This window comes from Thauera sp. WH-1 (genome assembly GCF_047806685.1).
In the GTDB taxonomy this organism is placed as follows: domain Bacteria; phylum Pseudomonadota; class Gammaproteobacteria; order Burkholderiales; family Rhodocyclaceae; genus Thauera.
On the sequence record NZ_JBLQGP010000006.1, the window covers coordinates 1 to 112314 of the forward strand.

General features: G+C 68.6%; 97 protein-coding genes, 1 tRNA gene and 2 other RNA genes (1 of these 100 only partly in view). 34 read left to right on the forward strand and 66 right to left on the reverse strand.

Features of this window, described 5'->3' with window-relative positions:
- Positions 1-283: 283 nt before the first annotated feature.
- Positions 284-2707: a type I-F CRISPR-associated helicase Cas3f gene (cas3f, locus tag ACMV5O_RS07785; RefSeq protein ID WP_416162932.1), complete on the reverse strand. Its 2424-nt coding sequence runs from the start codon at positions 2705-2707 to the stop codon at positions 284-286.
- The gene (cas1f, locus tag ACMV5O_RS07790) at positions 2704-3681 is read right to left on the reverse strand and encodes a type I-F CRISPR-associated endonuclease Cas1f (protein WP_416162933.1); all 978 of its coding nucleotides are present in this window, start codon (positions 3679-3681) and stop codon (positions 2704-2706) included. The genes cas3f and cas1f overlap by 4 nt, the downstream gene beginning before the upstream one ends.
- 336 nt (positions 3682-4017) lie before the next feature.
- On the opposite strand from cas1f, the gene ACMV5O_RS07795 reads away from it, so the two are divergent.
- The 3 genes from ACMV5O_RS07795 to ACMV5O_RS07805 all read left to right on the forward strand — a co-directional run bounded on the left by ACMV5O_RS07795 (position 4018) and on the right by ACMV5O_RS07805 (position 9790).
- Positions 4018-5232 (forward strand): nitrate/nitrite transporter, encoded by a 1215-nt coding sequence (locus tag ACMV5O_RS07795; RefSeq protein ID WP_416162934.1) that lies wholly within the window; start codon positions 4018-4020, stop codon positions 5230-5232.
- Between the two features lie 72 nt (positions 5233-5304).
- Entirely contained in the window at positions 5305-7020 is a 1716-nt protein-coding gene (locus ACMV5O_RS07800; protein WP_416163095.1) for a protein kinase domain-containing protein, read from the forward strand.
- A gap of 16 nt (positions 7021-7036) precedes the next feature.
- Positions 7037-9790, forward strand: coding sequence for a molybdopterin-dependent oxidoreductase (locus ACMV5O_RS07805; RefSeq protein WP_416162935.1), 2754 nt, complete (start codon positions 7037-7039; stop codon positions 9788-9790).
- Here the strand turns inward: ACMV5O_RS07805 and cls are convergent.
- The 6 genes from cls to ACMV5O_RS07835 all read right to left on the reverse strand — a co-directional run bounded on the left by cls (position 9771) and on the right by ACMV5O_RS07835 (position 17241).
- Entirely contained in the window at positions 9771-11204 is a 1434-nt protein-coding gene (gene cls / locus ACMV5O_RS07810; RefSeq protein ID WP_416162936.1) for a cardiolipin synthase, read from the reverse strand. The two genes, ACMV5O_RS07805 and cls, sit on opposite strands and share 20 nt — an antisense overlap.
- Positions 11205-11231: 27 nt before the next feature.
- A complete protein-coding gene (locus ACMV5O_RS07815) occupies positions 11232-11894 on the reverse strand; it encodes a LutC/YkgG family protein (protein ID WP_416162937.1) in 663 nt (220 codons plus the stop codon).
- The gene (locus tag ACMV5O_RS07820; protein ID WP_416162938.1) at positions 11891-13300 is read right to left on the reverse strand and encodes a LutB/LldF family L-lactate oxidation iron-sulfur protein; all 1410 of its coding nucleotides are present in this window, start codon (positions 13298-13300) and stop codon (positions 11891-11893) included. Before ACMV5O_RS07820 ends, ACMV5O_RS07815 begins: the two co-directional genes overlap by 4 nt.
- A gap of 3 nt (positions 13301-13303) precedes the next feature.
- Entirely contained in the window at positions 13304-14089 is a 786-nt protein-coding gene (locus ACMV5O_RS07825) for a (Fe-S)-binding protein (RefSeq protein ID WP_416162939.1), read from the reverse strand.
- Between the two features lie 139 nt (positions 14090-14228).
- Positions 14229-15632 (reverse strand): Re/Si-specific NAD(P)(+) transhydrogenase subunit beta, encoded by a 1404-nt coding sequence (gene pntB, locus ACMV5O_RS07830; RefSeq protein WP_416162940.1) that lies wholly within the window; start codon positions 15630-15632, stop codon positions 14229-14231.
- A 22-nt stretch (positions 15633-15654) separates the two neighbouring features.
- On the reverse strand, positions 15655-17241 hold the full coding sequence (locus ACMV5O_RS07835) for a Re/Si-specific NAD(P)(+) transhydrogenase subunit alpha (RefSeq protein ID WP_416162941.1): 1587 nt from the start codon (positions 17239-17241) through the stop codon (positions 15655-15657).
- Positions 17242-17706: 465 nt separating this feature from the next.
- Here ACMV5O_RS07835 and ACMV5O_RS07840 point away from each other — a divergent pair, with 465 nt between their 5' ends.
- On the forward strand, positions 17707-18144 hold the full coding sequence (locus tag ACMV5O_RS07840) for a gamma-glutamylcyclotransferase family protein (protein ID WP_416162942.1): 438 nt from the start codon (positions 17707-17709) through the stop codon (positions 18142-18144).
- Positions 18145-18308: 164 nt separating this feature from the next.
- Here the strand turns inward: ACMV5O_RS07840 and ACMV5O_RS07845 are convergent, their stop codons facing one another.
- Positions 18309-18881, reverse strand: a complete 573-nt coding sequence (locus ACMV5O_RS07845; protein WP_416162943.1) for a phasin family protein — start codon at positions 18879-18881, stop codon at positions 18309-18311.
- A 312-nt stretch (positions 18882-19193) separates the two neighbouring features.
- On the opposite strand from ACMV5O_RS07845, the gene ACMV5O_RS07850 reads away from it, so the two are divergent.
- Entirely contained in the window at positions 19194-20195 is a 1002-nt protein-coding gene (locus tag ACMV5O_RS07850) for an amidoligase family protein (protein WP_416162944.1), read from the forward strand.
- Between the two features lie 40 nt (positions 20196-20235).
- Positions 20236-21576 carry a Na+/H+ antiporter family protein gene (locus tag ACMV5O_RS07855; protein ID WP_416162945.1) on the forward strand — a complete coding sequence of 447 codons (1341 nt, stop codon included), beginning with the start codon at positions 20236-20238 and terminating at the stop codon, positions 21574-21576.
- A gap of 52 nt (positions 21577-21628) precedes the next feature.
- Here the strand turns inward: ACMV5O_RS07855 and ACMV5O_RS07860 are convergent, their stop codons facing one another.
- From ACMV5O_RS07860 to ACMV5O_RS07870, 3 genes are all read right to left on the reverse strand, one after another.
- Positions 21629-22660: a threonine aldolase family protein gene (locus tag ACMV5O_RS07860; RefSeq protein ID WP_416162946.1), complete on the reverse strand. Its 1032-nt coding sequence runs from the start codon at positions 22658-22660 to the stop codon at positions 21629-21631.
- Positions 22661-22664: 4 nt separating this feature from the next.
- The gene (gene sstT / locus ACMV5O_RS07865) at positions 22665-23912 is read right to left on the reverse strand and encodes a serine/threonine transporter SstT (RefSeq protein WP_416162947.1); all 1248 of its coding nucleotides are present in this window, start codon (positions 23910-23912) and stop codon (positions 22665-22667) included.
- Between the two features lie 80 nt (positions 23913-23992).
- Positions 23993-25381: an L-serine ammonia-lyase gene (locus tag ACMV5O_RS07870; protein WP_416162948.1), complete on the reverse strand. Its 1389-nt coding sequence runs from the start codon at positions 25379-25381 to the stop codon at positions 23993-23995.
- Positions 25382-25523: 142 nt separating this feature from the next.
- On the opposite strand from ACMV5O_RS07870, the gene ACMV5O_RS07875 reads away from it, so the two are divergent.
- Positions 25524-26465, forward strand: coding sequence for a LysR substrate-binding domain-containing protein (locus ACMV5O_RS07875; RefSeq protein WP_416162949.1), 942 nt, complete (start codon positions 25524-25526; stop codon positions 26463-26465).
- On the opposite strand, the gene ACMV5O_RS07880 is transcribed toward ACMV5O_RS07875, so the two are convergent.
- The 3 genes from ACMV5O_RS07880 to ACMV5O_RS07890 are packed head-to-tail and all read right to left on the reverse strand — an operon-like array spanning position 26434 to position 29311.
- A complete protein-coding gene (locus ACMV5O_RS07880) occupies positions 26434-27732 on the reverse strand; it encodes a TRAP transporter large permease (protein ID WP_416162950.1) in 1299 nt (432 codons plus the stop codon). The two genes, ACMV5O_RS07875 and ACMV5O_RS07880, sit on opposite strands and share 32 nt — an antisense overlap.
- Positions 27733-27741: 9 nt before the next feature.
- Positions 27742-28263 (reverse strand): TRAP transporter small permease, encoded by a 522-nt coding sequence (locus ACMV5O_RS07885; protein ID WP_416162951.1) that lies wholly within the window; start codon positions 28261-28263, stop codon positions 27742-27744.
- A gap of 58 nt (positions 28264-28321) precedes the next feature.
- On the reverse strand, positions 28322-29311 hold the full coding sequence (locus ACMV5O_RS07890) for a TRAP transporter substrate-binding protein (protein ID WP_416162952.1): 990 nt from the start codon (positions 29309-29311) through the stop codon (positions 28322-28324).
- Between the two features lie 183 nt (positions 29312-29494).
- Between ACMV5O_RS07890 and ACMV5O_RS07895 the strand changes: the two genes are divergently transcribed.
- Genes ACMV5O_RS07895 through ACMV5O_RS07910 form a run of 4 tightly spaced genes read left to right on the forward strand, consistent with a single transcriptional unit; the run spans position 29495 to position 32656 of the window.
- Positions 29495-30004, forward strand: a complete 510-nt coding sequence (locus tag ACMV5O_RS07895) for a winged helix DNA-binding protein (RefSeq protein WP_416162953.1) — start codon at positions 29495-29497, stop codon at positions 30002-30004.
- 20 nt (positions 30005-30024) lie between these two features.
- Positions 30025-30795, forward strand: coding sequence for a 5-oxoprolinase subunit PxpB (gene pxpB, locus ACMV5O_RS07900; protein WP_416162954.1), 771 nt, complete (start codon positions 30025-30027; stop codon positions 30793-30795).
- The gene (locus ACMV5O_RS07905) at positions 30792-31841 is read left to right on the forward strand and encodes a biotin-dependent carboxyltransferase family protein (protein WP_416162955.1); all 1050 of its coding nucleotides are present in this window, start codon (positions 30792-30794) and stop codon (positions 31839-31841) included. Before pxpB ends, ACMV5O_RS07905 begins: the two co-directional genes overlap by 4 nt.
- 38 nt (positions 31842-31879) lie before the next feature.
- Complete coding sequence (locus ACMV5O_RS07910) at positions 31880-32656, forward strand: LamB/YcsF family protein (protein WP_416162956.1); 777 nt, start codon at positions 31880-31882, stop codon at positions 32654-32656.
- 98 nt (positions 32657-32754) lie between these two features.
- Here ACMV5O_RS07910 and ACMV5O_RS07915 read toward each other — a convergent pair whose 3' ends face one another.
- The 5 genes from ACMV5O_RS07915 to ACMV5O_RS07935 are packed head-to-tail and all read right to left on the reverse strand — an operon-like array spanning position 32755 to position 39381.
- Positions 32755-33645, reverse strand: coding sequence for an ADP-polyphosphate phosphotransferase (locus ACMV5O_RS07915; protein ID WP_416162957.1), 891 nt, complete (start codon positions 33643-33645; stop codon positions 32755-32757).
- A gap of 52 nt (positions 33646-33697) precedes the next feature.
- Entirely contained in the window at positions 33698-35365 is a 1668-nt protein-coding gene (gene mgtE, locus ACMV5O_RS07920; protein ID WP_416162958.1) for a magnesium transporter, read from the reverse strand.
- Positions 35362-36171 (reverse strand): mechanosensitive ion channel family protein, encoded by an 810-nt coding sequence (locus tag ACMV5O_RS07925; protein ID WP_416162959.1) that lies wholly within the window; start codon positions 36169-36171, stop codon positions 35362-35364. The genes mgtE and ACMV5O_RS07925 overlap by 4 nt, the downstream gene beginning before the upstream one ends.
- Positions 36172-36173: 2 nt before the next feature.
- The gene (locus tag ACMV5O_RS07930) at positions 36174-37427 is read right to left on the reverse strand and encodes a hypothetical protein (protein ID WP_416162960.1); all 1254 of its coding nucleotides are present in this window, start codon (positions 37425-37427) and stop codon (positions 36174-36176) included.
- A 16-nt stretch (positions 37428-37443) separates the two neighbouring features.
- The gene (locus ACMV5O_RS07935) at positions 37444-39381 is read right to left on the reverse strand and encodes an SLC13 family permease (protein WP_416162961.1); all 1938 of its coding nucleotides are present in this window, start codon (positions 39379-39381) and stop codon (positions 37444-37446) included.
- A 162-nt stretch (positions 39382-39543) separates the two neighbouring features.
- On the opposite strand from ACMV5O_RS07935, the gene ACMV5O_RS07940 reads away from it, so the two are divergent.
- Complete coding sequence (locus tag ACMV5O_RS07940; RefSeq protein ID WP_416162962.1) at positions 39544-40857, forward strand: hypothetical protein; 1314 nt, start codon at positions 39544-39546, stop codon at positions 40855-40857.
- A 27-nt stretch (positions 40858-40884) separates the two neighbouring features.
- Here ACMV5O_RS07940 and ACMV5O_RS07945 read toward each other — a convergent pair whose 3' ends face one another.
- The 5 genes from ACMV5O_RS07945 to ACMV5O_RS07965 form a co-directional block, all read right to left on the reverse strand.
- Positions 40885-43593, reverse strand: coding sequence for a cation-transporting P-type ATPase (locus ACMV5O_RS07945; protein ID WP_416162963.1), 2709 nt, complete (start codon positions 43591-43593; stop codon positions 40885-40887).
- Between the two features lie 76 nt (positions 43594-43669).
- Positions 43670-45130 (reverse strand): GntP family permease, encoded by a 1461-nt coding sequence (locus tag ACMV5O_RS07950; RefSeq protein ID WP_416162964.1) that lies wholly within the window; start codon positions 45128-45130, stop codon positions 43670-43672.
- Positions 45127-46212 (reverse strand): patatin-like phospholipase family protein, encoded by a 1086-nt coding sequence (locus tag ACMV5O_RS07955; RefSeq protein WP_416162965.1) that lies wholly within the window; start codon positions 46210-46212, stop codon positions 45127-45129. The genes ACMV5O_RS07950 and ACMV5O_RS07955 overlap by 4 nt, the downstream gene beginning before the upstream one ends.
- A 183-nt stretch (positions 46213-46395) precedes the next feature.
- Positions 46396-47811 (reverse strand): TonB-dependent receptor, encoded by a 1416-nt coding sequence (locus tag ACMV5O_RS07960; protein WP_416162966.1) that lies wholly within the window; start codon positions 47809-47811, stop codon positions 46396-46398.
- Between the two features lie 29 nt (positions 47812-47840).
- Positions 47841-48662 (reverse strand): nitroreductase family protein, encoded by an 822-nt coding sequence (locus ACMV5O_RS07965; protein WP_416162967.1) that lies wholly within the window; start codon positions 48660-48662, stop codon positions 47841-47843.
- A gap of 301 nt (positions 48663-48963) precedes the next feature.
- Between ACMV5O_RS07965 and ACMV5O_RS07970 the strand changes: the two genes are divergently transcribed.
- Positions 48964-50655 carry an AMP-binding protein gene (locus ACMV5O_RS07970; RefSeq protein WP_416162968.1) on the forward strand — a complete coding sequence of 564 codons (1692 nt, stop codon included), beginning with the start codon at positions 48964-48966 and terminating at the stop codon, positions 50653-50655.
- A 64-nt stretch (positions 50656-50719) separates the two neighbouring features.
- An RNA gene (gene ffs, locus ACMV5O_RS07975) (signal recognition particle sRNA small type) lies at positions 50720-50818 on the forward strand.
- 85 nt (positions 50819-50903) lie between these two features.
- Here the strand turns inward: ffs and ACMV5O_RS07980 are convergent.
- Complete coding sequence (locus tag ACMV5O_RS07980; protein WP_416162969.1) at positions 50904-51806, reverse strand: ZIP family metal transporter; 903 nt, start codon at positions 51804-51806, stop codon at positions 50904-50906.
- Positions 51807-52012: 206 nt separating this feature from the next.
- Between ACMV5O_RS07980 and argB the strand changes: the two genes are divergently transcribed.
- Complete coding sequence (gene argB, locus ACMV5O_RS07985) at positions 52013-52915, forward strand: acetylglutamate kinase (protein ID WP_324541901.1); 903 nt, start codon at positions 52013-52015, stop codon at positions 52913-52915.
- A 67-nt stretch (positions 52916-52982) separates the two neighbouring features.
- On the opposite strand, the gene ACMV5O_RS07990 is transcribed toward argB, so the two are convergent.
- Positions 52983-53420, reverse strand: coding sequence for an Hsp20/alpha crystallin family protein (locus ACMV5O_RS07990; RefSeq protein ID WP_416162970.1), 438 nt, complete (start codon positions 53418-53420; stop codon positions 52983-52985).
- Between the two features lie 101 nt (positions 53421-53521).
- Here ACMV5O_RS07990 and ACMV5O_RS07995 point away from each other — a divergent pair, with 101 nt between their 5' ends.
- Positions 53522-53773, forward strand: coding sequence for a cysteine-rich CWC family protein (locus tag ACMV5O_RS07995; RefSeq protein ID WP_416162971.1), 252 nt, complete (start codon positions 53522-53524; stop codon positions 53771-53773).
- On the opposite strand, the gene ACMV5O_RS08000 is transcribed toward ACMV5O_RS07995, so the two are convergent.
- From ACMV5O_RS08000 to ACMV5O_RS08050, 11 genes are all read right to left on the reverse strand, one after another.
- Complete coding sequence (locus ACMV5O_RS08000; protein WP_416162972.1) at positions 53727-54098, reverse strand: barstar family protein; 372 nt, start codon at positions 54096-54098, stop codon at positions 53727-53729. The genes ACMV5O_RS07995 and ACMV5O_RS08000 overlap by 47 nt on opposite strands.
- Before the next feature lie 7 nt (positions 54099-54105).
- A complete protein-coding gene (locus tag ACMV5O_RS08005) occupies positions 54106-54477 on the reverse strand; it encodes a ribonuclease domain-containing protein (RefSeq protein WP_416162973.1) in 372 nt (123 codons plus the stop codon).
- A gap of 8 nt (positions 54478-54485) precedes the next feature.
- Positions 54486-56132, reverse strand: coding sequence for a response regulator (locus ACMV5O_RS08010; protein ID WP_416162974.1), 1647 nt, complete (start codon positions 56130-56132; stop codon positions 54486-54488).
- A gap of 161 nt (positions 56133-56293) precedes the next feature.
- The gene (gene aspS, locus ACMV5O_RS08015; protein ID WP_416162975.1) at positions 56294-58093 is read right to left on the reverse strand and encodes an aspartate--tRNA ligase; all 1800 of its coding nucleotides are present in this window, start codon (positions 58091-58093) and stop codon (positions 56294-56296) included.
- 84 nt (positions 58094-58177) lie between these two features.
- Complete coding sequence (locus ACMV5O_RS08020; RefSeq protein WP_324541889.1) at positions 58178-58804, reverse strand: DUF502 domain-containing protein; 627 nt, start codon at positions 58802-58804, stop codon at positions 58178-58180.
- 40 nt (positions 58805-58844) lie between these two features.
- Positions 58845-59111 carry an FmdB family zinc ribbon protein gene (locus ACMV5O_RS08025; protein WP_416162976.1) on the reverse strand — a complete coding sequence of 89 codons (267 nt, stop codon included), beginning with the start codon at positions 59109-59111 and terminating at the stop codon, positions 58845-58847.
- Positions 59112-59254: 143 nt separating this feature from the next.
- Positions 59255-60106, reverse strand: coding sequence for a prepilin peptidase (locus ACMV5O_RS08030; protein ID WP_416162977.1), 852 nt, complete (start codon positions 60104-60106; stop codon positions 59255-59257).
- A gap of 3 nt (positions 60107-60109) precedes the next feature.
- Positions 60110-61339: a type II secretion system F family protein gene (locus ACMV5O_RS08035; RefSeq protein ID WP_416162978.1), complete on the reverse strand. Its 1230-nt coding sequence runs from the start codon at positions 61337-61339 to the stop codon at positions 60110-60112.
- Positions 61340-61359: 20 nt separating this feature from the next.
- The gene (gene pilB / locus ACMV5O_RS08040; protein WP_416162979.1) at positions 61360-63075 is read right to left on the reverse strand and encodes a type IV-A pilus assembly ATPase PilB; all 1716 of its coding nucleotides are present in this window, start codon (positions 63073-63075) and stop codon (positions 61360-61362) included.
- Between the two features lie 88 nt (positions 63076-63163).
- Complete coding sequence (locus tag ACMV5O_RS08045) at positions 63164-64444, reverse strand: HlyC/CorC family transporter (protein ID WP_416162980.1); 1281 nt, start codon at positions 64442-64444, stop codon at positions 63164-63166.
- Between the two features lie 73 nt (positions 64445-64517).
- Entirely contained in the window at positions 64518-65351 is an 834-nt protein-coding gene (locus ACMV5O_RS08050; protein WP_416162981.1) for a cytochrome C assembly family protein, read from the reverse strand.
- A gap of 48 nt (positions 65352-65399) precedes the next feature.
- On the opposite strand from ACMV5O_RS08050, the gene ffh reads away from it, so the two are divergent.
- From ffh to gloA, 5 genes are read left to right on the forward strand one after another with little or no spacing between them, the layout of a single operon-like run.
- The gene (gene ffh, locus ACMV5O_RS08055; protein WP_416162982.1) at positions 65400-66770 is read left to right on the forward strand and encodes a signal recognition particle protein; all 1371 of its coding nucleotides are present in this window, start codon (positions 65400-65402) and stop codon (positions 66768-66770) included.
- 17 nt (positions 66771-66787) lie between these two features.
- Complete coding sequence (locus ACMV5O_RS08060) at positions 66788-67564, forward strand: EI24 domain-containing protein (protein ID WP_416162983.1); 777 nt, start codon at positions 66788-66790, stop codon at positions 67562-67564.
- Positions 67561-68310, forward strand: coding sequence for a competence/damage-inducible protein A (locus ACMV5O_RS08065; protein ID WP_416162984.1), 750 nt, complete (start codon positions 67561-67563; stop codon positions 68308-68310). The genes ACMV5O_RS08060 and ACMV5O_RS08065 overlap by 4 nt, the downstream gene beginning before the upstream one ends.
- Positions 68310-69092, forward strand: coding sequence for a M48 family metallopeptidase (locus tag ACMV5O_RS08070; RefSeq protein WP_416162985.1), 783 nt, complete (start codon positions 68310-68312; stop codon positions 69090-69092). Before ACMV5O_RS08065 ends, ACMV5O_RS08070 begins: the two co-directional genes overlap by 1 nt.
- Positions 69093-69123: 31 nt before the next feature.
- A complete protein-coding gene (gene gloA / locus ACMV5O_RS08075; protein ID WP_416162986.1) occupies positions 69124-69510 on the forward strand; it encodes a lactoylglutathione lyase in 387 nt (128 codons plus the stop codon).
- A gap of 35 nt (positions 69511-69545) precedes the next feature.
- Here gloA and ACMV5O_RS08080 read toward each other — a convergent pair whose 3' ends face one another.
- Positions 69546-70625: an HD domain-containing phosphohydrolase gene (locus ACMV5O_RS08080; RefSeq protein WP_416162987.1), complete on the reverse strand. Its 1080-nt coding sequence runs from the start codon at positions 70623-70625 to the stop codon at positions 69546-69548.
- Positions 70626-70714: 89 nt separating this feature from the next.
- Positions 70715-71959, reverse strand: a complete 1245-nt coding sequence (locus ACMV5O_RS08085; protein ID WP_416162988.1) for a nitronate monooxygenase — start codon at positions 71957-71959, stop codon at positions 70715-70717.
- Positions 71960-72093: 134 nt separating this feature from the next.
- Here ACMV5O_RS08085 and ACMV5O_RS08090 point away from each other — a divergent pair, with 134 nt between their 5' ends.
- Positions 72094-72672: a peroxidase-related enzyme gene (locus tag ACMV5O_RS08090; protein ID WP_416162989.1), complete on the forward strand. Its 579-nt coding sequence runs from the start codon at positions 72094-72096 to the stop codon at positions 72670-72672.
- Between the two features lie 45 nt (positions 72673-72717).
- Positions 72718-73045, forward strand: a transfer-messenger RNA (tmRNA) gene (gene ssrA / locus ACMV5O_RS08095).
- A 168-nt stretch (positions 73046-73213) separates the two neighbouring features.
- Here the strand turns inward: ssrA and ACMV5O_RS08100 are convergent.
- The 4 genes from ACMV5O_RS08100 to rpsU all read right to left on the reverse strand — a co-directional run bounded on the left by ACMV5O_RS08100 (position 73214) and on the right by rpsU (position 77573).
- A tRNA-Ile gene (locus ACMV5O_RS08100) sits at positions 73214-73292 on the reverse strand.
- 17 nt (positions 73293-73309) lie between these two features.
- Positions 73310-75307, reverse strand: a complete 1998-nt coding sequence (rpoD, locus tag ACMV5O_RS08105; RefSeq protein WP_416162990.1) for an RNA polymerase sigma factor RpoD — start codon at positions 75305-75307, stop codon at positions 73310-73312.
- Between the two features lie 48 nt (positions 75308-75355).
- On the reverse strand, positions 75356-77224 hold the full coding sequence (gene dnaG / locus ACMV5O_RS08110; protein ID WP_416162991.1) for a DNA primase: 1869 nt from the start codon (positions 77222-77224) through the stop codon (positions 75356-75358).
- Between the two features lie 136 nt (positions 77225-77360).
- On the reverse strand, positions 77361-77573 hold the full coding sequence (gene rpsU / locus ACMV5O_RS08115) for a 30S ribosomal protein S21 (RefSeq protein WP_002924646.1): 213 nt from the start codon (positions 77571-77573) through the stop codon (positions 77361-77363).
- A 137-nt stretch (positions 77574-77710) separates the two neighbouring features.
- On the opposite strand from rpsU, the gene tsaD reads away from it, so the two are divergent.
- Positions 77711-78745 carry a tRNA (adenosine(37)-N6)-threonylcarbamoyltransferase complex transferase subunit TsaD gene (gene tsaD, locus ACMV5O_RS08120; RefSeq protein ID WP_416162992.1) on the forward strand — a complete coding sequence of 345 codons (1035 nt, stop codon included), beginning with the start codon at positions 77711-77713 and terminating at the stop codon, positions 78743-78745.
- Between the two features lie 31 nt (positions 78746-78776).
- Here tsaD and plsY read toward each other — a convergent pair whose 3' ends face one another.
- Entirely contained in the window at positions 78777-79385 is a 609-nt protein-coding gene (gene plsY, locus ACMV5O_RS08125; RefSeq protein WP_416162993.1) for a glycerol-3-phosphate 1-O-acyltransferase PlsY, read from the reverse strand.
- Between the two features lie 156 nt (positions 79386-79541).
- On the opposite strand from plsY, the gene ACMV5O_RS08130 reads away from it, so the two are divergent.
- Positions 79542-79916, forward strand: coding sequence for a dihydroneopterin aldolase (locus ACMV5O_RS08130; protein ID WP_416162994.1), 375 nt, complete (start codon positions 79542-79544; stop codon positions 79914-79916).
- Positions 79917-79989: 73 nt separating this feature from the next.
- On the opposite strand, the gene ACMV5O_RS08135 is transcribed toward ACMV5O_RS08130, so the two are convergent.
- From ACMV5O_RS08135 to ACMV5O_RS08180, 10 genes are all read right to left on the reverse strand, one after another.
- Positions 79990-80352, reverse strand: a complete 363-nt coding sequence (locus ACMV5O_RS08135; protein WP_416162995.1) for an H-NS family nucleoid-associated regulatory protein — start codon at positions 80350-80352, stop codon at positions 79990-79992.
- 200 nt (positions 80353-80552) lie between these two features.
- The gene (gene ybaK, locus ACMV5O_RS08140; RefSeq protein WP_416163096.1) at positions 80553-81041 is read right to left on the reverse strand and encodes a Cys-tRNA(Pro) deacylase; all 489 of its coding nucleotides are present in this window, start codon (positions 81039-81041) and stop codon (positions 80553-80555) included.
- A 70-nt stretch (positions 81042-81111) separates the two neighbouring features.
- Positions 81112-82041, reverse strand: a complete 930-nt coding sequence (xerD, locus tag ACMV5O_RS08145) for a site-specific tyrosine recombinase XerD (RefSeq protein ID WP_416162996.1) — start codon at positions 82039-82041, stop codon at positions 81112-81114.
- Entirely contained in the window at positions 82038-82562 is a 525-nt protein-coding gene (locus ACMV5O_RS08150; protein ID WP_416163097.1) for a methylated-DNA--[protein]-cysteine S-methyltransferase, read from the reverse strand. Before ACMV5O_RS08150 ends, xerD begins: the two co-directional genes overlap by 4 nt.
- 11 nt (positions 82563-82573) lie before the next feature.
- Entirely contained in the window at positions 82574-83851 is a 1278-nt protein-coding gene (locus ACMV5O_RS08155) for a glutamate-5-semialdehyde dehydrogenase (protein WP_416162997.1), read from the reverse strand.
- Between the two features lie 106 nt (positions 83852-83957).
- On the reverse strand, positions 83958-84968 hold the full coding sequence (gene holA / locus ACMV5O_RS08160; protein ID WP_416162998.1) for a DNA polymerase III subunit delta: 1011 nt from the start codon (positions 84966-84968) through the stop codon (positions 83958-83960).
- A 37-nt stretch (positions 84969-85005) separates the two neighbouring features.
- Positions 85006-85533, reverse strand: a complete 528-nt coding sequence (gene lptE / locus ACMV5O_RS08165) for an LPS assembly lipoprotein LptE (RefSeq protein ID WP_416163098.1) — start codon at positions 85531-85533, stop codon at positions 85006-85008.
- 53 nt (positions 85534-85586) lie between these two features.
- Positions 85587-88214 carry a leucine--tRNA ligase gene (gene leuS / locus ACMV5O_RS08170; RefSeq protein WP_416163099.1) on the reverse strand — a complete coding sequence of 876 codons (2628 nt, stop codon included), beginning with the start codon at positions 88212-88214 and terminating at the stop codon, positions 85587-85589.
- Positions 88215-88396: 182 nt separating this feature from the next.
- Positions 88397-88738, reverse strand: coding sequence for a hypothetical protein (locus ACMV5O_RS08175; RefSeq protein ID WP_324538782.1), 342 nt, complete (start codon positions 88736-88738; stop codon positions 88397-88399).
- A gap of 195 nt (positions 88739-88933) precedes the next feature.
- Positions 88934-89062, reverse strand: coding sequence for a hypothetical protein (locus ACMV5O_RS08180; protein ID WP_416162999.1), 129 nt, complete (start codon positions 89060-89062; stop codon positions 88934-88936).
- Between ACMV5O_RS08180 and ACMV5O_RS08185 the strand changes: the two genes are divergently transcribed.
- Positions 89055-91280 carry a UvrD-helicase domain-containing protein gene (locus ACMV5O_RS08185; protein WP_416163000.1) on the forward strand — a complete coding sequence of 742 codons (2226 nt, stop codon included), beginning with the start codon at positions 89055-89057 and terminating at the stop codon, positions 91278-91280. The genes ACMV5O_RS08180 and ACMV5O_RS08185 overlap by 8 nt on opposite strands.
- A 34-nt stretch (positions 91281-91314) precedes the next feature.
- Here ACMV5O_RS08185 and ACMV5O_RS08190 read toward each other — a convergent pair whose 3' ends face one another.
- Together ACMV5O_RS08190 and ACMV5O_RS08195 are read right to left on the reverse strand one after the other, a co-directional pair.
- Positions 91315-92184: an HDOD domain-containing protein gene (locus tag ACMV5O_RS08190; protein WP_416163001.1), complete on the reverse strand. Its 870-nt coding sequence runs from the start codon at positions 92182-92184 to the stop codon at positions 91315-91317.
- A 121-nt stretch (positions 92185-92305) separates the two neighbouring features.
- Complete coding sequence (locus tag ACMV5O_RS08195) at positions 92306-93703, reverse strand: phosphomannomutase/phosphoglucomutase (protein WP_416163002.1); 1398 nt, start codon at positions 93701-93703, stop codon at positions 92306-92308.
- 185 nt (positions 93704-93888) lie between these two features.
- On the opposite strand from ACMV5O_RS08195, the gene rfbA reads away from it, so the two are divergent.
- The gene (rfbA, locus tag ACMV5O_RS08200; RefSeq protein WP_416163003.1) at positions 93889-94788 is read left to right on the forward strand and encodes a glucose-1-phosphate thymidylyltransferase RfbA; all 900 of its coding nucleotides are present in this window, start codon (positions 93889-93891) and stop codon (positions 94786-94788) included.
- Entirely contained in the window at positions 94788-95351 is a 564-nt protein-coding gene (rfbC, locus tag ACMV5O_RS08205) for a dTDP-4-dehydrorhamnose 3,5-epimerase (protein ID WP_416163004.1), read from the forward strand. Before rfbA ends, rfbC begins: the two co-directional genes overlap by 1 nt.
- A 31-nt stretch (positions 95352-95382) precedes the next feature.
- On the opposite strand, the gene ACMV5O_RS08210 is transcribed toward rfbC, so the two are convergent.
- The 4 genes from ACMV5O_RS08210 to ACMV5O_RS08225 all read right to left on the reverse strand — a co-directional run bounded on the left by ACMV5O_RS08210 (position 95383) and on the right by ACMV5O_RS08225 (position 98057).
- Complete coding sequence (locus tag ACMV5O_RS08210; protein WP_416163005.1) at positions 95383-96381, reverse strand: hydrolase; 999 nt, start codon at positions 96379-96381, stop codon at positions 95383-95385.
- On the reverse strand, positions 96378-96806 hold the full coding sequence (locus ACMV5O_RS08215) for a YybH family protein (RefSeq protein WP_416163006.1): 429 nt from the start codon (positions 96804-96806) through the stop codon (positions 96378-96380). The genes ACMV5O_RS08210 and ACMV5O_RS08215 overlap by 4 nt, the downstream gene beginning before the upstream one ends.
- 105 nt (positions 96807-96911) lie before the next feature.
- Entirely contained in the window at positions 96912-97112 is a 201-nt protein-coding gene (locus ACMV5O_RS08220; RefSeq protein WP_002924602.1) for a zinc-finger domain-containing protein, read from the reverse strand.
- Positions 97113-97136: 24 nt separating this feature from the next.
- Positions 97137-98057, reverse strand: a complete 921-nt coding sequence (locus ACMV5O_RS08225; protein WP_416163007.1) for a branched-chain amino acid transaminase — start codon at positions 98055-98057, stop codon at positions 97137-97139.
- Between the two features lie 211 nt (positions 98058-98268).
- Between ACMV5O_RS08225 and ACMV5O_RS08230 the strand changes: the two genes are divergently transcribed.
- From ACMV5O_RS08230 to mnmA, 3 genes are read left to right on the forward strand one after another with little or no spacing between them, the layout of a single operon-like run.
- Positions 98269-98721 (forward strand): NUDIX hydrolase, encoded by a 453-nt coding sequence (locus ACMV5O_RS08230; protein WP_416163008.1) that lies wholly within the window; start codon positions 98269-98271, stop codon positions 98719-98721.
- An 8-nt stretch (positions 98722-98729) separates the two neighbouring features.
- Entirely contained in the window at positions 98730-99419 is a 690-nt protein-coding gene (locus ACMV5O_RS08235) for a hypothetical protein (protein ID WP_416163009.1), read from the forward strand.
- Positions 99420-99447: 28 nt separating this feature from the next.
- Positions 99448-100545, forward strand: a complete 1098-nt coding sequence (gene mnmA / locus ACMV5O_RS08240) for a tRNA 2-thiouridine(34) synthase MnmA (RefSeq protein ID WP_416163100.1) — start codon at positions 99448-99450, stop codon at positions 100543-100545.
- 4 nt (positions 100546-100549) lie between these two features.
- Here mnmA and ACMV5O_RS08245 read toward each other — a convergent pair whose 3' ends face one another.
- The 5 genes from ACMV5O_RS08245 to glnE all read right to left on the reverse strand — a co-directional run bounded on the left by ACMV5O_RS08245 (position 100550) and on the right by glnE (position 107218).
- Entirely contained in the window at positions 100550-101488 is a 939-nt protein-coding gene (locus ACMV5O_RS08245) for a hypothetical protein (RefSeq protein ID WP_416163010.1), read from the reverse strand.
- Positions 101489-101541: 53 nt separating this feature from the next.
- Complete coding sequence (locus ACMV5O_RS08250; protein WP_416163011.1) at positions 101542-102117, reverse strand: DUF2062 domain-containing protein; 576 nt, start codon at positions 102115-102117, stop codon at positions 101542-101544.
- A gap of 201 nt (positions 102118-102318) precedes the next feature.
- Complete coding sequence (sixA, locus tag ACMV5O_RS08255; protein ID WP_416163012.1) at positions 102319-102771, reverse strand: phosphohistidine phosphatase SixA; 453 nt, start codon at positions 102769-102771, stop codon at positions 102319-102321.
- Positions 102772-102854: 83 nt separating this feature from the next.
- Positions 102855-104384: a CHAD domain-containing protein gene (locus tag ACMV5O_RS08260; RefSeq protein ID WP_416163013.1), complete on the reverse strand. Its 1530-nt coding sequence runs from the start codon at positions 104382-104384 to the stop codon at positions 102855-102857.
- A 125-nt stretch (positions 104385-104509) separates the two neighbouring features.
- Positions 104510-107218, reverse strand: coding sequence for a bifunctional [glutamate--ammonia ligase]-adenylyl-L-tyrosine phosphorylase/[glutamate--ammonia-ligase] adenylyltransferase (glnE, locus tag ACMV5O_RS08265; protein WP_416163014.1), 2709 nt, complete (start codon positions 107216-107218; stop codon positions 104510-104512).
- Between the two features lie 131 nt (positions 107219-107349).
- Between glnE and ACMV5O_RS08270 the strand changes: the two genes are divergently transcribed.
- From ACMV5O_RS08270 to tldD, 3 genes are all read left to right on the forward strand, one after another.
- Positions 107350-111285 (forward strand): YhdP family protein, encoded by a 3936-nt coding sequence (locus tag ACMV5O_RS08270; RefSeq protein ID WP_416163015.1) that lies wholly within the window; start codon positions 107350-107352, stop codon positions 111283-111285.
- Between the two features lie 60 nt (positions 111286-111345).
- On the forward strand, positions 111346-112191 hold the full coding sequence (locus ACMV5O_RS08275; protein ID WP_416163016.1) for a carbon-nitrogen hydrolase family protein: 846 nt from the start codon (positions 111346-111348) through the stop codon (positions 112189-112191).
- 79 nt (positions 112192-112270) lie between these two features.
- Positions 112271-112314: the 5' end (the start) of a metalloprotease TldD gene (gene tldD / locus ACMV5O_RS08280; RefSeq protein WP_416163017.1), read on the forward strand. 1402 nt of this gene lie beyond the right edge of the window; the window shows 44 of its 1446 coding nt (coding positions 1-44); the start codon lies at positions 112271-112273; its stop codon lies off the right edge, out of view.

Consider the following 112314-nt stretch of genomic DNA (forward strand, 5'->3'; position numbering starts at 1 on the left):
CTTCAGGGCGTGCTCCACGACTTCGTCATGCTCTTCGAGTCCCACTACCTCGGCCAGATCGAGCGCTATTACCGGGAGCGATCGCGCGAGCACCTCGTCGAACCCGACTTCGCCCAGCCTGACCTGTTTCGCTCGGCCTGCCCGGACGATCCACCGTTCTGAACCGTCCTCAAGCACAAACGCCGCCCCCTCAGCATCACCGGGCGGCGTTTCCATTCGGCGGCGGGCCTCTGCAGGCCATCGCGCTACGTGATCATCGGAGCATCAAATCGGGTGACCACACTCAGTTGAGGGCGGCGTCCAGGCGGTGCTCGATGGCCGAGCGGATCAGCAACGGATATTGCGAGTGGTAGGTGCAGAGGTGTATCCGGGTGTCGTCCGGGGCGCCGAGGGCGTAGAGGGCCAGCGCGACATCGACCAGCGGGTCGATGTTGGCCATGCGGATCAGGCCGAAGCTGACGCGCTTGCCGGATTGGGGGTCGATGGCGTGGTGTACGGCGTGCAGGTTCAAGGCTGCTTCGCGCATGCTTGCGGCCATGGTGGGCCGCAACACCTCGTGCGCCTTGCCCGCGAGCGGCAGCGGCCGGAGTTCGGCACGTCGTCTTGCGGCCTCCTTGGCGAGGCGCGCATGGCGGCGCTGGGCGAACGCCAACTGTTGGGTGGCGAACGCGTCGCCTTCGTCACAGTCGCGCCGGGTCTGATCGAACTCATCCACCCACATGCAGCACACCTCTGGTGAGGCGCCAGGCCGTTCGCCGCGATTGCGCTGGAACCAGCGCCGCCCGTCGAGATAGGCCTCGAACAGCCCTTGCACCAGTGCCGGCGGCAGGGTGGCGGAGGACAGCAGCACGCGGCTGCCGAGCAGGCCGGCCCAATGCACCAGGCGGGCCAGGGCGGGCAGGTCGTCGATGTCGAAATCGTCGGGTTCGTCCAGCACCAGGTCGCCACTCATCAGGCGCAGCATCGGGGCAATCTGCCCGCCACCACGCTGGCTTTCGGTGGCCGGTGTGAGGTGGTCGATGGTGCACACGAGCAGCGGCGCGGCGATTAGCTTATGGATTCGGGGGTCGTGAGACAGGCGCTGCAGCAAGGGGTGGGCAGTGTTGCCCTCGAACACCACGCCCGCGTCCTCCGGCAGCAAGGCCTGGGTGGATGCCGATCCGCTCTGCTCGGCGAGTTGCTCGTAGTGCTCGAACAGTTCGCGGTTGGCGGCCCCTCCGACGCGGATCGCCAGCGCATCGTCGGACAGCTGGAGTTCGTCGCGGAAGGCGCGACCGGTCTGCAGCGTAAGAGTGCGCAGGCCGAGTGCGAAGGCACAGCGCAAGCCCCGGGACGGGTCGGCGAGCGCGTTCATGATGCGCGCATTGGCCAGCGTCTTGCCGCAGCCGGTGGAGGCCATGTTGACGATGAAGGCGCCATGGCGGGCGGCGGGTTCGCGGATTGCTTCGGCGAGATCGGCCGCGCGGTCCTGCCAGCGGAAGCGGGCGTCGGCGCTGCGTTTGCGCAGGCCCTTGTGGCGGACCAGCCGTGGCAGGTGATGCTCGAAGCCGGGCAGCGCATGGGAGACCATGCCGGCGTGCCGCGCGACGCCGAGCAGATGTTCGTCGAGCGTCTGATTGAACTTGCCGGTCTTGCGGTCGGTATTGGCGAACAGTGGATAGGCTGGGTTGAGGTCGCTGCGCGCGGCCGGATCGGTAAGGCTGGAGTAGTGGTGATCCGCCAGCATCAGACCCAGACGGCCGAGGTGCATCACGTAGGGATCGTGCAGCCAGTCGCGAGCATCCGCGCTTTGCACGATTGCCAGCAACCGGCGTGCCACGCGTGCGCTGCGCTTGCGCCAGGCGTCGGTTGTGATCGGAAGGCCGTGGGGGAACCGCCAGTAAGGCTCGATCGCGTCCTTGTTCGCTCCGTCAGAAAGCTCGTTCCAGTTCGCGTCCACCTTCTCCAGGAGGTTGTCCAATTGGGCCGCGCTCAGATCGGGTACACGTGCCCCCAGCCACTTCCATTGGCCATTGGCATGCTTCGTCGGCATGAGCGGCAAACGGTGATGGGTCAGCACCAGCCACGCGACCGTCCGCGCAAGCGGCGGTAGGACGGAGAACGGCTTGTTGTCGCGGGCCTTGGGGTCGTCTCCGTCACGCAACAGCCTCGCGGTCCAGCTCTCGTCATCTTCCGCAGACGGGGCGATGAGCCGCCCCAGCCATTCGGCGTCGGTGCTGTTGCCGACGAAGGCCTGAAACAGACGCAGCGATACCCACTCGTGGCGATACAGGTTGCGTGCTACTGGTCCCGTCACGGTGAGTCTTTGCTGAAAGGCGAGGCAGGCTTTGCCGAGGTCGTGCAGCAGCGCCGCGAGCGAGGCCAGCAAGTGGATGACGGTGAGGCTGTGCCAGTCGTTCTCCGATTCGGCACGCAACACGTTGCGCCGCGTCATGTTGGTCGGCGTCGCGCCCCGCTCATTGAATTGCCTAGCATCGCCAACGATCCACAGCAGCTCGCTGTGGTCCTTGCTCCGAATCCAGTGGCAGGCCACGGCGGTGTTCTTGCGCGCGGTCTTGCGCAGCAGGCGGTGGAGGGTTTCCAGTCCGCTCTGGGTGATGGGCGTCTGCCAGGTACGATCACCGCGGCGTTCCGCAAACTGGTCGAGGATCCGACGAGTCTCGGTGAGCGCGTTCTTGCTGCATTGGGAGATGAGCAGCACGTTCATCCGGCGTGCTTCCCGGTTTCGGTGGCGATGGCCTTCAGGGTATCGATCATGAAGTCCAGCGACTCGGTCTGGACTAGCGTCTCGATGCAGCTGTCGCGAAATTCCTGCTCGCTGTCGCCACGCATCGCCGACACGAAGGCCTGCGGCAGGATGACCGCGTCCTTGACCAGGTCTGCAACGTCGAACACCAACCCGCCACGCCGCGTCTTGCCGTGAAGCACGGCCAATCCGTGCGGCAGACCGAGCACCCAAGTGGCGGTGGCGCCCATCCCGTAGGCGAGGTAATTGCCGTGGTCGAGGAAGCGGTTCGCGGGATCGCCACCGCTGCCACCCTTGGCGCGGGTGAATTCGCCATAGTCGGTGGCGTCGCAGGCGAGCTTGAACAGCGTCTTGGTCAGGCGGGCCTCTTCGGTGAGCAGGGCGGTGTTGTCTGGTGCGGCGAGCATGACTCGCCGGGATGCATCGAGTGCCGCCGCCAGCCGCTCACGGGGTATGACGAATTCCGCTTCCGCGAGGGTTCGGTTGTTCGTCCAATGGGCGGCGATGCGTGTCAGCCGGGCCTGCTGGATGGTTTTGGCCGCTCGAAGACGCGAGGCGTCGTCGAACCAGAAACGGACCCACGACTGCAGGTATTCCGTGGGTCGGTATTCGCTTTGTGGCGAGAACCAGGCGACGTCGAAGTCCACCTCGTTGGCCGTGAAGAGTGGCGTGCCGCCGCCACCACAAAAGCCCACCAGCACGCCAGCCTTTGCAAGCTCGCGCATCGCTGCCTGGGTGATCGAGGTTCCCGTGCCGAGGAGGAGGGTCGTGGTGTTGGCGATCGGGATGTTCCAGTAGAGGGACCGACTGCCCTCGTCGGTGACGTACTCAACCCTGCCGCCGTTCACCAGGACACGACAGTGCTCCAGGTAGTAAAGGTTCGCGCGCTTCGAGTGCAGGATGGTCTTGAGGTCGGACGGCGAGAATGCATTCATGCTGGACTCTCCAGTCGGGTCACGCCATTTGAATACGCCCCCGAGTATAGGGTGACTTCACGCAAATTCCGGTTCGCCGCTGCCATGGGATCGCGCCATGCACTGCTTTTGTGCACTGCATCCTGATGAAAGGCACCAATATCGTGCGTGCGCGTTGCGGGTCGAATTCGCTAAGTTATTGAAGTATTGAAAATCCACCTCTGGCACGCGGCTTGCTGATCACTCACCAGCACAGCGCCAGGCCCGCCAAAGTTGGCGGGCCCATCGGGCAACGGAGTCTTGCGCTGAAGTTTCCTGCACCAAAGGTGCATACGACGCATGACTCTGGAGTTCGACATGGACAAGAAATCCTTCCTGCAGGCCGGCCATACGCCGACGCTGATCGCCGCCTTCCTGTATTTCGACCTTGCCTTCATGGTGTGGGTGTTGCTTGGGCCGCTGGCGGTGGGCATCTCGGCCGACCTCGGCCTGTCCCATTCCGAGAAGGGCCTGATGGTGGCGACGCCGGTGCTGGCCGGGGCGCTGCTGCGCATCGTCATGGGCGTGGCGGTCGATCGCCTGTCGCCGAAGAAGGCGGCGATCATCGGCCAGGTCATCGTGATCCTGGCGCTCGCCTATGCCTGGGTCGCCGGCGTGCATTCCTTCACCGAGGTGCTGGTGCTGGGCGTCTTCCTCGGCGTCGCCGGCGCATCGTTCGCGGCGGCGCTGCCGCTGGCTTCGCGCTGGTATCCGCCCGAGCACCAGGGCACGGCGATGGGCATCGCCGGGGCGGGCAACTCCGGCACCGCCTTTGCCGCGCTCTTTGCCCCCGGCCTGGCGATGGCCTTCGGCTGGCACAACGTCTTCGGCATCGCGCTGATTCCGCTGGTGATCGTGCTCGTCGCCTTCTGCTTCATGGCCAAGGACGCGCCGGACGCGCCGCCGCCCAAGACCTTCGCCGAGTACCTGAAGGTGCTCAAGGACAAGGACGCGTGGTGGTTCATGTTCTTCTACGCGGTCACCTTCGGCGGCTTCGTCGGCCTGGCGTCCTCGCTGGTGATCTACTTCAATACCCAGTACGGACTGGACCCGAAGATGGCGGGCTTCTTCACCGCCGGCTGCGTGTTCGCCGGCTCGCTGGTGCGCCCGATCGGCGGCAACGTGGCGGACCGCATCGGCGGCGTGAAGTCGCTCAGCGTGATGTATGTGTTCGCCGCGTTCTTCCTCGCCCTCGTCAGCATCGGCCTGCCCGAGGCGTGGATGGCGCTGGTGGTGTTCGTGGGCGCGATGCTCGCGCTGGGCATGGGTAACGGCGCGGTGTTCCAGCTCGTGCCGCAGCGCTTCCGGCGCGAGATCGGCGTCATGACCGGCCTGGTCGGCATGGCGGGCGGCGTCGGCGGCTTCTACCTGGCGTCCTCGCTCGGCTATTCGAAGCAGGTCACGGGCAGCTACCAGATCGGCTTCCTGGTGTTCGCCGCGCTCGCCGTGTTCGCGCTGATCGGCCTCACCGCGGTGAAGACGCGCTGGCGCACGACCTGGGGCGCGGCCCACCTGACCGCGGCGAAGATCTGACGCCGCCCCGCCAGTCAGCGCAGCAACGGAGGCATCGTGGGCACGATCATCGACTTTCCCGAGTCCGGCGCGGTGGCGAACGCCGTGCCGCGTCCGGCGCGGGGCGTGCCCGGCCTGCAGGTCAGCCTGGGCCATGCCAGTGCGCAGGGGCCGCGGCCGCGCAACGAGGACTTCGTCGGCGCCGCCACGCCCGAAGGCGAGGAGCTCGAGGCCAAGGGCATGCTGCTGGCGGTGGCCGACGGCGTGGGCGGCCATGCCCATGGGCGCGAGGCGGCCGAGCAGACGGTGCGCAGCCTGCTTGCCGACTACTACTCGACGCCGCAGACCTGGGGCGTCGACAAGTCGGTCGACACCGTGCTCGGCGCCGTCAATCGCTGGCTGCTCGGCCAGTCGGCGAAGGCGCGCGAGTATGCCGGCATGGCGACCACGCTGACCGCGGTGGTGCTGCGCGGCCGGCGCTACCACGTCGCCCATGTGGGCGATTCGCGCGCCTATCGCTGGCGGGCGGGCGAGCTGCTGCGCCTGACCGAGGACCACACCTGGGAACACCCCGAGTTCGACAACGTGCTGCGCCGCGCGATCGGGCTCGAGGCGCGCCTGCTGGTCGACCACGACGATGGCGAGCTGGCCGCCGGCGACCGCTTCGTGCTCGTCACCGATGGTGTGTGGACGACGCTCGGCGACGCCGGCATTGCCGCCGTGCTGCAGGCGCAGGCGGACGCCCAGCAGGCGGCCGATGCGCTTGCCCAGGGGGCGCTGCGGCGGGGGGCGACGGACAACGCCACCGCGCTGGTCGCCAATGTCGAGACCTTGCCGGCGGACAAGCTGCGCGACCGCCTCGCCGAAGGCCACCGCCTGCCGCTGCCGCCGCGCCTCAAGCCCGGGCAGACGATCGACGGCCTGCGGGTCGAGGAGGTGCTGCACGAATCGCGCGTCACCTTGCTCTACCGCGTCACCCGGCTCGCCGGGGGCGAGGCCCTGGTGCTGAAGACGCTGCGCCCGGAGGCCGATGATGACGAGGCGGTGAGCGCGCTGGTGCGCGAGGAGTGGCTGGCGCGCCGGGTGCCGGGCAAGGGCTTTCCGCGCGTGTGCGACCATCCGCGCGCGCACCTGTACTACCTGATGAGCTGGCACGAGGGCGAGACGCTGAAGGCGAGCCTCGCCCGCGGTCACCGCCATGAGGCGCACGAGCTGGTCGGCATCGGCCGCGCCTTGCTGCGTCGGGTGGCGGTGCTGCACCGGCTGGGCATCGTGCATCGCGACATCAAGCCCGACAACGTGCACATCGACCGCAGCGGGGAGCTGCGCCTGCTCGATCTCGGGGTGGCGGCCGCCGACGCCGAGGACCTGGCCGAGATCAACAACCCGGGCACGCCGTCCTACATGGCGCCCGAGCTGTTTGCCGGCGGCCAGGCCAACGAGTCGTCCGACCTCTACGCCTGCGGCGTCACGCTCTACGAACTGCTGACGCGCAAATACCCCTACGGCGAGATCGAGCCCTTCCAGCATCCACGCTTCGGCGCGCCGGTGCCGCCGACGCGCTACCGCCCCGACACCCCCGAGTGGCTCGAGAACGTGCTGCTCAAGGCTTGCGCGCGCGAGCCGCAGGATCGCTTCGAGACCGCCGAGGAGTTCCTGCTCGCGCTCGAGCGCGGCGCCAGCCGCCCGCTCGCCAGCCGCCGCCGCGTGCCCTTGCTCGAGCGCAATCCGCGCCTGGCGCTGAAGATCGTCGCCGCGCTGTCGCTCGCACTCAACCTCGTGCTGCTGTACCTGCTCAGCCGCCACTAGAACCAGAGGCCCCGTCATGATTTCCGATGTGCAACTGCAGCGCGCCTCCCCGTCGACGACGGAGACCCGATCAACCTGCCCCTATTGCGGCGTCGGCTGCGGCGTGCTGATCGAACACGATGGCGAACGCATCAGCGGCGTGCGCGGCGACCCCGCCCATCCGGCCAATTTCGGCCGCCTGTGCACCAAGGGCTCGACCCTGCACCTGAGCGCCCGGCCGCAGACGCGGCTGCTGCACCCCGAACTGCGCCGCACGCGTGGCGAGCCGCGCCAGCGCGTGGGCTGGGACGAGGCCATCGCCACCGCCGCCGGCCGCTTCGCCGAGGTCATCAATACCCATGGACCGGATGCGGTGGCCTTCTACATCTCCGGCCAGTTGCTGACCGAGGACTACTACGTCTTCAACAAGGCGATGAAGGGCCTGATCGGCAGCAACAACGTCGACACCAACTCGCGCCTGTGCATGTCGAGCGCGGTCGCCGCCTACAAGCAGACCCTGGGCGCGGATGCGCCGCCCTGTGCCTACGAGGACTTCGATCACGCCGATTGCATCCTGATCGCCGGCGCCAACCCGGCCTACGCCCATCCGGTCGCCTTCCGCCGCATCGAGGACGCGAGGAAGGCACGCCCGCACATGAAGCTGATCGTGGTCGATCCGCGCCGCACCGACACCGCCGCCAGTGCCGACCTGCACCTGGCCATCCTGCCCGGTACCGACATCTGGCTGTACAACGCGATGCTGCACGTGCTGCTGGACGAGGGCCTGGTCGATGCCGATTTCATCGCCGCCCACACCGAGGGCTTCGACGCCTTGCGCGAGCACGTGCGCGACATCACGCCGGCCGCGGCGGCCGAGGTCTGCGGCGTGCCCGCGGCCGACATCGTCACCGCTGCTCGCTGGTGGGGGCAGTCGGCGGCGGCGCTGTCGCTGTGGTGCCAGGGGCTCAACCAGTCCACCCATGGCACGCACAACGGCACGGCGCTGATCGCGCTGTCGCTCGCCACCGGCAAGATCGGCAAGCCCGGCTGCGGGCCGTTCTCGCTCACCGGCCAGCCCAACGCCATGGGCGGGCGCGAGGTGGGCGGGCTGGCCAACCTGCTGTCGGCCCACCGCGACCTGGCCAACCCGGCGCACCGCGAAGAGGTCGCCCGCTTGTGGGGGGTGGATAGCGTGCCCGCCACGCCGGGGCTGACCGCGGTCGAGCTGTTCCAGGCCGCGCGCGAGGGCCGCATCAAGGCGCTGTGGATCGCCTGCACCAATCCGGCGCAGTCGATGCCCGAGCTCGAGCTGGTGCGCGAGGCCTTGCAGTGCTGCGACTTCGTCGTGCTGCAGGAAGCGTTTCGCAGCACCGAGACGGCGCCCTTTGCCGACCTCATGCTGCCGGCGGCGACCTGGGGCGAAAAGGAGGGCACGGTGACCAATTCCGAGCGCCGCATCACCCACGTGCGCCGGGCCCTGCCGCCGCCCGCCGAGGCGCGGCCCGACTGGCGCATCGTGTGCGACTTCGCACGTGCGCTGGGGCCGCTGATCGGCAAGCCGCAGGCCGCGCGCATGTTCGCCTACGACGGGGTGGAGGCGATCTTCGCCGAGCATGTGGCGAGCACGGCCGGTCGCGACCTCGACATCACCGGGCTCGATTACGCCCTGCTCGACGCCGCCGGCCCGCAGCAGTGGCCGTTTCCGGCCGCGGCGCGCACGGCAGGGGCGGCGGGCCAGGCGCGCCTGTACGCCGACGGCTGCTTCCCCACCGCGAGCGGTCGCGCGCGCTTCGTGGTGCCGGTGCAGGCGGGCACGGCGGAGCAGGTCGATGAGCGCTATCCGCTGCATCTCACCACCGGCCGCCTGCGCGACCAGTGGCACGGCATGAGCCGCAGCGGCAAGGTGGCGCGCCTGTACAGCCATGTGGACGAGGCCCGCATCGAGCTCAACCCGGCCGACCTGCAGGCCCGCGGCCTGCGCAGCGGCGAGCTGCTGCGGGTGTCGAGCCGGCGCGGCAAGCTGGTGCTGCGCGCGTACGCCTCCGACGAGGTGCGCCGCGGCCAGGCTTTCGTGGCCATGCACTGGGGGCGCAACGTGCTCGACTCGGGCGGCATCAACCTGCTGGTCGGCGGCGAGTTCGACCCGTTCTCGAAGCAACCCGAGCTCAAGCACACCGCGATCGCCATCGAGCGCGCCGAACTGCCCTGGCAGATGCTGCTGATGCGCGTGGAGCGCGACGGATGCGCGGCCACCGAGCAGGCCGAGGCCCTGGTGCCGTGGCTGGAGCGTTTCGCCTACGCTTCGCTCGCGCTCGCCGGGCGCGACACCGCCGCGGTGGTGATGCGGGTGGCGCACGACCAGCCGATTCCGCCGGCCTGGCTGGCCGAGCTCGATGTCCTGCTCGGGCTCGATGACGATTGCGTGGTGAGCTACGAGGATCCGCGCCGCGGCATCAGCAAGCGCGCGCTGATCGAGGACGAGCGCCTGGTCGGCCTGCGCCTGGCCGGCGAGACCCTGGCCGGTGCATGGCTGCGCGAGCTGATGGTGGAGGCCCAGTCCACCGCCGCGCTGCGGCGCTGGTTGCTGGCGCCGCTGTCGGCGCCGCCCGCGGCGGCCGTGGGGCGGGGGCGCATCGTGTGCAACTGCCTGAACGTCTCCGAGAACGAGATCGTCGCCGCGATCGGCGCCGGCGCCGATTTCGATGCGCTGCAGGCGCAACTCGCCTGCGGCACGTCCTGTGGCTCCTGCGTGCCGGAGATCCGGCGCATGCTCACAGCACCGGTGCGGTGAGGTGGGCCGCGCGCGAGGCGGCGCGGAACCACCAGGGCTGTTCCAGCACCTCGGCCAGCGTCATCTCGCGCGAGCGCGCGAAGTCGGTCTCGAACATGGCGGCCATCTCGCGGCCAAAGTTCTCGTCCAGCACCCAGGCGGTGATCTCGAAGTTGAGGCGGAAGGAGCGGTTGTCGAGGTTGACCGTGCCCACCGCCGAGGCGCCGTCGTCGATCAGCATCGTTTTGCCGTGCAGGAAGCCGGCCTGGTAGCGGTGGATGCGCACGCCGGCCTCGAGCAGGGGGCCGACGAAGGCATAGGCGGCCAGCCAGGTCAGCAGGTTGTCGGGGCGCTCGGGAATCAGCACGCGCACGTCCACCCCGCGCAGCGCGGCGAGCTTGAGCGCGTTGAGCACCGACTCGTCGGGCACGAAGTAGGGGCTGGCGATCCAGGCGCGCTGGCGTGCCGCGGCCAGCGCATGCTGCACCATCAGGCTGGCGGTCTCGAAGCGGTCGGCGGGGCCGCTGGGCAGCATCAGGATCGGTACGCCGCGGTCGGCCGCGCTGGCGGGCTGCCAGTCGAAGTCGAGCACCTCGCCGCTTGCCCAGTGCCAGTCTTCGAGGAAGGACAGTTGCAGGCTGAACACCGCCGGCCCCGACAGCTTCATGTGGGTGTCGCGCCAGGGGCCGATGCGGCGGTCGCGGCCCAGGTACTCGTCGCCGACGTTGAAGCCGCCGACCCAGCCATGCTGGCCGTCGGCGACGATGATCTTGCGGTGGTTGCGGAAGTTGAGCTGGAAGCGGTTGCCCGAGCCCTGGGTGGAGTGGAAGGGGCGGACCTCGACCCCGGCGGCGCGCAGCTCGGCCAGGTAGCGGCGGGGCAGACGGTAGCTGCCGATCTCGTCGTACAGGAAGTGCACCTTGACGCCGCTGCGCGCCCTGGCCTCGAGGCGGCGCTTGAGTTCGCGACCGAGCGCGTCGTCGCGCACGATGTAGAACTGCACCAGCAGGTAGCGCTCGGCGGCGTCGATGCCGGCCAGCATGCTGTCGAAGGCAGCCTCGCCGTCGATCAGCAGTTCGGCCTGGTTGCCGCCCAGCAGCGGCAGCTTGGCCAGGCGCTCCAGCACCTGCAGCTCCTGTTGCCGCGCGGGCAGCGCGGTGGCGTAGTCGTCGACGTGCGACATCTTCTGCGCGAGATCGCGATAGAGCCGGCTGTCGTCCTCGCGGCGGCCGATCACGTAGCCGTTGAAGCGGTTGCGCCCGAACACCCAGTAGGCGGGCACGGCGGCGTAGGGGAAGGTGCTCAGGGACACGATCCAGGCGACGGCGCCGGGCGCAGTGCGGGTCGACATCAAGGCGTCGATCGAGGACAGGATGCCGAGCGTGTGGGCGATGAAGACGGCCGCGAATACGGCACGCCTGCGGGGGGTCGGCATGCGGGTGGCCTCTCGCTGTGCCGGCCTTCAGCCGCCGCCCGCGGCCTCGCCGACGATCACCACATGCAGGTAGCGCGGGCCGTGGGCGCCGAGCACCAGGCTGCCCTCGATGTCGGTGGTGCCGCTGGCGCCGGTGATGATGTTGACGTTGCGCGGCAGGCGCGCGCCGGCGATGGCCGCGGCGTAGTCGTCGAGGTAGGCGAGCACCTTGTCGGCGCGCACCATCACCAGGTGGTGCAGCGGCAGGAAGTTGGCCAGGATCGGCGTCTCGGCATCCGAGTGGAAGACCAGCGAGCCGGTCTCGGCGATGCCCCAGCGCGCGAAGCCCACCGCCAGGGTCTCGTCGGGCGCGACGCGGTCGTGGAGCTCGAAGCCCGACCAGTCGAGCGCCTGCAGCACGGCGGCCGGCTGCAGGGCGATCGCCGCGGGCAGGGCGCGCGCCTCGAGGTAGCGCGCCACCGCGGCCGGCAGCTCGGCTGGGTCGGCGATGCGCTCGGCAGTGGCGGCCACCTTGGGGGTGACCAGCCGCGCGATGAAGGCCTCCACCAGGTCGTCCGCAAGCAGGTTGGGGCGGATCGCGGGGAGCTCCGCGAGCAGGGCGTCGGCCTCGCGCCGCAGCGCCGCGGGGTCGGGCGTGCGCGGGCCGAGGGCGCCGCGCACGGCGTTGAGGATGGCTTCGCGCGCGCTCATCGTGCGTTCTCCTGATCCTTGAGCATTTCCATGAAGGTTCGCCTGGCCGGCGCCGGAAACTCGCGGTGCGCGGTCCACGCGCCCAGCCCCGGCAGGCCGCGCACCACGCCGCCGCGGCTGAAGAGCCGCATCATGCGCACCGCGATCGCCGTCCCCAGGCGGTAGAGCCGGGGGCGCGAGGCGACGAAGGTGTGGATGCCCAGGCCAAAACGGGCGGCGGCCGGCTCCAGCCCCTCGCGCCACGAGCGGTCGCGCCAGCCGCGCAGCAGGGTCGGCAGCGGGATCGCCACCGGGCACACCTCCTGGCACTTGCCGTTCATCGTGCACGCGTGCGGCAGGTCGCGGGACTTTTCCAGACCGTCGAACACCGGCGTCAGCACCGCGCCCATCGGCCCGGGATAGGTGCCGCCATAGACGTGGCCGCCGAGCTGGCGGAAGACGACGCAGTGGTTCATGCAGGCGCCGCAGCGGATGCAGCGCAGCATCTCCTGCATGCCCTCGCGCAGCATGCGCGTGCGGCCGTTGTCGACCAGCACGATGTGGAACTCTTCCGGGCCGTCGCGATCGCCGGCCTGCTTCGGCCCGCAGTGGAAGGTGGTGTACTGGGTGACGTCGGCGCCGGTGGCCGAGCGCACCAGCAGGCGCAGCATGGCGATCGCGTGGCCCATGCTGGGGACGAGCTTCTCGATGCCGGCGGTGACGATGTGCACCCGCGGCGGCGTGGTGGTGAGCTCGGCGTTGCCCTCGTTGGTCACCGTGCAGGTGGCGCCGGTGTCGGCGAGCAGGAAGTTGGCTCCCGAGATGGCGACGTCGGCCGACAGGAACTTGTCGCGCAGCTCGCGGCGGGCGCTGTCGACCATGGCCTCGATGGTCTCTTCCTGGTGCGGGGCGCGGTGCAGGCGCTTGAACATCTCCGACACCTGCTCGCGCGTGCGGTGCATCGACGGCCACACGATGTGCGAGGGGCGGTCGCCGCCCAGCTGCACGATGTGCTCGGCAAGGTCGGTCTCGACGCGCTCGATCCCGGCCTCGTCGAGCGCGTGGGGCAGGCCGATCTCCTCGCCCAACATCGACTTGACCCGGGTGACGCGCTTCGCGCCGGCTTCCTTGCACAGGCGCACGACGATCTGCGAGGCCTCGTCGGCGGTCGCCGCCCAGTACACCTTGGCGCCGGAGGCGATCGCGTTGCGCTCGAACTCCAGCAGGTAGTGGTCGAGGTTGGCGATGACGTGGTCCTTGATGCGCTTGCCGCGCTCGCGCGCCGCCTCGAACTGCGGGAACTGGCTAATCGCCACCGCGCGCTTGCGCTCGGCGGTGCCGGTGGTGCGGTCGATCGCGATCTTCAGCGTGGGGTTGGCCAGCGCACGTTCGGCGCGGGCCTTGAAGGACAGCGTGGCTTCTTCCATGGCTCAGTCCTCCTCGCCGATGGCCGGCCCGTCGCCCATGCCGGCGAGCACCTCGGCGGCGTGGAAGGCGCGCACGCTCGAGCCCTTGCGTCTGAGCTTGCCCGCCATGTTCATCAGGCAGCCGAGGTCGCCGCCGAGCAGCAGCTCGGCGCCGCTGCGCTCGATGGCCTCGGCCTTCTCGCCGACGATGGCGTTGGAGATCGCCGGATACTTGACGCAGAAGGTGCCGCCGAAGCCGCAGCACACGTCGTTGCCTTCGAGCGGTTTCAGCGTGAGCCCGGCGACCTGGCCGAGCAGGGCGCGCGGCTGGTCGTGCACGCCGAGCTCGCGCAGGCCCGAGCAACTGTCGTGGTAGGTGAAGCTGCGGTCGAGCTTCACGTCGGCCGGTGCGTAGCGCATCACGTCGACCAGGAAGCTCATCAGTTCGTGGGTCCGCTCGCCGAGCCGGCGTGCGCGCTCGGCCCAGGCCGGATCGTCGGCGAGGGCCTCGGCATAGTGCGCGCGCGTCATGCCGACGCAGGAGCCGGAAGGCGCGACCACGTAGTCGTAGCCCTCGAAGGTGTCGATGAAGTGACGCGCCAGCGTGGCCGCGTGCGCGGTGTCGCCACTGTTGAAGGCGGGCTGGCCGCAGCAGGTCTGCGCCTGCGGGACCTCGACCCGGCAGCCGGCGTCGCGCAGCAGCTTGAGTGCGGCAAAGCCGACACTGGGGCGCATCGCATCCACCAGACAGGTGACGAAGAGCGCGACGCGCGGCGCGGTCGGGCGTGATTCGCTGCGGGGTTCGAGCATGCGGTGAGCCTCCAGGTTGTCCGTACGACTGTCCGGCCAGGGGCGGCACGCAGATGCGCATAAAAATGCGGGCATGGCGGTTGTCGCCGCCATGCCCGCGCTACCCGAGGCGCGAGCCTCGGATATTACCCCTTCTAGCTCAGGCGCTCAGCGCACCGAGGACTTCATCGAGCATCTTGCGCGCGTCGCCGAACAGCATGCGGTTGTTGTCCTTGTAGAACAGCGGGTTGTCGACCCCGGCGTAGCCGGAGGCCATGCTGCGCTTCATGACGATGGAGGTGCGCGCCTTCCATACCTCGAGCACCGGCATGCCGGCGATCGGGCTGGCCGGATCCTCCTGCGCCGCCGGGTTCACGATGTCGTTGGCGCCGATCACGATCGCCACGTCGGTGTCCGGGAAGTCCTCGTTGATCTCGTCCATCTCGAGCACGATGTCGTAGGGCACCTTGGCCTCGGCCAGCAGCACGTTCATGTGGCCCGGCATGCGACCGGCCACCGGGTGGATGGCGAAGCGCACGTTGATGCCCTGGCCGCGCAGCACATTGACGATCTCGCACACCACGTGCTGGGCCTGCGCCACCGCCATGCCGTAGCCCGGCACGATCACGACGTTCTTGGCCTCGCGCAGCAGCTCGGCGGTATCCACCGCGCTGATCGGCGTGACCTCGCCGGCCGGTTCCGAGCCGTCGGCCGCCGCCGCGGGCGCGCCGCCGCCGGAGCCGAAGCCGCCGGCGATGACGCTGAGGAAGTTGCGGTTCATCGCCCGGCACATGATGTAGGACAGGATCGCACCCGACGAGCCGACCAGCGCGCCGACCACGATCAGCAGGTCGTTGCCGAGCATGAAGCCGGTGGCCGCCGCCGCCCAGCCGGAGTAGCTGTTGAGCATCGAGACCACCACCGGCATGTCGGCGCCGCCGATCGCCATCACCATGTGCACGCCGAAGGCCAGGGCGATCACGGTCATCACCAGCAGCAGCGTCACGCCGACGCTGGTCGAGTGCGTGTTCAGGAACCAGTTGCCGAGCAGGATCACCAGCACGAGGCCGAACAGGTTGAGGAAATGCCGCGCCGGCAGCAACAGCGGCTTGCCGCCGATCTTGCCGGAGAGCTTGCCGAAGGCGATCAGCGAGCCGGAGAAGGTGACCGCACCGATCAGGATGCCGATGTAGATCTCCACCTCGTGGATGGACTTCTCGGCGGCGGTGGGGAACACCAGGGAGGTGTCCACATAGCTCGCGAAGCCCACCAGGCAGGCGGCCAGGCCCACCAGGCTGTGCATCAGCGCGACGAGCTCGGGCATCTGCGTCATCTGCACCTTCTTGGCGGCGTAGAGGCCGACGGCGGCGCCGATGACGAGGGCGATGACGATCCACGGGATGCCGCCCAAGGACACCTGCGGGCCGAACACGGTGGCCAGCACCGCGATGCCCATGCCGACGATGCCGAACAGGTTGCCGCGACGAGCGGTCTCGGGGTGGGCGAGCCCGCCCAGGCTGAGGATGAAGAGGATGGTGGCGCCGATGTACGAGACAGTGGCCATGCTTGAGGTCATTGTCTTCTCCTTACTTGCGGAACATCGCGAGCATGCGACGGGTGACCGCGAAGCCGCCGAACATGTTGACGGCGGTGAGGGTGATGGCCACGAAGGCGAGGATGCCGATCAGGCCACCGGGACGGTCGGTGGCGCCTTCGGCCAGCGGCGGGGCGATCTGCACCAGGGCGCCGATGGCGATGATCGACGAGATGGCGTTGGTCACGCTCATCAGCGGCGTGTGCAGCGAGGGCGTGACGTTCCACACCACCATGTAGCCGACGAAGCAGGCCAGCACGAACACCGTGAAGTGGGTGAGGAAGCTGGCCGGGGCGTACAGGCCGACGAGCAGGAACAGCAGCGCGCCGACGCCGAACACGATGGCCAGCGACTTGACCGACATCGGTGCGCCGGCGCCGTGGCCGTGGCCCTTGGGCGCGGCGATCGGCGCGGCGGACGCCTTGGGCTTGGCCGCTGCGGGCAGCTTGGGCGGCGGTGCGGGCCAGGTGAGCTCGCCTGCCTTGATCACGGTGAGGCCGCGGATCGCGTCGTCGTCGAAGTTGACGACGATGTTGCCGTCCTTGGCCTTGCACAGTTCCTCGGCCAGGCGCAGCAGGTTGTTCGAGTACAGCGTGGACGACTGCTTGGCCAGGCGGCTGAGCAGGTCGGTGTAGCCGATGATGGTCACGCCGTGGCGCACCACCGCCTCGCCGGGCACGGTCAGTTCGCAGTTGCCGCCCTGCTCGGCCGCGAGGTCGACGATCACGCTGCCCGGCTTCATGCTCTGCACCATCTCGGCGGTGATCAGCTTGGGCGCGGGCTTGCCCGGGATCAGCGCGGTGGTGATGACGATGTCGGCATCCTTCGCCTCGCGCGCATACATGGCGCGCTGCGCGGCCTGGAAGCCCTCGCTCATGACCTTGGCGTAGCCGCCGCCGCCCGAGCCTTCTTCCTCGTAATCGACCTTGACGAACTCGCCACCGAGCGAGACCACCTGGTCGGCGACTTCGGCGCGGGTGTCGTTGGCGCGCACGACCGCACCCAGGTTGGCCGCGGTGCCGATCGCCGCGAGGCCGGCCACGCCGGCGCCGGCGATGAAGACCCTGGCCGGCGGCACCTTGCCCGCGGCGGTGATCTGGCCGTTGAAGAAGCGGCCGAAGGCGTTCGCCGCCTCGACCACCGCGCGATAGCCGCTGATGCCGGCCATGGATGACAGCGCGTCCATCTTCTGCGCGCGGCTCAGTTGCCGCGGCAGGCAGTCCATCGCCAGCACGGTGGCCTTGCGCGCCTGCAGGGCCGCCATCAGATCGGGGTTCTGCGCCGGCCAGACGAAGCCGATCAGCGTCGCACCCTCGCGCAGCAGCGCGACCTCTTCCAGCGCCGGCGGGCGCACCTTGAAGACGATGTCCGCGCGCCCCAGGAGCTCGGCTGCGCTGGGCAGGACCTCTGCGCCGGCAGCGCGGTAGTCCTCGTCCGAGAAGTTGGCCGCTGCGCCGGCGCCGCTTTCGACCGCGACGGCGAAACCCAGCTTGACCAGCTTGGTCACGACCTCGGGCACGGTCGCCACGCGCTTCTCGGCGGCGAAGCTTTCCTTCGGGACTCCGATCAGCAGACTCATGATCGCGACTCCTCGAGGGTTCCGGCCGAAAGGCGGGTGGACGTCGCACCGGCGGCGCGGGGGTGCAGGCCAGCGGCGGCTGTCCTCGGGTTTGGCGCGCTCCCGGGCTGGAGCGCGAGGCGGGGGCCACGAAGCGTGGTCCCGCGAGCCATGGTCATATGCATTGGGTTATCCATGTTGTTTTGTTGAGGGTGATGCCGGCGCACTTGCGCACTCCACAGCATGCGCGGGCCGCAGCTGAGGGCGAAGTTGGCGCCGGTGGCGAAGGCGGCTTCCGCTGACGTCCGTTCGAGCTTGAAACCGGTCGCTGGCTCAGGATCGCCTCGCCGCCCCAATGGGATCTGCCGAAGGATCCTGGTGTCAAGCATTTCGTTCGGGATCGCCGGCGCGCCGGCAGCGCAGGCCGCCGATCGGCCGCAGGGCAGCACAACCGGGGGAGCGAAGGTGGCAGCGGAATCATCGAACATGACGAAAGCAGTGTGGCGCTGGCGCCGCCTGGGCGGCGTGGCCGTCGCCATCGTGTTGCTGGCTGCGGGCGGCACCTGGCACCTGATGCTCAGCCCCTGGGGCTACGAGCCGCCTGCAGGCCTGGCGCCGATCGAGCAGGGCGTGCCGCATCGTGTGTTCGCCTTCGGTACCTTGCGCAATCCGCTGGTGCGCGGCCTGGTCATCGGCCGCCACGCACCCACCCAGGCGGCGGTGTTGCCAGGCCATGCCAAGGTCGGCCTGGACGTGAGGCCGCAGCCGGGCGCGCAGACCGCGGGCGAGGTCTTCGTGGTCGAGGCCGGGGAACTGCGCCGCCTCGACCGCTACGAACGCCTCGGGCTGCGCTACGAGCGCGTCGAGCTCGAGCTGGAGGACGGTGGCCCGGCCTGGGTCTACCGGCGGCTTGCGCGACCGTGACAGGGGCGCAATGCCTGGCCGGCCTCGAGGCGGAGGGGCGATCTGGCAGAGGAGCGGGGACACGAGTGGGCAGGCACACGAGAAGGCAAAAAAGCCGCCCGGTCTGACCTGGGCGGCATCGTCGCGAGCGCCGGCCGTGCAGGCCCGGCGCTGGCAGGGCGCGATCAGGCAGCCTTGGCGGCAGCCGTGGTCTTGGCCGAGGTGGCCTTCACGGCTTCGACGGTGGCTTCGGTCGCGGCGGCGACGTTGGCTTCGGCAACTTCGGCAACCTGCTTGGTGGCCTTGCTGACGCTGTCATAGACGTCGCTGGACAGGGCCATGGCCGACTTGATGGCGGCGAACACCGGCTCGGAGCCGGCCGGCGCGGTCTTGGCAGCGCGCTCCAGGGTGTCGGCGAAGGTCTTGTTGATCTCGGCGACCTGGGCTTCGAACAGCTTGGTGATCTCCTGCTGCGCTTCGCTGGTGATCTCCTGCACGCTGCGGCCGTAGGCGATGGCCTTGTCGAGCATCGGCTGGGCCAGCGAGGCCTGCAGCGCGATCAGCTCTTGCGGGTTCTTGGCCGACTGCAGGCTCTGGACGGCGGCCAGGCTGTCTTCCAGGGCGCTGCGGGCGGCGTTAACGTTGAGGGCGCTCAGGCGCTCGAACTGGGCGAAGGCCTTGTTGGTCAGCGTGGCGAAGGTCTCGATGCTGGCCTTGTGGGCGGTGGCGAAGTGCTCGCGGGTGGCAATGGCGCTCATGGTGGATTTCCTTGATTGGGTGGTTGAGGGTTAGGGGTGATCGAAGCTCAGGATAAGGCCGCTTGGTAAAAATGGTGCGGCGCAACATGGTTCCAAGTATAGGCCGCTTGTTGCCGCTGTCAAGGCCCGGAGGCTGGGATCGATATGGCCGAGGAATTTCTTGTGCGACGCAGTATATTTGAGCTTGCGCCTATTGCAGACGCATGACGGGACGCGCTTCGTTATGATCCCGAATCGGGCCGTGAGCGATGGTCGGACTTTGCAGGCAGCGGGCGTGGCCCGCCCCGGCCTGCAGCACTTGGGAGACGGTTGGTGCGCAATCCCGTGCGGGAACTGAAGCAGCCCCCGTGGCTGCACACGGCCGAAGGCGGCGTGCGCCGCGTCGGCGTCGAGCTCGAGATGAGCGGCTTGCGGCTCGACGAGCTGGCGGCCTGCGTGGCCGGCTTCCTGGGCCTTGCGGTGCATAGCCGGGGGCGCTACGAGCGGGTGCTCAAGGGCGACCCGGCGGGCGACTGGGTGGTGGAGCTCGATTTCGACCTGCTCAAGCGTCTCGGCCGCGAGGCGCGTGCGGCGGACTCGCTGGCGGGCGAGCTCGAGCGCTCGGCCGAGGAGGCGCTGGCCTGGGTGGCCGAAGCGGTGGTGCCGGTGGAGGTCATCAGCCCGCCGCTGGCGCTCGAACGCCTCGGCGAGGTCGAGGCGCTCGTCGCCCAGCTGCGCGCCGCGGGGGCGAAGGGCACCTCGGACAGCCTGATCAGTGCCTTCGGCATGCAGCTCAACCCCGAACTGCACGACACCGGCGCGCGCTCGATCACCGCCTGCCTGAAGGCCTTCCTGTGCCTGTACGACTGGCTGTTCGCGCGCGCCGACATCGACATCGCGCGCCGCGTCAGCCGCTATGTCGATCCTTTCCCGCTCGACTATGCGCGCAAGGTGATCGCGCCCGGCTACTGGCCCGCGCTCGGCACGCTGATCGACGACTACCTCGCCGACAATCCGACGCGCAACCGCGCGCTCGACCTGCTGCCGCTGTTCCTGTATCTGGATGAGGCGCGTGTGCGCGAGGTGGTGAGCGACCCGCTGGTCAAGCCCCGGCCCACCTTCCACTACCGCCTGCCCGACTGCGACATCCACAAGCCCGACTGGGGCCTGTACCTGGCCTGGAACGACTGGGTGGAGGTCGAGCGGCTGGCGGCGGACGAGGCCCGACTCAAGGGCTGCTGCGCGGCCTACCTCGAGCACCTGTCGCGCCCGCTCGACCGCCTGCTCGGCGACTGGGTCGCCGTGCTGGAGGCCGAGTGGCTTGGCGAGGCTTGAGCGGCGTGCCCGAGAACCTGAAGCCTAGGAGGAACAACACATGAACGCCGTGGTACTGGCGGTAGTCGTCATGGTCGCCCTGTCCATGATGCGGGTCTCGGTCGCCTTTGCGCTGGTGCTGGCGAGCGTGGTCGGCGGGCTCGCGGCCGGCATGCCGATGAACGCGATCGTGCAAGCCTTCAACGAGGGCCTCGGCGGCGGTGCGGGCGTGGCGCTCGCCTACGCGACGCTGGGCGCCTTTGCCGTCGCGCTGTCGCAGACCGGCATCGCGCAGCGCCTGTCGGCGCGGGTGGTCGAGCATGTCAACGCCAGCGGGCGCACGCAGCGCGAGATGGCGGTGGTGAAGTGGGGCCTGCTCGGCTGCCTGATGCTGGCCGGTTTCGCCGCCGAGACGGTGGTGCCGGTGCATATCGCCTTCATCCCTATCCTGGTGCCGCCGCTGCTGCACGTGATGAACCGCCTGCAGCTCGACCGCCGGCTCACCGCCTGCGTCATCACCTTCTCGATCACGATGATGTACATGGCGGTGCCGGTGGGCTTCGGCACGATCTTCCTCAACGACATCCTGATCGGCAACATCAACCAGGCTGGCGCTGCCGAGGGACTGGTGGTGAGCACCGCACAGGCGCCGCTGGCGATGCTGATCCCGGCGCTGGGCATGGTGGCCGGGGTGGCGATTGCGCTCTTCAGCTATCGCGGCAAGCGCCAGTACGCGGACCGCCCGGTCGCCGGCGAGCACCGCCTGGAAGCGGACACCCGCCTGACCCGCCGCCAGATCGCGCTGATCGTGGCCGCCCTGGTGTCGGCGCTGGCGGTGCAACTGTGGACCGGCTCGATGGTGTTCGGCGGCCTGGTGGGCTTCGGCTTTCTGTCGATGAGCGGCGTCATGCGCTGGCGCGATCAGGACGACGTGACCACCCAGGGCATGCGCCTGATGGCGCAGGTCGGCTTCATCATGATCGCCGCCGCCGGCTTCGCCGCGGTGATGAAGGCGAGCGGCGAGATCCCGGCGCTGGTCAGCGGCTCGGTCGAGCTGATCGGCGAGCGGCGCGGCGTCGCCGCCCTGGTGATGCTGCTGGTGGGCCTGTTCATCACGATGGGCATTGGCTCGTCCTTCTCGACGGTGCCGATCATCGCCTCGATCTACGTGCCGCTGGCGCTCGGCTTCGGCTTCTCGCCGCTGGCGGTGATCGCGCTGGTGGGCACGGCGGCGGCGCTCGGCGATGCGGGCTCGCCGGCCTCGGACTCGACGCTGGGGCCCACCGCCGGGCTCAACGCCGACGGCCAGCACGACCACATCTGGGACACGGTGGTGCCGACCTTCCTGCACTTCAACCTGCCGCTGATGGCCGCGGGCTGGATCGCGGCGATGATCCTGTAGCCCGGGGGGCAGGCGCCGGCCGGCGTTCGCCGCGCCGGCGCGCGGACCTGCCTCACGCCGCCGGAGCGAGTGCGCGCAGATCCGCCAGCAGCGCGTCGACGCTGGCGGGCAGGGTGTCCCAGCCGCACATGAAGCGCGCGCCGCCGGCGCCGATGAAGGTGTAGAAGCGCCAGCCGCGCTCGCGCAGGCCGGAAAGCACGAGCGGAGGCAGTTCGCAGAACACGCCGTTGGCCTCGACCGGGAACAGCAGCCTCGCCCCCGGCACCTGCTGCAGGCCGCTGGCCAGGCGCTGCGCCATCGCGTTGGCGTGGCGGGCGTGGCGCAGCCAGGCGTCGTTGTCGAGGATGCCGAGCCAGGGCGCGGACAGGAAGCGCATCTTCGAGGCCAGCTGACCGGCCTGCTTGCAGCGCCAGGCGAAGTCCTCGGACAGCTTGCGGTCGAAGAACACGACCGCCTCGCCGACCGGCAGGCCCATCTTGGTGCCGCCGAAGCACAACACGTCGACGCCGGCGCGCCAGGTGATGTCGGCCGGCGCCACGCCGAGCGAGGCCACGGCGTTGGCGAAGCGGGCGCCGTCCATGTGCACCCGCAGCCCATGCGCGCGCGCGCAGTCGGCGATCGCCGCGACCTCGTCGGGCCGATACACGGTGCCGACCTCGGTGCTCTGCGTCAGCGTCACCACGCGCGGCTTGGGGTAGTGGATGTCGCTGCGGCGGGCGATGACCTCGAGCACCGAGGCAGGCGTGAGCTTGCCGTGCTCGCCTTGCGCGGGCAGCAGCTTGGAGCCGTTGGAGAAGAACTCCGGCCCGCCGCATTCGTCGGTCTCGACGTGGGCCAGCTCGTGGCACACCACGCTGTGATAGCTCTGGCACAGCGCGGCGAGCGCGAGCGAGTTGGCGGCGGTGCCGTTGAAGACGAAGTAGACGTCGCAATCGGTGTCGAAGAGCTGGCGCAGGCGGTCGGAGACCTGGCGCGTCCAGTCGTCCTCGCCGTAGGCGGGGGCGTGGCCGGCGTTGGCCGCCGCGAAGGCCGCCATGGCCTCCGGGCAGATGCCGGCGTAGTTGTCGCTGGCGAAGTGCTGCATGGGATCAGGCGACGTCCTTCAGGTCCAGGTCCAGCGGCTCGCCGCTTTCGGCGGCACAGGCGGCGGCGGTGAAGATGACGTCGGTCGAGGAGTTGAGCGCGGTCTCGGCCGAATCCTGCACCACGCTGATGACGAAGCCGATCGCCACCACCTGCATCGCCACGTCGGCGTCGATGCCGAACAGCGCGGTCGCCATCGGGATCAGCAGCAGCGAGCCACCGGCCACGCCCGACACGCCGGCTGCAGCCAGGCCGGACACGATGCACAGCAGCAGCGCGGTGGCGAAGTCGACCGGGATGTTCAGGGTGTGGGCCGCGGCCAGCGTCATCACCGAGATCGTGATCGCCGCGCCGGCCATGTTGATGGTGGCGCCGAGCGGGATGGAGATCGAGTAGGTGTCCTCGTGCAGACCCATGCGACGGCACAGCTCGAGGTTGATCGGGATGTTGGCGGCCGAACTGCGGGTGAAGAAGGCGGTGACGGCGCTCTCGCGCAGGCAGGTGAGCACCAGCGGATAGGGGTTGCTGCGCAGCTTCCAGAACACGAACAGCGGATTGACCACCAGCGCAACGAACAGCATGCAGCCGACGATGATCAGCAACAGGCGGCCGTAGCCGAGCAGTGCGTCCAGGCCGGTCTCGCCCATGGTGGCGGCGACCAGGCCGAAGATGCCGAGCGGGGCGAAGCGGATCACCACATGCACGATCTTCGACACCGCGTCGGCCAGGTCATTGACCACCTTGCGCGTGCCCTCGCCGGCGTGGCGCAGCGCGATGCCCAGGCCGATCGCCCACGCCAGGATGCCGATGAAGTTGGCCTCCATCAGCGCGCGCACCGGGTTGGCGACCACGTTGAGCAGCAGGTTCTTGAGCACCACGAGGATGCCGCCCGGCGGGTTGCCGGCGACGGCCGGCGCGTCGAGCACCAGCGTGGTCGGGAAGGCAAAGCTGGCCAGCACCGCCACCAGCGCGGCGGCGAAGGTGCCGAGCAGGTAGAGGATCAGCACCGGCCGGATGTGGGTGGGCTGGCCCTGCTTGTGGTTGGCGATGGCCGCCGCCACCAGCACGAACACCAGGACAGGGGCGACCGCCTTCAGCGCGGCGATGAAGAGGTCGCCGAGCAGCGCGACCGACTTGGTGGCGCCGGGTGCGATGAGCGCCAGGGCGACGCCGAGGACCAGACCGATCGCGATCTGGGAGATGAGGCTCAGGCGCATCAGGCGCTGGAGAGCCGTGGGGGTTGCAGTGGTCATGAAGTGTCTCCTCGTGGGTAGGCTTTATGGCAGGTTGATTGCCCGGGTGGGGCGGCGGCTGCGCGCGTGGGGTGGGGCGTTCAGCACTCGGGGAAGCTGACGGCGAGACCGCCGCGGGAGGTTTCCTTGTACTTGTCGAGCATGTCGCGGCCGGTGTCGCGCATGGTGCGGATGACCTGGTCGAGCGAGATGGCGTGCGCGCCGTCGCCGCGCAGGGCGAGCTGGGCGGCGTTGATCGCCTTCACCGAGGCCATCGCGTTGCGCTCGATGCAGGGCACCTGGACCAGGCCGCCGACCGGGTCGCAGGTCAGGCCGAGGTTGTGCTCGAGGCCGATCTCGGCCGCGTTCTCGACCTGCTCGGGGCTGCCGCCGAGCACTTCGGCCAGGCCGGCCGCGGCCATCGCGCAGGCCGAGCCGACCTCGCCCTGGCAACCGACCTCGGCGCCGGAGATCGAGGCGTTCTTCTTGCACAGCACGCCGACCGCAGCGGCGGCGAGGAGGAAGTCCTCGACGTCGCCCGCGCTGGCACCGGGCATGAAGTTCATGAAGTAATGCAGCACCGCCGGAATGATCCCGGCCGCGCCGTTGGTCGGCGCGGTGACGACGCGCCCGCCGCCGGCGTTTTCCTCGTTGACCGCGAGCGCATACAGGTTGACCCAGTCGAGCGCGGCCATCGTGTCGCTGATCAGGTTGCGGCCGGCGGCGCGCTCGCTGAGCTTGCGGTGCAGGGCGGCGGCGCGGCGGCGCACATTGAGGCCACCGGGCAGCACGCCCTCCTGGGTGATGCCGCGCGCGACGCAGGCGCGCATCACCTCCCAGATGTGCTGCAGCGCGGCGCGGGTCTCGGCCTCGCTGCGCCAGGCCGATTCGTTGGCCAGCATCAGCTCGCTGATGCGCAGGCCGTGACGGCGGCACTGCTCGAGCAGTTCGGCGCCGGTGTCGAAGGGGTAGGGCAGCGCCACCTCGGCCTCGGCCGACTCCCCCGATTGCGCCTGCGCCTCGTCGACGACGAAGCCGCCGCCCACCGAGTAATAGGTGTTCTCGTACACCACGCCGCCATCGCCATCCGTGCCATGGGCCGTCAGGCGCATCGCGTTCGGGTGGTAGGGCAGGCTCACCGGCAGCAGGCGCATGTCGCGCGCCCAGTCGAAGGGGATCGTGTGCCCGCCCATGAGCGCGAGCTCGCCATCGAGCTTGACCAGATCGACCGCCTCGACGACGAAATCGGGGTCGACCTCGTCCGGGCGTGCGCCCATCAGGCCGGCCACCACCGCACGGTCGGTGCCGTGGCCGATGCCGGTCGCCGACAGTGAGCCGTAGAGCTTGACCTCGATGCGGCGCACGCGCTCGATGAGGCCCTGCTGCGCCAGCGCAGCGGCAAAGTCGTGCGCGGCACGCATCGGCCCGACGGTGTGCGAGCTGGACGGGCCGATACCGATCTTGAACAGGTCGAGGACGCTGATGGACATGGGGGAACTCCGGTCGAAAATGGGCCTTGCTTTAATTCCGCTAAGCATGAAAATGCTTATCGATGCATGAGTTGCATTGTCCTGCGGGACAAATCGGCCTTCAATCGATAGTTTTTCATCCTCGATTTAGCTTTTCTAAACCATGACCTCGATCGCACCCTCTCAGGTGCACACCCGGCTACGCGTCTTCCTCGCCGCCGCCCGCCACCTGTCCTTCACCCGCGCCGGTGAAGAACTGAACATCACCACCGGCGCGGTGAGCCAGCAGATCAAGCTGCTCGAGGACTGGCTGGGGCAGCGCCTGTTCCGCCGCCTGCCGCGCCGGCTGGAGCTCACCGACGCCGGCAATCGCCTGCTCGCCGCGGTCGATCCGGCCTATGCCGCGGTCGAACTCGCGATCGGCCGCCTGCGCGGCGGCGCGCTGAGCGGCGTGGTGCGGGTGCGTACCCTGCCGTCCTTTCTCGCCACCTGGCTGGTGCCGCGCCTGCCACGGCTGATGGCGCGCTTCCCGCAGATCGAGCTGCAGGTCGAGGCCGAAGACAGCACCTATTCGCTGCGCGACGGCGAGTTCGACCTCGCCATCGACCTCAACGATGGCACCTACCCCGGCTTCCAGAGCACGGTGCTGCTGGAAGAGGAGATCTTCCCGGTGTGCTCGCCGCGCCTGCTCGAGGGCCGGCCGGCGCTGGCGACACCCGACGACCTCATCCACTACCCGCTGCTGCACGACATGACCGCCTGGCGCGGCAGCCCGCCCTACGCCGAGTGGGAGCGCTACCTGAAGGCCATCGGCGCGCAACAGGTCAATGTGCGACGCGGCTACATGTTCAACCGCAACCACATCACCATGCAGTGCGCGATCGCCGGCATGGGGGTGGCGATCGCGCGCCGCACGCTGATCACCGACGAGCTCGACAGCCACCGCCTGGTGGCGCCCTTCGCGCACACGGTGGCCACCGGCAAGCGCTACTGCCTGGTGTACTCGGCCGGCGCGCTCGCCGACCCGCGGGTGGCGACGGTGCATGAGTGGATCGTGAGCGAGGCGCACGGCGTCAGCCGATCATGTGCCCCGGCAGCCACGTGACCAGCCCCGGGAACATGTAGAGCAGGATCAGCGCCAGCACCATCAGCAGGAAGTAGGGCAGCGCATATACCGCGATCGTGGTGATCTGCTTGCCCGACAAGGCCTGCAGCACGAACAGGTTGAAGCCCACCGGCGGCGTGATCTGCGCCATCTCCACGACCACGATGACGAAGATGCCGAACCACAGCGGATCGATGCCGGCGACCTGGATGGTCGGCAGCAGCACCGCCATCGTCAGCACGATGATCGAGATGCCGTCGAGGAAGCAGCCGAGCAGCACGAAGAAGATCGCGAGCGCGAACAGCAGCATGCCGGGCGTCAGGTTGAGCGTGCCGATCCATTCGGCGAGGTGGCGCGGCAGGCCGATGTAGCCCATCGCCAGGGTCAGGAAGGCCGAGCCCGCGAGGATCAGCGCGATCATGCAGTACAGCCGGGTGGCGCCCATCAGGCCGGCGACGAAGCTCTTGCGCGTCAGCGACTTCTGCGCCGCGGCGATGATCAGGCTGCCGATCACGCCGATCGCCGCGGCCTCGGTGGCGGTGGCGATGCCGGAGTAGATCGAGCCGAGCACGCCGGCGATCAGCAGCACCACCGGGATCAGGTTCTTGGACGCGGCAAGCTTCTGCATGAAGCTGCTCTTGAGGTCGGCGGGGGGAATCCTGTCGCGGTTCAGCAGCGACCAGATCACCACCCAGCCCATGAACAGCGATGCCAGCAGGATGCCCGGCAGCACGCCGCCGATGAAGAGCTTGGCGATCGACACATCGGCCGCCACGCCATACACGATCATGATGATCGAGGGCGGGATCAGCAGGCCGAGCGTGCCGGCGCCGGCCAGGGTGCCGAGCACCATGGACTCGGGGTAGCCGCGGCGACCGAGCTCGGGCATGGCGATCTTGCCGATGGTGGCGCAGGTCGCCGCCGACGAGCCCGACACCGCGGCGAACAGCGTGCAGCCGATCACGTTGGTGTGCAGCAGGCGGCCGGGCAGGCGTTCGAGCCAGGGCGACAAGCCCTTGAACATCTCCTGCGACAGCCGGGTGCGGAACAGGATCTCGCCCATCCACAGAAAGAGCGGCAGCGCGGTCAGGGTCCAGCTCGAGCCATGGCTCCAGATGGCCACGGCCATGCCGTCGCCGGGGGCGCGCGTGGTGAAGCCGAGCATGCCGAGCATGCCGATCGCCATCAGGGCGAGGCCGATCCATAGCCCGCCGGCGAGCAGCAGCACCATCAGGCCGACGAGAACGAGTGCAGCAGTGAGTTCCATGATGGCCCCTTATTCCATGTGCGCCATTTCTTCGGTACTGGCTTTGGCCAGGCGCAGTGGCTCGCGGCCGAGGCTGACCTGGACGAAGTCGTCGATGACGGCGATCAGCAGGATCACCGAGCCGATCGCCATCGACAGCTGCGGAATCCACAGCGGCGTGGCGTCGATGCCCTGCGAGATCTCCTCGAATTCATGCGACTGCCAGGCCAGACGCACTGCGTACCAGGCGAGCATGGCGGCCACCACCACGCCGGCGCCGTGCGCAAACCACTCCGCGATGCGGCGCAGGCGCGGCCCGAGGCGCTCGATGACGAGGCTGACGCGGATGTGCTCGCCATGCTTGAAGGTGTAGGCCAGCGCCAGGAAACCGCAGGCCGCCATCGCGTAGCCGGCGTAGTCGTCGGTGCCGGGCAGATAGATGTTGAACGGGCGTGTGAACACGCCGGCGGCGACCATGATCAGGGTCAGGACCATGCCCACGGCGGCAAGGGCGCCGGCCAGGCGGTAGAGGGAATCGAGAAGCGCTCTCATGGCGGTCTCCGAGAAGTGCCGGGGCCCGCGCGAACAGGCCCGGTGGTGCGACGAGGACTTACTTCAGCTTGCGGTAGGCGTCGAGGATGGCCTGGCCGTCGGCGCCGGCCTTGTCGGCCCACTCGGCGGTCATCCTCTCGCCGATCTTGAGCAACTCGGCCTGCAGTGCCTCGGGTGCCGGCTGCACGGTCATGCCGTTGGCCTTGAGCTGGTCGATGTACCAGGCGGTCTTCTCCGCGGAGATCTTCCAGCCACGCTCCTCGGCGGCGGCGGCGGCCTTCAGCAGGGCGTCGCGGCTGGCCTCGTCGAGCGCATCGAAGGCCTTCTGCGACACGAACACGATGTTCTTCGGCAGCCAGGCCTGGACGTCGTAGTAGTACTTCAACTGCTCCCAGCTCTTGGTGTCGTAGCCGGTGGCGGACGAGGTCAGGTTGGCCGACACGACGCCGGTCGACAGCGCCTGGGTGAGGTCGGCGGCCTGTACGGTCACCGGCTGGCCGCCCATCAGCTGGATCATGCGCGCCACGGTCGGGCTGTAGGAGCGGATCTTCATGCCCTTGAGATCGCCGAGGGTGTTGAGCTCGGTCTTGGAATACAGGCCCTGCGGCGGCCAGGCCACCGAGTAGAGGATCTTCAGGCCGTTCTTCGCCAGGCGTGCCTCGACGGCCTCCTTCGAGGCCTGCCACAGCTTCTTCGAATCAGCGTAGCCGGTGGCCAGGAAGGGCACGGTGTCGAGCGCGTAGAGCACGTCCTCGTTGGCCAGCCCGGAAATGATCAGCTCGCCGATCTGTGCCTGGCCGCCCTGCACCGCGCGCTTGATCTCGTTGGCCTTGTACAGCGAGCCGTTGGGATGCACGGTGATCTTGAGCTTGCCGGCGGTGGCCTCATCGACCTCCTTGGCGAACTGCTGGATGTTCTCGGTGTGGAAGTTGCTGGCGGGGTAGGGCGTGGGCATGTCCCAGGTGGTCTGGGCATGGGCGGCGGCAGCGATGCCGAAGCCGGCCAGGGTGCCGGCGATCGCCTTGAGGACGGGATGCGAGAAGGTCATGGCGTGTGCTCCTGAAGTAGGCGAGGGCAGCGCCCTCGAAGTGCTGGTTGCGGGCGGCGACCTGCACTTCATAAGTCACCGTTATTGCAAGATAGAGATTTTCTAGGTATCTTGTCAATAAAACGTAGACGTTTTTTCATCAAAACATCTTCAAAAAACTTGAAACAAGCCAAGGAGACCGTCGTGAGCGAAGTCAACCGCATCGTGTCCTCCCAGCATCTGGTGTCGCCCAAATCGCCGGAGCTGTCGGAGATGGAGTTCGGCCTGATCATCGCCTGGCACGCCTTCGCGCGCTGGATGATGCGCTGCATGACCGCCGCCGGCGTCAAGGACATGACGCCGATCGACGTGCTGGTGCTGCACCACGTTGCCCATCGGGACCTCGACAAGCGCCTGGCCGACATCTGCTTCGTGCTCAATGTGGAAGACACCCACGTCGTCTCCTACTCGCTGCGCAAGCTCGCCGGCCTCGGCCTGGTGCACAGCGCCAAGCGCGGCAAGGAGGCCTTCTTCTCGGTCACCGAACGGGGCCGCGAGGCCTGCATGGCCTACCGCGACGTGCGCGAGGCCTGCCTGATGCCCGGCTTCACCGGCAGTGCCGAGGACAACGCCCGCATCGGCGAGCTGGCCCAGCTGCTGCGCACGCTCTCGGGCCGTTACGACCAGGCCGCGCGCGCGGCCTCCACCTCGTAGTTTCATAAGGGAGCCCTTTCGTGAGCCATCGCATTCTCGACGCCGGCGACGCCGCGCTCACCATCGAGTTCGGCAGCGTCATCGACCCCGCCCTGCTGGCTGCGGTCAATGCGCTCGACGCCGCCATCGGGCGCCTGCAGCAGGCCGGCGCGCTGCCGGGCGTGATCGAAACCATGCCCACCTTCCGTTCGCTGACCGTGTTCTTCGACCCGCTCGCCACCGACCGCGACACGGTGCTCGCCGCGCTGCAGCCGCTGATCGCCAGCGCCGAGCACGGCAGCCCCGCCGACGGCCGCCACTGGCGCCTGCCGGTGTGCTACGAGGGCGAGGCCGCGCCCGACCTCGCCGAGGTGGCCGCCACGCTCGGCGTCGACACGGACGAGGTCGTCGCCCTGCACAGCGGCACCGAATACCTGGTCTACATGCTCGGCTTCCTGCCCGGCTTCCCCTTCATGGGCGACCTCCCCGAGCGCCTGCGCCTGCCCCGGCGCGCCCAGCCGCGCGTGCGCGTGCCCGCCGGCAGCGTGGCGATCGCCACCGGGCTGACTGCCATCTACCCGTGGGAGAGCCCGGGCGGCTGGCACCTGCTCGGGCGTTGCCCGGTGCCGCTGTTCGACGCCCGCCGTGCGTCGCCCTCGCTGCTCGCCGCCGGCGACCGCGTACGCTTCACCCCGGTGAGCGCTGAGGAATGCCGCGCGCTCGAGGCCGACCTCGCCAGCGGCGACATCGACCCGATGCAGTGGCTGGTCGCCGACGCCACCCACGCCGACGCCACGGAGGACGCAGCATGAGCACGCAGACCGAACTCGAGATCGTCTCGCCGGGCGCCTTCGCCTCGCTCCAGGACGCCGGCCGGCAGGGCTTTCGGCGCATCGGCGTGCCCTGGGCGGGCGTGCTCGACCGCCGCCTGATGCGCATCGCCAATGCGCTCGCCGACCGCGACGAGAACGCGCCGGTGATCGAATGCTTCGACGGCGGCCTGCACGTCGTGGCCCACGGCGGCGCGGTCAGGCTGGCGGTGGCCGGCGACGCGGTGGTGGAGGTCGATGGCCCCGACGGCCGCCGCCAGCTCGCGCCCTGGCGTTCGGTGACGATCGCCGACGGCGAAGCGCTGCGGGTGCGCAAGATGGGCAGCGGGCGCATCGCCATGGTCGCCATCGTCGGACTCGCGCTGCCGGCGGTGATGGGCAGCGCCTCGACCTACGTGCGCGCCGGTCTCGGCGGCGTCGATGGCCGCGCGCTCGGCGCCGGCACGCGCCTGGCGCTGAACGACGCCGACCCCTGGGGCAGCGACCGCGTGCTGACCCAGCCGCCCGCCGCCGACGCGCGCCCGATCCGCCTGGTGCCGGGCCCACAGGCCGACCACTTCAGCGCCGCGGCGCTCGACGCCCTGGTGAGCGCCGACTACCGCGTCACCGCCGAGGCCGACCGCATGGGCGTGCGCCTCGAGGGCGCGAAGCTCGAACACAGCGGCGCCGCCGACATCGTGTCCGACGCCACCGTGCCCGGCTCCATCCAGGTCCCCGGCGCCGGCCAGCCGATCGTGCTGCTGGCCGACGCCCAGACCGCCGGCGGCTATCCCAAGATCGCCACCGTGATCACCGCCGACCTCGGCCGCCTGGCCGCGCTGCGCCCCGGGCAGACGCTGCGCTTTGTCACCGTGACCGCCGCCGAGGGTGCACAGATCGCGCGTGCCGCCGAGGCCGAGACGCACGCGCTGATCGCCGCGATCCGTCCGCTGCCGGCCGACGGCGTCGACCTCGTCGCGCTGTACACCGGCAACCTGGTCGATGGCGTGGTGCATGCGCTCGGCGCCGAATACCGCCCGCTTCATTGAGATTCCACGCTACTCCTCGAGCCCCCGGAGACCCCCACATGAACAAGACCATCAACCTCAACGCCGACCTCGGCGAATCCTTCGGCGCCTGGAAGATGGGCGAGGACGAGGCCTTGCTGCAGGTGGTGCGCTCGGCCAACATCGCCTGCGGCTTCCATGCCGGCGACCCGCTGGTGATGCGCCACACGGTGCGCACCGCGCTCGCGGCCGGCGTCAGCCTGGGGGCGCATCCCGCCTACCCGGACCTGCAGGGCTTCGGCCGCCGCCCGATGAAGATGGCGCCGGCCGAGCTCGAGGCGGTCATCCTCTACCAGGTCGGCGCGCTGGCCGGCATGGCCGCGGCCGAAGGCGGCCGCGTCACCCACGTCAAACCGCATGGCGCGCTCAACAACCAGGCCTGCGAGGACGCCGCGCTCGCCGACGCGGTGGCGCGCGCGGTGAAGGCGATCGACGCCGGCCTGATCCTGCTGGCGCCGGTGCTGTCCGAGCTCTACAAGGCGGGCGAGCGCGCCGGGCTGAAGGTGGCCGGCGAGATCTTCGCCGACCGCGCCTACACCGACACAGGCACGCTGGTGCCGCGCGGCCAGCCCGGTGCGGTGATCCACGACCACGACGAACTGGTCACCCACGTGTTGCGCATGCTCGACGCCGGTGGTGTGGTCAGCCAGGGCGGCAAGTGCCTGCCGGCGGCGATGGACAGCATCTGCGTGCATGGCGACACGCTCGGCGCGGTCGACAGCGCGCGCCGCCTGCGCGCGGCGCTCGAGGCGCGCGGCTGGCGGGTGGTGGCGCTGCCGGAGATGGCCGGCGGCTGAAGGGGGCGGCGGCTGAAGGGGGCGGCGGCTGAAGGGGGCGGCGGCTGAGGGGGGGGCGGCGAGGCGCGAGCCGAAGGGGGCGACCCGCAGCGGCTTACTCAGACCTCGCCGGCTGCGAGCTGGCGACGGATCTCGAGCAGGTGTGCGCGCCGCGCCGCGCTGGTGGGCGGATAGCGCAGATCGAGCGCGGCCAGGGTGTCGACCAGGATCTGCGACACGATCAGGCGCGCGTTCTTCTTGTCGTCGGCCGGCACCACGTACCACGGGCAGTCGGCGGTGCTGGTGGTGGCGAGGCAGTCGGCATAGGCCGCCATGTACTTGTCCCAGTGCTGGCGCTGCTCGATGTCGCCCTCGTCGAACTTCCAGTTCTTGTCCTCTTCGTCGATGCGTGCGATCAGGCGGTCGCGCTGCTCGTCCTTCGACAGGTGCAGGAAGATCTTGACGATGCGGGTGCCGTTGCGATGCAGGTGGGCCTCGGCGTCGGCGATCGAGCGCAGGCGATCGCCCCAGAAGTCCTTGGCTGCCAGGGTCTCGTCGGGCAGCTTCTGGCTGCGCAGGATCTCGGGCAGCACGCGCACGATCAGCACCTCTTCGTAGTAGGAGCGGTTGAAGATGCCGATGCGGCCGCGCTCGGGCAGCGCCACATGGGTGCGCCACAGGAAGTCGTGGTCGAGCTCGGTCGCGCTCGGGTGCTTGAAGCTGAACACCTGGCAGCCCTGCGGATTGACCCCCGACATGACGTGGCGGATGGCGCCGTCCTTGCCCGCCGCGTCCATGGCCTGGAAGATCACCAGCAGCGAGTAGCGGTCGTGGGCGTAGAGCATCTCCTGCAGTTCGGACAGGCGTGCGGTGCCGGCATCCAGGCGCTCCTTGTAATCGCTCTTCGAGTCGTAGAGGGCGTCGACATTGGTCTGCCATTCGGCAAGGTCGATCTTCTTGCCGGCCTTGACGCGGAATTCGGCGATGTCGATCGGTTTGGGCTTGCTCATGGTGTACTCCGTCGGAAGGGTTCGGGGGAAGGCAGGGCGAGCGCGGCCGCCGCTAGAGCAGGAGCACGGTGGCCAGCCCGAGGAAGGCGAAGAAGCCGACCACGTCAGTGACGGTGGTCAGGATCACGCTGCCGGCAAGCGCCGGGTCGATGCCCATGCGCTCGAGGATGAGCGGGATGGCCAGCCCGGCGAGCGCCGCGCACAGCAGGTTGAGCAGGATGGCGGCGGCGATTACGCCGCCGATGCCCCAGTCGCCGAACCACACCACCGCAAGCGCTGCGACCACCACGGCCCATAACAGGCCATTGAGGATAGAGATGCCCACCTCACGGTTGAGCAGGATGCGCACGTTGCCCTTTTGCACCTGGCCGAGCGCGAGGCCGCGAATCACCAGCGTCAGCGTCTGGCTGCCGGCGATGCCGCCCATGCTGGCGACGATCGGCATCAGCACCGCCAGCGCGACCAGGCGCTCGAGCGTGCCCTGGAACTGGCCGATCACCCAGGCGGCGAGAAAGGCGGTGAGCAGGTTGATGCCCAGCCATACCGCGCGCCGGCGTGAGCTCACCAGCACCGGCGCGAACATGTCGGCCTCGTCGTCCAGGCCGGCCATCTGCATCACCGTGCGGTCGGAGTCCTCGCGGATCAGGTCGACCACGTCATCGACCGTGATGCGGCCGATCAGCCGGCCCGCGTCATCGATCACCGGCGCCGACATCAGGTCGAGGTCCTGGAACAGGCGTGCCACCTCGCGGCTGTCCGTGCTCACCGGGATGCCGGCGATGTCGGTGTGCATGAGCTCGGCGACCCGGGTGTCGAGACTGGCAGTCACCAGCGCGGACAGGCGCAGCGCGCCCTGGTAGTGGCCCTTGCGGTCGACCACCATCAGCATGTCGGTCTGGGGCGGCAGGGTCTCGAGCAGGCGCAGGTAGCGCAGCACGATGCCGGCCTTGACGTCGGCGCGCACCTCGATGGCGTCCGCGTTCATCAGGCCGCCGGCCGACTTCTCGGGGTAGGACAGCATCGACTCGAGCTGCTCGCGACGTGAGCCGGTGGTGGCGAGCACCAGGCGGCTGCCGAGCTCGGAGGGCAGTGTCTGGATGAGGTCGACGAGGTCGTCGAGTTCGAGATGGTGGACGGTGGCAAGCAGGTCGTCGAGGTCGAGCTCCTGCGCCAGCGCGGTGCTGATCTCGTCGTGCAGGAAGCTGAGCACGCGGCCGGCGCGCTCGGTCTCGACCATGCTCCAGGCCTGGCTGCGCTGGGCGGGCGGCAGGGCTTCCAGCAGGCCGGCGACCTTGGCCGGGTGCATGCGGTGCAGCAGCTTGCCGACGCGCTTGAGCTTGCCGGCTTCGAGCGCTTCCATCAGCGCTTGCAGCTCGCTGCGGGCATCGGTCGGGTCGGCTGTCGGGTGGCTGTCCGCGTCGGCGCCGATTGCATGCTCGGCGTCCTCGCGCGACTCGCGCATCAGGGTTGGGCGCAGCTCGGCGCTCAGGTGGCCGAGCACGCGCTGCTCGAGCGGGCCGCCGACCTGCTGCCACAACGCGAGGCGCTGCGCGGGCGACAGGCGCTCGAGCAGCGCGGCGATCTTGGCCGGATGCATGCGCTGCACGAGCTTGCGCACGCGCTTGTTGCGCCCTTCCGCGAGCGCCTTGACGATCTGTTCGCTGAGCGAGCGCGGACGGCTGTCCGTGCCCGCGTCGGGGCTTTTCGCGTCGTCGGTCATGTGCGCAAGGATACCTGTGGCAGCAGTGGCCGGGCGCCGATGCGCGAAAGCGCCTCGCGTCCGCGCACCGTGAGGTCGGAGACGAAACGGAACTGCTGGCGCGGATCGACCGGGTAGGCGCGAATCATGTACTTGGTGCCCCAGGTCTCCTCCTGGATGACGACCGTGACCGGGGCGTCGAAGTACAGGTAGGGGCTCGTCATCGCCACGTCCTCCAGCACGGCGCGCGCGCGGCGGGCGTCGTGCTCGGGGTGCACATGGAAGACCGCTGCGCATTGCAGTACCGGGCTGCCGTTGTTGGCGTTGCGCACCGCCGAGGACCACAGCTTGAGGTGGGGGACGGTGATAGTGTCGTCGTCGGCGGTGACCAGCGCCACGGTGCGCATGCCCACATGCACGACTTCGCCGTAGTGGCCGTCGAGCTCGATCCAGTCGCCGGGCCGGTAGGGCTGCTCGAAAGCCGACACCACGCCGGCGATCAGGCTGCTGACGTAGTCCTTGAGGGCGAAGCCGATCGCCAGGCCGGCGGCGCCGAGCAGCGCCACCATGTTCTGCATCGAGGGCTCGACGAGGATCGGCAGCATCAGCGCCAGGGCGACGCCGATCAGCAGCAGGCGCAGCAGCGGCACCGAGGCCAGCAGGTAGTGGCGCGGGCGGCCGTGCAGGCGGTTGGCGATCCAGGGCAGGGTGCGCTGCGCGATGCGGATGAGCGCGATGGTCGCGATGACGATCAGCGCGAGCTCGATGCCGTCGCCGCGATCGAGCTTGTTGAACAGGCGGGCAAGGTTGGGGCTGTCTTCGGGCATGGTCAGAAGCTGTCCGTGAGGTAGCTGCGGCTGCGCAGGAACTCGCGCACCGCGGGGTAGGCGAGCGGCGCTACCTGCCAGCGCGCGCCCGCGCGGCTCAGCAGTTCGAGCGCCTGCAGTCGCAACAGGTGCGAGTGCAGCCGCCCCGGCGGGATGGGCAGCAGCGCGCCGAGCACGTCGCCCTCCAGACCGCGGTGAAGCAGCAGGGCGTGGAGCAGGAAGGCCACGTCCTCGCCCGATTCGGCCGGCAGCGTGGGGGTCTCGATGCCGGGCGCGACCCAGACGACTTCGTCGGCGGCGGCGAGACGCTCGCCGTCCGCCCGCTGCGGCGTGTCGTGGCGGGCCTCGCCCGCTTGCGCCTGCTGCTCGCGCTCGGGCGCTGTACGCAGGCGCTGGCGCCAGTAGTGCCAGGCCAGGCCCGGGTTGCCGCGGCAGTGGGCGGCCAGCTGGCGCAGTTCCGGGCAGGCGGTTTCAGCGGCGTGACGGTCGTTGCCGTCGCTGCCGCCGGCGTCCTCGGGCATCAGGGGTTCGCCGCTGCGCGCGCTCAGGAAGCGGACGTGCCCGCGATCGGGGCGCATCAGATAGCGGGTGAGGGCGAGGCCGTCGAAGGCTTGCAGGGTCAGTGTGGCGGTGCCGGGCAAGGGCGAGATGCGCTCGATGAAGGCCAGCGCCCAGCTGTCGCAGCCGATCATCCCGGGGCCCAGGGTGCCCGACAGGGCGCGTGCCAGGAAGTCGCGCACGAGGTCGAGCCCGTTGGCGTGGCGCAGGAAGCAGCGCTCGAGTTCGGGCAGGACCCAGGGGCGGCCGTTGCCCGGCGCCAGATCGTCGAGCCAGCGCCGATCGGCGCCCAGGATCTGGTCGGTGTCGGGCGGCGCGAGCACGACGGCGCCGCGCGCATGCGCCCAGTGCGCCAGGATCGCGGGATGGTCGCAGTACGGCTGCCCGATGAAGAGGCGCACCGGGGCGTGCGCCTCCGCATCCAGCGATTCCTGCGCGCCGAGCGCGCGTGCCGCGGGCGCCCAGTCGATCGGGGGCGCGAGGTTGGCGAGGCGGACCTGTGGCAGCGCACGCAGATCCGCCTCGGCCTGCGCAGGGTCGGCGTCATCCGTGCCCAGCAGCAGACGCCCCAGCGAGCGCCAGCGCCGTTGCAGCGTGGCCGGTTGCGAATCGGCGGGGACTTCATAGTCCCGCGCCGCAACGATCTGCCAGAGGGGCGGCGGCGGGGGCGGGCTGTCGTGCGGGGTGGGCGTGTTCATGGCGAAGGGCTGTGGCTCAGAGCGGCCACACGAGGACGAGGAGCGGGATGGAGACCGCCACCACCAGCAGCTCGAGTGGCAGCCCGAGGCGCCAGTAGTCGCCGAAGCGAAAGCCGCCGGGGCCGAGGATGAGGGTGTTGTTCTGGTGGCCGATCGGGGTCAGGAAGGCGCATGAGGCGCCGATCGCGACCGCCATCAGGAAGGCGTCGGCATTGGCACCAAGCGCCGCCGCGGTGCCGATCGCGATCGGGCACATCACGGCGGCGGTGGCGGCGTTGTTCATCACGTCGGACAGGAACATGGTGACGATCAGCACCAGCGCAAGCGCGATGATCGCATCGCCGCGGGCTATGCCGTCGAGCAGGCCGCGCGCGATCAGGTCGGCGCCGCCGGTGGATTCCATCGCCCCCGCGACCGGAATCAGCGCCGCCAGCAGCACGATCACCGGCCAGTCGATGCTCTCGTACACCGCGCGCAGCGGCACGGTACGCAGCGCCATCGAGGCGAGCACGCCGAGCGCGAAGGAGATCGCCGCCGGCAGCAGGCCGAGCGCGGCACCGCCGACGGCGAAGGCCATGATCGCGCCGGCTGCCCAGGCCTTGCGCCGGTCTGGGATGCGCAGCTCGCGCTCGGCCAGCGGCACGCAGCCCGAGTCGGCTGCGAACTCGGCGAGCGCCTCGAGCGGCCCCTGCATCAGCAGCAGGTCGCCGGCCCGGATCTTCAGCGTTCTCAGGCGCGCCTTCGAGCGCGTGCCGTCGCGCGATACCGCAAGCAGGTTCAGGCCGTAGCGGGTGCGCAGCAGCAGGTCCTTGGCGGAGCGGCCGATCAGGCTGGCCTCGGGGCGCACGACCAGCTCCATCAGCCCGATCTCGTTGTCGGCGGACGTCCGGGCGGCATCCTCCTTGTCCGCCTCGCCGTCGTCGGTCGCGTCCTTCTTCATCTGCGACGTGTCCGCAGCGGGCCCCTGGTCCGCTGCCCTCGGGCCAGGGTTCCCTGTCGGCTTGTCGTTGCTGGCGGCCGTGTCCCCCTTGGGTTCTTCCTCGCTGGCCTGCTCCTCGCTCGACGAGCCCGCCTCCTCGAGCTTGAGGCCGAGCGTGGCGAGCACTTCGGGCAGGGCCTCGATATCGGCCTCGATGACCAGGATGTCGCCGGCCAGCACCTTGCGCCCCGATTGGGGTGCGCTCATGCGGACCTCGTTGCGCACCAGGCCGATGATCTGGGCGCCGGCCTCGTCGAGGCGGGTCTCGATCTCGCGCAGGTGCATGCCCGCCGCCTTGCTCTCGGCCGGGACACGCACCTCGGTCAGATAGGCGCCGGTCTCGAAGCCTTCGGTGCCCGCCTTCTCGCGCGCCGGCACCAGGCGCCAGCCGAGCACGGCGATGAACAGGGTGCCGACGACGGCGACGCTCAGGCCGACCGGCGTGAAGTCGAACATGGCAAAGCCGCCCGTACCCTGCTGGGCGCGAAAGCCCGACACGATCAGGTTGGGCGGGGTGCCGATCATCGTCGTCATGCCGCCGAGGATGGTGCCGAAGGCCAGCGGCATCAGCACCCGGCCCGGCGGCAGCTCGAGGCGCGAGGCCAGCTGCATCGCCACCGGCATCAAGAGCGCCATCGCGCCGACGTTGTTCATGAAGCCCGACAGCAGGGCGCCGAGGCCGACCAGCGCCGCCAGGCTGAGCGCGATGCCGGCCTTCGCCGGCAACAGCCGGGCCGCAAGGGCATCGACCGCGCCCGAGCTCTGCAGGCCGCGGCTGAGGACCAGCACGCAGGCCACGGTGACTACCGCCGGGTGGCCGAAGCCGGCAAAGGCCGCGGCTGGTTCCACCAGGCCGACCAGCACGCAGGCCAGCAGCGCGGCCGCGGCGACCATGTCATGGCGCCAGCGCCCCCACAGGAACAGACCGACGGTGGCGAGCAGGATGGTCAGGATCAGGATCTGGTCGTGGGTCATCGCGGCCTCGGCGGTGGCGCAGCGGACAGCCGTGGAGGGGGCCGACGAACGGCAGCGGCGGGTGGGCGAACCCCAGTTTATGCCGAATACGCCGTTCTGTAAGCTCGCGTCCTTGCACCTCGGATCGGCCGAAGCGCCCTACCGCCGCGATACGGAGAAGCCATGCCGCGCCACCCCGACTGGATGGAGAGCCTCTACGAGCGCCTCGCCGAGGACGACGAGGGCCGGGTGTGCAAGGCGATCAGCGAGGAAGCCTGCCGCGAGTCGCCGGGCAACTTTTTCCGCACCCTGCTCGCCAACACCCTGTCCAGCCTCGCCGACCGCATCGCCAGTGCCAAGACCACGCTGCCCTGGCTGCTGCTGCAGCTTGGCGCGCCGGCCTGGATGCTGAGCCTGCTGGTGCCGATCCGCGAGTCCGGCTCGATGCTGCCGCAGATGCTGATCGGCGCCGTGGTGCGGCGCCAGCCGGTGCGCAAATGGGTGTGGGTGTGGGGCGGCGTGCTGCAGGGCCTGTGCCTGCTGGGCATGGGCTGGGCCGCGCTGGCGCTCGAGGGCGCGGCCGCGGGCGGGGTCGTGGTCGGGCTGCTGGTGCTGTTCAGCCTGGCGCGTGGCGCCTGCTCGGTGGCCTACAAGGACGTGCAGGGCAAGACCATCCCGAAGACGCGGCGCGGCCGGCTGGCGGGCTGGATCAGCGCAATCGCCGGGCTGGCCGCGCTGGGCGTGGGCCTGGCCTTGGGGGCGAGCCGGGGCAACGAGTCGGTGGGCTTGTTCGCCGCCCTGCTGTGCGCGGGCGCGCTGCTGTGGTTCGCGGCCTCGTGGGCCTTCTCGCGCATCGTGGAAGAAGCGGGCGCGACCGCGGGCGGGGCCAATGGCGTGGTCGAGGCCTTCGCCCGCCTGGCCCTGCTGCGCGACGATCGCCCGTTCCGGACCTTCGTGATCGCGCGGGCGCTGGCGATGGGCTCGGGCCTGGCCGCGCCCTTCTACGTGGCGCTGGCGCGCGAGGAGCTGGGCGCCGCGTTCGCGCTGCTGGGCGTCTTCATCGCGGTCGAAGGCTTGGCCGGCCTGCTGAGCTCACCGATCTGGGGGCGCTGGGCCGATCGCTCCAGCCGCCAGGTGTTTGCCGTCGCCTGCGCGCTGGCGGGGGTGCTGTCGATCACGGTGGCGCTGTGGTCCTGGCTGCCGGTGCCGGCGGCAGCGGCGGCCTGGTTCTACCCGCTGGCCTTCTTCGGCCTCGGTGTCGCCCATGCCGGCGTGCGCCTGGGGCGCAAGACCTACCTGGTCGACATGGCCGCAGGCAACGCGCGCACCGACTACGTGGCCGTCAGCAACTCGGTGATCGGTGCGCTGTTGCTCGCATCCGGCCTGGTCGGCGCGCTGGCGGCGACGGTCTCGGTGCAGGCGACCGTGCTGCTGCTCGGCCTCGCCGGCCTCGCCGGCGCCTGGCTGAGCCTGCGCTGGAAGGCGGTGTCCGGCTGAGGGGTGGCGCGTGGCCGAAGTGGTGGCTCAGGCCCGGGCAGCGCGCCGCCGCCCCCAGGCTTTTTCGGCCTCGATCAGCAGGAACACCGCGACGCCAATGGCGAGCGGCACCAGCCAGTGGCGCAGCGCGAGCGGCGCGGTGCCGAACCAGGTGTTCATGAAGGGCAGATAGACGAAGCCCAGTTGCAGCACGACGAGCACGCCGACCGCGATCAGTGCGGCGCGGTTGGTGAACATCAGCTTCATGCGCAGGCTGGAGTCGATCAGGAAGCGGGCATTGAAGAGATAGAAGGCCTGCGCAATCACCAGGGTGTTGACCGCCATCGTGCGCGCCACGCCCAGCTCCATGTCGAGCGCCAGCTCGACCTCGAACATGGCGATGGTGGCGCCGCCGATCAGCACCGACACGGTTGCCACCCGCCACAGCATGGCGCGGCCCATGATCGGCGCGCCCGGCTTGCGCGGCGGGCGTTGCATGACGCCCGGCTCGGCCGGCTCGAAGGCCAGCGCCAGCGCCAGCGTGATCGCCACCACCATGTTCACCCACAGGATCTGCACCGGCGTCAGCGGCAGGGTGAGGCCGAACACCACCGCGGTGAGCATCACCAGGCCCTGCGCGCCGTTGGTGGGCAGGATGAAGAGGATGGCCTTCCTGAGGTTGTCGTAGATGGTGCGGCCTTCCTCGACCGCGCGCTCGATCGACGAGAAGTTGTCGTCGGCGAGCACGATCTCGGCCGCCTCCTTGGTCGCCTCGGTGCCCTTGATGCCCATTGCCACGCCGACGTCGGCGCGCTTGAGCGCGGGCGCGTCATTGACGCCGTCGCCGGTCATCGCCACCACCTCGCCGCGCGCCTGCAAGGCCTTGACCAGGCGCAGCTTATGTTCGGGGCTGGTGCGGGCGAAGATGTCGCAGTCGTGGGCAATCTGCTGCAGCTCGTCGTCGCTGGCGGCCTCGATCTCGGCGCCCGAGATCACCTTGAGCGTCCCTGTCGTGCCCAGGCCCATCTCGATGCCGATCGCGCGCGCCGTGCCGGCGTGGTCGCCGGTGATCATCTTCACCCGGATGCCGGCCTCGTGGCAGGACTTGATGGCGGCGATCGCCTCCGGCCGGGGCGGGTCGATGATGCCGATGAGGCCGAGGAAGACCATGTCCTCGTCGAGGTCCTCGAGCGCGAGCTCGCGCTTGCTGTCGGGGACGTCGCGCGCGGCCGCTGCCAGCACGCGCAGGCCCTCGGCGCTGAGGTCATCGATCTGTTCATCCCAGAAGGCGCGGTCGAGCGGCTCGAGCTCGCCGCTGGCGCCGAGCTCCTGCTGGCAGCGGTCGAGCAGGCGGTCGGGCGCGCCCTTGAGCAGGATGCGGCGAGTTCCGCCCGGCGCGGTGTTGAGCGTCGCCATGAACTTGTTGGCCGACTCGAAGGGGATGCTGGCGTGGCGCTCGTGGGCGTCGGCCTCGAAGCCGGCCTTGTGCGCGAGCGTGCGCAAGGCGCCCTCGGTGGGTTCGCCGGTGACCTTCCACTGGCCGTCTTCCTCGGCCACATGGGTGTCGTTGGCGACCGCCACCACCTCGATCACCGCGTGCAGGTGGCCGTGCTCGTGCAGGCTGGCGGTCCGGCCCTCGAGGGTGATTTCGCCCTCGGGGCGGTAGCCAGTGCCGCTGACGTCGAAGAAGCCGCCGCGGGTGACGACGTGGCGGGCGGTCATCTCGTTCCTGGTCAGGGTGCCGGTCTTGTCCGAGCAGATCACGGTGACCGAGCCCAGGGTCTCGACCGCGGTGAGCTTGCGCGTGATGGCGTTGCGCTGCGCCATGCGCTGCACGCCGAGCGCCAGCGTGATGGTGAGGATGGCGGGCAGGCCCTCGGGGATGGCGGCGACGGCAAAGCCGATCGCGGCGAGGAAGACCTCGCCGAGCGGGAAGTCGTGCAGGCTGACGCCGATCACCAGCATCAGCAGCGCCAGCGCGACGATGACCACCGACAGGATCTTGCTGAACTGCGCCATCTGCCGGGTGAGGGGGGTCTGCAGGGTCTGCACCTCGGCGATCATGCGGTTGATGCGGCCGAGCTCGGTGTGCGGGCCGGTGGCGGTGACCACGCCGATGCCGCGGCCGGCCGCGACCATGGTGCCCGAGTAGGCCATGCCGAAGCGGTCGCCGACACCCGCGTCGGCGGCGGCGGGCTCGGCGTTCTTGTCGGCCGGCACCGACTCGCCGGTCAGCGCCGATTCCTCGATGCGCAGGTTGGTGGTCTCGATCAGGCGCAGGTCGGCGGGCACGCGGTCGCCCGAGCGCAGGCGCACGATGTCGCCCGGCACCAGGCCGTCGGCCTCGACCTCGGACCACTGGCCGTCGCGCCGGGCGTGGGCGTGCACCGAGAGCATCTTGCGGATGCCTTCGAGCGCTTCCTCGGCCTTGCCTTCCTGGATGAAGCCGATGATGGCGTTGATGACGACCACGCCCAGGATGACGCCGGTGTCGATCCAGTGGCCGAGCAGCGCAGTGATGCCGGCGGCGGCGATCAGGATGTAGATCAGGATGTCGTGGAAGTGCTTGAAGAAGCGCTTCAGCAGGCCGTCCTTGGGCGGTTGCGGCAGGCGGTTGGGGCCGAGCTCGGCGAGACGGCGCTCGGCCTCGGCCGAGGACAGGCCGTCGCGCGCGGCGGACAGGCCTTCGAGGACCTCGTCGGCGGCGAGGGCATGGGGCTGCTCGATCTGCAGCGAGCCGGGTGGGGCGGATTTCATGAGCAGGCTCGAGGATTGTGTGACGCCCCGCACCGCGCCGCCTGGCGTGGCCGCCCTGCGGCGGCGCGGGGCTGAATCAGAAGGACCCGAAGACCGACCCCAGTATAACGAGCAGGGTGAGGGCGAGAATCGGGAACAGCACCGCGACCATCAAGATGTCCTTGTAGGCCTCGCGGTGGGTGAGGCCGCAGATGGCCAGCAGGGTCACCACCGCGCCGTTGTGCGGCAGACTGTCGAGGCCGCCGGTGGCGACCGTGGTGACGCGGTGCAGCAGCTCGGGCGCGATGCCGCTGGCCTGGGCGAGCACCAGGTAGTCCGCGCCCAGGGTCTGCAGCGCGATGCTCATGCCGCCCGAGGCCGAGCCGGTGACGCCGGCCAGCACGTTCACCGACAGCGCCAGCGACACCAGCGGGTTGCCGGCGCCGAGCTGGTCGACGAAGGCCTTGATCAGCTCGAAGGCGGGCAGCGCGGCGATGACGGCGCCGAAGCCGACCAGGCTGGCGGTGTTGAAGATCGGCAGCACCGAGGCGTTGGCGCCATCGTCCAGGCTGCGGCGCAGATTGGCCAGGCGCTGCCAGCACATCGCGACCAGCAGCAGGCAGGCCAGGGTGAGCGAGCCGATGATCGCCCAGATGCCGCGCACGGCGTCGATCGAGGTGGCGCCGTAGATCGCCTCGGCGAGGTAGGCGGTGTCGAGCGCCGGGATCAGCAGGCTGCTGAAGACGTAGTTGAGCACGATCACCAGCACCACCGGCGCGATTGCCACCGTGAAGGGCGGCAGCGCGCGCGCGGCTTGGTCGGGCGGGATCATCAGCACGTCGAAGCCCTCGCCGGCGCTGCGCTCGCGCTGGTCCTTGTCGAAACGGGCCGGCGGGCTGCCGGCGTCGTCATGCGGGCCATAGCCTTCGCCGGCGGCTGTCGCGCGCGCCGCCTGGCGCGCGAGCCACCACTGGCCGAGGCCGAACATCACCAGCGCGGCGATGACGCCCAGCACCGGGGCGGCGAAGGGCGTGGTGCCGAAGTAGGGCATCGGGATCGCGTTCTGGATCGCCGGGGTGCCGGGCAGCGCGGTCATGGTGAAGGTGAAGGCGCCGAGCGCGATCGTCGCCGGCAGCAGGCGCTTGGGGATGCCGGCCTGGCGGAACAGGGCGGCGCCGATCGGATACACCGCGAAGGCCACCACGAACAGGGACACGCCACCATAGGTGAGCACCGCGCAGGCCAGCACCACGGCGAGGATGGCGCGCTCGGCCCCGAGCCTTGCGACGATGCCCTGCGCGATCGCCTCGGCGGCGCCGCTGTCGTCCATCAGCTTGCCGAACAGCGCGCCGAGCAGGAAGAGCGGGAAGTACTGCACGATGAAGCTGCCGGCCGAGCTCATGAAGAGCTGGGTGTAGGTCGCCATCAGCGGCGTGCCGGCGGCAAACGCCGCCGCCAGCAGCGCCATTACCGGCCCGAGCAGCAGCACGCTGACGCCGCGCCAGGCGAGCCAGATCAGCAGGGCGAGGGCGAGGAGGACACCGAGCAGTCCAGTCATGCGCGCGCCCCCCCTGCGTCGTCCTCCTTGATCGTGCGGGCGGAGCGGATGCTGTCCTCGACCAGCCAGTCGAGATCGAAGCTGGAGCGCTCGCCCAGGTCGCCCCAGTGCTTGCGTAGCCAGCGCTCGGCGCGCTGGCGGCCGCGGTCGCGCAGGTGGCACAGGTAGGCCCACTCGGCGTTGAGCTTGCTCGAGGCCTTGAGCTCGAGCAGGTCCTCGTCGGCGTGGATGCGGTGCAGGCGCATGTCGCGGTAGCGCTCGTGCTCGAGGCCCTCGGCCTCGATCAGGTCGCGCAGCAGCATGATCGCGCGCAGCTCCTTGAGCAGGCTGGCGTTGAAGGTGATCTCGTTGAGGCGGTTGATGATGTCGCTGGCGCTGCGCGGCACCTCGGGGCGCTCGAAGGGGTTGATCTGCACCAGTACCAGATCGCGCGCGTCGCACTCGTCCACCAGCGGGAAGAGCGCCGGGTTGCCCATGAAGCCGCCGTCCCAGTAAGCCTCGCCGTCGATCTCGACGGCCTGGAACATGAAGGGCAGGGCGGCCGAGGCCATCACCGCATCGACGCTCAGCTCGGGCTGGCGGAAGACCTTGGGGCGGCCGCTGCGCACGTTGGTGGCGGTGACGAAGACCTTGATCGCGGTGCAACGATTGACGCGGTCGAAGTCCACGATCCGGGCGACCAGGTCGCGCAGCGGGTTGAGATTGAGCGGGTTCAGCTCGTAGGGCGAGAACACCCGGCTGAGATGGTCGAAGAAGCGGTAGCTGGGCGAGTGCTCCAGGCCCCAGTCGCCGTTCACGCGCGACCACAGGTCGCGCTGGATCGGGCTGCCGAGGGCGGCCTGGCTGACCGTCTTCCAGAAGCGCTCGAGTGCGGCGCGGGCGCCGTCGGGGCCGCCGGCTTCCAGGCCGTCGGCGAGCACGACCGCGTTCATCGCGCCGGCGCTGGTGCCGCTGACGCCCTCGATGTGCAGTTGCGGCTCCTCGAGCAGGCGCTCGAGCACGCCCCAGGTCAGCGCGCCATGGGCGCCGCCGCCCTGCAGCGCGAGCTCGATCGTCTTGCGGGTGGTGCTGTTGTTGGCCATGTGTTTATTCTCCCTGCGTATGCGTTGCGCCATTGTTGCGGTGCCGCAAGAGAGAGCCGGTCCAGGGAGCGAAGTTCCGCGCGCGGACTTCCCCGAAAGGCGAAGGGCCCCGTGTCGCGGGGCCCTTCCGGGGCGGAGGATGAGGCGCGGCGGGTCGCGCGGCGGCCTGTGCGGCGCGGCGGCCTACTCGGTGTCGAAGCCGAGCAGGCGGGCGTCGACGATGCGCTTGGCCACGCCCTCGGGCACGTCCGCCTCCCACTCGCCGCGACCGCGGCGCAGGCCGCCGAGCACCTCGGCGACGTCGATGTGCAGGTGGCTGTCGTCGTGCGGCTGCACCGCCACCAGCTTGTCGTTCTCCTTCAGGTAGGCGAGCAGGTGGCGCAGGTTGGCCGGCACCTGCACGTTGTCGAGCGTGACCGTGGCGGCGGCGTCGGTGCCGCGCGGGCGCGAGGGGTACACATAGACGTGGGTGTTGTCCGGAAAGAGCTTGCCGAAGGCTTCGAGGATGCCGCCCTCCAGGCCCTCGTAGTACTTCTCGTCGAACAGGAACTGGAAGTCGCGCACCGACAGCACGATGCCGATCGGCTTCTGCGTGTAGCGGCGCAGGTAGGCGCGCAGGCGGAAGAAGCGCACGTAGTCCGAGATCATCACCGTGTAGCCCTGCGAGGCGAGGAGGTCGATGCGGGCGAGGAAGTCGGCGCCGTCCACGTTGTCGCCGCTGATCAGCGAGTTCATCGTGATCTCGGCGAGCGACACGATCTCCTTCTCATCCACCGCGGTGAGCCGGTTGAACTGCTTGAGGCCGGCGGCCATCATGTCGACATTGACCAGGGTCACCGGCTTGAAGCTGCCGCGCATCACCATCACCGGCTTGCGGTAGAACAGCTCGCCCGGCACCACCACCTCGCCCTGCGGGTTGAACACCACCGCGCGGGTAAGCCAGCTGCGGATCAGGTGCAGGTTCATCAGCCGGTTCTCGACCTCCTCGAAGTAGGGGCCGGAGAAGTGGATCAGGTCGACCTCGATGCGCTCGGAACCGAGCCCGTCGGCCAGGCCCTCGACCACCCACTCGGGGTTCTGGTGGTGGAAGAAGGCGCCGTGGATGAGGTTGACGCCGAGGATGCCGAGCGCCTCGGACTGCAGCGCGTTGTCGTTGTCGAGCATGCGCACATGCATGATCACGTCGCTCGGCTCGGCGCCCGGGTGCAGCTGCAGGCGGATGCCGACCCAGCCGTGGCATTCGTTCTTCTGCTTGAAGCTGCGCGCGGTGACGGTGGCGGCATAGGCGAAGAAGGTGGTGTTCTTCGCCCGCAGGTGGGCCAGCCGCGCGACGACCTGGGTGAACTCCTTGTCGAGCATCTGCAGCAGGCGCGCGCGGCTGACGTAGCGGTCGACATGGCCGTAGATGTCGTCGCTGACCGCCATGTCGTAGGCCGACATGGTCTTGGCGATGGTGCCCGCGGCCGCGCCCACCTGGAAGAAGCGGCGCGCGACCTCCTGGCCGGCGCCGATCTCGACGATCGAGCCGTACTTGTACTTGTCGAGGTTGACGGCGAGGGCTTTCTGATCGGTGGTCAGCGTGGTATTGCGGGTGCGCATGAGGTTCTCCGGCGGATGCGGGCGGGGGATTACTTGAGCCTGAAGCCGAGCGTGTGCAGGGCCTCGGCCAGGCGGTCGCGACCGGACAGGCTCTCGGGACCGGCGATGCGCTTGGCCGAGTGCACCGCCCAGGTGCCGTGCACGTTCATCTTCTGTTCGTCGTAGAAGCGCGCCATCGCCTGGTTGTAGGCCTCGATGCCGGCGTCCTGCACGTTCTGGCGGTAGCGCTCATGGTGCAGCACCACGGACTGCGGCGGCCGCGGCTTGACCACCGCCGGCTTTGTCGGGTCGGGCGTGCCGACGCACATGCCGAACACCGCGAACACCTCGGGCGGCAGCGCGAGCAGGCGGGCGACGTCTTCGGGGCGGTTGCGCATGCCGCCGATATATACCGTGCCGAGGCCGAGCGATTCCGCCGCCGCAGCCGCATTCTGCGCGGCGAGTGCGGCGTCGATCACGGCGGTGAGGAACATTTCGGTGTAGTCGAGGCCCGCCGAGGGGCGCTCGAGCTGGCCGGCGACGCGGCGCAGGCGCGCGAGGTCGGCGAGCCAGACCAGTTGCAGCGGCGCCTCGCGCACATGGGCCTGGCCGCCTGCACATTCGGCCAGACGCGCGCGCGTGTCCGCATCGCGTACCGCGACCACGCTCCAGACATTGAGGTTGGACGAGCTCGCGGCCGACTGGGCGGCGGCGATGATGGCGACGAGCTGGGCCTCGCTGACGGGGTCGGGCAGATAGGCGCGAACCGAGCGATGGCTGAGCAGTTGTTCGATGAAGGGGTTGAGCGCGTCGGTGACCGGCAGGGCGGCGCTGCCATAGCGCGCCTGCAGGCCTTGCGGGGAATCGGACATGGAGGCTCCGGAGCTCTGGGGGACTGGCGGAGTATACCGACTGTCGCGCCGGCGCCGTGCGCTGTCGGGTCGCGGCGGGTACGCTGGCCGCGTCACCTTTGCCGCCGGATTTGATCTGGGTTCTTGTTTTACGTTAACGTCAACGTAAAATGTCGCCCCGGAAAGAGCTGCAGGCAGGTGACGGTCGATCGCGGAACCGCGCGCGGCCAAGGGGTCACAAACCCAAGCACCGAAACCCGGGGCGCACCCGCGCGACCCTACGAACAAGCGAATTTCAACAACGTCCTGGAGAGGAGAGCACATGAGCGCTGTTACCGAATTCTTGGCTGCACGCGACTTCCTGCTGCAGCATCGCAGCGACTACGCCACCGCCTACGCCGGCTTCCAGTGGCCCAAGCTCAAGGAGTTCAACTGGGCGCTGGACTACTTCGACACCCTGGCCCGCGGCAACGACAACCCGGCGCTGTGGATCATCGAGGAGGACGGTCGCGAGTCGAAGCTGAGCTTTGCCGAGATGTCGGCACGCTCGAACCGCGTCGCCAACTGGCTGCGCAAGCAGGGCGTCAAGCGCGGCGAGCGCATCCTGATCATGCTCGGCAACGAAGTGCCGCTGTGGGAGACCATGCTGGCCGCGATCAAGCTCGGCGCGGTGGTGATCCCGGCGACCACGCTGCTGACCCCCGACGACCTCGTCGACCGCGTCGAGCGCGGCCAGGTCAGGCACGTGGTGATCGGCAAGGCGCATACCGACAAGTTCGAGAACCTGCCCGGCAGCTTCGGTCGCATTGCGGTCGGCGGCGCGCCCGCCGGCTGGAAGGCCTTCGAGGAGGCCGCGGCCGAATCCGACGTGTTCACTCCGGACGGCGTCACCCGCGTCGACGATCCGTTGCTGCTGTACTTCACCTCGGGCACCACCTCCAAGCCCAAGCTGGTGCTGCACACCCACCAGTCTTACCCGGTCGGCCACCTGTCGACGATGTACTGGATCGGTCTCAAGCCCAACGACCGCCACATGAACATCTCCTCGCCGGGCTGGGCCAAGCACGCCTGGAGCTGCTTCTTCGCGCCCTGGAACGCGGGCGCCTGCGTGTTCCTGTACAACTACAACCGCTTCAATGCGGCGGCCCTGCTCGACGTCCTGGTGAAGTACGAGGTCACCACGATGTGCGCGCCCCCGACCGTGTGGCGCATGCTGATTCAACAGGATTTGGCGTCGGTCAAGACCAAGCTGCGCGAGCTGATCGGCGCGGGCGAGCCGCTCAACCCGGAAGTGATCGACCAGGTGAAGAAGGCCTGGGGCATCACCATCCGCGACGGCTTCGGCCAGACCGAGACCACCGCGCAGATCGGCAACACGCCCGACCAGCCGCTCAAGCCCGGCTCCATGGGGCGCCCGCTGCCCGGCTACCGGATTGCGCTGCTCGACGCCGACAGCAAGCCCTCGGTCGAGGGCGAGGTTTCGCTGGTGATGGGCGAGCATCGTCCGGTTGGCCTGATGGTCGGCTACGCCGGCGACGCGGCCAAGACCGCCGAAGTGATGCGTGACGGCCACTACCGCACCGGCGACGTCGCCAGCATCGACGAGGACGGCTACATCACCTACGTCGGTCGCGCCGACGACGTGTTCAAGGCCTCCGACTACCGCATCAGCCCCTTCGAGCTCGAGAGCGTGCTGATCGAGCACCCTGCCGTGGCCGAAGCCGCGGTGGTGCCGAGCCCAGACCCGGTGCGCCTGGCGGTGCCCAAGGCCTTCGTGATCCTGGTCGCCGGGCAGGAGCCGAGCAAGGAACTCGCCAAGGACATCTTCGCCTTCACCCGCGAACGCCTGGCACCGTACAAGCGCATCCGCCGCCTGTCCTTTGCCGATCTGCCCAAGACCATTTCGGGCAAGATCCGTCGCGTCGAGCTGCGCAAGGCCGAAGAGGCGCGTGGCGAGGCGACGCGCGGCGAGCTGGAGTTCTTCGAAGAGGACTTCCCCGAGCTCAAGGGCTGATCCGCCCGCGGCGCAGCAATCCGGCCGCCCCGCGCGGCCGGCATGCTGCTACAATGCCGGCCGTGGCGGGTCTCCCCGCATTGCAGCGCGGTGAACCTGGTCAGGGCCGGAAGGCAGCAGCCACAGCCGCTTCCTGCAAGTGCCGGGGGTCAGGCTCGCCACCCTGAATATCCAAAGCGAAGGGCGCCCCTGGTGGGCGCCCTTCGTATTTCCGCTTCAAGCGCGTGCGGGACTTGTTGCGGCGCGCCTCAGCCCAGCAGCGTGTCCATCATCATCATCAGCACGAAGCCCAGGATGAGCCCGCCGGTGGCCAGGGTTTCGTGGCCGCGGCGATGCGACTCGGGGATGATCTCGTGGCTGACCACGAACAGCATCGCCCCCGCCGCGCCCGCCAGGCCCCAGGGCAGGATCATCGCCGACACCGACACCATCATCGACCCGGCAATGGCGGCGATCGGCTCGATCAGGCCCGATATCGCGGCGACGCCGAAGGCCAGCCAGCGGCTGTAGCCGGCGCTGACCAGCGCGATGGCCACGATCAGGCCTTCCGGCACGTTCTGCAGCGAGATGCCGGCTGCGACCGCGTCGCCCGAGCCCGCGCCGCTGCCGTTGAGGCCGGCGGCGACGCCGATGGCGAGGCCTTCCGGGATGTTGTGCACCGCGATCGCGAACACGAACAGCCACACCGCGGCGCCGCTGCGCCGGCCCTCGGGGGCATGCGTGTGGGGCAGGGCACGGTCCATCGCCAGCAGGCCGCCGGCGCCCAGCAGCACGCCGAGCGCAACCAGCGTGGCCGCGCTGGCGTCCGAGCCGGACTGCAGTTGGGCCGCCTCGAACGCGGGCAGCAGCAGCGAGAACACGCTCGCGGCCAGCATCACGCCGGCGCCGAAGCCCAGCAGCATGCCCTGCACGTTGGCGCCGATGCGCCGCACCACCAGCAGCGGCGCCGCACCGAGCGCGGTGGCGGCGGCGGCCATTGCGCCGCCGGAGACGGCGCCCGACAGTGGCAAAGCGAAGCCGTCGATGCTGCGCATGAACTGGGCAAGGAGCAGGGCAAGGCCGGTGAGGGCGATGAGCCAGCCGCTGAGCGCACGCAGGGCGCCGGCCGGACTGGCGGGCTGAAAATGCAGGCGGGCAACTTTATCGACCATGGTCCGACTCCTCGCTGGGGCAGGCAGCGCGCCCCTTACAAGGCCAGTATGGTGTCGGGTCTCCAATAGCGCCAATTGAACGCCATGAAGAAGTGGATAGATAAAACGCATCCGTGCCCGGCGCTGAACGGGACAATTGCTGCACTGCGCTTTCGGTTCCCCCGGCAGGCCACTAGAATCCACCTGTTCGTTCAAGGAGCCTTTCGATGACCCCGTCCGCCACCCCGCAAGACGTCACCCCCGCCCGCAAGGCCGAGATCCTGGCCGAGGCGCTGCCCTACATCAAGCGCTTCTTCGACAAGACCATCGTCATCAAGTACGGCGGCAACGCGATGACCGACCCGCATCTGAAGGACTGCTTCGCGCGCGATGTGGTGCTGTTGAAGCTGGTGGGCCTGAACCCGGTGGTGGTGCACGGTGGCGGCCCGCAGATCGAGAACCTGCTCGCCCGCGTCGGCAAGAAGGGCGAGTTCATCCAGGGCATGCGCGTCACCGATGCCGAGACCATGGAAGTGGTGGAGATGGTGCTCGGCGGCCAGGTGAACAAGGAGATCGTCAACCTGATCAACAAGCACGGCGGCAAGGCGGTGGGCCTGACCGGCAAGGACGCCGGCTTCATCCGCGCCAAGAAGCTGCTGATGCAGAAGATGGATGCACCCGCGGGCGACCTGATCGACGTCGGTCAGGTGGGCGAGATCACCGGCATCGATCCGAGCCTGATTTCCTTCCTCGACCAGGGCGACTTCATTCCGGTGATCGCGCCGATCGGCGTGGGGGTCGAGGGTGAGACCTACAACATCAACGCCGACGTCGTCGCCGGCAAGCTGGCCGAGATCCTGAAGGCCGAGAAGCTGGTGCTGCTCACCAACACGCCTGGCGTGCTCGACAAGGCGGGCAATCTGCTCACCGGCCTGACGCCGCGCCAGATCGACGACCTGGTGGCCGACGGGACGCTGTCGGGCGGCATGTTGCCGAAGATCGGCTCGGCGCTGGATGCGGCGCGCAACGGCGTGAAGTCGGTGCACATCATCGACGGCCGCGTCGAACACTGCCTGCTGCTCGAGATCCTGACCGACCACGGCGTCGGCACGATGATCAAGAGCAAGTAAGCGGCGCACGGGTGCGAAAACGAAGAAGGCGGCATCGGCCGCCTTCTTCGTCCGATGGGGGTGAGGTTCAGTCGATGGTCAGGCGCTTGGCCTGGGCTTCGGCCTTCTTGGGCAGGCTCAGCTCGAGCACGCCCTCGTTGAACTTCGCCGAGGCCTTGGCCTCGTCGATTTCCTGGCCGAGCTGGAAGCTGCGCGACACCTTGCCGAAGTAGCGCTCGGTGCGCAGCACCTTCTCGCCTTCCTTGACTTCCTTCTCATGTTTGCGCTCGGCACTGATCGACACCACCGGGCCGTCGATGTGGACGTGGATGTCTTCCTTCTTCATTCCGGGCAGTTCGGCATGGACTTCATAACCGGCCGCATTCTCCTTGACGTCGACCCGCATCTGCGGCGCTTCGGCGCCGACGTTCGCGAGGCTGCTGCCGCCAAAATCCACCGGACGAACGAAGAAGCCGCGGAAGAAGTCTTCCAGCGGGTCGGCACGGCGGGTGAGGTTGTTGCTCATGGCGCGTCTCCTTTGCTCGAAAATTGCCGGCCTTGCCGGCCTCAACACGAATATAGGTGTGGGACGGTGCATTTCAAGCCCGATCATGGGCGTGCGGCGTCATGCCGAACGGAGACAAGACGATGGCCGAGAGCGCGATGACCGCCACCAACCGCTGCCCGCGCTGTGCCGCGGCCTTCACCTGCGGCATGCAGGCCGGCGAATCGGCATGCTGGTGCGCGGCCTTTCCGTCCGCTTTCGCCGTGCCCTCGGCGGGGGCGGTCGATCCCGCTGCGTCCTGCTACTGCCCGCGCTGCCTTGCCGAGCTCATCGAGCAGAAGCGGGCGCTGCGGGAGGCGGCAGCGTCTCGCTGAGCGCGAGATCGAAGCAGACGCCTTCGTCGGCCCAGAACTCGGCGGCCTCCTGCAGAATGTCGAGCGCGGTGGCGAGCGTTTCCGGGTCGGCGGCGCGCAAGTCCTGCGGCCGGGTCAGTGTGATGCGGTAGCGCTGCGCCGGGAGCCAGGAAAGGTCGGTCAGGCAGTCGGACAGCGCATCCCAGTTGTGACCGAACCAGGGCGGGAAGTGCAGCGCGCTGGCGAAGCGCTCGAGCAGGCCGGCCTTGTCGCTGCAGCCGCCGAGGTCGATGACCAGGTCGAGGACATCGCCTGCCGGCGAATCGGGTGTGGAGAGTGAGCTCATCAGCACCTCATGGCAGCGGTTCGATCTGGCGGAAGCTGCGGTAGTGGTCGGCGGTGTAGTAGAAGACCGCGGGCGGGTTGCCGCCGCTGACGATGCGTCGCGCGCCGCGATCGCGTGCACCGGGGGTGGGGACGGTGTATTCGCGGTAATAGCCGCGCGGCTTGAGGGGCAGCAGGCGCTCGCGGTTGTGGAAGGTGGTGCCGTCCTTGCGGTAGGGGAAGGGGCCGCCGCGCTGGATCAGGGCCAGGGTCTCGATCGCTTCGGGTGGCAGCCCGGCGTGCGAGGGCAGGCCTGCGTCCGAGCTGGCAGGGGTACAGCCGGCGACCAGCCCGAGCAGGGCAAGGACCAGTAGCAGGCGTGTGACAAGGGGGTGCAGCATGGTCGCGCTCATGCCGGGCGCGCCTTCTGCATGACGCGTTCGGGACGGATGCCGTAGCGCTTGATCAGTTCGTGCATGAATTCGGTGATGGCCGCCAGCCGCGGATTGGCCGGCGACAGGCGGTGGGCGCGCTGGATCAGGTCGCGCGCCTGGGCGGCGAGGGCGTCGTTCCAGCCGCGATGCTCGATGTGGCGCAGCAGGGCGAGCGCGGCGTTGAACAGCACGTGCGGATTGCCGGGCATCTTGCGCGCGGCGTTCATCATCTCGGCCACCGCGCCGTCGTAATCGCCGGCATGGGCCTTTTGCGCGCCGGTGGTGACGAGCGACTTCACCTCGGCCTGGACCTGGGCTTCGATCTCGCGCGACAGCTGGTCGAGTCCGCGCGCCTTGAGGGCGGCGCGGGTGGTCTCGAGCGTGCGGTCGTCGGCGGCCGTGCGCATGAGGTCGGCGAGCAGGGCGTTGCCCTGTTCGTCGAGGCGCTGGTCGAGGCAGGTCTTGATCAGGTCCTGGCGCAACCCGACCGACAAGGCACGGATGTGGCTGGGATTGCGCAAGGCGCCGAGGATGGCCTGGCGCGCGCCTGCCTGATCGTGCTGATGGGCCTGCAGCAGGGCGTTGCCGACGGCGGCGCAGATCTCGCCCTTGGGCTGCCGGCCCATGCTGCGCTCGAGATCGGCGAGCGTGCTGCGCGCGTCCTCGACCTTGTGCAGTGCGAGCTGGGCCTGCAACAGGCGGACGTGGTCCTCGGGGTCACGAAATTCGGAGTACTTGCCGCGCTGGACGACCTCGGCCAGATTGCGCTCGGCGGTCGCCGGGCTGCCGGTGGCGAGCGCAAGCGCCCCCAGGTGGCGCAGGCGGCGGATACGGTAGGGGGAGCGCTCGGTGGCCCGCTGCAGCGTGGCGCAGGCCTCTTCCGCGCGCCCGGTCTCCTCGCGCAGGCGCGCCAGCAGCTCGTAGGCCTCGATGAAGCGCTCGTGGCGCGCGACCAGTTCCTCGAGCTCGTGCTCGGCCTCGACGAAGGCCTTCTTCAGCATCAGCATGCGCGCCAGCCCGAGCGAGGCCCACGGAATGGGGCGCGAGGACAGGATGTCGCGGTAGAGCGCCTCCGCTTCGCCGACCTGACCGATGCTGGCGTGCAGTTCGGCCTGCAGTCGCATGAAGTCGATCAGGTAGAGCGGATGCTCGTCGCGCGCGTGGCGGCAATAGTCGATCGCGCCCACCGGGTCGCCGATCCGCATCAACTGCCAGGCGGGCAGGAAGGCGTCGCGCTTCTCGAAGGCACGCAGCAGGCGCACGCGCAGGGTTTCGGCGTTGAGCGGCTTGAGGATGTAGTCGTTGGGGGCGAGCTCGCAGGCGCTCGTCACGCGCTCGTAGTTGCGTTCGCCGGTGATCATGACGAACAAGGTGTCGAGCGGGATGATCTCGTGCTGGCGCAGGTCCTCGAGCAGGTGCTGGCCGTCCTGGCCGTCACCGAGGTTGTACTCGCACAGGATCAGGTCGAAGCGCTGCTCGCGCAGCCGGCGCATCGCCATCGTCGCCGACACCGCGAACTGCGGCGTATCCACACCGATCGACGCGAGCATGGTGCGCAACTGCGCGCGCATGGTCGCCTGGCTCTCGATGACGAGGACGTCGATGTCATGGGACAGCAGCATCGGGTGGGCAGCCGCAAGAAAGGGGGGAATGCCGGACAGGCCGCAAGGCCTGCAAGTGCTAGAAGATTACGGCAGGAGCCCGAAAGGCTGAAGCCCCCCGGGCGAAGAAATGCGGGATTTCTCCGCCCGGGGGGCTTCAGCAGGGCGGGGTTGCAGCGCGGTCAGCTGCGGCCGACCTCGACCTCGGTCTGCACCTTCTGGCGCAGGCGGATGTGCAGTTCGCGCAGTTGCTTGTCGTCGACCTCGCTCGGGGCGTCGGTCAGCAGGCACTGGGCGCGCTGCGTCTTGGGGAAGGCGATGACGTCGCGGATGGAGTCGGCGCCGGTCATCATGGTGACGATGCGGTCCAGACCGAAGGCCAGCCCGCCGTGCGGCGGGGCGCCATACTTGAGCGCGTCGAGCAGGAAGCCGAACTTGGCCTGCTGTTCCTCGGGGCCGATGTTGAGCGCCTCGAACACGCGTGCCTGAACGTCGGCGCGGTGGATACGGACCGAGCCGCCGCCGATCTCCCAGCCGTTCAACGCGAGGTCGTAGGCCTTGGCCAGGCACTCGCCCGGGTTGGACTCAAGCAGCTCGATGTGCTCGTCCTTGGGGCTGGTGAAGGGGTGGTGGCAGGCGGTCCAGCGCTTGTCGTCCTCGTCGTACTCGAACATCGGGAAGTCGACCACCCACAGCGGGCGCCAGGCCTCGCCCGTCACATAGCCCTTCTCGTGGCCGAGCTTGATGCGCAGTGCGCCCATGGCGTCGTTGACCACCTTGGTCTTGTCGGCACCGAAGAAGATCAGGTCGCCCGACTGCGCGCCGGTGCGCTCGAGGATGGTACGCAGCGCGGTCTCGTGCAGGTTCTTGACGATCGGCGACTGCAGGCCCTGCTCGTTGGGCTGGGTGACGTCATTGACCTTGATGTAGGCCAGGCCGCGGGCGCCGTAGATGCCGACGAACTTGGTGTATTCGTCGATCTCGCCGCGGGTCAGCGCGTTGCCGCCCGGTACGCGCATCGCGGCGACGCGGCCGCCCGAGGTGGCGGGGCCGCTGAAGACCTTGAAGGCGACGTCCTGCACCGCGTCGGTGACGTCGGTGAGTTCGAGCGTGACGCGCAGGTCGGGCTTGTCCGAGCCGTAGCGGCGCATCGCCTCGGCGTAGCTCATGCGCGGGAAGGGCGCGGGCAATTCGACGTCCATTGCCTCCTTGAACACGAAGCGGATCATCTCTTCGACCAGGCCGGTGATCTCGTGCTCGTTCATGAACGAGGTCTCCAGGTCGACCTGGGTGAATTCGGGCTGGCGGTCAGCGCGCAGGTCCTCGTCGCGGAAGCACTTGACGATCTGGTAGTAGCGGTCGTAGCCGGCCACCATCAGCAGCTGCTTGAAGAGCTGCGGCGACTGCGGCAGGGCGAAGAACTGGCCCGGGTGCACGCGCGAGGGCACCAGGTAGTCGCGCGCGCCTTCCGGCGTGCTCTTGGTCAGCATCGGCGTCTCGACGTCAATGAAGCCGGCGCCGTCGAGGAAGCGGCGGAAGGCCATCGTGGTCTTGTATCGCAGCATCAGATTCTTCTGCATCTGCGGGCGACGCAGGTCGATGACGCGGTTGGTCAGGCGCACCGTCTCGGACAGGTTCTCGTCGTCGAGCTGGAACGGCGGCGTGGCGGCGGCGTTGAGCACCTCGATGTCGTGGCACAGGATCTCGATCTCACCCGAGGTCAGGCTGGCGTTCTCGGTGCCGGCGGGGCGGCGGCGCACCTTGCCGCTCATCTTGAGCACGAACTCGCTGCGCACCGACTCGGCGGTCCTGAACATCTCGGCGCGGTCGGGGTCGCACACCACCTGCACCAGGCCCTCGCGGTCGCGCAGGTCGATGAAGATGACGCCGCCGTGGTCGCGGCGGCGGTGCACCCAGCCGCAGAGGGTGACGATCTGGTCGAGGTCGGCAGCGGTGACGTTGCCGCAGTAGTGAGTTCGCATGTGTGGATTCCGGCTGTTCGCGGGCGTCGTGCGTCCGCTTGATTCAGGATTGGGTCGTTGCGCTTGGTCTGGTCGCGGACGTCGTCATTCGTTGAGCAGGGCGGCCCGGCTCGGCGGCCTGCGCAGCGGGGGTGCGACGACCCCCATGGAGATGATGTACTTCAGGGCTTCATCCACGCTCATGTCGAGTTCGACCACGTCGGCGCGCGGCATCATCAGGAAGAAGCCCGAGGTCGGGTTGGGCGTGGTCGGCACATACACGCTGACGTAGTCGCCAGGCAGGTGGTTGGCGGCGTCGCCTCCCGGCTGGCCGGTGAGAAAGGCGATCGTCCACGAACCCTGACGCGGGTATTGCACCAGCAGCGCCTTGCGGAAGGCCTGTCCGCTGCTCGAGAACAGGGTGTCCGACACCTGCTTGACGCTGTAGTAGATCGACTTCACCACCGGGATGCGGGCGAGCAGGGCTTCCCACAGTTGCACGAGCTTCTGGCCGAGCACGTTGGCCGCCACCAGGCCGGTGAAGAACACGATCAGCAGGCTCGCGACGACGCCGACGCCAGGGATGTCGATGCCGATGTAATCGCGCGGCTGAAAGCCGTTGGGCAGCCACAGCAGGATCGCGTCGAGCGAGTTCACGATCCAGGCCAGCACCATGAAAGTGATGGCCAGCGGGATCCAGATCAGCAGCCCGGTGATGAAATATTTTTTCACGTGATGGTCTTGAGGATCCCGCCGCGTTCGAGCAGACGGCTCAGTGACAGGCGCAGCCGCCGCCGGCGCAGGCCGGCGCGGACGGTGTCGCGGTCGATGGCGAGGGCGCCGCGGTGCTGCTGCCGCCGCCCTTGAAGTCGGTTGCATACCAGCCGGACCCCTTGAGCTGGAAGCCGGCCGCGGACAGCAGCTTGGCGTAGCCGGTGCTGCCGCAGGAGGGGCAGCTGGAGAGCGGCTGGTCGCTCATCTTCTGCAGGTGTTCCTTCTGGAAACCACAGCTGGGACAACGGTATTCGTAAATGGGCATGGCACGCTCCCGAAAACAAGTGCGCAAGTCTAACGCAATGCAGCATAAGGAAAAAGCGCGCCCCGAAACATCGGGCGCGCCTGCGAAATGGGGGCGGATCGGCGTGGTTTCAAGCCTGCCTCGGGCAGGCCCGGGCGTCGGGCTCAGAGCAGGCCGAGGTAGTGCGTGGTGAGTGACTCGCCCCAGAACAGGGCAATGACGCCGGCGGCTGCCAGATAGGGGCCGAAGGGTATGGGCACGTTGCGGCCGTGGCGCGCGAAGACAATCAACGCGATCCCCGCCACGGCACCGACCAGCGAGGACAGCAGGATGGTCAGTGGCAGCACCTGCCAGCCCAGCCAGGCGCCGATGGCACCGAGCAGCTTGAAGTCGCCATAGCCCATGCCCTCCTTGCCGGTCGCCAGTTTGAACAGCCAGAACACCACCCACAGTGCCAGGTAGCCGGCCATCGCGCCGATCACGGCGCTCGGCAGCTCGGTGTAGGTGTCCCCCAGGTTGAGGGCCAGGCCGAGCCACAGCAGGGGCAGGGTGATGTCGTCGGGCAGTAGCTGGGTGTCGAGGTCGATGAAGGTGAGTGCCACCATGGCCCAGATGAAGAGCAACGCGCCCAGCGCAGCCAGACCGAAGCCGAAGTGCCAGGCGGCGTAGCCCGACAGCACGGCGGTGCAGGCCTCGACGATCGGATAGCGCTTGCTGATGCCGGCGCCGCAGTGGCGGCAGCGGCCACGCAACAACACGTAGCTCACCACCGGGATGTTCTCGAGCGCGCCGATCTGGTGGCCGCAATGCGGGCAGCGCGAACGCGGCGTGGCGAGATTGAAGCGCTCGCCGAGGGGCGCCTCCTCGCCGCGCAACTCGGCAGCCTGGGCGTGCCAGTCGCGCTCCATCATCCTGGGCAGGCGATGGATCACGACATTCAGGAAGCTGCCGACGAACAGGCCGAGCAGGGCAGCGAGCGCGGCGAAGACGAGCGGGTCCTGCAGCAGGTCCAGCATCGATCAGACAACCGAGCCGAGTTTGAAGATCGGCAGGTACATCGCCACCACCAGACCGCCGATGACGGTGCCGAGGAAGACCATGATCAGGGGCTCGAGCAGTTGCGACAGGCCGGCGACCGCATCGTCGACCTCCTGCTCGAAGAAGTCGGCGACCTTGCTCAGCATCGAGTCGAGCTGACCGGACTCTTCGCCGATCGACACCATCTGCACCACCATGGTGGGGAAGACGTCGGCGTTCTGCATCGCGACGGTGAGGCTGGTGCCGGTGCTGACCTCGCTCTGGATCTGCTGCGTGGCGACCAGGTAAACATGGTTGCCGGCGGCGCCGCCCACCGAGTCGAGCGCCTCGACCAGCGGCACGCCGGCGGCGAACATCGTCGACAGCGTACGCGTCCAGCGCGCCACCGTGGCCTTGCGGATGATGGGGCCGATCACCGGGAAGCGCAGGATGCCGCGGTCGAGCGCGATCTGCATCGCCGTCGAGCGCTTGTAGCTCCAGGCGATGGCGACGATGGCCGCGATCAGCGCGCCGAAGATGATGTACCAGTAGGCGACGAAGGCGTCGGAGATCGCGATCACGAGCAGGGTGGGCGCCGGCAGGTCGGCGCCGAAGCTGGCGAACACGCTCTTGAACTCGGGGATCACGAACAGCATCATCACCGAGATCACCAGGCCGGCGACCACCACGACGGCTGCCGGGTAGAACAGCGCCGACTTGATCTTGCTCTTGATGGCAAGGATCTTTTCCTTGTAGGTGGCGATGCGGTCGAGCAGGCTGTCCAGGATGCCCGCCTGCTCGCCGGCGGCGACCAGGTTGCAGAACAGCTTGTCGAAGTGCTGCGGATGCTTGCCGAAGGCATCGGACAGGTTCGAGCCGGTCTCGACGTCATTGCGGATGTCGTTGAGCAGGCGCGACAGCGCGGGATTGCCCGAGCCCTTGATGCCGATGTCGAAGGCCTGCAGCAGCGGTACGCCGGACTTCATCATGGTGGCGAGCTGGCGGGTGAACAGCGCGATGTCCTTGTCGCTGATGCGACCGCTGCGCGACATCTTCTGCTTCTTGATCTTGCTGACCTGGATGCCCTGGCGGCGCAGCATGGCCTGCACCATGGTGTCTCCGGTGGCGCGAATCTCGCCACGGATGACCTTGCCGGTCTTGTCCTTGCCTTCCCAGTTGTACAGGTCTTCCTTCGGGCCCGTGGCTCGCACCGCCCGGCTTGCTGTCGCCATGAGATCACACGTCCTATGTCTTATTCGTTGGTCGTCGCCAGCACTTCTTCGAGCGAGGTCACCCCCTGCTTGACCTTCAGCAGGCCGGACTTGCGCAGGTCGCTGACCCCTTCGCGCTCAGCCTGGGCGGCGATGTCCATCGAGTTGCCGCCCGTCATGATGATGTGGGCGATCTCCTCGCTGATCGGCATGACCTGATAGATGCCGACCCGACCCTTGTAGCCGCTGCCCTTGCACCGATCGCAACCGACCGGTCCCATCGGCTGCCAGCTTCCGTCCAGCTCGTCGGCGCTGAAACCGGCCTCGAGCAGCGCCTCGAGCGGGAGGTCGACAGGCCGTTTGCATGAGCATAACCGGCGCGCGAGACGCTGAGCCGTGATCAGGATCACCGACGATGCGATATTGAACGGCGCCACGCCCATATTCTTTAGCCGTTCGAGCGTGGTCGGCGCGTCGTTGGTGTGCAGGGTCGACATCACGAGGTGACCGGTCTGGGCCGCCTTGATCGAGATCTCGGCGGTCTCGAGGTCGCGGATCTCGCCCACCATGATGATGTCCGGATCCTGGCGCAGGAACGCGCGCAGCGCGGTGGAGAAGGTCAGGCCGGCCTTCTCGTTGACGTTGACCTGGTTGATGCCGGGCAGGTTGATCTCGGCCGGGTCCTCGGCGGTGGAGATGTTGACGCCGGGTTTGTTGAGCAGGTTGAGGCAGGTGTAGAGCGACACCGTCTTGCCCGAGCCGGTCGGTCCGGTGACCAGGATCATGCCGTAGGGGCGCTCGACCGCCTCGAGCAGGGCCTTCTTCTGCTCGGGCTCGTAGCCGAGCGCATCGACGCCGAGCATCGCCGAGCTCGGATCGAGGATGCGCATCACGATCTTCTCGCCGTGCAGCGTGGGCAGGGTGGACACGCGGAAGTCGATCGCCTTGTTCTTGGACAGCACGATCTTCATGCGGCCGTCCTGGGGGATGCGCTTTTCCGAGATGTCGAGGCGCGAGATGACCTTGATCCGTGCGGCGATCTTCTCCTTCAGCACCAGCGGCGGCTGGGCGATGTCGCGCAGCACACCGTCGGTGCGCACGCGGATGCGGTAGAACTTTTCGTAAGGTTCGAAATGCACATCCGAGGCGCCCTCGTTGATCGCATCGATGAGCACCTTCTGGATGAACTTGACGACCGGCGCGTCATCGACCTCGCTCGCCTCGTCCTCGTCGCGCTGCTGGGCAGGCACGTCCTGCTGCAGCATGTCCATGTCGAAGGCCTCGCCGGTGAGCTCCTTGAGGGTGTCGGCGGCCGACTCCGACAAGGCATCGACGGTGCGCTTGAGTTTGTCCGCCTCGACGATGACGAGGTCGAGCTGCATCCCGGTCTGGAATCGGATCTCGTCGAGGGCGCGAAGGTTCGATGGATCGGCGGTGGCGAGGGTGATGCGGTTCTGGCGCTTGGCCAGCGGCACGACCTGGTGCTTCTGCATCAGCTTGCGATCGACGGCCTCGCGGGCGAAGGTGTCGCGGTCGACGGCGGCGATGTCGAGCAGCGGGTAGCCGAAGGTCTCGGCGGCGAAGCGCGCCATTGCGGCGCAGCTCATTCGACCGCGGTTGGCGACCTCGAGCATGAAGGCATTCGTGCCCTCGCCGGCTTGGACAGAGCAGGCGAGGGCATCCGCTTCCTGCAGATGCCCATGCTGGATCAACGCCCTGGCAAAGCCGCTCAGGGCCGGTTTGGAGGTCGCCGCCATGCCTTGCTCGTATCCGGAGTGCGGCCGATGTTGCACGCCGCATCCGGCCTTGTAAAGGGTTGCAGGCGCGCGCGCGTGACGCTTTGCCTCATTGCCCGGCGCTGCGCGCGAGCGGGCGGAACAGACGTGCGGTGCGCACCATGCGGTCCTGGGTCTGCACGACTTCGATCGGCGTGTCGGCGATCTTCATCGATACCCCGGTCTCGGGGATGTCCTGCAGGTATTCGAGGATCAGGCCGTTGAGGGTCTTGGGGCCGTCGGTCGGCAGCGACAGGTCGAGTCTGCGGTTGAGCTCGCGCAGGTTGGCCGAACCGTCGACCAGCGCGCTGCCTTCCTCGCTCCAGTGCATGCGGTCGCCGGCGTCGGGGATGCTGGTGGTGAACTTGCCGATCAGCTCCTCGATGATGTCCTCGAGCGTGATCAGGCCCAGGATCTCGCCGTACTCGTCGACCACGAAGGCCAGGCGCTGCTGGTTCTCCTGGAAGAACTGGATCTGCGAATAGAGCGGGGTGTCCGCCGGCACGAAGTAGGGGCGCATGAGGAGGTCGCGGATGCGCTCCGCCGCAAACGGCTCGTCGAGGGTGTCGCCCAGCAGGCGGCGCTGGTGCAGCACGCCGATCACGTGCTCGCTGTCGCCGTCATAGACGGCGAGCCGGGTGTGGAAGCTGGTGGCAATCTGGCGCCGGATCTCGTGCTCCGGGTCGGACAGGTCGATCGCCTCGATTGCGCCGCGCGGGGTCATCACGTCTTCGACCGTGATGTTCTCGAGATCGAACAGGTTTACCAGAATGCTACGGTGCTTGTGCGGGATGTACTGCCCGGAGTCGATCACCATCGCCCGCAACTCCTCGACCGACAGCGCACCATTGTCATCGGCCTTGGGTTGCAGGCGCATCAGCCACAGCAGGCCGCGCGAGAACAGGTTGACGAACCAGACCGCGAAGTAGAACACCCGCAGCAGCCCTGCCAGCGGGTAGGCAAGGATCGGCGCCAGGCGGTCGGCATGCGCCGCGCCGATGACCTTCGGCGTGATCTCCGAGAACACCAGGATGGCAAAGGTGACAAGCAGGGTGGCCACACCGAGGGCCCAGCGCTCGTCCCCGAAAAGCTCCATGGTGATCACGCTGACCAGCGTCGCGGCAGCGGTGTTGACGAGGTTGTTGAAGAGCAGGATCACGCCCAGCAGGCGGTCTGTCCTCGCCAGCAAATCGAGCGCGAGCGTGGCACCCTTGTGCCCTTGGCTCGCGAGCGAGCGCAGCCGATAGCGGTTCGACGCCATCATCACCGTCTCGGACATCGAGAAGCCGCCCGAAAGCACGAGCAGCACGACGAGGGCGGCGACCTGGAGCGTCAGCGTGAGGTCCGACACGAGGGGGGCGGGAAGTCGAGGGCTTTTGAGTATTGGTGCCGGTCAGGATGCTGTCAACACGGCCGGGCCGTGCTCAGCCCGCGCGCTCGAGCACGATCTCGATCACGAAGCGGCTGCCCACGTAGGCCAGCATCAGGGCAATGAAGCCCGCCAGGGTCCAGCGCAGGGCAAGGCGGCCACGCCAGCCCCAGAGCCGGCGCCCGACCAGCAGGCCGCCGAACAGCAGCCACGAGATGAAGGCAAAGATCGTCTTGTGGTCGACCCGCAGCGCCTGGCCGAACAGGGTCTCGGAGAACAGCAGCCCGCTCGCCAGGGTGAGCGTGAGCAGCACGAAGGCGATGCTAATGAGGCGGAACAGCAGCGCCTCCATCGTCAGCAGCGGCGGCAGCCCGGACAGCAGGCGGCTGAAGCGCGCATTGTGCAACTGGCGGGCAGCCACGGCCATCAGCATGGCGTGCAGTGCCGCCAGCGTGAACAGACTGTAGGCCAGCATGGCGACCACGAAGTGGGCGCGGAAGGCCGGCGAGCCGGCATTGGCGAGCACGTGTTCGCCGGGGAAGACCAGCGGCACGAGGCTCGCGACGATGCCTGCCGGCATCACCACCGCATGGAGGCCGTCGAGCCGGGTGTAGAGCGTCTCGACCCAGTAGAAGCAGATCGCCAGCCACACCATCAAGGACAGCGCAACGCCGAAGCCGAAACGCATCTCGGTGCCCGGAAAGATCGCCACGTGGAGGGCAAGGCCGTGGGCCAGCAGCGCAATCAGCAAGGCCACGCGTTCGCGTGCCGTCATGCATTCGCGACGGGTTGCCAGCCCCGCATTGCCGCGCATGCAACTGCGCCAGAACAGCAGGCCGACCCCGGCATAGAGCGAGGCGGGAAACAGATGAAGTAGAATTGTGCGCATACGTAGCCGCAGTTTACTCCAAGTCACGCGCCCAAGGCCCTCGCGAACATGCTCGACAATCTGACCCAACGTCTTTCCAAAGTCGTCAAGACCCTTCGCGGTCAGGCGCGTCTGACGGACGAAAACATCCAGGAGGCGATGCGCGAGGTGCGCATGGCGCTGCTCGAGGCCGACGTCGCCCTGCCGGTGGTCAAGGACTTCGTTGCCCGCGTCAAGGAAAAGGCGGTCGGCCAGGAGGTCATCGGCTCGCTCACGCCAGGCCAGGCCCTGGTCGGTGTGGTGCACGACGAACTCAAGGCGCTGATGGGCGGCGCCCACGAGGGCCTGGACCTGTCCACCCAGCCGCCGGCGGTGGTGCTGATGGCCGGCCTGCAGGGCGCGGGCAAGACGACCACCACCGGCAAGCTCGCCAAGCTGTTGCACGAGCAGCAGAAGAAGAAGGTGCTGGTGGTGTCGGCCGACGTGTATCGCCCGGCGGCGATCGAGCAGTTGAAGACGGTGGCCGCGCAGGCCGGCGTCGGCTTCTTCCCCTCGTCGGCGGAGCAGAAGCCGGTCGCGATCGCGCTCGCTGCGCTCGACTACGCGCGCAAGCACCACATCGACGTGCTGCTGGTCGACACCGCCGGCCGTCTCGCGGTGGACGAGGCCATGATGGCCGAGATCAAGGAGCTGCACGCCGCGGTCAAGCCGATCGAGACCCTGTTCGTGGTCGATGCCATGCTGGGTCAGGACGCGGTCAATACCGCGCGCGCCTTCAACGAGGCGCTGCCGCTCACCGGCGTGGTGCTGACCAAGCTCGACGGCGATTCGCGCGGTGGTGCGGCGCTGTCGGTGCGTCATGTCACCGGCAAGCCGCTCAAGTTTGCCGGTATCGGCGAGAAGCTCTCCGGGCTCGAGCCCTTCCACCCCGACCGCATGGCCAGCCGCATCCTCGGCATGGGCGACATCCTTGGCCTGGTCGAGGAGGCGCGCCGCGGCGTGGACGAGGAAAAGGCCAAGGCCTTCGCGCAGAAGCTCAAGACCGGCAAGGGGTTCGATCTCAATGACTTCAAGGAGCAGATTGCCCAGATGCGCAAGATGGGCGGCCTGGCCTCGATGATGGACAAGCTGCCGGCCCAGTTCGCGCAGGCGGCCGGCAAGCTGCAGGGGGGCACCGAGGAAAAGGCGATCGGTCGTATCGAGGGCATCATCAACTCCATGACCCCGCTCGAGCGCGCCAGGCCCGAACTCCTCAAGGCCAGCCGCAAGCGCCGCATCGCGGCCGGGGCCGGGGTGACGGTGCAGGAGGTCAATCGTCTGCTCAACCAGTTCGAGCAGACGCAGAAGGTCATGAAGCAGTTCTCCAAGGGCGGCATGAGCAAGATGATGCGCGCGATGAAGGGCATGATGCCCGGTGGCCTGCCGGGCATGCCGCGCTGAGCCCGGGGAGGTCCGCCATGAAGGACATCCTCGTCGCCGTCGGGCGCGCCGGCCGCAGCCTGTTGCGCCGCGACATCTTCTGGCACCTGCTGTGGCCTGGCCTGGCGGCCATGGTGGTGTGGACCGTGATCGCGGTGATGGTGTGGACGCCGGTCACCGAGGGCTTGTTCGCCTGGGTCGCGGGCTGGTCTTTCGTCGGCACCTGGCTGTCGGCCTCCGAGGCGGCCGCGGCGGTGATGCTGGTGCTGATCAAGATCGCCGTCGCGCTGCTGGTGGTGCCGCTCATCTATGTCACGGCGGCGCTGCTGGTCGCGACCATTGCCCTGCCCTTGATGCTGGAGCGCATCGGCCGCACCGATTACGCCGACATCGAGCAGCGCCGCGGCGGCTCCAACGTGGGCAGCGCGTGGAACTCCATCGTCGCCGGCGGGCTCTTCGTGCTGGCGCTGCTGGTGTCGCTGCCGTTCTGGCTGATTCCGGGTGTGGGCCTGCTGGCTTCGGTGGTCCTCACCGGCTGGCTCAACCAGCGTGCCTTCGGCTATGACGCACTGATGCTGCACGCCGACCGCGACGAGCTGGCACGCCTGCGCAACGACTGGCGGCCACAGATGTTGCTGCTGGGCGGAGGCTGCTCGCTGCTCGCCTATGTGCCTTTCGTCAACCTGCTGGCGCCTGCCTTTGCCGGCCTCGCCTTCGTCCATTACATGCTCGAGACCCTGCGCCGGCACCGGCTGCAGCACGGCGTCACCGTGCTCGATGCCGACACCGCATTGTCCCCGCGGAGGCTTCCATGAACTTCGGTGCGCTCATCATCGGCGACGAGATCCTGTCGGGTCGTCGCAGCGACAAGCATCTGGCCAAGCTCATCGAGCTGCTTGGCGCGCGCGGACTCAAGCTGTCGTGGGCGCGCTACGTCGGTGACGATTTCCAGTGCCTCACCGACACCTTGCGCCAGACCTTCGCCACCGGCGACGTGGTGTTCTGCTTCGGTGGCATCGGCGCCACGCCGGACGATCGCACGCGCCAGGCCGCCGCCGCCGCGCTGGGCCTCGAGCTGGCCCTGCATCCGCAAGCCGAGGCCGAGATCCGCGCCCGCTTCGGCGCCGAGCTCACCCCCGAACGCCTGCAGATGGGGGTGTACCCGGTGGGCAGCGACATCGTGCCGAACAGCTTCAACCGCATCCCCGGCTTCTCGATCCGCCAGCACTACTTCACCCCCGGCTTTCCCATCATGGCCTGGCCGATGGTCGAATGGGTGCTCGATACCCACTTCGCCCATCTGCACCATGCCGAGGACTATGTGGAGCAGGCGGTCACCATCTGGGACGTCTATGAAGGGCAGCTCATCGCGCTGATGCGCCAGGTCACGGCCGAGTTCCCCGATACCACCTTGTTCAGCCTGCCGACGATCGCGAGCGAGGGCCAGCGCCGGTCGCTCGAGCTGGGCATGAAGGGCAGGGCCGCGCGTGTCACCGAGGCCATGGCCTGCATCAAGGCCGACCTCGCTGCGCGCGGGCTGGAGTGGGAAGACAAGGCCTGATGTCCCGCGTGCAGGCCTTGCGCGGCAAGGCGCAGGAGCTGGCCCACACCATCGTCATCGATGGCACGGCGGTCGAACTCGTGCTGCGGCGCTCGGCGCGGCGCTCGTTCGCGCTGCAGGTGGATCACCGCGGCGCGCGGGTGGCGGTGCCGCTGCGCACCCCGCTCGGCGAGGTCGAGCGCTTCGTGCACAGCCACGGTCGCTGGCTGCTCGATCGCCTGCAGGCACGCGCCGCGGCGCCCGCGGTGCCGGTGCTGAAGGTGGCGGAGGGGGCGACCGTGCCCTTGTTCGGCCAGCCGCTCACCCTGCGCCTGCGTCCCGGGCGCGGCACGCGCTGGCGCACAGGCGCCGACGGCGGCGAGGAACTCCAGTTGCCGACCGCCGTCGATCCGCTGCGCGCCCTGTCGCGCGCCTTGCAGGCACGGGCGCTGGCCTGGTTCCAGGGCCGGGTCGAGGAGTATTGCCATCGGCTCGGCCTCGAGCCGCCGCCGCTGCGCCTGTCGAGCGCACGCACGCGCTGGGGTAGTTGCAGCAGCCGATCGGGCATCCGCCTGCACTGGCGGCTGATTCACCTGCCGCCCGTGCTGATCGACTACGTGGTGGCGCACGAAGTGGCGCATCTGCTGGAAATGAACCACTCGCCGCGCTTCTGGGCAGTGGTGGAGCGCCTGTACCCGGACTGGCGTGCCGCACGCGGCGCGCTGCGCAAGGCGGCCGCGACCCTGCCCGTCATTGCGTCGGCGCCCTCGGCCGATAGCGGCCGCTTCGGCGCGGAAGACTGAACCACGCAACAATGTACGAGGACCCACACCCATGAGAATGCTTCACACCATGCTGCGCGTCGGCGATCTCGACCGCTCCCTGGCCTTTTACACCGAGGTGCTCGGCATGCGCCTGTTGCGCAAGCACGACTACCCTGACGGCAAGTTCACGCTCGCCTTCGTCGGCTATCAGGACGAGAGCGAGGGCGCAGTGCTCGAGCTCACCCACAACTGGGGGGTGGACAGCTATGAGCTGGGCACGGGCTACGGCCACATCGCGCTCGAGGTCGAGGATGCAGCGAAGGCCTGCGCGGACATCCGCGCGCGTGGCGGCAAGGTGGTGCGTGAAGCGGGGCCGATGAAGCACGGCAAGACCGTGATCGCCTTCATCGAAGACCCGGACGGCTACAAGGTCGAACTGATCGAACGCCGCAGCTGATACGGACGACAACGGCGAGGCTCTCCGCACGGGCCTCAGTCGCCGTGCAGCGTCTCGTAAGCGTCGCGAAAGCGCGTGCGCACGGCCAGCACCTCATCCCACGCCAGCAGGAAGGCGTCCACGCAGGCGGGGTCGAAGTGGCTGCCGCGGCCTTCTCGCAGCAGGGCGATGGCCCGTGCGAGCGGCCAGGCCGGCTTGTAGGGGCGCGCCGAGGTGAGGGCGTCGAAGACGTCGGCCACCGCCACGATCCGGCCCTCGATCGGAATGGCCTCGCCGGCCAGGCCATGCGGATAGCCGTTGCCGTCGAATTTCTCGTGGTGGGTGAGGGCGATCGTCGCTCCCAGGCGCAGGATGCTCGAGGACGAGTCCTTGAGGATGTCGTAGCCGATCTGTGGATGGCGCTTCATCACCTCGAACTCCTCCGTGCTCAGTCGGCCCGGCTTGAGCAGGATCGTGTCCGGGATGCCAAGCTTGCCCACATCGTGCATCGGCGCGGCCATCAGCAAGGCATCGGCGAGTTCCTCGTCGTGGCCAAGGCGGCGGGCGATCAATGCCGAGTAATGCGACATGCGCTGGATGTGGGCGCCGGTCTCCGGGTCGCGGAACTCGGCGGCACGTGACAGGCGGGTGATGGTCTCGCGCTCGCGATCGATGATCTCGGCGGTGGCCTTGCGCACCTCGACGGCGAGCGTCTCGGCGCGCTGCCGGGTCGCCAGGTGCGCCTCGCGCAGCTTGAGCATGTTGCGCACGCGGGACTCGAACTCGTGCGCATCGATCGGCTTGGTCAGAAAGTCGTTGGCGCCGCATTCGAGCGCCTCATAGCGCACGCTGCGCTCGTGACTGGCGGTCACCATCAGGATCGGCAGGTCGTCGCGGTGCCGGCTTGCACGCATTCGGCGGATGAATTCCAGCCCGTCCATCCCCGGCATCATGTAGTCGACGATGATGAGGTCGGGCTCGTGCTCGAGACACCATGCCAGCGCTTCGACCGGACGTTCGAAGCCTTGTGCGCGTGCCATCGGAAGGCGGTCGACGAGCTTGCCCATCAACACCAGGTTGAGGGGAGTGTCGTCGACGACGACCACGTTCATCGGCGAACAAGGGGGCCTTTGCATGGCGGAAGTATCGCCGCTCCCCAGCCGCAGGCTCAGGAATTAGTTGGCATGGCGAGGAAAACGGGCACGGCTCGCCGTGCTCCCGGATGTCATTCGGGCAGTGCCACCTGGTTGTCGGTACTGAACTGGTAGTCGCGGAAGACATGCTCGGCGCTGAGGATCCGGTAGTCGCCGTTTTCTTCGCGTAGCGAGGTGTCCTTCAGGCGGTAGGTGTAGTGGCCGCAGGTCCAGCAGTCGAAGTTGCGCATGTGGGTGCACAGGCAGGTCTTGTCGAACACCTTGACCTTCTTTGCATCCGGATGTGCCGCCACCTCGCGGTTATAGGCCTCGATGTACTGGCAGTTGCCGGTCGAGTCGAGCAGGTAGCCGTAGGCCTCGCAGTTCGGGCGGATGCCGCTGCCGATCGCCGGGCTGCTCTTGAGCATGCGCATCGGATAGCCGGTGGGCGAGATCTGGTTGACCTCGATCTCGTCTTCCTTGGCCTTGAAGTACTCCTGCTTGACCTCGTCGGGCAGGCCGCATTCCCTGGTCACGGTAAAGCGGGTGGCGACCTGCACCGCGCCCGCCCCGGCCTCCAGGAAGTTCACCGCGTCGGTGCCGGTGAAGATGCCGCCGGCAGGGATCAGCGGGATGTCGAGCTGCTGCTCGCGCATCCAGTCGCGGATCTCGGCGACGATGGTGGCGAGATCGTACTGCGCCCAGTCCATGCCGAAGCCGAGGTGGCCGCCGGCAAGCGGACCCTCGACCACGACGTAGTCGGGCATGCGGCCGGTGCGTGCGCTCTTCTTCAGGAAGAGCTGCAGCGCGCGCAGCGAGCTGACGATGATGCCGAGCTGGACGTCGCGAAAGCGCGGGTGGTCCTCGATCAGCGCGAACGAACCCAGATGCAGGCCGGCTGCCAGCGTGATGCCGTCGATGCCATGGTCCATCGCCGTCCGCAGCCGCACCCGAAGGGTGTCCTTCGGCGCGTTCATGGTCAGCTTCTCCATGCAGTTGATGAAGACCATGCCAGGACCGCGCTTGCGCTCCATCGTCCGGCCGACGTGGGTCGCGGTCGCCTCGGCAATCAGGCCGAGGTCGAACTGCACGACGGACTTGTCGGCATTGGCGACGTTGAACTTGTACTGCTGCAGCTTGTTCTTGACGTACTTGGTGTTGTAACGCCGGTCGGATACGGTCGGCAGCATCGCGTCCGAGATATGACCCACGCCGCCCAGGCGAGCCGCTTCGAGCGCAAGATCAGCGGTGGAGATATCCACGCCCATGCCGCCGACCATGATCGGTACCAGTTCATGAGAGCCCAGTCGCAGGCGAAAGTCATCTACGCGCTTCATCGAATCGTGTCCGTTTTTCGGAAGGCAGACATTATCGCTCGTCCGGGGCTTTCGGCCCAGTGCCGCATTCAATGGCTTCGCTGTCGGTTACCATCGGTTGCCTGAACAATAGCATTTGCGATGGAGACACCTGCATGACCGACAAGATCAGCCGCTTCCCTGTCCCCGAACTCGACGCCCTGCCCGAGGATGTGCGCGAGCGCATCCTCGCCGTGCAGGAGAAGGCGGGCTTCGTCCCCAACGTGTTCCTGATGCTGGCGCACCGCCCGGCCGAGTTCCGCGCCTTCTTCGATTACCACGACGCGCTGATGGAAAAGGACGTCGGCCTCAGCAAGGCCGAGCGCGAGATGATCGTCGTCGCCACGTCCGCCGCAGGCCAGTGCCTGTACTGCGTGATCGCGCATGGCGCGGTGCTGCGCATCAGGGCGAAGAACCCGCGCATCGCCGACCAGCTTGCCACCAACCATCGCAAGGCCGAGATCACCCCGCGCCAGCGCGCGATGCTGGATTTCGCGCTGAAGCTGTCGACCCGCGGCAGCGAGGTCGAGGATGCCGACATCGAGGCGCTGCGCGCCCATGGCTTCGATGATGAGGCGATCTGGGACATCGGTGCGATCGTGGGTTTCTTCGCGATGAGCAACCGGCTGGTGCATCTCGCCGGCACGCCGCCCAACGAACCCTTCTACTTGATGGGACGCGTGCCCAAGGGATGATGTGTCCCGAGCGGCGCATTTGCTTACAAAGCGGGGCCATGCGGCTGCCTCATAGGCATTGAATGCCTGAGCCGAGCTGCGTATCATCGCGGGCATGGTTGTAATCCCGGCAATCTGGAGGCGTTCTGGACAGGGGTTCGATTCCCCTCACCTCCACCCAAGGGCATTCGGGAGTGCGTTTGGGTGGGGGTGTACTGGTTTCGACAGGGCGGGCAAAGGTGAGCAGGCAACCCGAGAGGCGACGGACGTAATCCGCGCAAATCCATAAACGCCAACGATGAGCGTTTCGCACTGGCCGCTTAAGGCCTATGCCGAGGCTGCTTGAGCCTTGTTACCAAAGAAAAGCCGGTGGGGACTTCGGTCCCCATCGTCACGTCTACGGCGCGCCTTCGTGCGCTGGCTCGGGCCGACGTGTCGACGCCTTCGACGTGAGGGTCTGTCGTGTCGAAAAACCCCGGCACCATCCACACGTTCGCCCTGCCGGGCGCGCTGAAAGCAAAAACGCCAGCCCCTAAGGACTGGCGCAAGTGCTTGATGCGATTGGTGGGCCCCCTGGGAGTCGAACCCAGCACCAACGGATTATGAGTCCGCTGCTCTAACCAAGCATGAGCTAGAGGCCCGGTGTGCTACGGGGCCGTTACGCGTCGCTGTCGAGGAAGCTACGCAGCTTTTCCGAGCGGCTCGGGTGGCGCAGCTTGCGCAGGGCCTTGGCTTCGATCTGGCGGATGCGCTCGCGGGTGACGTCGAACTGCTTGCCGACCTCTTCCAGCGTGTGGTCGGTGTTCATCTCGATGCCGAAGCGCATGCGCAGCACCTTGGCTTCGCGCTGGGTCAGGGAGTCGAGCACCTCGCCGGTGGCGTCGCGCAGGCCGGAATACATCGCCGCCTCGGCCGGGGCCAGGGTGGCGGTGTCCTCGATGAAGTCGCCCAGATGGGAGTCGTCGTCGTCGCCGATCGGCGTCTCCATGGAGATCGGCTCCTTGGAGATCTTCATGATCTTGCGGATCTTCTCCTCGGGCATCTCCATCTTCTCGGCCAGCGTCGCGGGATCCGGCTCGGAACCGGTTTCCTGCAGGATCTGGCGGCTGATGCGATTCATCTTGTTGATCGTCTCGATCATGTGCACCGGGATGCGGATGGTGCGTGCCTGGTCGGCGATCGAGCGCGTGATGGCCTGGCGGATCCACCAGGTGGCATAGGTCGAGAATTTGTAGCCGCGGCGGTATTCGAACTTGTCGACCGCCTTCATCAGGCCGATATTGCCTTCCTGGATCAGGTCGAGGAACTGCAGGCCGCGGTTGGTGTACTTCTTGGCGATCGAGATCACCAGGCGCAGGTTGGCCTCGGTCATCTCGCGCTTGGCGCGGCGCATCTTGGCTTCGCCGGTGGACATCTGGCGGTTGATGTCCTTGAGTTCCTTGAGCGGAATGCCGATCCGGTCCTGCAGGTCGATGAGCTTCTGCTGCTCCTCGAGCACCGCGGGGTGGATCCGCATCAGGCCTTCGGCGGAGTTCTTGCCTGAGGCGATCTCGTCCTTGAGCCAGTCGAGGTTCACCTCCTGGCCGGGGAAGACCTTGATGAAGTGCTGGCGCGGCATGCCGGCGCGATCCACGCACAGCTGCAGGATCTGGCGCTCGTGGCTGCGCACCTGCTCGACCATGTGGCGCACCGAATCGCACAGCTTCTCGATGGCCTTGGCGGTAAAGCGGATGTTGAGCAACTCGTCCGAGATCTGCTGCTTGAGCGCGAGGTAGGCCTTGTCCTGCGAGTCCTTCTTGTCGAGCACGGACATCTTCTTCGCGTACAGCTCGCGGATGATCGCGAAGCGCGCGAGGGCGTCGTTCTTGAGCTGAAGCAGGGAGGCGGCGTTGGCACGCTCGGCGCTGTCGGCGTCGTCTTCCTCGTCGTCGGCCTCGTCGTCGGTACTGTCTTCGTCGTCGGTGGCGCTGGCAGCGCTGCTGTCGTCCTCGCTGTCTTCCTCGGCCGCTTCCTCGCTGCTCGCGTTGGGGTCGATGAGGCCGTCGATGAGTTCGTCGATCTTGGCCTCGTCCCTGGCGATGCGGTCGACGATCTCGAGCATCTCGGCGATGGTCGTCGGGCAGGCGGAGATCGCCTGCACCATGTGCTTGAGGCCGTCCTCGATGCGCTTGGCGATTTCGATCTCGCCCTCACGGGTGAGCAGCTCGACCGTGCCCATCTCGCGCATGTACATGCGCACCGGATCGGTGGTGCGACCAAATTCGGAGTCGACCGAGGACAGGGCCTGCTCGGCCTCCTCTTCGGCGACATCCTCGTCGACGTTGGTCGCGACGCTGTCGGACATCAGCAGGTCTTCGGCGGCCGGCGCCTCGTCATAGACCTGGATGCCCATGTTGTTGAAGGTGCCGATGATCCCTTCGATCTGTTCGGCATCGGCGACATCGTCGGGGAGGTGGTCGCTGATTTCGGCGTACGTGAGGTAGCCACGCTCCTTGCCGAGCGTGATCAGCGTCTTCAGCCGGGTGCGGCGCACCTCCGCGTCGAGCGGGGTGGCAGCGGGGCTTTCGACGACGGGGGATGCCTTGTCCTTCGCCTTGGAAGGGCGTCCCTTCGTGGGGGCGTCCTTGCGCGGATCCTTGGCTTTTTCGCGTGCCATAGCACTCCTCAGTTGAGGGTGTAAGAAAATGAGAAACCGGAAATTATACTATAAATCTGAGACTTTACCGCCACTTGCGAGGTTCCTCTTCTCGAGCAGGAGCTCGCTCAGGCGGTGTCTGTGGGCGCTGTCGAGCCCTTGCTCACGATCCCTTTGTAGCAGGGCGGCGATCTCATTGCTGACACTGTCGGCGTGGAGTTTGCGCAAGCTGTCGTCGAACAGGGTTTCGACCACCGCTTCGTCGAATTCGGCGTCGACGAGTTCCGCGGCGACCCGGGCCAGGGTCTCGCCGTGGGGCGTGTCGCGAAAGCGTTCGATGAGCGCGCCGAGTCCGCCAGCCGGGACGGGCTCGCCCAGGCTGAGCATGTCGATGATGGCGATCAGTGCCAGCCCTTCGGGGCTGTCGTCAGGAATCAGGCTGACCGGCAGGCGGGCGGCCCAGGTCGGGTGTTGCAGCACCAGGCGCAGCAGCGTGCCGGCGGTCGACGGCGGCTTGCGCCGGCCTTGCAGACGCGGCCGCTGCACGCTCGGGCGCACGGCGCGGCGCGCTCGTTCGGTGGCGGTGGGCGGGGGAGGTTCATGGCTCGCGCCGGTTGGCGCGGCCGCATCAGCCGCGCCGCGTCGGCGCGGCTGATGCGGCGCCAGCTGGGCAAGGGCCTGCTCGAGCTCGGCCTGGGTCAGGCCGCTCGCTTCCGCCACCGCCTTGATCACCTGCAGCCGCAGCAGCGGGGCGCCAATGCGGATGACGAGCGGGGCGGCCTCGTGCACGAAGGCGGCGCGGCCTTCGGCGCTGTCGAGGGGGTGGCGGTCGGCGAGTTCCTGGATCAGGAAGCGGGCCAGCGGGGTGGCGCTGCCGGCGGCCTTGCGGAAGGCGTCGGCGCCCTCGGCGCGAACGAAGGAATCGGGGTCGTGTTCGGCGGGCAGGAAGAGGAAGGCGAGGGTGGCGTCGTCGCGCAGCGATTCGAGGGCATTCTCGAGTGCGCGCCAGGCAGCGCGGCGGCCGGCGGCGTCGCCGTCGAAGCAGAACACGACGCGGTCGGACTGGCGCAACAGCGTGTGCACATGCTGCGGCGTGGTCGCGGTACCGAGGGTGGCGACGGCGTTCTCGATGCCGAACTGGGCCAGCGCCACCACGTCCATGTAACCCTCGACGACGACTGCGAAGCCGGCATCGCGGATCGCCTTCTGTGCCAGGAAGAGGCCGTAAAGTTCGCGCCCCTTCTCGAACAGCGGGGTCTCCGGTGAGTTCAGGTACTTGGGCTCGCCCTTGTCGAGCACGCGGCCGCCGAAGGCGATGATGCGGCCGCGGCGGTCGTGGATCGGGAAGATGATGCGGTTGCGGAAGCGGTCGTAGCGCCGCCCCTGATCGTTGTCGATGACGAGGCCGGCATTGGCGAGCGTCTTCACCTGGTAGTCGGGGAAGACCTTCTGCAGCGCCTGCCAGTCGTCGGGCGCATAGCCGAGGCCGAAGCGCGCGGCGACTTCGCCCGACAGGCCGCGGCGCTTGAGGTAGTCGATCGCCTGGCGGGCGGGCTTCAGCTGTTCGCGGTAGAAGCGCGCGGCAATCGCCATGGCCTCGTAAAGGCGCTCGCTGGCGTCGCCCTGCGTCGGACTGGCGCTGCGGCCGTCATCGGGCACCTGCAGCCCGGTCTGTGCGGCCAGCTCCTTGACCGCGTCGACAAAGCCGAGTCCGCTGTACTCCATCAGGAAGCCGATCGCGCTGCCGTGCACGCCGCAACCAAAGCAGTGATAGAACTGCTTGGACGGACTGACCGAGAACGAGGCGGACTTTTCGCCGTGGAAGGGGCAGCAGGCGAAGTAGTTCGCGCCGCTCTTCTTGAGCGGCAGGTAGCGTTCGATGACGTCGACGATGTCGACGCGTGAGAGCAGTTCCTGGACGAAGGACTGGGGGATCATCGAGCGCGCAGGCTTGGTCGCGTGCGCCGCCCGCGGGGGGCATGTGGTCGCACGCGAGAAAAAGCATCACGCCGGGCGAAGGTCGCGTGACCTCCGGCCGGCGTGCAAGCAACCCGCGGGGCGGGTGCGAGGAGAATCAGTACAGCTTCGGCGGCAGGGTCTGGCTGCGCAGGCGCTTGTGATTGCGCTTCACGGCGGCGGCCAGCTTGCGCTTGCGCTCGGCGGTGGGCTTCTCGTAGAACTCGCGCGAGCGCAGCTCGGTCAGCACACCGGTCTTCTCGATGGTGCGCTTGAAGCGGCGGATCGCAACCTCAAACGGCTCGTTTTCCTTGACGCGGATACCGGGCATTGCGGACTTCCTTGGGTGTCTGGTGGGCAGAAAGACGGCGAATATAACCGAGACCTCCGTTCAAGGCAAGGGGATCGATCCTCCCGCGTGCGCTGGCTGCGGTTAAAATGCGGATCCGAATCAAGCGGATGCACTTCATGAAAGTTCTCGGCATCGAAACCTCCTGCGACGAGACCGGCGTGGCGATCTACGACAGCCAGGATGGGCTGCTGGCCCATGGGCTGCATTCGCAGATCGACCTGCATGCGGCCTATGGCGGGGTGGTGCCCGAGCTGGCCTCGCGCGACCACATCCGTCGCCTGCCGCTGCTGATGAAGCAGACCGTGGCCGATGCCGGCGTGGCGCTGGCGGACATCGATGCCGTGGCCTACACCGCGGGTCCCGGCCTGGCCGGCGCGCTGCTGGTGGGCGCAAGCGTGGCCGAGTCCTTCGCCATGGCGCGCGGGATCCCGGCGCTGCCGGTCCATCACCTCGAGGGCCACCTGCTGTCGCCGCTTCTATCGGCCGATCCGCCCGCCTTCCCTTTCGTCGCCCTGCTGGTGTCGGGCGGCCATACCCAGCTCATGCGGGTGCGTGGGGTGGGCGACTACGCGCTGCTGGGCGAGTCGGTCGACGATGCGGCGGGAGAGGCCTTCGACAAGACCGCGAAGCTGCTCGGGCTGGGTTATCCGGGCGGGCCGCAACTGGCGAAGCTGGCCGAGCAGGGAGTGCCCGGGCGTTTTCGTCTGCCGCGGCCGATGTTGCACTCGGGCGATCTCGACTTCAGCTTCAGCGGCCTGAAGACGGCGGTGCTCAATGTCGTCTCGGCGTCGGACTGGGAGCCGCGGCGCATGGCCGATCTGGCGGCCGAGTTCCAGCAGGCCGTGGTCGAGGTGCTGTGTGCCAAGGCGCTCGCCGCACTGAAGAAGGTGGGGTTGAAAACCCTGGTCGTCGCTGGCGGGGTGGGCGCCAACCGCTGCCTGCGCGACACCCTGGATGCCGCGCTGGCCCAGCGCGGTGGCCGGGTGCACTACCCCGAGCCGGCGCTATGCACCGACAATGGCGCGATGATTGCCTTTGCCGGTGCGATGCGACTGGCTGCCGGCGAGCGGGGGCCGGACATCGTTGCCGTGAAGATTCGTCCGCGCTGGCCCTTGGTCGAGCTCAGGCCGCCGTGCCAGCCGGTGGACTGAGCGGCGGCGCAGGCAGGGCGCGGTCTCGCTGTCAGGCTCCGGGTCTGTCGGTCTTCTTGCCGCCGATCCGGCCCTCGGTGCCGGCGCGCAGGCGGGCGATATTGTCCTTGTGGCGCCAGATCAGCACCGCCGACATGATGGCCAGTGCGGCCACCGCCATCTGCGGGCCAAGGAACAGCAGGCCCGCCAGCGGGGCGGCGATGGCCGCTGACAGCGCGGCGGCCGAGGAGTAGCGGGTGGTGTAGGCGATCATGAGCCAGATCACTGCGCAAAAGATCGCGATCCGCCCGTCGACTCCCGCCAGCACGCCAAGGGCAGTGGCGACTCCCTTGCCGCCATTGAAGCGCAGGAAGATCGTGAACACATGGCCGAGAAAGGCGGCCAGGCCGGCCAGGGCGGCCTGGCCGGCATCGAAGCCAAGCTGTGTCGCAGCCCACACTGCGAGCCAGCCCTTCAGGCTGTCGCCGAGCAGGGTCAGCGCCGCAGCCGCCTTGTTGCCGCTGCGCAGCACGTTGGTTGCGCCCGGGTTGCCCGAGCCGTATTGGCGCGGGTCCTGCAGGCCGAACAGCTTGCTGCTGACGATGGCAAACGGGATCGAGCCGAGCAGATAGGCGGCAATGGTAAGCAGCAGGAACGACATCGGGACTCCTCGGCCCAGGTGGGGCGGGCCGGTCCGGGTTCAGCAGGTCAGGAGGGTGAGGATTCGCGCAGGTGCGACGGCGTGCTCGGGTCCAAGCTTTTCGCAATGCGTGCCGGGCACAAGTTAGAATTGCCGCGATTCTAAACGGGAAGCAGCATGGATTTCATCTTTATCGAGGAATTGCGCGTCAAGGCCTGGGTCGGCATTTACGATCGGGAGAAGACCGGGCCGCAAACCGTCGAGCTTAATCTGACCTTTGGTGTGCCCGACGCGGCAGCCGAGCATGACGACATTGCCGATACGATCGATTACGCTGAGGTCACGGCACGCATTCGTCGCGAGCTGGGGGAGCGCCATTTCAATCTGATCGAGAGTCTGGGCGAATTCGTCGTGAATATGTTGTTCGATGAATTCCGGGCGCCCTGGGTCAAGCTCAGGGTCGCCAAGATTGGCGTCATGAAGGACGTGCGACGCGTCGGTGTGCATATCCAGCGCAGTCGCGACGGTATTGTCGTGCCACCTTCGGCGTGAACACCTCCTGATCGGCCGCGCCCGGGCGAGGGGCGCGGCGACGAACAGTCGCTGTTTGGCAGACGGCCGATTGTCAGACGGCGAGCTCGTCGAGGGACTTGCCCTGCGCGATCCAGTCGAGCGCCCATTGTGGCTTGCGCCCACGCCCGCTCCAGCCCTGGTCGGGATTGGCCGGGTTGCGGTATTTGACGACACTGACCGGCTTCGCCTTCTTTGCGCCGGCGCGTGGGCCGCGCTTGGCGGCCGGCTTGGCTTCGGCTGCCGCTGCAGGAGGCGCCTCGAGCAGATCGCCCAGCGTCAGGCCCTCGTCGGCGGCCATCTTCTGCATGCGCTTGAGCAGCGTGCGCCGCGTGGTGTCGCTGCGACGGCGGATCTCGCTTTCGATCTTCGCTTGCAGTTTGCGCAGGTCGGGCAGGGTGTAGGAAGACAGGTCCATGAGTTCTCCGGGCGTGGTGGAAATCGGCAATCGCGTTGCCTTTACGTTGATCGCGTTCGATTCTGATTTGCGCGCAATTGTGCCACTTGTAAAAGCGGATGGAAATTGATTACGCAAAATAACCCGACAGCGCATGAATTGGGCTGTCGATTGGCGCCGCGTTCAATTGCCGCTGCCGCGCCGGATTCCAGCCCGAAGATTCAGTTGGCGACGTGAACGAGTTTGGGCTGCAGCAGGCGCAACAGGTCGTGCGAGTGGAGCCCGACCAGAAAACCCCGGCGCCCGCCGTTGATGTAGATCAGCGGCAGATCGAGAATGGTGCGTTCCATATACACCGGCATCTGCTTGCGCGTGCCGAAGGGCGAAGTGCCGCCGACGAGAAAGCCGGTGTGGCGATTGGCCGTTTCCGGCTTGCAGGTTTCGACGTGCTTGCAGGGGATCTCGCGCGCCAGCTCCTTGGTCGAGACCTTGCGATCGCCATGCATCAGCACGATCAGGGGCTGGGCATGCTCGTCCTCCATGACCAGGGTCTTGATCACGGCGTGTTCGCTGACATTGAGTTCTCGCGCCGACCCGGCGGTGCCGCCGTGCTCCTCGTATTCGTACAGATGCGTCGAAAAGGCAATTCCATGCTGGCGCAGGAAGCGGGTGGCCGGTGTTTCGGGGGCGCGGGTGTCTTGTTTGTTCATGATTGCGACCGGTTCGGCTGGATTGGGCGACGATCTGCCGCCGTGGATGCAATTGTATGCCGGCGCGCCATCAGGCGCGCGGATGATGTCTGGCATGCAATTGCTTGAGTCTCTCGCGTGCCACATGGGTATAAACCTGGGTCGTTGAAATATCGGCATGGCCGAGCAGCAATTGCACCACGCGCAGATCGGCGCCGTGATTGAGCAGGTGGGTGGCGAAGGCGTGGCGCAATGTATGGGGTGAAATGCGCTCGCGCGCGATGCCGGCATCCATTGCATGTTGTTTGACGATGCGCCAGAACATCTGCCGCGTCATGCCGGAGCCGAGTCGCGTGACGAAGACTTCGTCGCAGCGGCGGCCGGCGAGCAGGGCCGGTCGCCCTTCGGCCAGGTAGCGCATCAGCCAGTCGGCGGCGATCTCGCCGAGCGGCACCAGACGCTCCTTGCTGCCCTTGCCCATGACGCGCACCACGCCCTCGTTGAGGCCGAGCGCGAACACCTTCAGCCCCACCAGCTCCGACACGCGCAGCCCGGCCGCATACAGCACCTCGAGCATGCAGCGGTCGCGCAGGCCCTGGGGCGAGTCGACATCGGGGGCGGCGAGCAAGGCCTCGACCTGGGCTTCGCTGAGGGTCTTCGGGAAGCGCTCGGCCGCCATCGGCGAATCGAGCAGCAGCGTGGGGTCCTCGGCGATCTCGCGGTTGGCGAGCAGCATGCGGTAGTAACGCCGCCAGGTGGCCAGCAGGCGGCGCTGGCTGGCCGGCCTGGCGGTCCGGCTGAATTCGGCGAGATAGGCGGCCAGCTCGCCGGGGCTGGCGCCCGGCAGCGTCAGCGCGCGCTTCTCGAGCCAGGCGGCGAAGCGGGCGAGGTCGCTGCGGTAGCCCGCCAGTGTATTGGCCGCGAGGCCGTGCTCCAGCCACAGGGCGTCGGCAAAGCGGTCGAGCTCGCGGCGGTGGTGGTCCAGCAGGCCGGACTCCACCGCCGGTGGGCGAGCACTCACCGCGCCCCTTCGAAGGCCAGCAGCCAGCGCTTGACCTCGAGCAGCCAGCCATCGTGCGCATTGGCGAAGCCGCCCAGGCCGCCCGTGGCGGTGACGCGGTGGCAGGGCACGACGAGCGGGTAGGGGTTGGCGCCGCAGGCCTGGCCGACCGCCCGCGGCGCACTGCCGAGGCGTGCTGCGAGCTCGCCATAGGTGGCGGTGCGCCCACGCGGGATGGTCCGGATCGCCTCCCATACGCGGCGGCGGAAGGGCGTGCCGCAGGCGGCGAGCGGGATCGGGAAGGGTTCGTCGGGCGTGTCGATCCATGCTCGCAGCGCATGGGCGGCAGCGCCGGCGGTGGCATTGCGCGGATCGACGAGCGGCGTTCCCGGCGGCAGGAAGACGAGTTCGCGCAGCACGCCCTCGTCGGCGCGAATGCCGACGGGGCCGAAGGGCAGGGCGATGATGGCGTCGAAGCCCGCCGCGCAGGCCTTGCCGTCACTGGCGCGAGCGTGGGCGGCGGGGGGCAGGTCCCTGGCCATGGTCGGGTGGCTCAAGGGCGGACTTCGCCATTGCCGAACACGATCCACTTCTGGCTGGTCAGGCCTTCCAGTCCGACCGGGCCGCGGGCGTGGATCTTGTCGGTGGAGATGCCGATCTCCGCCCCCAGGCCGTATTCGAAGCCGTCGGCGAAGCGCGTCGACGCATTGACCATCACCGAGGACGAGTCCACCTCGCGCAGGAAGCGCATGGCGTGGCTGTAGTTCTCGGTGACGATCGCCTCGGTATGGCCGGAGCTGTAGGCGTTGATGTGGGCAATGGCGGCGTCGAGGCCGTCCACGATCTTCACCGCGATGATCGGGGCGAGGTATTCCTCGCGCCAGTCGGCTTCCGTCGCCGCGACGAGCCTGGCGCCGTCGATGCAGGCCTCGCGCAGCAGCGCCAGCGATTCGGCACAGCAGCGCATCTCCACGCCCTTGGCGGCGAGCATGCGGCCGATCTCGGGCAGGTAGATGTCGGCCACGTTGCGCGCCACCAGCAGCGACTCGGCCGTGTTGCAGGTGCCGTAGCGCTGGGTCTTGGCGTTCTCCACGATCGGCACCACCTTGGCGGGGTCGGCCTCGTCGTCGATATAGACGTGGCAGTTGCCGTCCAGATGCTTGATCACCGGCACGCGCGCGTCCTTAGAGATGCGCTCGATCAGGCCCTTGCCGCCGCGTGGCACGATCACGTCCACGAACTCGGGCATGCTGATCAGCGCGCCGACGGCTTCGCGGTCGGTGGTCTCGACCACCTGCACCGCATGCTCGGGCAGGCCAGCCTGGATGAGGCCGGCGCGCACGCAGGCGGCAATGGCGCGGTTGGCGTTGATCGCCTCCTTGCCACCGCGCAGGATGGCGGCGTTGCCCGACTTCAGGCACAGCGCGGCGGCGTCGGCGGTGACGTTGGGGCGCGCCTCGTAGATGATGCCGATGACGCCGAGCGGCACGCGCATCTTGCCGAGCTGGATGCCGGAGGGGCGGCGCTTGATGTCGCTCATCTCGCCGACCGGGTCGGGCAGTGCGGCGACCTGCTCGAGCCCCACGGCCATCGCCTCGACGCCCTTGTCGTTCAGGGTCAGGCGGTCGATCAGCGCCGGCTCGAGGCCGGCGGCACGGGCCTCGGCAAGATCCCTGGCGTTGGCGGCGAGCAGTTCGTCGCGGCGGGCGCGGATCTCGGCGGCCATCGCGCTCAGCGCAGCGTTCTTGACCGCGGTCGAGGCGGCGGCGAGCACGCGCGAGGCGGCGCGCGCCTGGCGACCGAGGGTCTGCATGTAGTCTTGAATGTCCATCTTCACGGAGTCCGGCTTGATTGTCGGCTTGAGTGCCTGTGTCTTGCAGCCCGCAATTAAAGCACCGATCGCCGCGCTCGTGGGCGGCGTCGCCGAAGTCAGGCGCTCAACGGCGCTGGGCCAGCCGCAGGCTCAGTTGCAGGAATTCGTCCCACACGTCGCCCGCGGCCAGGCCCTTGATGATGCGGTCGATGCGGGCGGCGTGCATCAAGGCGGCGCGCAGGCCGCCCTGGGTGAGGCGGGCGAGGGCGCGGCCGACGGCCTGCTGGCGGCGCGGATCGAAGATGCGCTCGGCCTTGAACAGGGCGGGCAGGGGCTGGCCGGCGTCGCGGCCGGCGCACAGCGTGGCGAGGCTGCGCGTCTCGTTGGCGAGCGCCCACAGCACCAGCGGCGGCGCCGCGCCTTCGCCCCTGAGGCCCTCGAGCAGGCGCGCGCAGCGCGCCGGGTCGCCCTCGACGACGGCCTGGCGCAGCTTGTCGATGTCGTAGCGGGCGACGTTGAGCACGGCGTCCTGCACCTGCTCGAGCGTCAGTGCGCCTTCGGGGTGGAGCAGGCCGAGCTTGAGGATCTCCTGGTGGGCGGCGAGCAGGTTGCCTTCGACGTGCTCGGCGACGAAGGCCAGGGCCTCGGCGCCGGCGGTCTGCCTCTGCGCGGCCAGGCGGCGGCCGATCCAGTCGGGCAGCCGCTCGCGTTCGGGCGCGTTGAGTTCGAGTGTGTTCGCCGCATCGCTGAGGGCCTTGAACCAGCCGGTCTTGCGCGTCTGCCAGTCGACTTCGGGCAAGGTGACCAGGGTCAGGGTCTGCGCTGGCAGGTTGGCGATGTAGCGCTGCAGCGCGTCGCCGCCGTCGCGGCCCGGCTTGCCGCCGGGGATGCGCAGGTCGATCAACTTGGCGCCGCCAAAGAGCGACAGGTTGCCGGCGGCCAGCGTCAGCGCGTCCCACTTGAAACCCTGGCCGACGACGAGCGTCTCGCGCTCCTCGTAGCCCTGGCGGCGGGCCGCGGCACGGATCGCGTCGGCCGCCTCGAGCACCAGCAAGGGCTCGTTGCCGTGCAGCAGCCACAAGGGGGCGAGCGGGCGCTCGAGTAGGGGGGCGAGCTGGTCGGGGCGGAGGTTCATGTGCACAAGAGCCTGCAGGCGGCGCTCGGCCAGGCCTTCAGTCGGCGCGGCTCACCACGGCGAGACGGCGCATGAGCTGCTGCACCAGGTCGGCCTGCATGTCGCGGTAGAGCAGGGCTTCTTCCTGCTCCTTGCCCAGGACTTGCGAGTCATCGAAGGTGTATTCCCTGCGTGCCGACAGGTTGGTCGGCGGCAGCAGGCTCCTGCCGTCCTTGTCGATCAACTGGAAGCGCAGGGTCTGCGTGAGCTGGTACTCGCGCACCTTGCCGGCGCCGGTCAGGCTGAGGATCTCGCGGCCGCGCGAGTTGGCAAGGATCTGCAGGCGGGCTTCGGCTGCGGCCGGGTCCTCGACCACGGTGGTCGTGCCGCTGGTGGCGATCTGTCGGCGCAGTTGGGCGCCCAGCTCGGTCTGTGCCGGGGTGTTGATGTGCACGGTGGCGAAATCGAGCGCCTGCGGGCCACGCAGGCGGAAGCCGCAGCCCGACAGCAGCAGCGCGCCCAGTCCGCCGCTGGCCAGCAGCAGGCGGCGGCGGGGCAGGCTCGGGCTGGGTGGCGTGCGGCGCATGCCGGCCTCGTCAGCGTGCTTGAAGGGGCGACGATCGGGCATGCGCGGCCTCCTCAGGCGACGATGTTGACCAGGCGGCCGGGCACGACGACGACCTTCTTCGCCGGCTTTCCTTCCATGAACTTGTGCGCCGCCTCCGAGGCCAGTGCCAGCGCTTCGATGTCGGCCTTGGCAGCGTCGGCAGCGACCTTGATGCTGCCACGCAGCTTGCCATTGACCTGCAGCACCAGCTCGATCTCATCCTGCTTCAGTGCGTCCGCGCTGACCTCCGGCCAGCTCGCGGCGAGGATGTCGGTGCCGAAGCCGCAGTCCCGCCACAGCGCATGGCAAATGTGCGGGGTGATCGGCGACAAGAGGCGCAGCAGGATGGACAGGCCTTCCTCGGCGACCTCGGCATGCGCGGCAGGCTCGGCCGGTGCGTGTTCCTTGTGCGCCTTCTCCAGCGCATTGAGGATCTTCATCGCCGCCGACACCACGGTGTTGAACTGGTGCTTGCCGAAATCGTAGCTCGCCTGCTTGAGATGGGTGTGGATCTCGCGCCGCACCTCGGCCGCCGCTGCGGGCAGCGCGTCGGCGGCGAGGCAACGCTCGGTGGGCAGCGCGGCGCGCGTCTCGCTGGCGAAGGCGTGGCCGTAGTTCCACACCCGGCGCAGGAAGCGCGAGGCGCCCTCGACGCCGGAGTCGGACCATTCGAGCTGCTGGTCGGGCGGGGCAGCGAAGATGATGAACAGGCGTGCGGTGTCGGCGCCGTACTGGTCCACCAGCGACTGCGGGTCGACGCCGTTGTTCTTCGACTTCGACATCTTCTCGGTGCCGCCGATGACCACCGGCAGGCCATCGGATTCCAGCTTGGCGGCGACGATGCGGCCGCGCTCGTCACGCTCGACCACCACGTCGGCCGGGTTGATCCACTGCTTCTTGCCACCGTCGAGCTCGCGGTAGTAGGTCTCGGCCACCACCATGCCCTGGGTGAGCAGGGCGCTGAAGGGCTCGGACACATTGACCAGGCCGCAATCGCGCATCGCGCGGGTGAAGAAGCGCGAATACAGCAGGTGCAGGATGGCGTGCTCGATGCCGCCAATGTACTGGTCGACCGGCGCCCAGTAGTTGACGCGCTCGTCCACCATCGCGGTCGTGCTGTCGGCGCAGGCGTAGCGCAGGAAGTACCAGGACGACTCGACGAAGGTGTCCATGGTGTCGGTTTCGCGCTTCGCCGGCTTGCCGCACTTCGGGCAGCTGCACTCGTAGAACGAAGCCATCTTGGCCAGCGGCGAGCCGCGGCCGGTGATCTCGACGTTCTCGGGCAGCACCACCGGCAGTTGCTCGTCCGGCACCGGCACGTCGCCGCAGTCGGCGCAGTGGATCATCGGGATCGGGCAGCCCCAGTAGCGCTGGCGCGAGATGCCCCAGTCGCGCAGTCGGTACTGCACGCGCTTGGCGCCCAGGCCCTTGGCGGCCAGATCGCCCGCGATCGCATCGACCGCGCCCTGGAAATCGAGGCCGTCGTACTTGCCGGAATTGACCAGGCGGCCGTAGTCGGAATAGGCGTCCAGCCAGGGCGCGACGGTGTCGGCGTAGGCCTCCGAGCCGACCACCATGCGGATCGGCAGCGCGTACTTGGTCGCGAAGGCGAAGTCGCGCTCGTCGTGCGCCGGCACCGCCATCACCGCGCCCTCGCCGTAGCCCATCAGCACGTAGTTGGCGACCCAGACCTCGAGCGCCTCGTCGCTGAGCGGATGGCGCACCTTGAGGCCGGTGGGCATGCCCTTCTTCTCCATCGTGGCGATGTCGGCCTCGGCGACGCCGCCGCGCTTGCATTCCTCGACGAACTCGGCGAGCGCCGGGTTGCTGGCGGCGGCCTGGGTGGCGAGCGGGTGCTCGGCGGCCACCGCGACGTAGGTCGCCCCCATCAGCGTGTCGGCGCGGGTGGTGAACACCTTCAGCATGCCCTCGTGGCCGATGCTGGAGACATCGAACGGGAAGCTGATCTCCACGCCTTCCGAGCGCCCGATCCAGTTCTTCTGCATCAGCTTGACCTGCTCGGGCCAGTTGGGCAGATCGTCGAGCGCCGACAGCAGCTCGTCGGCGTAGGTGGTGATCTTCATGTAGTACATGGGGATCTCGCGCTTCTCGACCAGCGCGCCCGAGCGCCAGCCGCGGCCGTCGATGACCTGCTCGTTGGCGAGCACGGTCTCGTCGACCGGGTCCCAGTTCACCGTGCCGAGGCGCTTGTAGATCAGGCCCTTCTCGAACAGGCGGGTGAACAGCCACTGCTCCCAGCGGTAGTACTCCGGGGTGCAGGTCGCGAGCTCGCGCGACCAGTCGATGGCGAAACCGAGGCGCTTGAGTTGCGCCTTCATGTAGTCGATGTTGGCGTAGGTCCACTTCGCCGGCGGCACGTTGTTCTGGATCGCGGCGTTCTCGGCCGGCATGCCGAAGGCGTCCCAGCCCATCGGCTGCAGCACGTTGTAGCCCTTCATGCGGTGGAAGCGCGCGAGCACGTCGCCGATGGTGTAGTTGCGCACGTGCCCCATGTGCAGCTTGCCCGAGGGGTAGGGGAACATCGACAGGCAGTAGTACTTGGGCTTGCTCGCGTCTTCCGTCACGCGGAAGGCGTCGGTGGAGTCCCAGTGCTGCTGGGCGGCCGTCTCGACGGCGGCGGGCTGGTATTTGTCCTGCATGAGCGTGCGTGCGGGCTTCATGGCGTTGAAAACACGCCAGTATACCTTGAAGCTCAAGCTGCGCGGTGGTCGCCGCTGCGCGGACGGCGGGCAAAAAGGTGGCACTCCGCGCCGGGCGGAGCGCCGGACTCCATTCAAGGAGGGAGGGAGACGGGAAAGCGGTGGGCGCGTTGCGCCGCGGCTCAGGCGGTCCTGCAGGCGGCCTTGTGGCTGCCCAGATGTTGCTGGCGCTGCCAGTTGGCACGGACGGCAACGATCATGTCCTCCATCGCCAGCAGCGGCAGGCGGAGCATGCGGTTCTGACTACGCACATAGGGCAGGAGCTGGGGAGCGCACAGGTTGCTGCGCTCCTTCTGAAGCAGGCGCTGGAAATGCTCCATGGCCGCGCCCCAGTACTCGGCGTTGCCGACCCAGCCGGTTTCGTCCGTGGCTTGGCGGACGGCCTTGCGCCACAGGGCTTCGGCGCGTTCGATCGAGATGCCTGCCTTGCGGGCATACCAGGGCAGCAGCTTGGGTGTCTTCATGATCTGTTCTCCTGTCGGGCCGAGTGGGCTCGAAAAATCGTGGTCCGTCTTCTGAACTCGCCACGCCCTACTTACGTTGTGGCGCAATGTACCGAGTGGACCTGTAGTTTTGCTTGATTCTGGGCAATTCAGAGCGGGTCGGGTGTGAGAAGTTCCACGCCCGTCGTCCGAAATGTTGCAATGCACAACTGCAATTTAGCCCATCTCTGCATTGACGCAAGCAGCCTGTTGCTGCAATGCAACAAGCTGTTCACCGTCGTGGCTGTCGGCGAAGGTCCGCGGCGTCGATACAATGCGCGCTCGAAAAGGAATCACGATGTCCACGCTGCTTGCCAATCTGAATGCCGAACAACTTCAGGCGGTCACCCTGCCGCCACAGCACGCACTGATCCTGGCCGGTGCCGGCTCGGGCAAGACCCGCGTGCTGACCACCCGCATCGCCTGGCTGATCCAGTCCGGCCAGGTCGACCCCGCAGGAATCCTGGCGGTTACATTTACCAACAAAGCGGCCAAGGAAATGCTCGCCCGCCTGTCGTCCATGCTGCCGGTGAGCACCCGCGGCATGTGGATCGGCACCTTCCACGGCCTTGCCAACCGCCTGCTGCGCGCCCATCACCGCGACGCCGGCCTGCCCCAGCTGTTCCAGATCCTCGATGCGGGCGACCAGCTCGCCGCGATCAAGCGCCTGCTGAAGACGCTCAATGTCGACGACGAGAAATTCCCGCCGCGCGAGCTGCAGCACTTCATCAACGGCCAGAAGGAAGCCGGCAACCGGCCGCATGCGGTCGAGGCCTGGGACGACTACACCCGGCTGCGCGTTCAGCTCTACCAGGAGTATGAGGCGCAGTGCCAGCGCGAGTCTGTTGTGGATTTTGCGGAGTTGCTGCTGCGCAGCTACGAGCTGCTCGAACGCAACGAGCCGCTGCGCCGCCACTACCAGCGCCGCTTCCGTCACATCCTGGTCGATGAGTTCCAGGACACCAACCGCCTGCAGTACCGCTGGCTCAAGCTCTTCGCCGACGAGGGCCGCGAGGGCGGCGCGGCGATGTTCTGCGTCGGCGACGACGACCAGAGCATCTACCGCTTCCGCGGCGCCGAGGTCGGCAACATGCGCGACTTCGAGCGCGAGTTCCGCGTGCACAACGTCATCCGCCTGGAGCAGAACTACCGCTCGCACAGCAACATCCTCGATGCGGCCAACGCCATCATCCGCCACAACGCCAACCGCCTGGGCAAGAACCTGTGGACCGACCAGGGCGCGGGCGAGCCGATCCGCGTGTTCGAGGCCTATTCGGACGGCGACGAGGCGCGCTGGATCGTCGACGAGATCCAGTCGCTGGTGCGCGACGGCGCGCTGAGGAGCGACATTGCACTGCTGTATCGCTCCAACGCGCAGTCGCGCGTGCTCGAGCACCAGTTGTTCTCGGCCGGCATTCCCTACCGCGTGTATGGCGGCCTGCGCTTCTTCGAGCGCCAGGAGATCAAACACGCGCTCGCCTACCTGCGCCTGATCGCCAATGCGGACGACGATACCTCGTTCGCGCGTGTGGTGAATTTTCCCACCCGCGGCATCGGCGCGCGCTCGCTCGAGGTGCTGACCGACGCCGCGCGCGTCTACAACACCAGCCTGTACGCGACGGTGCCGCACCTGACCGGCAAGCCGGGGACCGCGCTGGCGCAGTTCGTGCGCCTGGTCGAGGATCTGCGTCGCGATACCGCCAGCCTGCCGCTGCCCGAGTTGGTCGACCATGTGCTCGACCTCAGCGGCCTGCGCGCGCACTACAAGGCGGACAAGGAGGGGCGCGAGCGCCTCGAGAACCTGGATGAACTGATCAACGCGGCGGCCAACTTCCTCGCCGAGTCGCAGGCACAGTCGGGCGCGGGCGACGCGCTCGCCCAGCCGCATGCGCTGCTGGCCGATTTCCTCGCTCACGCTTCCCTGGAAGCCGGCGACCACCAGGCCGACCAGGGCGCGGACGCGGTGCAGCTGATGACGGTGCATTCGGCCAAGGGCCTGGAGTTCAACGTCGTCTTCCTGTCCGGGCTCGAGGAGGGCCTGTTCCCGCACGAGAACAGCATCCTCGAGACCGACGGCCTGGAGGAGGAGCGGCGGCTGATGTACGTGGCGGTGACCCGGGCGCGCGAGCGGCTCTACCTTTCCTTCGCGCAGAGCCGCATGCTGCACGGCCAGACGCGCTACAACCTGCGCTCGCGCTTCCTGGAGGAGATCCCGGCCGAGCTGACGAAATGGCTGACGCCGCCAAGCCCGCGGTCGGCCCCTGGCGGCGCGATGGCGGGCATGGGCGGCGGCTACTTTAAGCCCTCACCCGCGCCAGCCCAGGTGCAGCGGGCGGCGCGGCCGAGCTTCGCCACCCTGCCCAATGGCTTGCGCATCGGGCAGTCGGTGAGTCATGCGAAGTTCGGTCAGGGGGTGATCGTTGCCGCCGAGGGCAGCGGCAGCGATGCCAAGGTGCAGATCAACTTCGGCCCGGCCGGGGTGAAGTGGCTGCTGCTCGGGGTGGCCAAGATCGAGCCGGTGTAGCGGCGGCGGGGGCGGCCGATGCCGGCTGCAGCCCTCAGGCGACCTCCTCGCGAGTGTGGCAGTCGAAGGCGTAGACGAGGTCGTCGGCGATATCGTCCAGTTCGGTCGGCGAATAGCCCAGGAAGCGCGCAACCGGCTCGCGCCCCTTGTCCCATTCGGCGTCGCGCCGGGTGCGCAGGTGGGTGCCGGCGACATACTCGCCGACCACGTTGATGGCGATCAGCGCCTGCGCCTCCGTATCGAGTCCTGCGTCGCCATCCAGCACCGAGTAATCGTGATGGCACAGGATGCCCTGGCACACGGCCTCGGTCAGACCCCAGGAGCGCGCAAGGATGTAGCCGATGGTGGCGTGATTGGTGGCGAGCGCCTCGTCCTCGACCGCGGTGAACCAGCGCTCCGTCGTGCGGTTCGCAATCCCCAGGATCTGCTTGTAGCTGTCGAAGCGCTGCACCAGTAGCGGAATGCCGCAATCGTGGAACAGGCCGAAAGTGTAGGCGGTCTCGGGGCGGACGCAGCCGGTCTTGCGGGCGAGCAGGGCGCTGGCCGCCGCGGTGTAGCGCGAGTTGTCCCAGAAGCGCTCCAGCGAGGCGTTGCGGTCGGAGATCGCATTGCGCAGCGTGGCCTCCTGCACCAGGTTGGTGAGGGTGCCGAAGCCGAGCAAGCGGATCGCTTCGTCGACCGACGCGATCCGGCGGCTCACGCCGAAAAAGGGCGCGTTGGCCGACTTCACCACCACCGCCGCCAGTCCGACATCCTTGCCGATCAGCGCGGCGATGCGCTTGCCACTGACCTGGGGCTGGCGCAACTCGCCCATCAACTCGGCGAGCACATTCGGGCAGGACGGAATGTGGATGCCTTTCAGTGCCGCCTCGATATCGTCAGCTCGGCGTGCCGGGGTGCTCATTGAACCTATCTCCGATGCATCGTTTGCTGGCCGCCACGTTAACACGGGCGAGGCTGGCCGCGCGCGGGAATTGCGCGCGCGGCGTGCGGAATTCCCGCGCCGCGCGAGGGCTCGCCCGCGCTCAGAAGGGCAATGACAGGCCCGGCCAGACTCCATCGATCGCGCTCCTGAACGCGCCCTGGATGGCTGCGAGCGCGGCCTCGTCGTCGGCCTCGAAGCGCAGCACCACGACCGGCGTGGTGTTCGATGCACGGGCGAGGCCGAAACCCTGCGCGTATTCGACGCGCACGCCGTCGAGGGTGATGACCTCCTGCGCGCCGGGGAAGCAGGGCGTATCCGACAATGCAGCCTGCTGCAGGCGCCGCACCAGCTCGAAGGGCTCGCCTTCCTTCATCTTCAGGTTCAGCTCGGGCGTGCTGACGGCGTTGGGCAGGGCCTTCAGCGCAGCATTGGCGTCGGCGCGCGCGGACAGGATCTCGAGCAGGCGGGCGCCGGCATACAGGCCGTCGTCGAAGCCGAACCAGCGCTCCTTGAAGAACATGTGGCCGCTCATCTCACCGGCCAGCGGGGCTCCGGTCTCCTTGAGCTTGGCCTTCACCAGCGCGTGGCCGGTGTTCCACATCGTCGGCTTGCCGCCACGGGCGCGGATCCAGGGGCCGAGATTGCGGGTGCATTTGACGTCGTAGATGATCTCGCCACCCGGCACCCGGCTCAGCACGTCCTCGGCAAACAGCATCAGCTGGCGGTCGGGGAAGATGATCTCGCCGTCCTTGGTGACGACGCCGAGGCGGTCGCCGTCGCCGTCGAAGGCCAGCCCGAGTTCGGCGTCGGTCTCGCGCAGGACGCGGACCAGGTCCTGCAGGTTCTCGGGCTTGGAGGGGTCGGGGTGGTGGTTGGGGAAATTGCCGTCGACCTCGCAGAACAGCTCGATGACTTCGCAGCCCAGCCGCCGGAACAGTTCGGGCGCGATGCCACCGGCCACGCCGTTGCCGCAGTCGATGACAATCTTCATCGGCCGCGCCAGCCGGACGTCGCTCGCCACGCGCGCGATATAGGCGGCGCCGACGTCGGCGCTGCGCAGGCTGCCGGCGCCATGGGCGAGGTCGCTTTCGGCGATGCGCCGACGCAGGTTCTGGATCATGTCGCCATACAGCGTCTGCCCGCCGAGCACCATCTTGAGGCCGTTGTACTCGGGCGGGTTGTGGCTGCCGGTCACCGATACGCAGGAGTCGCAGCCGAGCTCGAAGGCGGCGAAGTAGCTCAGTGGCGTCGGTACGCAGCCGATGTCGATGACGTCGACGCCGGCGGCGCGGATGCCATCGGCCAGGGCCCCTGCCAGCGCCGGGCCGGACAGGCGACCGTCGCGACCGACCGCGATCGCCCGCTGGCCGCGCGCGACGGCTTCCGAGCCGAGGGCGTGTCCGATCGCCTGCACCGTGGCCGGCGTCAATACCGTGTCGATGATGCCGCGGATGTCGTAGGCCTTGAAGATCTCGGGGGCGGGCAGGGCGTGCGTCATGAGGGAGTCCGGAGCAGAGGGGCAGGAAAGACCGGCATTCTAGGCCCTCGTCCCGCATTTTGGGCCCGGCGTGCATGAGTTGGATGGGGCCGGCGCGCCGCGTTTCGGGGCAGACGCCCGGGCGGCGGCCGGCCTACAATGCGGCGCATCGCATCCACCCGCCATCACGAGGTCATCTTCCCGCCATGAGCGCACATCAGGGCAGCACACGCAAAGGCATCATTCTCGCCGGCGGTTCCGGCACCCGACTTCATCCGGCCACCCTCGCCGTGTCCAAGCAACTGCTTCCGGTCTATGACAAACCCATGGTTTATTACCCGCTCAGCACGCTGATGCTGGCCGGCATCCGCGACATCCTGCTGATCTCCACGCCGCAGGACACGCCGCGCTTCGAGCAGCTGCTCGGCGACGGCAGCCAGTGGGGTCTTCAGTTGCGCTACGCAGTGCAGGCGAGCCCGGACGGGCTGGCGCAGGCCTTCCTGATCGGCGAGGACTTTCTCGCCGGCGCGCCGTCGGCGCTGGTGCTGGGCGACAACCTGTTCTACGGCCACGACTTCGCCACCGAATTGCGCGTGGCCGCCAGGGCATCGGCGGGGGCGACGGTGTTCGCCTACCCGGTGCACGATCCCGAGCGCTACGGCGTGGTCGAGTTCGACGCCGCCGGGCGCGCGATCAGCCTGGAGGAAAAGCCGGCGCGGCCAAAAAGCCGCTACGCGGTGACCGGGTTGTACTTCTATGACGCGCGCGCGGTCGACATCGCGCGCGGACTCAAGCCGAGCGCGCGTGGCGAGCTCGAGATCACCGATCTCAACCGCGCCTATCTGGAATCGGGCGAGCTCGACGTCCAGGTGATGGGGCGGGGCCATGCCTGGCTCGATACCGGCACGCACGAGAGCCTGCTCGAGGCCGGCATGTTCATCCAGACCATCGAGAAGCGCCAGGGTCTGAAGATCGCCTGCCCGGAGGAGATCGCCTGGCGCGCCGGCTGGATCGACGACGCGCGCATGCGCGCGCTGGCCACGCCTCTGGCCAAGAGCGGCTACGGCCAGTACCTGCTGCGCCTGCTCGAGGAGAGGGTGTTCTGATGAAGGTGACGCCAACCGGGCTGCCCGAGGTGCTGCTGCTCGAACCGCGCGTGTTCGGCGACGCGCGCGGCTTCTTTCTCGAGAGCTACAACGCCCGCACGTTTCGCGAGCTGAGCGGGCTCGACGTCCAGTTCGTGCAGGATAATCACTCGCGTTCGGCGGGCGGTGTGCTGCGCGGCCTGCACTACCAGCTGCACCAGGCGCAGGGCAAGCTGGTGCGCGTGGTGCGCGGCTCCGTGTTCGACGTGGCGGTCGATCTGCGCCGCAGCTCGCCGCGCTTCGGCAAATGGGTGGGGGTGGAGCTGTCGGAGGACAACCACCGCCAGCTGTGGGTGCCGCCCGGCTTCGGTCATGGTTTCCTGGTGCTGAGCGAGACGGCGGACTTCCTCTACAAGACCACCGACTACTACGCCCCCGAGCATGAACGCTGCATCGCCTGGGACGACCCCGACATCGGCATCGACTGGCCGCTGCAGTCGCCGCCCGTGCTGTCGGCCAAGGATGCTCAGGGTGGCCGGCTGGCCGAGGCCGAGGTGTACGAGGACCCGAGCCCCTCGCGCTGAGCCTGGCAGGGCGCGAGTGTCCGTGGCGGTGTCAGCCGAGGCGGGCGTCGGGATGGGCAGCGAAATGGGCAGCGAAATGGGCGAGCACGTGCCTGCCCAGCCAGTCCTGCGTGCCTGGCCATGGGCCGCCCAGAAAGCCGACATGGCCGCCGCCGGCAGGGAGCTCGAAGCGCGTATGCGGAGACAAGTCGTGGCCGCGCGGCAAGGCCGCAGGCGGCACGAAGGGGTCGTTGGCGGCATTGAGCACCAGGGTCGGCGTGCGGATGCCGCCCAGCCAGGGCCGCGCCGAGGCGCGTCGCCAGTAGTCGTCAACGCCGGCAAAGCCATGCGCGGGGGCGGTATAGGCATCGTCGAAGGCGGCCAGCGAGGTCGCCTGCGCAATGCGCGCGGCGTCGAAGTGGCCGGGATGCGCGGCACACTTGGCCAGCGCCTTGCGCTTCAGGGTGGCGAGGAAGTGCCGGCTGTAGGCGCGGTTGAATCCCTGCCCCAGCGCCGTGCCCGAGATCGTCAGATCGAGCGGCGCACAGATCGCCGCGGCGGCGGCGAGCTCAAGGCTGCCGTGCTCCTGCTCGCCCAGCCACTTCAGCAGCGCATTGCCGCCGAGTGACACGCCCGCCGCGAACAGCGGCGCATCGCCGGCCCGCTGGCGCAGGCGGCGCAGGATCCAGTCGATCTCGGCGCTGTCGCCCGAGTGGTAAGCGCGTGGCAGGCGGTTCGGCTCACCGCTGCAGCCGCGAAACTGCGGCACCACGCCGCGCCAGCCAAGCGCGCGCACGGCGTGCATCAGCGTGCGTGCATAGTGCGAGCGGCTTGAGCCCTCCAGGCCGTGGAACAGCACCACGAGCGGGGCGGGGTGTGCTACGTCGCGCGCGCCGTCGACCCAGTCGAGGTCGATGAAGTCGCCGTCGGGCGTCTCCCAGCGCTCGCGGCGGTAGGCCGGCAGCGGGCCCATGCGCGCGAGCGGCCAGATCGTCTGCAGATGCCCGCCGGGCAACCACCACGGCGCGCGATAGGGGGGCGGGGCGCTCAATGCACGATGCGCGGCGACAGTTCGCCGAAGTCGGGCAGATCGGGTACGGGCGAGGCATGGTGCAGCACCATGTGCCAGCCGCTGGCGCCCCGCACGTAGACGTTGGTCACGGCGAGGAGCGCGCTGCGCTGCTCGCGGCTTTGCAGGCCGACCCGCTCGAACACGCAATGCATTGCCATCGCCGCGCTGGCGGTGATGACGGGCTGGCTGGTCTCGATCTGCAGGCGGTTGCCGCCGGACAGGATCTGGCGCCAGGTGTCGCGGATGGCGGCGAGGCCGACGATGCGCGGCCCCCCGGGGTGCACGCAGACCACGTCTTCCTCTTCCGACCAGACAGCCATCAGGGCTTCGATATCGCCCTCGGCCAGAGCCCGGTAGAAGGCGGCCTCGGCTTCGAGGGCGGTGGTGAATGTCGGTTTGCTCACGGCTAGCATCGAATGAGTTGGAGGGGGCCGTTCAGGGGGGGGCCTGAAAGGCGAAGGGGGCCGAAGCCCCCCGCCGAACTGAAGACTGCGCGCGGCAGCCAGGGTTCAGTGATGACCCTTGGGACGCTCGCCGGCGAACACGTAGTGCGCGCTGCAATACGGGCACACCGCCTCGCCCGTCTTCAGGATGTCCAGGAACACGCGCGGGTGACGCGCCCACAAGGGCGCGCCAGGCGGCGGGCAGTGCAGGGGCAGGTCCTTGGCGCTGATGGCGACGGCCTGGGTCTTGTCGGTGTTTTCAACCATGACGCGAATCCTCGGGAACGGAGATCAGACGTAGGCGAGCCACTGGTCGTACTCGGGCGCGCGGCCGTTGACGACGTCGAAGAAGCGCGCCTGGATCTTCTCGGTGAGCGGGCCACGCCGGCCTTCGCCGATCTTGCGGTCGTCGAGCTCGCGGATCGGCGTGACCTCGGCAGCGGTGCCGGTGAAGAAGGCTTCGTCGGCGAGGTAGATGTCGTCGCGGGTCAGCCGCTTGGTGGTGACATCGAGGCCGAACTCACGCGCGATGGTGTGGATCGAGTCGCGGGTGATGCCGGTCAGCGCCGAGGCGATCTCGGGTTCGTAGATGCGGCCATCCTTGACGATGAAGAGGTTCTCGCCCGCGCCCTCGGCGACGAAGCCCTGGTTGTCGAGCAGCAGCGCCTCGTCGTAGCCCATGCGGGTGACCTCGAGGTTGGCGAGGATCGAGTTCGGGTAGGTGGCGGACAGCTTGGCGCGCGGCATCGTCGAGTTGACGTGGTGGCGGGTGTAGGAAGAGGTCTTGACGCGGATGCCTTTCTGCAAGCCTTCTTCGCCCAGGTAGGCGCCCCAGGGCCAGGCGGCGATGGCGACGTGCACCGTGGCGCCGATGGTCGAGATGCCCATCTTCTCCGAGCCGTAGAAGGCGATCGGGCGCAGGTAGCAGGATTCGAGCTTGTTGGCGCGCACGACCTCCTTCTGTGCCTCCATGAGTTCATCCTTGGAGTAGGGGATGTCCATCATGTAGATCTTGGCGGAGTTGATCAGGCGCTGGGTGTGCTCGGCCAGACGGAAGATCGCGGTGCCCTTGACGGTGTTGTAGGCGCGCACGCCCTCGAAGACGGCCAGGCCATAGTGCAGCGAGTGTGTGAGCACGTGCGTGGTCGCCTCGCGCCACGGAACGAGCTTGCCGTCTTGCCAGATGAAACCGTCGCGGTCAGCCATGGACATGATGAAGATCTCCGCCTCTAAGAGTGTTCGAGAATAGTCGTGAAGCCCCGGCGTCGCAGGTTGCGGGGGCAAAGCCGGTGAATTCTAGCGCAAAGCCGGCAGCGGAACGCACTTCGCGCCGGCGGCGGCGCGGCGGGCAGCGGCCCGCGTGCGCTGGGAGCGCTGCCGAACGCGGGTTAGAATGCGGCGCTGCATGCGCCGGGAGCCGAAATTGAAGGATCGCATCTGGAAACCCAACGTCACCGTCGCCGCCGTGATCGAGCGCGAGGGCCGCTTCCTGCTGGTCGAGGAGGAGACGCCCGAGGGCCTTCGCTTCAACCAGCCGGCGGGTCATCTTGAGGAGGGCGAGTCCCTGCTCGAGGCGACCGTGCGCGAGGCGCTCGAGGAGACCGCCTGTCACTTCGTTCCCGAGTACCTGGTCGGCATCTACCAATGGACGCGGCCGCAGGGCGACATCACCTATTTGCGCTTTGCCTATGGCGGCCGCGTGGAGGGCGAGGACGCCGGGCGCCGGCTCGACGAAGGCATCGTGCGCGCGGTGTGGATGACGCTCGACGAAGTGCGCGCGAGCGCCGATCGCCATCGCAGCCCGCTCATCCTGCAGTGCGTCGAGGACTGGCTGGCGGGCGTGCGCTATCCGCTGTCGCTGGTGCGGCACGCCTGAGGACGGCGATGTTCGCGGCGCTGCTGCCGGTGCTGTTGCCGGCGTTGCTGTTCGTGCCCACGCTGGCGCAGGCAACGGCACGGCCGGCGCTGGAGGCGCCCGGCGGCGCTGAGGTGAGCATCTGCCACAACTACGGCTGCCGCGAGGAGGCGGTCGTGACCTATCACCGCGCCACCCTGGCCCGGCTCGAGCGGCGGCTGGTGCGGGCGCGCAGCGCGGCCGAGGAGCGGGCGCAACTCGCCGAGGTGATCGGCCGCCTGTACCGCGTCGCCGGCACGCAGACCGCGGTGGGGGCAGACCGGCGTGGCAACCTGCTCGACGAGGAGGCCGATGGGCGCATGGACTGCATCGACCACTCGACCTCGACCACGCGTCTGCTGGCGCTGATCGAGTCGCGCGGCGCGCTGCGCTTTCACCGGGTGGTGGAGCCGGCGCGGCGCACGCGTTTCATCATGCAGCACTTCAGTGCGGTGATCGAGGTGCTGTCGGCCGACGAGCGGCTCGCCCGCCTGCCGCCCGGTCAGGCCCTGGCGGGCTGCAATTGCACCGAGGACGGTGCGGTGTTCGAGGTGCCGGACGGCGACGAGCGTCCGGGCGAACGTTATGTGGTCGACAGCTGGTTCGTCGACAATGGCGAGCCGGCAGTGGTGCTGCCGCTCGCGGAGTGGCTCAATGGAGGTGGACCGAATGTCCAGTAGGCAGGATGGGAAGCAGGACGGCAATGGCATGAAGGTGGTGGTCGGCATGTCCGGCGGGGTCGATTCTTCGGTGACGGCGCTGCTGTTGAAGCAGCAGGGTTATGACGTGACCGGGCTGTTCATGAAGAACTGGGAGGACGACGACGATTCCGAGTACTGCTCGAGCCGGCAGGACCTGGTCGACGTCGCCTCGGTGTGCGACGTGATCGGCATCGAACTCGAGGTGGTCAATTTCAGCAAGGAATACAAGGACCGCGTGTTCGCCGACTTCCTGCGCGAATACGAGGCCGGCCGCACGCCCAATCCGGACGTGCTGTGCAACTCCGAGATCAAGTTCCGCTGCTTCCTCGACCACGCCATGCAGCTGGGTGCCGAGCGCATCGCCACCGGCCACTACGCCCAGGTGCGCGCATGGACCAACGACGGTCGCACCGAATACCAGCTGCTGAAGGCCGAGGACGGCACCAAGGATCAGAGCTACTTTCTGTACCGCCTCGACCAGGCGCAACTGGCGAAGACCCTGTTCCCCCTCGGCGCGATGTACAAGCGTGAGGTGCGCAGGATTGCCGAGCAGGCCGGCCTGCACGTGGCGACCAAGAAGGACTCGACCGGCATCTGCTTCATCGGCGAGCGCCCGTTCCGCGAGTTCCTGATGCGCTACCTGCCGACCCAGCCGGGCGAGATCCGCGCCCTCGACGACGAGCGCGTGCTGGGCGAGCATCAGGGCCTGATGTACCACACCATCGGCCAGCGCAAGGGCCTGCACATCGGCGGCATCAAGGGCAACCAGGACGAGGCGGGCGAGCATGAGGCCTGGTACGTGGCGAAGAAGGACGTGAAGGCCAACGTGCTCTACGTCGTGCAGGGCCATGCGCACCCGGCGCTGCTGCGCGATCGCCTGGTCGCCGCCGATCTCAACTGGATCGCCGGCCGCGACCCGCACACCAACTGGGTCTACACCGCCAAGCCCCGCTACCGAACGCCCGACCAGCCGTGCGAGATCGACCGCATTGCCGACGGACGGGCCGAGATCGCATTCGCCCAGCCGCAATGGGCGATCACCCCGGGCCAGAGCGTGGTGGTCTACGAATCCAGGGTGTGCCTGGGCGGCGGCATCATCGTCTGAGGCTTCAGCGCCCGCCGACCAGGGCCAGCGACGGACGCGCCGCGGCCTGGGCGAGCGTGGCGTAGGTGTTGCAGCGTTCGATGTATTCGCGCGCGCTCTTGGGCATGGTGACGCGGGCGCGCGTGATGTCGGTGACGAGGTTGCGCCCCTGCAGGATCAGCCGCAGGCCGTCCGAGGCGAGCTGGTGCTCGATCTGGGTCGAGCTCGCCGACAGCGAGGGGGTGAGGGCTCCCAGGTGTTCGGAGGCGACGACGAAGCTCGCCCACACGTCGAAGATGTCCGGGTCGGTGCGCAGCGTCTCGCACTTGATCTTGGCGATGCGGGCGAACTCGAATACCACCGGTTCCACGCCCTGGAACAGCGGCGACCCGGAAAAGGTCGCGGCCATCACCGCCGCCAGGCGGTCGATCTCGCGCAGTGCCTGGGCGATCTTGATGTAGCGGCTCTCGTAGAAGGCTTCGACCGGGATCGAGAAGGCGCGGAAGGGCTCGCCCCACAGTTCGTCGATGCCTTCGTCGCCGCTGCGATGCAGCACCAGGCGGCCGAGCTTGAGCGCTTCCTGCAGGCACAGGCCGCACTCGCGCATCAGCGCATTGTCGGTATCGATCTCGATGCCCAGTTCCTGCAGCTCCACCAGCTTGGTGAAGATGTCGGTGGCACGATTGAACATCGCGCCGGCGAACATCGCGCCCTTGACGCGCTTGCGCTCGAGATCCTGTTCGGCCTCGTAGGCGCGGCGCGCGTCCTCGAGCCGTTTGCCGGGGATGTTGATGCCGTGCTCGACATGATTGAACAGGCGACGGGTCAGCGCCTGGATGAGCTGCTTCTTGGCCTGCAGCGAATCCGCCGGCGGTTCGTAGGCCTTGAGCCAGTAGCCGTCGTAGTGGATGCGCCGGATGCCGTCGATGATGGCGACGGTGCCGTCGGGGATGGACTCGTCCATGGCCTTGGCTGCTCGTTGTGCGGGTGACCAGAGGCTGCAGAATACGCCTGCGCTCAGGTCGTTCCAAGAGGTCGTCGCGCCGCCGACGCTGCGCGCAGGCGGCGCTCGCGGTGCAGGCGGCGCCATTTGTTGACGACCTTGACGCGCCAGAACAGCTGGGCGCCCCAGTAGGCGATGATCGAGCCGGTCACCGCCATGATGATCATGCCCACCAGCAGCGGCTGGCCAATGCCCATCACCCAGTTCCAGGCCTGGGCGAGCGAGTCGATCATGCGGATCGGCGCCTCGACATCTTCTGGCGTGAGATCGGCCGGCGTGCGCGCGCCGATCACGCCGGCGCCGAGACGGTAGGCGAAGTAATAGAGCGGACCGTAGGTGAGGGGGTTGCTGACCAGCGTGGACACCGCGGCGATCCACAGGTTGCCGCGCAGCACGAGCGAGGCGATCGCCGCCGCGGGAATCTGCGCGATCGGAATCATCAGCCCGAAAAAAACGCCCATCGCCACTCCGCGCGACACCGCCCGGCGGTTGATGTGCCACAGCAGCGGGTCATGGATGCGCGGTCCGAGCCAGCGCAACAGACGGCTCTGCGTGATGGCGTCGCGAGAGGGCAGAAAGCGTTCGAACATGTTCCGTTCCGGGCCGAAGTCGGCATCTTACGCATTGCGCGGGAAAGCACAAGCAAGGCCCGGATGCTGCACTTCGCCCTGTCATGCCAGCGCAATGGCGCCGAGATCTTGCCTGCTTCTGACCCTCGCTGCCGTGAGGAATTCACTCCCCCGTCGCGATTCGCCCCGGCCCGCCGCGGCAGGCCTGCTGCGCGCCCGCTGTCAGGCGAAATCGCTCGGAATGACGGCTCTCAGCACGGTCTGGCTCTCGTCCTCGCGCACGCGGTTGGTGAACCACCACAGTGCGCCCTTCTTGATCGTCCAGTCGGCTTCGGCACCCGACAGCAGCAGGGCGGCCAGCCTGCCCAGCGCGGGCTGGTGGCCCACCACCAGGGCGGCGCCGCTGGCGTCCGGCCAGCCGGTGGCGGCGAGCAGTTCCGGCACGTTGCCCTCCGGCCCCAGGCTGGGGACGATCTGGAAGCTGTCGGTGAAGGCGGTCGCGGTCTGGCGGGTGCGCAAGGTCGGGCTGACGAGCACCCTGAGCTGCTTGGGCCGGTGCTCCTCGAGCCAGCGCGCCATGCGGCGGGCCTGCTTGAGCCCGCGCGGGGTGAGCTCCCGGGTGTGGTCGGGGCTGCCGTCGACCGCTTCGGCGTGGCGCCAGAGCAAGAGGTCCATGTCTTCGTTCCGGATTGAGGAGGCAGGCATCATGGTGGGCGCATGTTGCAGGGGCATGACGTGGGAGCCGAGGGCGCGCGGCCCTACCAGGGCTTCTTGCCCCACAGCAGGGGCTCGCAGTCGTGCAGCACGCGTCGGCGCAGCCGCGCGTAGCGCGACGCATGCCAGCCCAGCACGAAGGCCGCGGCGGGGGCGAGCGCGGGCTTGTCCTGTACCCACTGCGCGAGTCGCGCCTGCGCGGTGTCCACGTCCTGCAGGAAGCCGAGCAGGGTCTGCGCGCGCACCATGCCCTCGAGATAGCGGCCGACCGCCTTGGGCGGGAACAGCGGCGCGAAGAACTCAATGCCGTAACGCAGTTGCTTGAAGCCGATGCGCAGGGCGTGCAGGCGGGTGGGGACGAGGGTGGCGGCGGCTTCGAACTGGCGCCGGGCGCGCTTGCGCAGGCGATCGAGGCGCAGGCGGGCGAAGGTGCGCAGGTCGGCGGCTTCGGCCAGGCTGCCGGTCGGCAGTTGCAGCAGCGCGGCGGTGAAGCCGAGCAGCAGCCGGCCCTGGGTCGCCATGTCGAGATTGTGCGTGGCGTGGCTGCGGGCCGCATCGCGCATCGCGTGCGCGGTCTGCAGCAAGGCCTCGAAGGCCGCCGCATCGGCCAGGCCCTCGGGGGTGACCGCATCGAGCAGTTCGGTGCAGAACACGTCGAGGTCGCGCGCATCGCCGAAGCGGGCGGCGTTCTCGCGCAGGCGCACGTTCCACTCGCCGACGAAGTCGGCGGGCAGGGCGGGGGCGAAGAACTTGAGCAGGGCGCGCAGGCGGCGCTGCGACACGCGCAACTGGTGGATGAAGTCGGGATGGATGCTGTCCGGGTCGGCATGGGCGAGCGCGGCCGCGGCGTTGGCCTGCCACTGGCGCACGCAGGACAGGGCGAGCGTGCGGAAGGCGTCGACCACGTTCTGGCCGGGCGTGATCGCGGAGGCCTCGGCGCGCGTCGCGCTCAGCGGGGTGCCGAGAAAGAGGCGGTAACCACGCTCGGCCTTGGAGATGTCGGCCGGCATCAGCGGCAGGTCCTGCGCCAGCGTGTTCGCGAGTTCGACCAGGTCCTGCGGCCGCCCGGCCTCGAGTTCGAGTTCGAGCTCGCAGATCGGTGTCCGCCGCAACTCGCCCGCCGGCGTGGTGACGATCACCTCGCCGGTGTCGATCATGAGCAGGATGCTCAGTCCGGGCCTGGGCGCGTGGCGCCGCGTCTCGCGGCGAAAGCGCGTGGTGAAGACCGGCACCAGTGCATCACGGTGGCGGTTGAGCAGCTTCGCCACCTCGGCGGCGTCGATGGCCGAGAAGTCGAACTGCTCGGCGTAGGCCTGCTCCCATTCCGGCCGCTGCGACAGGCCGCCGCTCGACACGGCGGCGCACTTCACCGTCTGCAGCGACAGCCGCCCCTGGCGGCGGATGCGCAGCGCAACCTTGCGCGCCTTCAGCGCCAGATCGGGGGTGTCGTAGTAGGTGTTGTCGAGGGTGACCGCATTGCCCAGCTTGTGTGCCGCAGCCACCAAGGGGTGACGGCGTAGCGCCGGCAGCGCACGCTGCGGCAGCGCAAGCTTGAGTTCGATTTCGTGGCTCATTGGGGTCGCCCCACGCCGGGGCGCATGTTGAAGGCAAGCGCATTCTAGTCCCCCGGTTAGGGCGCGTCATGCACGCTTTCATGACATGAAATATTTCAGCCCGCCGATCTCCGCCACGTCCTCGCCTACTCGTCGAACACCCTCTGCCACAGGGCCTGGACCGGCCTGCGCGCGGCGTCGACTTCGGCCGGGTCGACGCGCGAGGGGCGGTCGTTGAGGCGCTGGCGGTGCTGCAGCCGGCGCAGTTCGCGGTAGCTGTCGGCACAGGCGGCGGCGAGTTCGGCGGGAATGAGGCCGAGTTCGCCGGCGATGCGCAGCAGGGCGATGTTGCCGAGGTTGCCGGTGAGTGCGATGTGGTCATGGCTGTGGCCGAGCACGAGGAACTGGATCAGGAACTCGACGTCGATCAGGCCGCCGCTGTCGTGCTTGAGGTCGAACAGCTCGGCGCTCTTGCTGGCGTGGGCGTCGCGCATCTTGCGCCGCATCGCCAGCACCTCGGCGCGCAGGCGCTCGAGCTCGCGCGGCAGACGCAGCACCTCGCAGCGGATGCGCTCGAAGGCCTCGCCCAAGGCGCGGTCGCCGGCCGAGCAGCGGGCGCGCGTGAGCGCCTGGTGTTCCCACACCCAGGCCGACTCGAGCTGATACTTGCGGAAGGCCTCCAGCGAGGTGACGATCAGGCCCGACTCCCCGTTGGGGCGCAGGCGCAGGTCGGTGTCGAAGAGCTGGCCGGCGGCGGTCTGGCTCGACAGCCAGGTGTTGGTGCGCTGCGCGAGCCGAGTGTAGACCTCGGCAGCCTCGGGCGCGTCGTCGTCGAACAGGAACACGATGTCCAGGTCCGAGGCGTAGCCGAGCTCCTTGCCGCCGAGCTTGCCGTAGCTGATGACGGCGAACTTCGGGTCCTCGCGATGGCGGATCTTGATCCGCCGCCAGCACAGCGGCAGGGTGAGGTCGAGCATGATGTCGGCGAGCTCGGACAGGTGGTCGGCGAGCTTCTCCACCGTCAGCAGGCCGGCGAGATCCTGCGTGAGCAGGCGGAACACCTGGGCATGGTGTTGTTCGCGCATGACGTCCATCTGGCGCTCCATGTCGGGCTCCAGGGCTTCGAGCTCGGCGCCCAGGCTGGCGCGGAAGGCCTTCCAGTCGGGCGTGGTGTCGAGATTGCGGGCGTCGAGCATCTCGTCGAGCAGGATCGGGTGGCGGGTCAGGAACTGCGCGCCCCAGCGCGATGCGCTCATCAGGTCGGCGACGCGGCGCAGGGCCTGGGGGTATTGCTGCAGCAGGGCGAGATAGGCGCCGCGGCCGCCGATCGCCTCCATCAGGTCGAGACAGCGCGCCAGCGTGTCGTCGGCGTCCGGCGTGGTCGCCGCTGCCTCGATGACGCGCGGGATCAGCGCGTCGAAGCGGCTCTTGATGTTGTTCGGCATCTGGCGATAGCGCGGGCTGGCGTGGATCGAGGCGAGACGCTCGGCTGCGCGCGCCGGGTGGCGGTAGCCGAGTTCGCCCAGCACCGGCACCACGCTGTCGACGTCCTTCGCGTTGGCCCAGGTCGTGTCCAGGCTGTGGTCCACTTCAGAGGGGTCGCCGAAGACGGTGTCGAAGTGGCGGCTGACGACCGCGCGGTGGGCGTCGAGCGCGGCGAACAGCGCCGCCGGGGCGTCGAAGCCCATGGCCTGGGCGATCAACCCCTGGTCAGCGGGGTTTGCCGGTAGGTCGTGCGTCTGGGCGTCGTCGAGATACTGCAGGCGATGTTCCAGCCGGCGCAGGAAGTCGTAGGCCGCGCTCAGCTCCTTCACGGCCGCGCCAGACAGGATGCCGCGCTCGGCCAGCTGTGCCAGCACCTTCAGCGTCGGCCGAACCTGCAGCGCGCCGTCGCGGCCGCCGCGGATGAGCTGGAACACCTGAGCGATGAATTCGATCTCGCGGATGCCGCCCGGGCCGAGCTTGACGTTGTTCGCGCGGTCGCGCCGCGCCACCTCGCGGCGAATCTGCGCATGCAGGTCGCGCATCGCGTTGATGGCGCCGAAGTCGAGGTACTTACGGAACACGAAGGGGCGGGCGATGTTCTCGAGCTCGGTCCAGCGTTCGCCCAGCATCACCCGGGCCTTGATCCAGGCGTAGCGCTCCCATTCGCGGCCCTGGGTCACGAAGTAGTTCTCGAGCATGTCGAAGGAACACACCAGCGGGCCGGAGTCGCCGTTGGGCCGCAGCCGCATGTCGACGCGGAACACCTGGCCGTGCTCGGTCACCTCGGCCAGCGCCTGGATGAGCTGCTTGCCGAGGCGCTCGAAGAACTCGAAGTTGCTGATCACCTTCTTGCCGCCGGTGTCGCCGTCCTCCGGATACACGAAGATGAGATCGATGTCGGACGACACGTTGAGCTCGCGACCGCCGAGCTTGCCCATGCCGATCACGATCAGCTCCTGTTCCCAGCCGGTGGGCGACAGCGGTTGTCCATAGCGCTCGACCAGCGCCGCGCGCAGCACGTCGTGCGCGTGGCGCACGCTCAGTTCGGCGAGCAAGGTCATGGTCTCGGTGACCTCGCCGAGCGGCGCGCCGAGCGCCAGGTCGCGCACGATCAGGTGGCACAGCACCCAGGTGCGCAACTGCCGCAAGGCCGGGCGCAAGGCCGCGTCGGCACTGCCGGACAGGGCCTCGCGGGCGGCGATGAAGGCCTGCATGTCGGCATCGGACAGCGGGCGCTCGATGCTCCCCGCAAGCGCGCTGGCGAGCCAGGGCTGGCTGTCGAGCATGCGTGCCAGGTAGCGCGAGTAGCGCCGCGCCTCGGCGATGGCTGGCGCAAGCCCGGGGGGGGCGGCATGAGGCAGGGAGGACATGGCGAGGCTCCGGTGCGAGCAGGGTGTTCGTTGGTAGAATGCAGGCCGACTCGGCCAGGTCATGGACGGCAGCGCCGTGCGGACATTCTAGCCATGCTGCCCTTCGGCCGGCGCGCCGCAACCCCTCCTTCATGAACGAACCGCTGACCCAAGCCGAGCCTGCCACGTCGCATCGCGATGCCGAGCCACCCCCACGCGAGGCGCGCGGGCGGCTCGCCACGGTCGGCGCGTGGGTGCTGCGCGGGCTGTTGCTGAGCTGGCTGCTGGTCGGTGCTGGCGTCCTCGTGCTGCGCTACCTGCTGATGCCGGCAGTGGGCGATTTTCGCGCCCAGATCGAGGCTGCGGCCAGCGCCAGCCTTGGCCTGCCGGTGTCGGTTGGCACGATCGAGGGAGCTTGGTCCGGCTGGCGCCCGCGCCTGTGGCTCACCGCCCTGCGCATCGCCGACGCCGAGGGGCGTCCGGCGCTCTTGCTGCCGCAGGTCGACGCCACCGTGGCGTGGTCCTCGCTGCTGAAGGGCGAGCCGCACTTTCACCGTCTCGAGATCAGCGCTGCCGAACTCGAGCTGCGCCGCGACCCCGGCGGCGCGCTGTTCGTCGCCGGTCTGCCGGTGGCGGCGGGCAGCGGAGAGCCGGGCGGTGGTCTCGCCTGGCTGCTTGCCCAGCGCCAGATCGTGATCCACGGTGCCCGCCTGCGCTGGACCGACGAGGCGCGTGGCGCGCCGGAGCTCGCCCTCGACGACGTGGCCTTCCGTCTCGATCAGCGTGCCACGCCCGCCCGCTTCGCGCTCCAGGCCCAGCCGCCGGCGGCGCTGGCGTCGGCACTGGTGCTGCGCGGCGAGCTGCAGCGCTTCGATGCCGAGCGGCCCGCCGCCTCGGTCGGTCGGCTCTACCTCGAACTCGAGCGTGCCGACCTTGGTGCGTGGCAGCCCTGGGTCGATTACGCGCTGCCGCTGAGTGGTCAGGGTGGGGTGCGCGCCTGGCTCGACAGCGAGGGCGACGCGCTCGCGCTCACCCTCGACGTGGCCCTCGACGGGGTGCGCACACGGCTCGCCGCCGATCTGCCCGAGCTTGCGGTGAGCCGCCTCGACGGTCGCCTGGTGCTCACCCGCGACCCGCGCCGCACGCGACTCGGCGCACGCCAGCTCGCACTGCACACCGATGCGGGGCTGCGTGTCGCCCCCACCGATGTCGAACTTGAGCTGCAGCATGCAGCCGATGGTGCGCTGGCCGGTGGCCGCCTGGCCGCCAGCCGGCTCGACTTCGCCGTGCTCGCCGCGCTCTCGGCACACCTTCCGATCGATGCGCTGGTGCGTGAGCGGCTGGCCGCGTTTGCGCCGCAGGGCAGCGTCGAGGCGCTGGCACTGAGCTGGGACGGCGATGTCGCCGCCCCGCGGGCGTGGACGCTGAGCGCGCGCTATGCGGATCTCGGCCTGCTTGCGCGCGAGGGGCTGCCCGGCCTGGGCGGCCTGTCAGGCACCATCGACGGCAACGAGCGCAGCGGACGCTTCCGCATTGACGGTCGCGGCGCGCATATCGACCTGCCCGCGGTGTTCGAGTCGGGGCGGCTCGATTTCGACCGGCTGCAGGCCGAGGGCGGCTGGCAGCGGCGCGACGGGCGGCTCGAGATCGCGCTCGATGCGGCCGAGTTCGACAATGTCGACGCGGCCGGCAACGCGTCCGGCCGCTACTGGCCGCAGGACGGCGAGATCGACCTGCAGGCCCGATTGAGCCGTGCCGAGGGGACGGCCGTGTGGCGTTACCTGCCGCGCACGGTGAACCAGAACACGCACGACTGGGTGCGGCGGGGCATTCGTGCCGCCGCAGTGCCCGATGCCCGCCTGCGCTTGCGCGGACGACTCGCGGATTTCCCGTACCGGGCGGGCGAGGGGCAGTTTCTGGTCACCGTGCGGGTTGCCGACGCCGTCGTCGATTATGCGCCCGACTGGCCGCCCATCGAGGGGCTGTTCGGCGAGCTGCGCTTCGAGGGGCCGGGCATGCGCATTAGCGCCGACCGGGCCCGCATCCTCGGCGTGGACCTGGCCGAGGTGGTGGCCGACGTGCCCGAGCTGGACCAGCGCCCGAGCGAGATCATGACCATCAGCGGGCGGGCGCTCGGGCCGACGGCCGAGTTCCTGCGCTTCGTGTCCGCCAGTCCGGTGTCGCGCCGGATCGGCGGCTTCACCGACACGATGCGCGCCGAGGGGCGGGGCGAGCTTGGGCTGAAGCTGGTGATGCCCTTGCGCAACGTGGTCGATACCACGGTGGAGGGCGAGTTTCGCTTTGCCGGCAATCGCCTCGAACTGGCAGAGGGGCTGCCCGCGCTCGAGCGTGCTGGCGGGCGGGTGCGCTTTACCGCCGACACGCTGACCATCCCCGAGGCGCGGGCGCAGCTCTTGGGCCATCCGCTGCGAGTGCTCGCGCGCAGCGGCAGCGATGGCGGCGTGCGCTTCGAGGCCAGCGGCAAGGCCGACATGACGGCGCTGCGTGCGTCCTATGGCACGCCCTTGCTCGACGGCCTGTCGGGGGCGACGGACTGGAGCGCCGCCGTGGTGGTGGGCAAGGCCGGCACCCGGGTGGAGCTGAACGCGGACCTGACGGGGGTCGCATCCAGCCTGCCCGCACCGCTGAACAAGCCGAGCGCCGAGAGCTGGCCGCTGCAGCTCGTCGTCGACCATCCGGCAGGGCAGCCGCGCAGCGCGATCACACTGCAGATAGCCCGCCTGGCGCGTGCCGAACTGACGCGCACCGGGGCCGACTGGCACCAGCTGAGCGGCGGCGTGGCGCTCGGGCGGGCGACCGCCGACGCGGTGCCGCGCGCCGAGCAGGGCGTGCGGGTGGCGGCGGTGCTCGACCGCCTCGATGTCGACGCCTGGCGGCGGGTGTTCGACAGCGAGGCCGGCGCCGAGCCTGTGGGCGAGGTGGCTGCCGCGGTGACCGACGGCGGGGTCGACCTGCCGCTTGCGGGTATCACGCTGGCCGCGGACGAACTGAACGCCTTCGGCCAGCGCCTGCGCGCGGTGGACCTTCGTGCCGAGCGCGACGCAGGTGGCTGGACGGCGCGGATCGACAGCGACCTCACCGCGGGCGATCTGGATTGGCGCAGCGCCGGAAGCGGCACCCTGGCGGCGCGTCTGCGCCACTTGCGCATTGTCGGAGACGGTGGCGAGGGCCAGGCGGCGGCTGAGGGAATGGGGGCCAGCGCGGAGGGGACCGATTCGCCGATCGAGGACACGCCGCCCCGGCAGCTGCCGGCGCTCGACGTGGTGGCCGAGCGGTTCGAGTTGCGCGGCCTCGACCTCGGCCGGCTCGAGGTGTTTGCGCGCAACCGCGGCGGCGTGTGGCAGCTCGAGCGTCTTGCCCTCGTCAATGCCGACGGCCGGCTCGCCGGCAGCGGCCAATGGCAGGCCGAGGGCCGCCAGCGTACGCGCATGGAGTTCAGCTTCGAGACGCCCGATGTCGGCCACTTCTCGCGCCGCGTCGGCTATCCCGACGTCGTGCGCGGCGGCCGCGCCAGCCTGAGCGGGGAGCTCGGCTGGCAGGGCGCGCCGACGCGCATCGACTACCGGACGCTGGCCGGCGCGCTGCGCCTGGACGCCGGCGCCGGCCAGTTCAACAAGCTCGAGCCCGGCGTCGGCCGCCTGCTCGGCATTCTCAGCCTGCAGGCGCTGCCGCGCCGCATCACGCTGGACTTCCGCGACGTGTTTTCCGAAGGATTCGCCTTCGATCGCATTTCCGGTAGCATCGAGCTCGCCGCCGGCGTGATGCGTACCGGCGACCTCGAGATCCGTGGCCCGGCGGCGCGGGTGACGATGAGCGGAACGGCGGACCTTGTCGGCGAAACCCAGGATCTGCGTGTCTTCGTGCAGCCGACGCTGTCCGAGTCGATTGCGATCGGGGCCGCCGCGGGCCTGCTCAACCCGGCAGTGGGCGTCGTGACCTATCTCGCCCAGAAGATGCTCAGCGACCCGATCGAGAAGCTCTTCGCCTTCGAGTACGCCATCACCGGCAGTTGGGCCGACCCCCAGGTCGCCAAGCTCGGCCGGGCTGAACTGGCGCCCGCCGACTGATCGGGCTCGGCACGATTCACCCCTATCTCGCCACAGACCCAGCTACCACACAGCGCACACATGACTACAGCATCCCATGCCGACCCTGCCCCGCCCGCTGCCGGCACCGTCCGCCTTGCCGCCATCCAGACCGTTTCGGGGCCCGGCGTCGACGCCAACCTCGCGGCGGTGGCGCCGCTGATCGCCGAGGCGGCTGCCGCGGGCGCACGCGTGGTGGCGCTGCCGGAGTACTTTCCGCTCATCAGCAGCGATGAGGGCGCCAAGGTGCGGATCCGCGAGTGCGAGGGTGCGGGGCCGCTGCAGGACTTTCTCGCCGAGACGGCCCGACGCCATGGCGTGTGGCTGGTGGGCGGCACCATCCCGTTGCGGGCCGAGGTCGCAGGCAAGGTGCGCAACAGCACGTTGGTGTTCGATGATGAGGGCCGTCGGGTGGCACGTTACGACAAGATCCACCTGTTCAGTTTCCAGCGCGGCGAGGAGCGCTACGACGAGGCGGCGACGATCGAGCCGGGCGAGACCGTGCGCTGCTTCGACTCGCCGGCCGGGCGCACCGGCCTGTCGGTGTGCTACGACCTGCGCTTTCCCGAACTGTTCAGGGCCATGGGCGAGGTCGAACTGATCATCCTCCCCGCCGCCTTCACCTACACCACCGGCCGCGCGCACTGGGAGACCCTGCTGCGCGCGCGGGCGATCGAGAACCAGTGCTACCTGATGGCGCCCGCCCAGGGTGGGCGCCATCCCAACGGGCGCGTGACCTGGGGCCACAGCATGATCATCGACCCCTGGGGCGAGGTGCTGGCGTGCCGTGACGAGGGTGAAGGCGTGGTCATTGCCGACCTCGACCCGGCGCGCATTGCCGCGGTGCGCGAGAGCCTGCCTGCGCTGCGCCACCGGTGCCTGGGCTGAAGCTGCGGCCCCGCCGCGCAACCGATGATCGTTTTGAAGTGAGGCCGGTCCAAGCCGGCATGGTCCCCGAGGATTTCCGATGAGCAAGAGCCAGAACCCCCTGAAGGTCGCCGATCGTTACCT

Excerpts from the sequence above, each read along its gene's own strand:
- ACMV5O_RS08250 (WP_416163011.1), bottom strand. The coding sequence starts at position 102,117 with ATGTTCGAACGCTTTCTGCCCTCTCGCGACGCCATCACGCAGAGCCGT.
- ACMV5O_RS07935 (WP_416162961.1), bottom strand. The coding sequence starts at position 39,381 with ATGACCCACGACCAGATCCTGATCCTGACCATCCTGCTCGCCACCGTC.
- glnE (WP_416163014.1), bottom strand. The coding sequence starts at position 107,218 with ATGTCCTCCCTGCCTCATGCCGCCCCCCCCGGGCTTGCGCCAGCCATC.
- ACMV5O_RS07950 (WP_416162964.1), bottom strand. The coding sequence starts at position 45,130 with ATGACTGGACTGCTCGGTGTCCTCCTCGCCCTCGCCCTGCTGATCTGG.
- lptE (WP_416163098.1), bottom strand. The coding sequence starts at position 85,533 with ATGCGCCGCACGCCACCCAGCCCGAGCCTGCCCCGCCGCCGCCTGCTG.
- ACMV5O_RS07885 (WP_416162951.1), bottom strand. The coding sequence starts at position 28,263 with ATGAGAGCGCTTCTCGATTCCCTCTACCGCCTGGCCGGCGCCCTTGCC.
- sixA (WP_416163012.1), bottom strand. The coding sequence starts at position 102,771 with ATGGACCTCTTGCTCTGGCGCCACGCCGAAGCGGTCGACGGCAGCCCC.
- plsY (WP_416162993.1), bottom strand. The coding sequence starts at position 79,385 with ATGTCGTTCCTGCTGCTTACCATTGCCGCCTATCTGCTCGGCTCGATC.
- ACMV5O_RS07995 (WP_416162971.1), top strand. The coding sequence starts at position 53,522 with ATGCCGAACGGAGACAAGACGATGGCCGAGAGCGCGATGACCGCCACC.
- cas3f (WP_416162932.1), bottom strand. The coding sequence starts at position 2,707 with ATGAACGTGCTGCTCATCTCCCAATGCAGCAAGAACGCGCTCACCGAG.
- leuS (WP_416163099.1), bottom strand. The coding sequence starts at position 88,214 with ATGCAGGACAAATACCAGCCCGCCGCCGTCGAGACGGCCGCCCAGCAG.
- ACMV5O_RS07840 (WP_416162942.1), top strand. The coding sequence starts at position 17,707 with ATGACGAAAGCAGTGTGGCGCTGGCGCCGCCTGGGCGGCGTGGCCGTC.
- ACMV5O_RS07860 (WP_416162946.1), bottom strand. The coding sequence starts at position 22,660 with ATGCAGCACTTCGCCAGCGACAACTACGCCGGCATCTGCCCGGAGGCC.
- rfbC (WP_416163004.1), top strand. The coding sequence starts at position 94,788 with ATGAAGGTGACGCCAACCGGGCTGCCCGAGGTGCTGCTGCTCGAACCG.
- ACMV5O_RS08190 (WP_416163001.1), bottom strand. The coding sequence starts at position 92,184 with ATGAGCACCCCGGCACGCCGAGCTGACGATATCGAGGCGGCACTGAAA.
- ACMV5O_RS07835 (WP_416162941.1), bottom strand. The coding sequence starts at position 17,241 with ATGAGTCTGCTGATCGGAGTCCCGAAGGAAAGCTTCGCCGCCGAGAAG.
- ACMV5O_RS08155 (WP_416162997.1), bottom strand. The coding sequence starts at position 83,851 with ATGGACATTCAAGACTACATGCAGACCCTCGGTCGCCAGGCGCGCGCC.
- ACMV5O_RS08225 (WP_416163007.1), bottom strand. The coding sequence starts at position 98,057 with ATGTCCATGGCTGACCGCGACGGTTTCATCTGGCAAGACGGCAAGCTC.
- ACMV5O_RS07910 (WP_416162956.1), top strand. The coding sequence starts at position 31,880 with ATGAACAAGACCATCAACCTCAACGCCGACCTCGGCGAATCCTTCGGC.
- ACMV5O_RS08245 (WP_416163010.1), bottom strand. The coding sequence starts at position 101,488 with ATGGACGAGTCCATCCCCGACGGCACCGTCGCCATCATCGACGGCATC.
- tsaD (WP_416162992.1), top strand. The coding sequence starts at position 77,711 with ATGAAAGTTCTCGGCATCGAAACCTCCTGCGACGAGACCGGCGTGGCG.
- ACMV5O_RS07875 (WP_416162949.1), top strand. The coding sequence starts at position 25,524 with ATGACCTCGATCGCACCCTCTCAGGTGCACACCCGGCTACGCGTCTTC.
- ACMV5O_RS07845 (WP_416162943.1), bottom strand. The coding sequence starts at position 18,881 with ATGAGCGCCATTGCCACCCGCGAGCACTTCGCCACCGCCCACAAGGCC.
- ACMV5O_RS08035 (WP_416162978.1), bottom strand. The coding sequence starts at position 61,339 with ATGGCGACAGCAAGCCGGGCGGTGCGAGCCACGGGCCCGAAGGAAGAC.
- ACMV5O_RS08185 (WP_416163000.1), top strand. The coding sequence starts at position 89,055 with ATGTCCACGCTGCTTGCCAATCTGAATGCCGAACAACTTCAGGCGGTC.
- ACMV5O_RS08195 (WP_416163002.1), bottom strand. The coding sequence starts at position 93,703 with ATGACGCACGCCCTGCCCGCCCCCGAGATCTTCAAGGCCTACGACATC.
- ACMV5O_RS08085 (WP_416162988.1), bottom strand. The coding sequence starts at position 71,959 with ATGAAGCGCGTAGATGACTTTCGCCTGCGACTGGGCTCTCATGAACTG.
- dnaG (WP_416162991.1), bottom strand. The coding sequence starts at position 77,224 with ATGATCCCCCAGTCCTTCGTCCAGGAACTGCTCTCACGCGTCGACATC.
- ACMV5O_RS08050 (WP_416162981.1), bottom strand. The coding sequence starts at position 65,351 with ATGCGCACAATTCTACTTCATCTGTTTCCCGCCTCGCTCTATGCCGGG.
- ACMV5O_RS07825 (WP_416162939.1), bottom strand. The coding sequence starts at position 14,089 with ATGCTCGAACCCCGCAGCGAATCACGCCCGACCGCGCCGCGCGTCGCG.
- rpoD (WP_416162990.1), bottom strand. The coding sequence starts at position 75,307 with ATGGCACGCGAAAAAGCCAAGGATCCGCGCAAGGACGCCCCCACGAAG.
- ACMV5O_RS07965 (WP_416162967.1), bottom strand. The coding sequence starts at position 48,662 with ATGTCCGATTCCCCGCAAGGCCTGCAGGCGCGCTATGGCAGCGCCGCC.
- mnmA (WP_416163100.1), top strand. The coding sequence starts at position 99,448 with ATGAAGGTGGTGGTCGGCATGTCCGGCGGGGTCGATTCTTCGGTGACG.
- ACMV5O_RS08175 (WP_324538782.1), bottom strand. The coding sequence starts at position 88,738 with ATGAAGACACCCAAGCTGCTGCCCTGGTATGCCCGCAAGGCAGGCATC.
- rpsU (WP_002924646.1), bottom strand. The coding sequence starts at position 77,573 with ATGCCCGGTATCCGCGTCAAGGAAAACGAGCCGTTTGAGGTTGCGATC.
- ACMV5O_RS08090 (WP_416162989.1), top strand. The coding sequence starts at position 72,094 with ATGACCGACAAGATCAGCCGCTTCCCTGTCCCCGAACTCGACGCCCTG.
- ACMV5O_RS07870 (WP_416162948.1), bottom strand. The coding sequence starts at position 25,381 with ATGTCCATCAGCGTCCTCGACCTGTTCAAGATCGGTATCGGCCCGTCC.
- ACMV5O_RS08000 (WP_416162972.1), bottom strand. The coding sequence starts at position 54,098 with ATGAGCTCACTCTCCACACCCGATTCGCCGGCAGGCGATGTCCTCGAC.
- ACMV5O_RS07805 (WP_416162935.1), top strand. The coding sequence starts at position 7,037 with ATGATTTCCGATGTGCAACTGCAGCGCGCCTCCCCGTCGACGACGGAG.
- ACMV5O_RS08135 (WP_416162995.1), bottom strand. The coding sequence starts at position 80,352 with ATGGACCTGTCTTCCTACACCCTGCCCGACCTGCGCAAACTGCAAGCG.
- holA (WP_416162998.1), bottom strand. The coding sequence starts at position 84,968 with ATGAACCTCCGCCCCGACCAGCTCGCCCCCCTACTCGAGCGCCCGCTC.
- ybaK (WP_416163096.1), bottom strand. The coding sequence starts at position 81,041 with ATGAACAAACAAGACACCCGCGCCCCCGAAACACCGGCCACCCGCTTC.
- ACMV5O_RS08235 (WP_416163009.1), top strand. The coding sequence starts at position 98,730 with ATGTTCGCGGCGCTGCTGCCGGTGCTGTTGCCGGCGTTGCTGTTCGTG.
- ACMV5O_RS07970 (WP_416162968.1), top strand. The coding sequence starts at position 48,964 with ATGAGCGCTGTTACCGAATTCTTGGCTGCACGCGACTTCCTGCTGCAG.
- ACMV5O_RS08060 (WP_416162983.1), top strand. The coding sequence starts at position 66,788 with ATGAAGGACATCCTCGTCGCCGTCGGGCGCGCCGGCCGCAGCCTGTTG.
- ACMV5O_RS07880 (WP_416162950.1), bottom strand. The coding sequence starts at position 27,732 with ATGGAACTCACTGCTGCACTCGTTCTCGTCGGCCTGATGGTGCTGCTG.
- pntB (WP_416162940.1), bottom strand. The coding sequence starts at position 15,632 with ATGGCCACTGTCTCGTACATCGGCGCCACCATCCTCTTCATCCTCAGC.
- ACMV5O_RS07890 (WP_416162952.1), bottom strand. The coding sequence starts at position 29,311 with ATGACCTTCTCGCATCCCGTCCTCAAGGCGATCGCCGGCACCCTGGCC.
- gloA (WP_416162986.1), top strand. The coding sequence starts at position 69,124 with ATGAGAATGCTTCACACCATGCTGCGCGTCGGCGATCTCGACCGCTCC.
- ACMV5O_RS08080 (WP_416162987.1), bottom strand. The coding sequence starts at position 70,625 with ATGCAAAGGCCCCCTTGTTCGCCGATGAACGTGGTCGTCGTCGACGAC.
- ACMV5O_RS07820 (WP_416162938.1), bottom strand. The coding sequence starts at position 13,300 with ATGGAAGAAGCCACGCTGTCCTTCAAGGCCCGCGCCGAACGTGCGCTG.
- ACMV5O_RS08010 (WP_416162974.1), bottom strand. The coding sequence starts at position 56,132 with ATGCTGCTGTCCCATGACATCGACGTCCTCGTCATCGAGAGCCAGGCG.
- ACMV5O_RS07795 (WP_416162934.1), top strand. The coding sequence starts at position 4,018 with ATGGACAAGAAATCCTTCCTGCAGGCCGGCCATACGCCGACGCTGATC.
- ACMV5O_RS07855 (WP_416162945.1), top strand. The coding sequence starts at position 20,236 with ATGAACGCCGTGGTACTGGCGGTAGTCGTCATGGTCGCCCTGTCCATG.
- ACMV5O_RS08130 (WP_416162994.1), top strand. The coding sequence starts at position 79,542 with ATGGATTTCATCTTTATCGAGGAATTGCGCGTCAAGGCCTGGGTCGGC.
- ACMV5O_RS07905 (WP_416162955.1), top strand. The coding sequence starts at position 30,792 with ATGAGCACGCAGACCGAACTCGAGATCGTCTCGCCGGGCGCCTTCGCC.
- ACMV5O_RS08150 (WP_416163097.1), bottom strand. The coding sequence starts at position 82,562 with ATGGCCAGGGACCTGCCCCCCGCCGCCCACGCTCGCGCCAGTGACGGC.
- ACMV5O_RS08275 (WP_416163016.1), top strand. The coding sequence starts at position 111,346 with ATGACTACAGCATCCCATGCCGACCCTGCCCCGCCCGCTGCCGGCACC.
- ACMV5O_RS08270 (WP_416163015.1), top strand. The coding sequence starts at position 107,350 with ATGAACGAACCGCTGACCCAAGCCGAGCCTGCCACGTCGCATCGCGAT.
- ACMV5O_RS08220 (WP_002924602.1), bottom strand. The coding sequence starts at position 97,112 with ATGGTTGAAAACACCGACAAGACCCAGGCCGTCGCCATCAGCGCCAAG.
- ACMV5O_RS07925 (WP_416162959.1), bottom strand. The coding sequence starts at position 36,171 with ATGCCCGAAGACAGCCCCAACCTTGCCCGCCTGTTCAACAAGCTCGAT.
- ACMV5O_RS08030 (WP_416162977.1), bottom strand. The coding sequence starts at position 60,106 with ATGCTGGACCTGCTGCAGGACCCGCTCGTCTTCGCCGCGCTCGCTGCC.
- aspS (WP_416162975.1), bottom strand. The coding sequence starts at position 58,093 with ATGCGAACTCACTACTGCGGCAACGTCACCGCTGCCGACCTCGACCAG.
- ACMV5O_RS08070 (WP_416162985.1), top strand. The coding sequence starts at position 68,310 with ATGTCCCGCGTGCAGGCCTTGCGCGGCAAGGCGCAGGAGCTGGCCCAC.
- ACMV5O_RS08025 (WP_416162976.1), bottom strand. The coding sequence starts at position 59,111 with ATGCCCATTTACGAATACCGTTGTCCCAGCTGTGGTTTCCAGAAGGAA.
- sstT (WP_416162947.1), bottom strand. The coding sequence starts at position 23,912 with ATGACCACTGCAACCCCCACGGCTCTCCAGCGCCTGATGCGCCTGAGC.
- ACMV5O_RS07960 (WP_416162966.1), bottom strand. The coding sequence starts at position 47,811 with ATGCGCACCCGCAATACCACGCTGACCACCGATCAGAAAGCCCTCGCC.
- ACMV5O_RS07930 (WP_416162960.1), bottom strand. The coding sequence starts at position 37,427 with ATGAACACGCCCACCCCGCACGACAGCCCGCCCCCGCCGCCGCCCCTC.
- cas1f (WP_416162933.1), bottom strand. The coding sequence starts at position 3,681 with ATGAATGCATTCTCGCCGTCCGACCTCAAGACCATCCTGCACTCGAAG.
- ACMV5O_RS07940 (WP_416162962.1), top strand. The coding sequence starts at position 39,544 with ATGCCGCGCCACCCCGACTGGATGGAGAGCCTCTACGAGCGCCTCGCC.
- ACMV5O_RS07915 (WP_416162957.1), bottom strand. The coding sequence starts at position 33,645 with ATGAGCAAGCCCAAACCGATCGACATCGCCGAATTCCGCGTCAAGGCC.
- cls (WP_416162936.1), bottom strand. The coding sequence starts at position 11,204 with ATGCCGACCCCCCGCAGGCGTGCCGTATTCGCGGCCGTCTTCATCGCC.
- ACMV5O_RS07990 (WP_416162970.1), bottom strand. The coding sequence starts at position 53,420 with ATGAGCAACAACCTCACCCGCCGTGCCGACCCGCTGGAAGACTTCTTC.
- ACMV5O_RS08065 (WP_416162984.1), top strand. The coding sequence starts at position 67,561 with ATGAACTTCGGTGCGCTCATCATCGGCGACGAGATCCTGTCGGGTCGT.
- argB (WP_324541901.1), top strand. The coding sequence starts at position 52,013 with ATGACCCCGTCCGCCACCCCGCAAGACGTCACCCCCGCCCGCAAGGCC.
- ACMV5O_RS07955 (WP_416162965.1), bottom strand. The coding sequence starts at position 46,212 with ATGGCCAACAACAGCACCACCCGCAAGACGATCGAGCTCGCGCTGCAG.
- pilB (WP_416162979.1), bottom strand. The coding sequence starts at position 63,075 with ATGGCGGCGACCTCCAAACCGGCCCTGAGCGGCTTTGCCAGGGCGTTG.
- ACMV5O_RS07980 (WP_416162969.1), bottom strand. The coding sequence starts at position 51,806 with ATGGTCGATAAAGTTGCCCGCCTGCATTTTCAGCCCGCCAGTCCGGCC.
- ACMV5O_RS07815 (WP_416162937.1), bottom strand. The coding sequence starts at position 11,894 with ATGAGCGCGCGCGAAGCCATCCTCAACGCCGTGCGCGGCGCCCTCGGC.
- ACMV5O_RS07945 (WP_416162963.1), bottom strand. The coding sequence starts at position 43,593 with ATGAAATCCGCCCCACCCGGCTCGCTGCAGATCGAGCAGCCCCATGCC.
- rfbA (WP_416163003.1), top strand. The coding sequence starts at position 93,889 with ATGAGCGCACATCAGGGCAGCACACGCAAAGGCATCATTCTCGCCGGC.
- ffh (WP_416162982.1), top strand. The coding sequence starts at position 65,400 with ATGCTCGACAATCTGACCCAACGTCTTTCCAAAGTCGTCAAGACCCTT.
- ACMV5O_RS08260 (WP_416163013.1), bottom strand. The coding sequence starts at position 104,384 with ATGAGCCACGAAATCGAACTCAAGCTTGCGCTGCCGCAGCGTGCGCTG.
- ACMV5O_RS08005 (WP_416162973.1), bottom strand. The coding sequence starts at position 54,477 with ATGCTGCACCCCCTTGTCACACGCCTGCTACTGGTCCTTGCCCTGCTC.
- mgtE (WP_416162958.1), bottom strand. The coding sequence starts at position 35,365 with ATGACCGACGACGCGAAAAGCCCCGACGCGGGCACGGACAGCCGTCCG.